The organism is Ignavibacteria bacterium (genome assembly GCA_036262055.1).
Taxonomy (GTDB): Bacteria; Bacteroidota; Ignavibacteria; order Tepidaquicellales; family Tepidaquicellaceae; genus DATAJP01.
In genome coordinates this window covers 915,001-1,030,343 of record DATAJP010000003.1, presented here as the reverse complement: position 1 = coordinate 1,030,343, position 115,343 = coordinate 915,001, and the positions used below count along the sequence as shown (strand labels likewise).

Annotated in this window: 102 protein-coding genes, 7 tRNA genes, 2 rRNA genes and 1 riboswitch (2 of these 112 only partly in view); of the genes, 86 read left to right on the top strand and 25 right to left on the bottom strand. The window is 35.8% G+C overall.

Annotated features, from left to right (window positions below):
- On the bottom strand, positions 1-259 hold the 5' portion of the coding sequence (locus tag VHP32_11615; GenBank protein ID HEX2788535.1) for a LamG-like jellyroll fold domain-containing protein. 1,895 nt of this gene lie to the left of the window's left edge; the window shows 259 of its 2,154 coding nt (coding positions 1-259); it begins with the start codon at positions 257-259; its stop codon lies off the left edge, out of view.
- A 139-nt stretch (positions 260-398) separates the two neighbouring features.
- On the opposite strand from VHP32_11615, the gene VHP32_11610 reads away from it, so the two are divergent.
- Together VHP32_11610 and VHP32_11605 are read left to right on the top strand one after the other, a co-directional pair.
- On the top strand, positions 399-971 hold the full coding sequence (locus tag VHP32_11610) for a hypothetical protein (GenBank protein ID HEX2788534.1): 573 nt from the start codon (positions 399-401) through the stop codon (positions 969-971).
- 45 nt (positions 972-1,016) lie between these two features.
- Complete coding sequence (locus tag VHP32_11605) at positions 1,017-1,583, top strand: DUF4256 domain-containing protein (protein HEX2788533.1); 567 nt, start codon at positions 1,017-1,019, stop codon at positions 1,581-1,583.
- Positions 1,584-1,645: 62 nt separating this feature from the next.
- Here VHP32_11605 and VHP32_11600 read toward each other — a convergent pair.
- A tRNA-Glu gene (locus VHP32_11600) sits at positions 1,646-1,717 on the bottom strand.
- Between the two features lie 312 nt (positions 1,718-2,029).
- Between VHP32_11600 and VHP32_11595 the strand changes: the two genes are divergently transcribed.
- The 3 genes from VHP32_11595 (at position 2,030) to VHP32_11585 (ending at position 4,452) form a co-directional block, all read left to right on the top strand.
- The gene (locus VHP32_11595; GenBank protein ID HEX2788532.1) at positions 2,030-3,256 is read left to right on the top strand and encodes a YCF48-related protein; all 1,227 of its coding nucleotides are present in this window, start codon (positions 2,030-2,032) and stop codon (positions 3,254-3,256) included.
- Between the two features lie 73 nt (positions 3,257-3,329).
- A complete protein-coding gene (secG, locus tag VHP32_11590) occupies positions 3,330-3,719 on the top strand; it encodes a preprotein translocase subunit SecG (protein ID HEX2788531.1) in 390 nt (129 codons plus the stop codon).
- Between the two features lie 124 nt (positions 3,720-3,843).
- Positions 3,844-4,452: a DUF5683 domain-containing protein gene (locus VHP32_11585; GenBank protein ID HEX2788530.1), complete on the top strand. Its 609-nt coding sequence runs from the start codon at positions 3,844-3,846 to the stop codon at positions 4,450-4,452.
- A gap of 126 nt (positions 4,453-4,578) precedes the next feature.
- Here the strand turns inward: VHP32_11585 and VHP32_11580 are convergent, their stop codons facing one another.
- Positions 4,579-7,533 (bottom strand): insulinase family protein, encoded by a 2,955-nt coding sequence (locus tag VHP32_11580; protein ID HEX2788529.1) that lies wholly within the window; start codon positions 7,531-7,533, stop codon positions 4,579-4,581.
- Between the two features lie 138 nt (positions 7,534-7,671).
- On the opposite strand from VHP32_11580, the gene VHP32_11575 reads away from it, so the two are divergent.
- Complete coding sequence (locus VHP32_11575) at positions 7,672-8,649, top strand: hypothetical protein (protein HEX2788528.1); 978 nt, start codon at positions 7,672-7,674, stop codon at positions 8,647-8,649.
- A 72-nt stretch (positions 8,650-8,721) separates the two neighbouring features.
- Here the strand turns inward: VHP32_11575 and VHP32_11570 are convergent, their stop codons facing one another.
- Positions 8,722-10,476, bottom strand: coding sequence for a hypothetical protein (locus tag VHP32_11570; protein HEX2788527.1), 1,755 nt, complete (start codon positions 10,474-10,476; stop codon positions 8,722-8,724).
- Positions 10,473-11,048 carry an RNA polymerase sigma factor gene (locus VHP32_11565; protein HEX2788526.1) on the bottom strand — a complete coding sequence of 192 codons (576 nt, stop codon included), beginning with the start codon at positions 11,046-11,048 and terminating at the stop codon, positions 10,473-10,475. Before VHP32_11565 ends, VHP32_11570 begins: the two co-directional genes overlap by 4 nt.
- Before the next feature lie 213 nt (positions 11,049-11,261).
- Here VHP32_11565 and VHP32_11560 point away from each other — a divergent pair, with 213 nt between their 5' ends.
- The 11 genes from VHP32_11560 (at position 11,262) to VHP32_11510 (ending at position 19,197) form a co-directional block, all read left to right on the top strand.
- A complete protein-coding gene (locus tag VHP32_11560; GenBank protein ID HEX2788525.1) occupies positions 11,262-11,663 on the top strand; it encodes an Rrf2 family transcriptional regulator in 402 nt (133 codons plus the stop codon).
- A gap of 49 nt (positions 11,664-11,712) precedes the next feature.
- Positions 11,713-12,900, top strand: a complete 1,188-nt coding sequence (locus VHP32_11555; GenBank protein ID HEX2788524.1) for an IscS subfamily cysteine desulfurase — start codon at positions 11,713-11,715, stop codon at positions 12,898-12,900.
- Positions 12,901-12,934: 34 nt separating this feature from the next.
- The gene (locus tag VHP32_11550) at positions 12,935-13,303 is read left to right on the top strand and encodes an iron-sulfur cluster assembly accessory protein (GenBank protein HEX2788523.1); all 369 of its coding nucleotides are present in this window, start codon (positions 12,935-12,937) and stop codon (positions 13,301-13,303) included.
- 111 nt (positions 13,304-13,414) lie between these two features.
- Positions 13,415-14,191 (top strand): superoxide dismutase, encoded by a 777-nt coding sequence (locus VHP32_11545; GenBank protein HEX2788522.1) that lies wholly within the window; start codon positions 13,415-13,417, stop codon positions 14,189-14,191.
- A gap of 135 nt (positions 14,192-14,326) precedes the next feature.
- Positions 14,327-14,842: a hypothetical protein gene (locus VHP32_11540; protein HEX2788521.1), complete on the top strand. Its 516-nt coding sequence runs from the start codon at positions 14,327-14,329 to the stop codon at positions 14,840-14,842.
- Between the two features lie 16 nt (positions 14,843-14,858).
- Positions 14,859-15,371, top strand: a complete 513-nt coding sequence (locus VHP32_11535) for a hypothetical protein (GenBank protein HEX2788520.1) — start codon at positions 14,859-14,861, stop codon at positions 15,369-15,371.
- A 42-nt stretch (positions 15,372-15,413) separates the two neighbouring features.
- Complete coding sequence (locus VHP32_11530; protein HEX2788519.1) at positions 15,414-16,052, top strand: LON peptidase substrate-binding domain-containing protein; 639 nt, start codon at positions 15,414-15,416, stop codon at positions 16,050-16,052.
- Positions 16,053-16,057: 5 nt separating this feature from the next.
- Positions 16,058-17,020 carry a glycosyltransferase family 9 protein gene (locus VHP32_11525; protein ID HEX2788518.1) on the top strand — a complete coding sequence of 321 codons (963 nt, stop codon included), beginning with the start codon at positions 16,058-16,060 and terminating at the stop codon, positions 17,018-17,020.
- A 6-nt stretch (positions 17,021-17,026) separates the two neighbouring features.
- Positions 17,027-17,530 carry a hypothetical protein gene (locus VHP32_11520; GenBank protein HEX2788517.1) on the top strand — a complete coding sequence of 168 codons (504 nt, stop codon included), beginning with the start codon at positions 17,027-17,029 and terminating at the stop codon, positions 17,528-17,530.
- A gap of 106 nt (positions 17,531-17,636) precedes the next feature.
- On the top strand, positions 17,637-18,458 hold the full coding sequence (locus VHP32_11515) for a DUF3108 domain-containing protein (GenBank protein HEX2788516.1): 822 nt from the start codon (positions 17,637-17,639) through the stop codon (positions 18,456-18,458).
- Positions 18,459-18,465: 7 nt separating this feature from the next.
- The gene (locus VHP32_11510) at positions 18,466-19,197 is read left to right on the top strand and encodes a 7-carboxy-7-deazaguanine synthase QueE (GenBank protein ID HEX2788515.1); all 732 of its coding nucleotides are present in this window, start codon (positions 18,466-18,468) and stop codon (positions 19,195-19,197) included.
- On the opposite strand, the gene VHP32_11505 is transcribed toward VHP32_11510, so the two are convergent.
- Positions 19,142-20,593 (bottom strand): hypothetical protein, encoded by a 1,452-nt coding sequence (locus tag VHP32_11505; GenBank protein ID HEX2788514.1) that lies wholly within the window; start codon positions 20,591-20,593, stop codon positions 19,142-19,144. The genes VHP32_11510 and VHP32_11505 overlap by 56 nt on opposite strands.
- 345 nt (positions 20,594-20,938) lie before the next feature.
- On the opposite strand from VHP32_11505, the gene VHP32_11500 reads away from it, so the two are divergent.
- From VHP32_11500 to VHP32_11485, 4 genes are all read left to right on the top strand, one after another.
- A complete protein-coding gene (locus VHP32_11500) occupies positions 20,939-21,946 on the top strand; it encodes an NAD-dependent epimerase/dehydratase family protein (protein HEX2788513.1) in 1,008 nt (335 codons plus the stop codon).
- A gap of 121 nt (positions 21,947-22,067) precedes the next feature.
- Positions 22,068-22,718 (top strand): DUF2807 domain-containing protein, encoded by a 651-nt coding sequence (locus VHP32_11495; GenBank protein ID HEX2788512.1) that lies wholly within the window; start codon positions 22,068-22,070, stop codon positions 22,716-22,718.
- Between the two features lie 19 nt (positions 22,719-22,737).
- The gene (locus VHP32_11490) at positions 22,738-24,762 is read left to right on the top strand and encodes a hypothetical protein (protein ID HEX2788511.1); all 2,025 of its coding nucleotides are present in this window, start codon (positions 22,738-22,740) and stop codon (positions 24,760-24,762) included.
- Between the two features lie 149 nt (positions 24,763-24,911).
- Positions 24,912-25,541 carry a response regulator transcription factor gene (locus VHP32_11485; GenBank protein ID HEX2788510.1) on the top strand — a complete coding sequence of 210 codons (630 nt, stop codon included), beginning with the start codon at positions 24,912-24,914 and terminating at the stop codon, positions 25,539-25,541.
- A gap of 359 nt (positions 25,542-25,900) precedes the next feature.
- On the opposite strand, the gene VHP32_11480 is transcribed toward VHP32_11485, so the two are convergent.
- From VHP32_11480 to VHP32_11455, 6 genes are all read right to left on the bottom strand, one after another.
- The gene (locus VHP32_11480) at positions 25,901-26,905 is read right to left on the bottom strand and encodes a HAMP domain-containing sensor histidine kinase (GenBank protein ID HEX2788509.1); all 1,005 of its coding nucleotides are present in this window, start codon (positions 26,903-26,905) and stop codon (positions 25,901-25,903) included.
- A 12-nt stretch (positions 26,906-26,917) separates the two neighbouring features.
- Positions 26,918-27,931 (bottom strand): oligopeptide/dipeptide ABC transporter ATP-binding protein, encoded by a 1,014-nt coding sequence (locus tag VHP32_11475; GenBank protein ID HEX2788508.1) that lies wholly within the window; start codon positions 27,929-27,931, stop codon positions 26,918-26,920.
- A gap of 17 nt (positions 27,932-27,948) precedes the next feature.
- Positions 27,949-28,998: an ABC transporter ATP-binding protein gene (locus tag VHP32_11470; protein HEX2788507.1), complete on the bottom strand. Its 1,050-nt coding sequence runs from the start codon at positions 28,996-28,998 to the stop codon at positions 27,949-27,951.
- Positions 28,999-29,007: 9 nt separating this feature from the next.
- The gene (locus VHP32_11465; GenBank protein HEX2788506.1) at positions 29,008-30,102 is read right to left on the bottom strand and encodes an ABC transporter permease subunit; all 1,095 of its coding nucleotides are present in this window, start codon (positions 30,100-30,102) and stop codon (positions 29,008-29,010) included.
- A 16-nt stretch (positions 30,103-30,118) separates the two neighbouring features.
- Positions 30,119-31,072, bottom strand: a complete 954-nt coding sequence (locus tag VHP32_11460; protein ID HEX2788505.1) for an ABC transporter permease subunit — start codon at positions 31,070-31,072, stop codon at positions 30,119-30,121.
- Between the two features lie 75 nt (positions 31,073-31,147).
- Positions 31,148-33,121 carry an extracellular solute-binding protein gene (locus VHP32_11455; protein HEX2788504.1) on the bottom strand — a complete coding sequence of 658 codons (1,974 nt, stop codon included), beginning with the start codon at positions 33,119-33,121 and terminating at the stop codon, positions 31,148-31,150.
- Positions 33,122-33,343: 222 nt separating this feature from the next.
- Here VHP32_11455 and VHP32_11450 point away from each other — a divergent pair, with 222 nt between their 5' ends.
- Positions 33,344-34,795, top strand: coding sequence for a PQQ-dependent sugar dehydrogenase (locus VHP32_11450; protein ID HEX2788503.1), 1,452 nt, complete (start codon positions 33,344-33,346; stop codon positions 34,793-34,795).
- An 83-nt stretch (positions 34,796-34,878) separates the two neighbouring features.
- On the opposite strand, the gene VHP32_11445 is transcribed toward VHP32_11450, so the two are convergent.
- Positions 34,879-35,424, bottom strand: a complete 546-nt coding sequence (locus VHP32_11445) for a putative metal-dependent hydrolase (GenBank protein ID HEX2788502.1) — start codon at positions 35,422-35,424, stop codon at positions 34,879-34,881.
- A 108-nt stretch (positions 35,425-35,532) separates the two neighbouring features.
- Between VHP32_11445 and VHP32_11440 the strand changes: the two genes are divergently transcribed.
- The 3 genes from VHP32_11440 (at position 35,533) to VHP32_11430 (ending at position 38,681) form a co-directional block, all read left to right on the top strand.
- The gene (locus VHP32_11440) at positions 35,533-36,264 is read left to right on the top strand and encodes an alpha/beta hydrolase-fold protein (GenBank protein ID HEX2788501.1); all 732 of its coding nucleotides are present in this window, start codon (positions 35,533-35,535) and stop codon (positions 36,262-36,264) included.
- Between the two features lie 105 nt (positions 36,265-36,369).
- Positions 36,370-37,818 (top strand): glycogen synthase GlgA, encoded by a 1,449-nt coding sequence (gene glgA, locus VHP32_11435; protein ID HEX2788500.1) that lies wholly within the window; start codon positions 36,370-36,372, stop codon positions 37,816-37,818.
- A 47-nt stretch (positions 37,819-37,865) separates the two neighbouring features.
- On the top strand, positions 37,866-38,681 hold the full coding sequence (locus VHP32_11430) for an alpha/beta fold hydrolase (GenBank protein HEX2788499.1): 816 nt from the start codon (positions 37,866-37,868) through the stop codon (positions 38,679-38,681).
- Here VHP32_11430 and VHP32_11425 read toward each other — a convergent pair.
- The 3 genes from VHP32_11425 to VHP32_11415 are packed head-to-tail and all read right to left on the bottom strand — an operon-like array spanning position 38,668 to position 42,212.
- The gene (locus VHP32_11425) at positions 38,668-39,192 is read right to left on the bottom strand and encodes a DinB family protein (protein ID HEX2788498.1); all 525 of its coding nucleotides are present in this window, start codon (positions 39,190-39,192) and stop codon (positions 38,668-38,670) included. The two genes, VHP32_11430 and VHP32_11425, sit on opposite strands and share 14 nt — an antisense overlap.
- Before the next feature lie 6 nt (positions 39,193-39,198).
- Positions 39,199-39,819, bottom strand: coding sequence for a DNA-3-methyladenine glycosylase (locus VHP32_11420; GenBank protein HEX2788497.1), 621 nt, complete (start codon positions 39,817-39,819; stop codon positions 39,199-39,201).
- 26 nt (positions 39,820-39,845) lie between these two features.
- On the bottom strand, positions 39,846-42,212 hold the full coding sequence (locus VHP32_11415) for a tetratricopeptide repeat protein (GenBank protein ID HEX2788496.1): 2,367 nt from the start codon (positions 42,210-42,212) through the stop codon (positions 39,846-39,848).
- 180 nt (positions 42,213-42,392) lie between these two features.
- Between VHP32_11415 and lon the strand changes: the two genes are divergently transcribed.
- From lon to speB, 5 genes are all read left to right on the top strand, one after another.
- Positions 42,393-44,819, top strand: coding sequence for an endopeptidase La (gene lon, locus VHP32_11410; protein HEX2788495.1), 2,427 nt, complete (start codon positions 42,393-42,395; stop codon positions 44,817-44,819).
- 38 nt (positions 44,820-44,857) lie between these two features.
- A complete protein-coding gene (locus VHP32_11405; protein ID HEX2788494.1) occupies positions 44,858-45,328 on the top strand; it encodes a transposase in 471 nt (156 codons plus the stop codon).
- Positions 45,303-46,601: a sialidase family protein gene (locus tag VHP32_11400; protein ID HEX2788493.1), complete on the top strand. Its 1,299-nt coding sequence runs from the start codon at positions 45,303-45,305 to the stop codon at positions 46,599-46,601. Before VHP32_11405 ends, VHP32_11400 begins: the two co-directional genes overlap by 26 nt.
- Before the next feature lie 112 nt (positions 46,602-46,713).
- Entirely contained in the window at positions 46,714-48,048 is a 1,335-nt protein-coding gene (gene dnaX, locus VHP32_11395) for a DNA polymerase III subunit gamma/tau (protein HEX2788492.1), read from the top strand.
- Positions 48,049-48,066: 18 nt separating this feature from the next.
- Entirely contained in the window at positions 48,067-48,948 is an 882-nt protein-coding gene (speB, locus tag VHP32_11390; protein HEX2788491.1) for an agmatinase, read from the top strand.
- Between the two features lie 37 nt (positions 48,949-48,985).
- On the opposite strand, the gene VHP32_11385 is transcribed toward speB, so the two are convergent.
- Complete coding sequence (locus tag VHP32_11385) at positions 48,986-50,065, bottom strand: hypothetical protein (protein HEX2788490.1); 1,080 nt, start codon at positions 50,063-50,065, stop codon at positions 48,986-48,988.
- A gap of 173 nt (positions 50,066-50,238) precedes the next feature.
- Here VHP32_11385 and nth point away from each other — a divergent pair, with 173 nt between their 5' ends.
- Together nth and VHP32_11375 are read left to right on the top strand one after the other, a co-directional pair.
- On the top strand, positions 50,239-50,925 hold the full coding sequence (gene nth, locus VHP32_11380) for an endonuclease III (protein HEX2788489.1): 687 nt from the start codon (positions 50,239-50,241) through the stop codon (positions 50,923-50,925).
- Positions 50,906-51,436 carry an HAD hydrolase family protein gene (locus VHP32_11375; GenBank protein HEX2788488.1) on the top strand — a complete coding sequence of 177 codons (531 nt, stop codon included), beginning with the start codon at positions 50,906-50,908 and terminating at the stop codon, positions 51,434-51,436. The genes nth and VHP32_11375 overlap by 20 nt, the downstream gene beginning before the upstream one ends.
- 12 nt (positions 51,437-51,448) lie before the next feature.
- Here the strand turns inward: VHP32_11375 and VHP32_11370 are convergent, their stop codons facing one another.
- From VHP32_11370 to VHP32_11355, 4 genes are read right to left on the bottom strand one after another with little or no spacing between them, the layout of a single operon-like run.
- Positions 51,449-51,715 carry a hypothetical protein gene (locus tag VHP32_11370; protein HEX2788487.1) on the bottom strand — a complete coding sequence of 89 codons (267 nt, stop codon included), beginning with the start codon at positions 51,713-51,715 and terminating at the stop codon, positions 51,449-51,451.
- Positions 51,716-51,724: 9 nt separating this feature from the next.
- Positions 51,725-52,141, bottom strand: coding sequence for a thiol-disulfide oxidoreductase DCC family protein (locus VHP32_11365; GenBank protein HEX2788486.1), 417 nt, complete (start codon positions 52,139-52,141; stop codon positions 51,725-51,727).
- On the bottom strand, positions 52,128-52,601 hold the full coding sequence (locus VHP32_11360) for an FABP family protein (GenBank protein ID HEX2788485.1): 474 nt from the start codon (positions 52,599-52,601) through the stop codon (positions 52,128-52,130). Before VHP32_11360 ends, VHP32_11365 begins: the two co-directional genes overlap by 14 nt.
- A 9-nt stretch (positions 52,602-52,610) precedes the next feature.
- Positions 52,611-52,952, bottom strand: coding sequence for a YciI family protein (locus VHP32_11355; protein HEX2788484.1), 342 nt, complete (start codon positions 52,950-52,952; stop codon positions 52,611-52,613).
- 66 nt (positions 52,953-53,018) lie between these two features.
- Here VHP32_11355 and VHP32_11350 point away from each other — a divergent pair, with 66 nt between their 5' ends.
- Entirely contained in the window at positions 53,019-53,312 is a 294-nt protein-coding gene (locus tag VHP32_11350) for a hypothetical protein (GenBank protein HEX2788483.1), read from the top strand.
- Here the strand turns inward: VHP32_11350 and VHP32_11345 are convergent.
- Positions 53,281-54,387, bottom strand: a complete 1,107-nt coding sequence (locus VHP32_11345) for a methylated-DNA--[protein]-cysteine S-methyltransferase (protein ID HEX2788482.1) — start codon at positions 54,385-54,387, stop codon at positions 53,281-53,283. The genes VHP32_11350 and VHP32_11345 overlap by 32 nt on opposite strands.
- Before the next feature lie 143 nt (positions 54,388-54,530).
- Between VHP32_11345 and VHP32_11340 the strand changes: the two genes are divergently transcribed.
- Positions 54,531-55,607: an outer membrane beta-barrel protein gene (locus tag VHP32_11340; GenBank protein ID HEX2788481.1), complete on the top strand. Its 1,077-nt coding sequence runs from the start codon at positions 54,531-54,533 to the stop codon at positions 55,605-55,607.
- Between the two features lie 7 nt (positions 55,608-55,614).
- Here the strand turns inward: VHP32_11340 and VHP32_11335 are convergent, their stop codons facing one another.
- Positions 55,615-56,418: a PhzF family phenazine biosynthesis protein gene (locus VHP32_11335; protein ID HEX2788480.1), complete on the bottom strand. Its 804-nt coding sequence runs from the start codon at positions 56,416-56,418 to the stop codon at positions 55,615-55,617.
- Positions 56,419-56,658: 240 nt separating this feature from the next.
- On the opposite strand from VHP32_11335, the gene VHP32_11330 reads away from it, so the two are divergent.
- From VHP32_11330 to VHP32_11150, 37 genes are all read left to right on the top strand, one after another.
- Positions 56,659-58,080: a DUF1800 domain-containing protein gene (locus VHP32_11330; protein HEX2788479.1), complete on the top strand. Its 1,422-nt coding sequence runs from the start codon at positions 56,659-56,661 to the stop codon at positions 58,078-58,080.
- Positions 58,081-58,104: 24 nt separating this feature from the next.
- Positions 58,105-59,316 carry a DUF1501 domain-containing protein gene (locus tag VHP32_11325; protein HEX2788478.1) on the top strand — a complete coding sequence of 404 codons (1,212 nt, stop codon included), beginning with the start codon at positions 58,105-58,107 and terminating at the stop codon, positions 59,314-59,316.
- A 238-nt stretch (positions 59,317-59,554) separates the two neighbouring features.
- The gene (locus VHP32_11320) at positions 59,555-60,331 is read left to right on the top strand and encodes a LysE family transporter (protein HEX2788477.1); all 777 of its coding nucleotides are present in this window, start codon (positions 59,555-59,557) and stop codon (positions 60,329-60,331) included.
- Positions 60,332-60,341: 10 nt separating this feature from the next.
- Positions 60,342-60,896: a hypothetical protein gene (locus VHP32_11315; protein ID HEX2788476.1), complete on the top strand. Its 555-nt coding sequence runs from the start codon at positions 60,342-60,344 to the stop codon at positions 60,894-60,896.
- The gene (locus VHP32_11310) at positions 60,883-62,394 is read left to right on the top strand and encodes an RING finger protein (protein HEX2788475.1); all 1,512 of its coding nucleotides are present in this window, start codon (positions 60,883-60,885) and stop codon (positions 62,392-62,394) included. Before VHP32_11315 ends, VHP32_11310 begins: the two co-directional genes overlap by 14 nt.
- A gap of 115 nt (positions 62,395-62,509) precedes the next feature.
- Positions 62,510-62,592: transfer RNA gene (locus tag VHP32_11305), tRNA-Tyr, on the top strand.
- A 251-nt stretch (positions 62,593-62,843) separates the two neighbouring features.
- A tRNA-Thr gene (locus VHP32_11300) sits at positions 62,844-62,916 on the top strand.
- Positions 62,917-62,987: 71 nt separating this feature from the next.
- A complete protein-coding gene (locus VHP32_11295; GenBank protein ID HEX2788474.1) occupies positions 62,988-63,230 on the top strand; it encodes a GIY-YIG nuclease family protein in 243 nt (80 codons plus the stop codon).
- Positions 63,231-63,429: 199 nt separating this feature from the next.
- Positions 63,430-63,502: transfer RNA gene (locus VHP32_11290), tRNA-Gly, on the top strand.
- A gap of 34 nt (positions 63,503-63,536) precedes the next feature.
- Positions 63,537-63,974 (top strand): ferritin-like domain-containing protein, encoded by a 438-nt coding sequence (locus tag VHP32_11285; GenBank protein ID HEX2788473.1) that lies wholly within the window; start codon positions 63,537-63,539, stop codon positions 63,972-63,974.
- A gap of 28 nt (positions 63,975-64,002) precedes the next feature.
- Positions 64,003-64,075, top strand: a tRNA-Trp gene (locus VHP32_11280).
- Positions 64,076-64,103: 28 nt separating this feature from the next.
- Positions 64,104-64,286: a preprotein translocase subunit SecE gene (gene secE / locus VHP32_11275; GenBank protein HEX2788472.1), complete on the top strand. Its 183-nt coding sequence runs from the start codon at positions 64,104-64,106 to the stop codon at positions 64,284-64,286.
- A gap of 132 nt (positions 64,287-64,418) precedes the next feature.
- On the top strand, positions 64,419-64,988 hold the full coding sequence (gene nusG / locus VHP32_11270; protein HEX2788471.1) for a transcription termination/antitermination protein NusG: 570 nt from the start codon (positions 64,419-64,421) through the stop codon (positions 64,986-64,988).
- Between the two features lie 24 nt (positions 64,989-65,012).
- Positions 65,013-65,438: a 50S ribosomal protein L11 gene (gene rplK / locus VHP32_11265; protein HEX2788470.1), complete on the top strand. Its 426-nt coding sequence runs from the start codon at positions 65,013-65,015 to the stop codon at positions 65,436-65,438.
- Positions 65,439-65,464: 26 nt separating this feature from the next.
- Positions 65,465-66,169: a 50S ribosomal protein L1 gene (rplA, locus tag VHP32_11260; GenBank protein HEX2788469.1), complete on the top strand. Its 705-nt coding sequence runs from the start codon at positions 65,465-65,467 to the stop codon at positions 66,167-66,169.
- Between the two features lie 98 nt (positions 66,170-66,267).
- Positions 66,268-66,801: a 50S ribosomal protein L10 gene (gene rplJ, locus VHP32_11255; GenBank protein HEX2788468.1), complete on the top strand. Its 534-nt coding sequence runs from the start codon at positions 66,268-66,270 to the stop codon at positions 66,799-66,801.
- A 42-nt stretch (positions 66,802-66,843) separates the two neighbouring features.
- Complete coding sequence (rplL, locus tag VHP32_11250; GenBank protein ID HEX2788467.1) at positions 66,844-67,224, top strand: 50S ribosomal protein L7/L12; 381 nt, start codon at positions 66,844-66,846, stop codon at positions 67,222-67,224.
- A 151-nt stretch (positions 67,225-67,375) separates the two neighbouring features.
- Positions 67,376-71,218 (top strand): DNA-directed RNA polymerase subunit beta, encoded by a 3,843-nt coding sequence (gene rpoB, locus VHP32_11245; protein HEX2788466.1) that lies wholly within the window; start codon positions 67,376-67,378, stop codon positions 71,216-71,218.
- A gap of 69 nt (positions 71,219-71,287) precedes the next feature.
- On the top strand, positions 71,288-75,559 hold the full coding sequence (gene rpoC / locus VHP32_11240; protein HEX2788465.1) for a DNA-directed RNA polymerase subunit beta': 4,272 nt from the start codon (positions 71,288-71,290) through the stop codon (positions 75,557-75,559).
- 376 nt (positions 75,560-75,935) lie between these two features.
- On the top strand, positions 75,936-76,394 hold the full coding sequence (gene mraZ, locus VHP32_11235) for a division/cell wall cluster transcriptional repressor MraZ (protein ID HEX2788464.1): 459 nt from the start codon (positions 75,936-75,938) through the stop codon (positions 76,392-76,394).
- A gap of 13 nt (positions 76,395-76,407) precedes the next feature.
- Positions 76,408-77,346 carry a 16S rRNA (cytosine(1402)-N(4))-methyltransferase RsmH gene (rsmH, locus tag VHP32_11230; GenBank protein ID HEX2788463.1) on the top strand — a complete coding sequence of 313 codons (939 nt, stop codon included), beginning with the start codon at positions 76,408-76,410 and terminating at the stop codon, positions 77,344-77,346.
- A complete protein-coding gene (locus VHP32_11225; protein ID HEX2788462.1) occupies positions 77,346-77,645 on the top strand; it encodes a cell division protein FtsL in 300 nt (99 codons plus the stop codon). The genes rsmH and VHP32_11225 overlap by 1 nt, the downstream gene beginning before the upstream one ends.
- A 7-nt stretch (positions 77,646-77,652) precedes the next feature.
- Complete coding sequence (locus VHP32_11220) at positions 77,653-79,839, top strand: penicillin-binding transpeptidase domain-containing protein (protein HEX2788461.1); 2,187 nt, start codon at positions 77,653-77,655, stop codon at positions 79,837-79,839.
- A 19-nt stretch (positions 79,840-79,858) separates the two neighbouring features.
- Entirely contained in the window at positions 79,859-81,322 is a 1,464-nt protein-coding gene (locus VHP32_11215; protein ID HEX2788460.1) for a UDP-N-acetylmuramoyl-L-alanyl-D-glutamate--2,6-diaminopimelate ligase, read from the top strand.
- A gap of 6 nt (positions 81,323-81,328) precedes the next feature.
- The gene (murF, locus tag VHP32_11210) at positions 81,329-82,720 is read left to right on the top strand and encodes a UDP-N-acetylmuramoyl-tripeptide--D-alanyl-D-alanine ligase (protein HEX2788459.1); all 1,392 of its coding nucleotides are present in this window, start codon (positions 81,329-81,331) and stop codon (positions 82,718-82,720) included.
- Positions 82,721-83,830 (top strand): phospho-N-acetylmuramoyl-pentapeptide-transferase, encoded by a 1,110-nt coding sequence (gene mraY, locus VHP32_11205; protein ID HEX2788458.1) that lies wholly within the window; start codon positions 82,721-82,723, stop codon positions 83,828-83,830. It abuts the gene before it with no gap.
- 7 nt (positions 83,831-83,837) lie between these two features.
- Positions 83,838-85,220, top strand: a complete 1,383-nt coding sequence (gene murD, locus VHP32_11200) for a UDP-N-acetylmuramoyl-L-alanine--D-glutamate ligase (GenBank protein ID HEX2788457.1) — start codon at positions 83,838-83,840, stop codon at positions 85,218-85,220.
- A gap of 7 nt (positions 85,221-85,227) precedes the next feature.
- A complete protein-coding gene (locus tag VHP32_11195) occupies positions 85,228-86,367 on the top strand; it encodes a putative peptidoglycan glycosyltransferase FtsW (protein ID HEX2788456.1) in 1,140 nt (379 codons plus the stop codon).
- Positions 86,364-87,449 (top strand): undecaprenyldiphospho-muramoylpentapeptide beta-N-acetylglucosaminyltransferase, encoded by a 1,086-nt coding sequence (gene murG / locus VHP32_11190; GenBank protein HEX2788455.1) that lies wholly within the window; start codon positions 86,364-86,366, stop codon positions 87,447-87,449. The genes VHP32_11195 and murG overlap by 4 nt, the downstream gene beginning before the upstream one ends.
- Positions 87,446-87,919: a hypothetical protein gene (locus VHP32_11185; GenBank protein HEX2788454.1), complete on the top strand. Its 474-nt coding sequence runs from the start codon at positions 87,446-87,448 to the stop codon at positions 87,917-87,919. The genes murG and VHP32_11185 overlap by 4 nt, the downstream gene beginning before the upstream one ends.
- Entirely contained in the window at positions 87,920-89,287 is a 1,368-nt protein-coding gene (murC, locus tag VHP32_11180; protein ID HEX2788453.1) for a UDP-N-acetylmuramate--L-alanine ligase, read from the top strand.
- 7 nt (positions 89,288-89,294) lie between these two features.
- Positions 89,295-90,074 (top strand): FtsQ-type POTRA domain-containing protein, encoded by a 780-nt coding sequence (locus VHP32_11175; protein ID HEX2788452.1) that lies wholly within the window; start codon positions 89,295-89,297, stop codon positions 90,072-90,074.
- 5 nt (positions 90,075-90,079) lie between these two features.
- A complete protein-coding gene (ftsA, locus tag VHP32_11170; protein HEX2788451.1) occupies positions 90,080-91,369 on the top strand; it encodes a cell division protein FtsA in 1,290 nt (429 codons plus the stop codon).
- Positions 91,370-91,471: 102 nt separating this feature from the next.
- Positions 91,472-92,794: a cell division protein FtsZ gene (gene ftsZ, locus VHP32_11165; GenBank protein ID HEX2788450.1), complete on the top strand. Its 1,323-nt coding sequence runs from the start codon at positions 91,472-91,474 to the stop codon at positions 92,792-92,794.
- 160 nt (positions 92,795-92,954) lie between these two features.
- Positions 92,955-93,086: riboswitch (SAM riboswitch) on the top strand.
- A 186-nt stretch (positions 93,087-93,272) separates the two neighbouring features.
- Positions 93,273-96,944, top strand: coding sequence for a methionine synthase (metH, locus tag VHP32_11160; protein ID HEX2788449.1), 3,672 nt, complete (start codon positions 93,273-93,275; stop codon positions 96,942-96,944).
- A gap of 6 nt (positions 96,945-96,950) precedes the next feature.
- On the top strand, positions 96,951-98,231 hold the full coding sequence (locus VHP32_11155; GenBank protein HEX2788448.1) for a hypothetical protein: 1,281 nt from the start codon (positions 96,951-96,953) through the stop codon (positions 98,229-98,231).
- Between the two features lie 81 nt (positions 98,232-98,312).
- The gene (locus VHP32_11150) at positions 98,313-99,257 is read left to right on the top strand and encodes a hypothetical protein (GenBank protein ID HEX2788447.1); all 945 of its coding nucleotides are present in this window, start codon (positions 98,313-98,315) and stop codon (positions 99,255-99,257) included.
- Here VHP32_11150 and VHP32_11145 read toward each other — a convergent pair.
- Entirely contained in the window at positions 99,254-100,063 is an 810-nt protein-coding gene (locus tag VHP32_11145; protein ID HEX2788446.1) for a class I SAM-dependent methyltransferase, read from the bottom strand. The genes VHP32_11150 and VHP32_11145 overlap by 4 nt on opposite strands.
- A 76-nt stretch (positions 100,064-100,139) precedes the next feature.
- Between VHP32_11145 and VHP32_11140 the strand changes: the two genes are divergently transcribed.
- The 3 genes from VHP32_11140 to rfbB all read left to right on the top strand — a co-directional run bounded on the left by VHP32_11140 (position 100,140) and on the right by rfbB (position 102,824).
- Positions 100,140-100,949, top strand: coding sequence for a DUF2971 domain-containing protein (locus tag VHP32_11140; GenBank protein ID HEX2788445.1), 810 nt, complete (start codon positions 100,140-100,142; stop codon positions 100,947-100,949).
- A 67-nt stretch (positions 100,950-101,016) separates the two neighbouring features.
- Entirely contained in the window at positions 101,017-101,739 is a 723-nt protein-coding gene (locus VHP32_11135) for a hypothetical protein (protein HEX2788444.1), read from the top strand.
- Between the two features lie 62 nt (positions 101,740-101,801).
- A complete protein-coding gene (rfbB, locus tag VHP32_11130) occupies positions 101,802-102,824 on the top strand; it encodes a dTDP-glucose 4,6-dehydratase (protein HEX2788443.1) in 1,023 nt (340 codons plus the stop codon).
- Between the two features lie 194 nt (positions 102,825-103,018).
- Here the strand turns inward: rfbB and VHP32_11125 are convergent, their stop codons facing one another.
- A complete protein-coding gene (locus VHP32_11125; protein ID HEX2788442.1) occupies positions 103,019-103,237 on the bottom strand; it encodes a DUF1059 domain-containing protein in 219 nt (72 codons plus the stop codon).
- Positions 103,238-103,431: 194 nt separating this feature from the next.
- On the opposite strand from VHP32_11125, the gene VHP32_11120 reads away from it, so the two are divergent.
- From VHP32_11120 to VHP32_11065, 12 genes are all read left to right on the top strand, one after another.
- A complete protein-coding gene (locus tag VHP32_11120) occupies positions 103,432-104,913 on the top strand; it encodes a hypothetical protein (GenBank protein HEX2788441.1) in 1,482 nt (493 codons plus the stop codon).
- Between the two features lie 100 nt (positions 104,914-105,013).
- The gene (locus tag VHP32_11115) at positions 105,014-105,958 is read left to right on the top strand and encodes an ATP-binding cassette domain-containing protein (GenBank protein HEX2788440.1); all 945 of its coding nucleotides are present in this window, start codon (positions 105,014-105,016) and stop codon (positions 105,956-105,958) included.
- 40 nt (positions 105,959-105,998) lie between these two features.
- Positions 105,999-106,712, top strand: a complete 714-nt coding sequence (locus VHP32_11110; protein ID HEX2788439.1) for an ABC transporter permease — start codon at positions 105,999-106,001, stop codon at positions 106,710-106,712.
- Between the two features lie 10 nt (positions 106,713-106,722).
- A complete protein-coding gene (locus VHP32_11105) occupies positions 106,723-108,336 on the top strand; it encodes a Gldg family protein (protein HEX2788438.1) in 1,614 nt (537 codons plus the stop codon).
- A 29-nt stretch (positions 108,337-108,365) separates the two neighbouring features.
- On the top strand, positions 108,366-109,292 hold the full coding sequence (locus VHP32_11100) for a DUF4340 domain-containing protein (protein ID HEX2788437.1): 927 nt from the start codon (positions 108,366-108,368) through the stop codon (positions 109,290-109,292).
- A 70-nt stretch (positions 109,293-109,362) separates the two neighbouring features.
- A complete protein-coding gene (plsY, locus tag VHP32_11095) occupies positions 109,363-110,055 on the top strand; it encodes a glycerol-3-phosphate 1-O-acyltransferase PlsY (GenBank protein ID HEX2788436.1) in 693 nt (230 codons plus the stop codon).
- Between the two features lie 26 nt (positions 110,056-110,081).
- Positions 110,082-111,080, top strand: coding sequence for an NAD(P)H-dependent glycerol-3-phosphate dehydrogenase (locus tag VHP32_11090; protein ID HEX2788435.1), 999 nt, complete (start codon positions 110,082-110,084; stop codon positions 111,078-111,080).
- Between the two features lie 145 nt (positions 111,081-111,225).
- A complete protein-coding gene (locus VHP32_11085) occupies positions 111,226-112,821 on the top strand; it encodes a lipocalin-like domain-containing protein (GenBank protein HEX2788434.1) in 1,596 nt (531 codons plus the stop codon).
- A gap of 273 nt (positions 112,822-113,094) precedes the next feature.
- Positions 113,095-114,614 (top strand): 16S ribosomal RNA (locus VHP32_11080).
- 254 nt (positions 114,615-114,868) lie between these two features.
- Positions 114,869-114,942, top strand: a tRNA-Ile gene (locus tag VHP32_11075).
- Positions 114,943-114,994: 52 nt separating this feature from the next.
- Positions 114,995-115,066: transfer RNA gene (locus VHP32_11070), tRNA-Ala, on the top strand.
- A 135-nt stretch (positions 115,067-115,201) separates the two neighbouring features.
- A 23S ribosomal RNA gene (locus VHP32_11065) occupies positions 115,202-115,343 on the top strand (it continues 2,780 nt past the right edge of the window).
- Together the 16S and 23S rRNA genes with 2 tRNA genes alongside form the textbook arrangement of a ribosomal RNA operon.

The window sequence follows — 115,343 nt, the reverse complement described above, 5'->3', positions numbered from 1 at the left end:
TTCCATATCCTGTCTGACCTGAACCTAATCTTTTCTGAAAAAGTATCTGGTTCGCAGGAGATGAAATGTTGGTGGGTCTCACCCAGCACTCAAGAGTGAAGCTTCCGGTGATACTTAGGTTTGCTCCGGGATCTGCAGCTACATAATTTCCTGCTCCGCCGGGAAGACTGAATGCTCTGTTGTAATAATATTGCGCTTCGGAAAGGTTTACAAAAATAAAAACAGATAAAATACCAAGTAAGGTAACAGCTAATTTCATATAGCCCCCTGTAGTTTATTTTATGTGAGACACTATTGTAATAATATTAAATTAAATTAACAACACCTTAATCCGTTAATTTTCTATTTATTGTATCGTTAAGATTACATAGTTTATCGATAAATCAAAAAACATTTCAATGAAAAAACAACTTGTTTCATTCGCATTAGTTATATTTATATCTTGGGGCTGCGGAAAATCAAGCGACAGCCAAAACACAGGCAGCAACACTACGAATAACTCAACTAACCAAACGAGCCAGCAGTATAATACCCAGCAAAATACACAAACACCTCCTTCTTCAACAGACGGCAAGGCAACGGAAGAAAAAACCGCAACGCAAAATACTCAACAGCAGACAAACACAAGTTCAGGCAGAGACCAAAGCGGAGCAATAATCGTAAAATTTCCGGTTGGTTCAACTCAGGTAACACTGAACGGAACAATAAAAGGTTTCGGCGAACAGATTGCATATGTGTTTGAAGTTTCAAAAGGCCAAAAGCTTACTGCTTCAGTAGTTCCTGTTCCTTCAAACGGCAACATAAGAATTGGGCAAATCATAAGCCCATCAGGAAATTCAGACGGTCCGTTTGGAAATCAGATGACATATGACCTAAACGAAGCCGGTAACTGGAAACTTATCTTAAGTGAGAACCAAATGGCAGGCGACCCGTGGGAAGGGCAGTATAATTTAACGATTGGAATAAAATAATTTCATACATAAACATCATTAATAATAAAGATGCAGGTATAAAGTATGAGCAGCAGCAAAAAGAAGTTATCATCAGAGCAAAGTAAACAGTTACTCAGAACATTGAAAACCCGTTTTGAGGAAAACATGAAGCGTCATAAAGGTGTTGAGTGGAATAAAGTACAAACTAAACTGGAAGCCAAGACTGAAAAGCTTTGGTCGCTCAACGAAATGGAAAATACAGGAGGTGAACCGGATGTTGTCGGCTATGATAAAAAGAAAGATGAATATATTTTTTACGATTGTTCGGCGGAAAGTCCTAAAGGTCGCAGAAGTATTTGCTATGACCGTGAGGCGCTTGACTCAAGAAAAGAATTCAAACCGGAAAATAACGCAATTGATATGGCAGGTTCTATGGGTATTGAGATTTTAACGGAAGAACAATACAGAGAACTGCAGGAACTTGGAAATTTCGATACGAAGACGTCGAGCTGGCTGAAAACACCTTCCGATATCAGAAAGCTTGGAGGCGCAATCTTTGGTGACCGGCGATATGACACAGTTTTTGTGTATCATAATGGTGCCTCTTCTTATTATGCAGCCAGAGGATTTCGTGGTTCACTGAAGGTTTAATCTGAACAATAAATATTGAAATATAACAAAAAAGCCGCTTTTTAAGCGGCTTTTTTTATCTGTGACCCCAACGGGACTCGAACCCGTGTTTTCACTGTGAAAGAGTGACGACCTAACCACTAGTCGATGGGGCCAAATTTTCTTGGCGAATATACAAAATACCGAAAATAAGGAAGTTTTTCAATGGAATAAAACCGAATAAATTAAAAGGTATTGTCTTAATTTGGGTTAAATTACATATGTGTCATTCTGAGCAAAGCGAAGAATCTCGTTTTTTAATGAAAAGGAGAGATCCTTCACTTCGTTCAGGATGACACTTGGCAAATTAAGACACTACCAATTAAAAAATAATCCAGATTTATTCTTTTATGCCATTTATTGCTCGAAACATAGACCTCTACCCCACGTAAAAAATTACAGCCCTTACAAAACTTAATCGAAAATCTATGAAAATTTTATCCACCCTTTTTCTTTTTATTTTAGTTCTAATATCAAATGTATCTGCTCAAACCGGTTGGGTTCAGCAAACAAGCGGAACAACACAAGTATTGCTGGGAGTTTCGTTTGCAGATGCAAATACAGGTTATGCTTGTGGATTAAGCGGAATGATTTTAAAAACTACAAACGCAGGAACAAACTGGGTTTCGCTTCCGGCTGTTACCGGAAATTTTTTACGTTCCATTCATTTCGTAAATCCCGCGAATTTTGGTTATGCAGCGGGTGAAAATGGAATTGTTTTGAAAACAACAACAGGAGGCATGAACTGGACACCGACAGGAAATGCCGGCTCACATACAATTGTTCATATTGATTTTAAAGACGCAAACACGGGGATTGTGGTTGGATTGGAAGGGACAATAATGACAACAACAAACGGAGGTACAAACTGGATTTCCAGAAAAAGCGGTGTAAACGTAGAGCTTACGGGAGTTTATATGGTAACTCCGGATAATATATATGCCGTAGGGTTCAATGGGACAATAATTCGGACGACAAACGGCGGAGCAAACTGGACAATGCAAAGTTCAGGTTTAACCTCAGAATTACGTGCAGTATATTTTGTAAATGATAATACAGGATTTGTTGTTGGATATAACGGCAGAATTTTGAAAACTACAAATGCAGGAGAGAACTGGTTTTCTCTTACACCAGGTGTTACCAATAATTTGTTTTCAATATATTGCGTTGATGAAAATATAGTTTATGCATCAGGCACGGGAATAATTTTAAAAACAACAAATGGCGGAGCAAATTGGCAAAATCAAAATGTAACTGTTACATCAGATTTATATAGTATTGCTTTTTCAAGCGCTACTCTTGGACTTGCAGTCGGACAGCAGGGAGTGATATTGAAAACCACAACAGGAGGTGTTGGCATAAATCAAATTTCAAATCAGGTTCCTGAAAGATTTATTTTGCATCAAAATTATCCAAACCCGTTTAATCCCGTTACAAAAATAAAATTTGAAATACCTTCGGGTTCAAAAAATATAAAGCTGGCAGTTTTTGATATAAATGGCAGGGAAGTTTCACAACTTTTCAGCGGGATTTTAAATGCAGGTATCTATGAAACGAAATGGGGTGGAATCAATGCCTCGAGCGGGGTCTATTTTTATTCTTTGTATATAAACGAAAGTTTAATGGATACTAAAAAAATGCTTTTTATAAAATAATTTGAGAAAAAACGATGAATTTTTCATCTTTTATGGCTTTAAAAAATAGAAAAAATTAGGCATATTATTTATTATGGTTACATTATTTATAGTATTATTAGTATTGGTTTGCATCTTATTGATGGCAGTTGTATTACTGCAGGCATCAAAAGGCGGCGGAATTTCATCGACATTCGGCGGTTCAAACGTAACTGCGGTTTTCGGTGCGAGAAGAACATCTGACTTTTTATCAAAGGCAACGATTGTTCTTGCTTCAGTTTTTCTTGTAGCGTCATTGTTGTTAAACATATATATCAGCAAAAGCGACGGACTTGAAGAAAGCGTAATCCAAAGAAATGCAGGAACGCAGACTTTGCCTCCTCCTAATGTTCCGATGGAAACTCCGGGTCAACAACCACCCGGCGGACAACAGCCTCCAGGACAACAGGACCAGCAAAATCAACAAACCACTCCGCAACCGTAAGGTGTAGCTTAACGGTTGAAGTGCACTAAAAAGTTTAAGGACAGACGATAATTCTATTTACATTTGAATAAGAGTCTGTCCTTATTATTTTAAGCAAGATGTTTACTTTTATTATGTTTAAAGTATGATGCTTAAAATTTTCATCTTATCGATATCGCTCTTCATTGCTTTTCTTTCATCTGCACCTGAAATTTTTCCGCAGGAAAATTTTTTTGAATTAAAGCCCCGCAAAGAATTCAACTCCAAACTGAATACTAAACAACATCTGTTATATAATTCTCAGACTCAGGATAGTTTTGCAGATACCAATGACGTCAAACAGACAACATTTGTGATGAAAAAATCTCCTTTAACCGCAACACTGCTATCGGCGGCGATTCCGGGGGCAGGTCAGTTTTATAATGAATCATACTGGAAAATTCCTGTTATTGCCGGAGTCGGCGGATATCTGGTATATGAAATAATTCAAAGCAATAAAGACTATAGAAATTATGCAGACCAGTATTCAGCATCCATAACGACACAAAATCCTTCGGGAGATGCGCGGCTGCTGAGCTTAAGAGAATTTTATCGTGATGAAAGAGACAGGTTTTTTATTTATACTGCATTGCTTTACCTGGTGCAGATTGCGGATGCTTATGTAGATGCAGAGCTATATGATTTTGATGTGTCTGATAAAATGAAATTTACACTCGGAGGGAACAATATTTTAGGAATGAAAATTAATTTTTAAGCAGGACAGGCATCCTGCCTTTCCGGACAGACAAGAATGTCTGTCCTACTAACAAATAATTGCAATAAAAAAGCAGTGCTGAAAATCACACACTGCTTTTTTATTGTTTTGAGGTACTGCCAAAATCTATGGAACCGCATCAACATTCGGTTTTTGATAACCGAATATATCTTCAAGAGTCAAGAACTCAACCTTTCCGTATTTAGATAAAGTATTTACATCAAGTTTGTTCCTATCCCCCAGAACCATAATTGTATATTTGCTATCTTTGATATTCTCGGCATGAAACTTTTGAATGTCTTCGAAGGTCATTGACGGAATTTGTTCATAAATATCCTTTCTTATGTCATAATCATTTCCAAGTTTCTGGGCTGCAAGATAATTATTCAGAACATTCGCCTTAGTAATTCTCTCTGATTCAATCTGCTGAATGATGCTGTTCTTTGCAGTGTTAAAAGTTATATCGGACTTCGGCATATTATTAAGCAATTCGAACATCGCATTCATTGCTTCGGGAAGTTTGTCTGCCTGCGAACCGATGTATGCATAAATAAATCCGTGTTTTTCTTTTGCATCAGGAAAACGCTGTGTTGCAAAAACAGAATAAGCAAGTGCTTTTGACTCACGAAGTTCCTGGAATGTTATTGATGACATGCTTCCTCCGAAGTATTCATTGAATAAAGTCTGAAGAGGCACTTTGTTTCTGTCATAGGTATCTTTTTGTGAAATCATCATTATCTCCGCCTGAACCATATCATAATTAACTACATAAATCTTGTCATTAAGATTTTCCATCTCGCTGAATTTTTTTGCATCAGGAACAGGATTTAAAACTGCCGGAATTTCATGATATTGGTCTAAATCGGCTTTTAATTCATTTTCGCTTAAAGGTCCGTAATATAAAACTTTATGCTGATATGAATCGAGAGACTTAATTAAGTTTACAAGTTCAACTGCGTTCAAATTTTCAACATCTGTGTTAGAAAGCACATTTGTCAAAGGGGACTGCTTTCCATAAACACCGTAAGAGCTCATTGCACTTAAGATAGACTGCTTGGAAAGCATTGCATCAGCCCGAACTTTTAAAATATCTTTTTTCAGATTAATCAATGCTTCTTCATTCGGCACAGGGTCATTCAAAAGACTTTCGAACAATTGCAACGAAGGCACAAAGTTATCGTTTAAGCCGTTTAAGCTGATAAAAACTCTGTCATAAGTTGTGTTTACGGAGAACGAACATCCGAGCTTATAAAACTCCTGCTGAAGCTGTTCAGGCGTATATTGCGAAGTTCCGAGATAGGGAAGGTATGCAATTGCAGGTGCAAGCATTTTGTTGTTGTTGGTTCCCATATCGAATACATAAGACATACTGAACAAGGCATTTTCATCGTTGTTTGTATAGTAAACGGGAACATCGCTTTTAATCTTAAATTCTTTTATGTCCTGTTTGTAATCAACAAACACCGGGCTAAGCTTATCAGCCGGAGTGTTGACAATCATTTTCACAAAATCGGATTCCGCTTCACGGTTAACTTCAACAGGTGTAATTTCAGGTTTAATAACTTTCTGAGTATTTTTATCTTCACCGGTTTTTTTATAAACTACAACATAGTTGTCTTTGAAATTTTCATTGGCAAATCTCATCACATCTTCTTTAGTTATGCCTTTTAATCTTTCAAGATGGGTTACATAATCCTGCCATGGAATTCTCTCAATGAACGCAGTCATGAATGCGCCTGCTCTGAAACGGTTTGATTCGTTATTACGAATCTGGTCAAGTTTCATATTGTTATTGACAGCTTCAATCAGCCAATCGGGAAATCTTCCCTGTTTTACAGAATCAAGCTGAGCTAGTAAAAGATTTTTTACTTCTTCAAGAGACTGACCTTCACGTGGTCTTCCGTATAAAGTAAATATGGAATAATCTGTTATGATTCTCGGGTTTGAGCTTGCCTCAAGAACTCTTTGCTTTTGGTTTAAATTCAAATCAATTAATCCTGCTTTGCTGTTGCTCAGAATCATATCCGTTACTGTTAACAAGTCCGCATCTCTTGTATTTTCACCGGGGAATCTATAACCAATGAGAACTCCTTCGGGGTTTGGTCCTGTAACCTCAAAAGTTTTTACTGAAGTGATTGGTTTTTCAACCGGGGGTATGTATTCAGGAACGTTGCCACGCGGCATTTTGCCGAATGTATTGTCAATCATTTCAATTACTCTGTCAGGATCAAAATCACCTGAAAGACATATTGCCATATTATTTGGCACGTAATAGGTTTTGAAGTAATCAATCGTTTTTTGAAGCGCAGGATTTTTTAAGTGTTCAATCGTTCCGATTGTTGTCTGTGTTCCGTATTGGTGTGTAGGAAACAATGCGAGATACAATGTCTCAAATGCTTTACTGAAATCATTATCAAGCGAACGGTTTTTTTCTTCATAAACAACTTCAAGTTCCGTATGAAACAATCTCATCTGAGGATTTCTGAATCTTTCAGCTTCGATTGTTAACCACTTCTCAATTTGATTTGACGGAATATCATTTACATAAACAGTCTGTTCATTTGAAGTAAATGCATTGGTGCCTGAAGCGCCGAGCGAACTTAACATTTTATCATATTCATTGGCAATTGCATACTTCGATGCAAGAGATGATATGCTGTCTATCTGATGATAAATTGCTTTTCGTTGAGATTCATCGGTTGTTTTTCCGTAAACGTTATATAGCTCAATAATCTGATCAAGATAAACTTTCTCTTTTTCATAATCGAGCGAACCATATTTATCGGTTCCTTTAAAAAGCATATGCTCAAGGTAGTGAGCAAGTCCGGTTGCATCGGCAGGGTCATTTTTACTTCCCGCACGGATTGCAATGTAAGTCTGGATTCTTGGCGCATCCTGATATACTGAAAGATAAACTTTTAGTCCGTTATCCAGGGTGTAAATTCTTGCTTTCAGCGGGTCGCCTTCAACAGTTTCATAGGTATATTTGCCGTTTGTTACTGTTTTGGTTTGTGAAAAAGCTGTTGAGGAAAGTATCAAAAACGCAATAAAAAGTCCAAAAATTAATTTAATTTTTCCCATGATTTTTTTGTGATAATATTGAATTTATTAAAAATCTGTATGTTATAATATAGATAAAATGGTAACTTTTTAATTTATTTAAACCATTATTCATATGTTCTTGTCAAAGAATTACGAACTCAATTAGGAGAGAAAAAAATGAAAATTCAAAATTATTTACAGCTCTGCCTCATCTTTACCTTTATTACTACGTTTATTTTCCTTTCAGGATGCAATAATGACCCTATAACCAGCAATATGAGTGATGACGAATATGTTCAAAGTCTTGCTGTTAACGGCGGATATAGTTCGGACAATGATGATGACGATAATTTAATGAGCAGTGAAGTGCTTGACTTCGATGCATCCGGTCCGGTTGAGGATGACGGCGGCTCACCGTTTGATTCTCTGGTTAAATGGGGACGCAGGGTTATTTCAGTTACCGTTACCACGAATTTCATCATCAATACCGATACTTTAAAAAAACTTGAAGTCATACGTGAAATATCCGGTAACTTTGTAATTGTCGGTTATCTTGGCGGCTCACTTGACTCAGTCTCAAAACCTTATACCCAGGTTCAGCGAAGGTTTCTCTCATTCAAGAGAGTCGGAAGAAGCGATAATGTCCGTTTGAACTGGAGATTGTATGAGTATTCTGCAATTGATGGTCAGACCACAGCGCCTCAACTGGGTAAATCAAACATTACAATCAGTAAGATTGAGTTTTTCAAGAACGATAATTTATTGTTCACGTTAAATGGTCCTGATTTTACGGAAAACGTTTTCCGAGCTAAGAGATTTTTCGGTCAGAACGGAATTTTAAACTTTGTGAGAAACGATGAACTAAAATGCCGCGTTACATTGAACAGTAATCAGTCGGATACTGATTACGTGGCATTCCACTGGTCGAGAAATACATTTGGTTATCACCGCGTTTCGTTTAATATGGTTTCACAGGTTCCAAACGGAGGAACGTTTGACAGGGTATATGAAAAGAATTTCAGAATCTACACAAGCCATATCCATGGGGTATTCAATGCTTATCTGAGCGCAAATACAAGAAGCTCACTGTGGAGTCCTGATGTGAATTTATTCTCATCAACTTATGCAGGGCTTTCATACAGAGTCAAACCATAGCATAAAAAAACTCCTGCTGTTTTTAATACAAACAGCAGGAGTTAACCACATATGGAAGGAAACAGACTTTATTTATATATCACTACCTGAATTTTCCTGAGGCTGTTCTTCTAATTCCTGACGTTGTTCTTCACGCTCTCTTCTTTGTTCTTCCCGCAATTCTTCCTGTTCTTTTCTTTGCTCTTCACGCATTTGTTCAAGCTCTCGTCTTATCTCTTCTTTTGCTTCATCAATTTCCTGCTGGGCATCATCGAGGTCTTTCATTAACTGCTCCTGGTCTATCTTCCATTCTTCCTGATTGTTCTTCAATTCTTCTTCAAGGTTTTTCATTTCCTGTTTAAATTCTTCACTGTCAAATTCATAATTATAATTATAGCCATCTTTAAGCATTTCAAAATGGCTTTTGAATGAATCAGGGAAACTAAAGTTAAAGTTCCAGTTTTTTGATTTGAATTGTTCCTTTTGCTTTTCAATCATTTCTTTTGACATATCAAGATTCTTTAATGCATCTTTCAGGTTTTCTTCGATTTCTTTATTCAATTCTTCGGTAAATACCTTCACATCAAAATTATCTCCCATATTTTTTTCGATTTTTATTCTGATTCTTTCATCAAGCCCCTCAAGATTTTTTTCCACATTTTGCCACACCTGTTCCTGGCATTTTTCAATCCACTCACCGAGCTTCTCACAGTCAAAATATCTCAAGCTGTCTTTTATTATATAAGTAGGCGGAGCAACAACACCTGAGACTTTGGAATAAATCTGTTCTTTCATGTCATCATTAACTCTTGGGATAAGATTGATTAATGAAATCATATCAGAGTTATTAGCCGTGTTTATTACATTATAAATTGCATTTGTGTTACCGGGTTCAAAGTCGTAAGTATATAGAGCGTTTCTGAATTCAGCAGAAGCATTGACGCTGAACGGCGTTCCCGGTCCGACAGATGCCTGAACGAGACAAATTTTTCCGGCAGGAACAACGGATTCTTTGCCTCTTGACTCAAGTAAAACCGAACCGTCCTTAACAAGAATCATTCCGTCGCCTTTGTTATCGACGCTGAAAGTGTATGCAGTTCCTTTCGGATTGTTATCCCATGCAATCGAGTTTTTTGTTTCTATAGAAAATTTTTCAGACTTCTGCGAAAAATTTGTATTGATGGTTCCGTATTCAAGAAGAACTTTGTGTTCACCTTTTTCGCTGTTTAAAATTTTAACTTTGGATTTTGGCTCAACCGTAATTTCTCCGAGCCCGGCAATCGTAATGATTGCCTTTGATGAATCGTCTGTTTCAATCCAGTCGCCGGCTTTCAAGCTGTCAAATGAAGCAATTGATTTTGCACCGTCGTTAATGACGGGAGCTCCTTTTACTTTTGTTACGTGCCAATAAGCAAATGCCGTTGCATCAGGATTATCGGTGTCCGCACGATAAATAAACGGAATTGAAATCAAACCGAGAAACACGACAACACATGCAGCAATAACATATTTTAAATAAGATTTCCCTTTTTTAGGCTCATCCTCCGGTTGAACAGCAGCAGTATCCTGTGCTGTATTTACAATTGTAAAAAAATTACCTGCGACCTGCTTAACTTCTATGTTGTCCTCAGTGATTTTTTCATTTATTCTGTTCCATACGGTATGCGGGGGTTTTACGTCAGATGGAATTTTTTTCATCTTTTCTTTAAACGTTAAAGTCTGTTCGTAAACAATGCTGCATTCAAGACAATCCTTCATATGCGCAGATAGCTCAAGACGATTATTATCTGAAATTTCTCCGTCTGCAAGTTCATCAATAAGTATTTTGTATTTTTCGCAATCTTTCATTTTGAAAGCTCCTCTCTTAAAATTTTTCTTGCCCTGTTTAAATGAGCTTTGGAAGTTCCTTCCTGTATGTTTATCATTTCTGCAATTTCGTTATGTTTGTATCCTTCAATTTCATGAAGAACAAAAACTGCTTTTGCCTGTTCGGGCAGTTTTGAAATGGCTTTTTCAATGTCAATGTTTGTATCAAAGTTAAAAACAGTTTTAATATTTAGTAACTCATTCATATCAGCCAGAACAAATTTTTCGTCTCTTTTATTTTTCGACCTGTTGTGCATAAGAAATTCATTATACGCTATGCCGAACAGCCACGTCGAAAATTTACTCTCGAACCTGAATGATTCAAGCTTATTCCATGCTTTAATAAAAGTTTCCTGAACAATTTCTTCAGCGGATTCAGTATTCATTGTCAATCTTAGAGAAAAAGCATAAATCTTGCCTGAATATTTATCAAAAAGTTTCTTGAAGGCGGATTGGTCTTTTTGAGATGCCTGAATTATTACATCGTATTCGCCGGAGTCCTTTATTATCAAATTTGTATTAATGGGTTTAAAACGAATTGCTTCTGCCGGCATTCCCTAAATTTGTGGTTACATATAGTGAGATGCCCCGAAACCGGAAATGGTTTAGATAAGGTTACGAAATATTTTTAAATTTGTTAAGAAAAATATGATAAAACTCGTGAATTCTGCTTTAAATCACCTTGAAAATTAATTTGAAAGCTGAATTGACACTGCAAATTACATTTTTTATCATTTTAAATACGACTATATTAGTCTTGTTTTAAAATGATTAGATTATCCAAAAAGGTCGAATATTCTTTAATAGCGTTAAGATATTTTGCAACTTCGAATGAAAATGTCGTGACTGCAAAGGAAATTTCCAACAAGTACAAAATTCCACATGAGCTTCTTGCTAAAATACTTCAAAAGCTTACAAAAGAAAAGATTTTAATTTCAAACCAGGGAATTAATGGTGGTTATAAGTTAAACAAACTGCCATCAGATATTTCTCTTGAAAGCTTAATAAAAATTTTTGACGGCGAGAAAGGGCTTGTGGAATGCATGCAAGGAAAAGGACCTGAAGATTGCTGTTTGTTTGATGACTGCACAATCAAAGACCCGGTGGTGAAAATCTCTAAAGAATTGGAACAATTTTTTTCCTCGAAAAAGATAAGTGATTTTATGTAAGTTTGTATTGGGATTCCCTCCTTCGCGGGAATGACTTCAAAAAAAGAAAGTGGCAATTAAGTTTCCGATATATTTAGATTATAATTCAACAACACCGGTAGACCCGGAGGTGCTTGAAGAAATGCTTCCTTACTTCAATGAGAAGTTCGGGAATCCTTCAAGCAAAACTCACAGATTCGGATGGGAAGCATCATATGCGGTTGAAGTCGGTCGTGACAGAATTGCTAAGCTCATCAACGCGCAGCCAAAGGAAATTATCTTTACGAGCGGTTCGACAGAATCAATCAATCTTGCGATTAAAGGTATTGCTGATAGCTATGGTAAAAAAGGAAATCACATAATTACTACTCCAATCGAACACAATGCCGTTATCGATACTTGCGGGTGTCTGGAAAATATGGGATTTAAAGTTGACATAGTAAACGTTGATGAATATGGTGTGATTGATATGAACCATCTTAACGATTTAATTACCGATAAAACTATTTTGGTAAGTATTTTGTTTGCTAATAATGAGATAGGAACAATTCAACCGATTAAAGAGATTTCGAAACTCGTTCACTCAAAAAATGATGTGTTCTTTCACGTAGATGCTTCGCAGGCAGCAGGAAAAATTCCTGTAGATGTTCAGGATATGGACATTGACATAATGTCTATGACTTCGCATAAAATATATGGTCCCAAAGGTGTCGGAGGTTTATTTGTAAAAGATAAAAATCCAAAAATCAGAATAAGCGAACAAATAAGCGGTGGCGGTCACGAATCCGGAATGCGAAGCGGAACGCTGAACGTTCCCGGAATAGTCGGTTTTGGGAAAGCATGCGAGGTTTGCATGAATGTTATGGAAGAAGAAAACGCACGGCTGATAAAAATGCGTGAGCATTTAACAAAAGAGCTGACAGAAGGACTTGAGCTGTGTTATCTGAACGGTCATCCTGTTCACAGATTACCGGGAAATGCAAATTTATGTTTTGAAGCAGTTGAAGCATCGCATTTGTTCGGAACAATAGATGAAATTGCTTTCTCATCGGGGAGCGCTTGTTCTTCATCAAAAATGAAAGCATCTCATGTCTTAAAAGCGCTCGGCAGAACAGACGACCAGGCAAAATCTTCAATCAGATTCGGAATCGGAAGATGGAACACTGAAGAAGAAATTGATTATACAATAAATAGAGTCAAAGAAGTTGTAAATTCTATAAGAGAAAAATCTCCTGTGTGGGAGATGATGAGTAAATAAAAAGTTTAATAATTTAAGGAGTAAAATTTAATTAATGGAAACACAAACAAAAGAATTCATTCCCGGAGTAAGCGACGAAATTAACGTTACCGAAAAAGCGGTGAGTGAAATAAAAAAAATAATGCAGGAAAATAATGTTCCTGAAGGTTACGGCTTGCGAGTCGGCATAAAAGGCGGCGGATGCTCGGGTATGACATACACGCTCGGCTTTGATGCTGAAACAAGGACAGGTGATAATATACTGGAATTCGACGGAGTTAAAATTTATATTGATATGAAAAGCAATTTGTATCTAAACGGAACAGAGATTGATTATACTGATGGATTGAACGGTAAGGGATTTGTATTTAATAACCCTAACGCAAAGAAAACTTGCGGATGTGGAAGTTCGTTTGGAGTATAAATAGTTTTACTTTATAGCCACAGAGTTCACAGAGAACAAACTCTGTGTCCTCTGCGGAAAAAAATTTTGCTCAGACTATATTTTTTAATATTCAACATGTATTGAGAGCTTATGAAAGATAAATTCACACGCCGAAGTTTTATAAAAGCATCAACAATAAGTATTGCAGGCTTTACCGTATTTTCCGGTTCACTGTGTAAAAATGATTCAACCACAACTACAACTACTACTAATACAACAACAAACATAGGAGAAAACAAAATGGCTTATGAATGGGTTTTAAACAAAAGACCATACTCGGATGACGAAGCAAAAACATTGCTCGCAAATGTTATGGATGCTGAAACATCCGACTGGCATTATAACACTCACCAGAAAGGTTATGTAACCGCACTCAATACAATTGAAGGTGCATTACAGAATGCTGACAAATCGAAAGCAAACGGAAACTATAGCGATTATGGCGAATTGAAAAGAAGATTCACATGGAACCATGCAGGGGCATTATTGCACGATGTTTATTGGGATAATCTCGGTGGTGACGGAGATATTTCAAAAGGTCCTGAAATTCAAAAAGCAATTGAACAAAATTTCGGAAGCGTTGATGCATGGAAAGCCGATTTCAAAGCAGCTGCACTTTCAGCAAAGCTTTCCGGCTGGGGAGTTTTGACACTCGACCAGCTTTATAGCGGAAGATTAATTAACATTCAGACCGATGAACATCATTATGGCGGATTATGGGGCGGTATTCCGTTGATTTGCTGTGACGTATTCGAGCATGCATATTATCATAAAGATGGTCCTGCAAGAGCAAAGTATATTGATAATTTTATCAATAACTTGCATTGGGGAAGAATCAATGATAGATATAAAAAATACGCTAAATAAATTCTAATAAAATTTTTATATTAAAAGGCGGGTAATACCGCCTTTCTTTTTTAAATTAATAAAAAAATTATTCTTTCATTTCTTAAAATACAGCACATATTACGGGGGAAAGTTTATTTATCATTAGCTCTGATTTTGTTTTTTGTTTCCTGCAATAAAAAAGATTCGCCGGAGGTTCCCAAAAACACAGGTGAATTTGTCTGGAAGCAAAATTTATCCGTGAATGATATTCCGGATACACCTGTAAAAGGCTTTCTCAACGGTAAAGAAGTTAATTTTGAATATATTAATTTCGAAATCTGGAGGGGAAGCGGTGATAATGTGATAAACTTCAGCAGCAGAAGACCAAAGCAAGATTGCGGTTTTATTGAAAATAATGATGCATTTTCATTGGAAAAAAAAGGCGGAGAGTTTTTGGTTGGTGATTTTATAAAAGAAAATTTTGATGCAAAGATAGATGGTGTGTTTTCAAGCTATCATTATTATGAGGAAGGAAAAGAATTAGTAAAGGTTGATGAACAATGGAATTGTGTTTTGGTAATTACAGAAATCGATGAAAAAACAGTTAAGGGAAAAATTGCAATTTGCTATAACGACAAAAATAAAAGCTGGGTTGCCGGAACGTTTGAAGCAGTCAAGTGTTTGAATTAACGGGAGAAAATAAAATTTGAAAAGTTTAAGAATATTTAAAATTATTGTATTAATATTAGGGTTAACGTTGATAATCGGATGCGGGAAGAAACCTGATAACCAAACTTCTAAAGATACAAACTCAGTTCAGCAGGATAAAGTAAAACAGCAGATTACTGATGACGGCTCTGTTCCGGGTTTAACCGGTAAAACAGAAAATACAATCCCGGGAAACGAACTTGGCATGTCAACGGGTTTGCCTTCTGATTTTCCGCAAGATATTCCTCAACCTAAGAATGGGAAAGTAATCGGTTCGCTGCTTTCGTCCGATGGAATGGTCGTAACATTTCAGACAGATGCTCCCGTTAAAGAAGTTGTAGAGTTTTATAAATCCGAAATGGTTAAAAACGGATTTAAGCAGACTGAAAGCGGAGATATGCTTATGAAAGATAATGGCGGAATGATTGGTTTTCAGAAAGATAACAGAGACGTTCAGCTTATGCTTAGCTCGAATGAAAATATTACCTCAGTTGTTATAACTTACAAATAAAGTTATTAATTTAAATTACCTGTCCTATGCAGGTGTAAATGATTGTCTGAAAAGACTACAATACCACTCTTTCCGCTTAATGTAATTCTCTTTCCGGATTCTAAAATTCCTTTGTTTATTTTTGAAGAACGCTATAAAACAATGATTAACGAATGCATTGAAAACAAAAGTGTGTTCGGGGTCAATCTTATCGAAAATAAAAAAATTCATACAACCGGCTGCAACGCAAGAATTACCGAGATAACGCAAAAATATGAAAACGGCGAGATGAGAATTGTCGTTACAGGTGAGAAAATTTATGAGCTTATCCAATATAAACCGAACAGCATCGGATATTATGTCGGTGAAATTAATTATAAACCGGAAGAAAATAATCCTGTAGATGAAAAAAAAATCAAGAAAGCTGTCAAATGTTATAATGAGCTTGTAAGCGAGGTTTATAAGGGCGGAGTGAAGCTCATAAATCTGGAAGACAAAGATTGGAAAGATAAAAAATATATCGCTTTTTATATTGCGCAAAAGGCAGGGTTGTCTCTAATTGAAAAACAAAACCTGCTTGAGATTGATAATGAAAATGCACGTCTTGATTATGTTTTAAAATATTTTGAAGATGTAATTCCTCAGCTAAAGGAAGCTACCCGGGTTTCAAACATTATTAAAAGTGACGGATATATTCAATAAGGAATATGGCTCCCATTCCAGATAAAAATTCAATAAAAAAAATCCTTGTTGTAAGAACTGATAGAATCGGAGACGTTATTCTCACACTTCCGCTGATATACCAGATAAAAAAAATTCTCCCGCATGCGAACGTAAGTATTTTAGTTTCTCAAAACGTTGCTGAGCTTTTATATGATTATGAAATAATTGATGAAGTTATCATTCTGGAGAACATCAAAAATCTTAAAATGTTTTTTAAAAGGATTTGTTATGATTTAGTTATAAATGCTTTTCCCGTTTTTGATATAAGCCGGGCGGAGTATTTGTCAAAAGTACCGTTAAGGATTGGAACAGCTTACCGCTGGTATTCATTTTTGTATAACATAAAAATTCATGAACACAGAAAAGAGTGTCTACTGCACGAATATCAGTATAATGTCAATCTTTTAAAAAAACTTTATCCGGAAGCTGGTTACGATTTTAAGTATAGTTTTAAAATCAATGAAACTGAAGAGAGTTTATTAAATGAAAAGCTTCAAAAATATCTTTTTAACATAAACGATGAATATATAATCATTCATCCTTCAAGCGGGGGTTCGTCGATTGATGTTTCAGAAGATGTATTGGTTGATTTTATAAATAAATTTCAAAAAAACAATAATATAAAAATTGCAATAACTGGTAAAATTTCCGAAAAAAATTTTAACTCAAAAATTGAAAATAAAAATAATATTATTGATTTGTCGGGAGAATTAAATTTAAGGGAATTGCTGATATTAATAAATAATAGTAAATTGTTTATCGCAAATTCGACCGGACCGATTCACATTGCAGGCGCTTTGAATAAAAAAATCATCGGGTTTTACCCTGAACAAAAACCAATGAACGAAACACGATGGGGACCTTTGAACGAAAGTAAGATTATATTAAGACCTGATGTAGCTTCAGACCAGATTTTAAATTCAGCAAATAATTTATTAGCTAAATAAAAAATTATGAATAAAATAATTTACCGCTTTTTTGTTCTTATAGGAATTTTCATAATTACTTCAGCATCATACTCACAGGATAAAGTATTTTTATCTTCTGAAGATGCATATGTGAGTGTTGTGGAATATACGGATTGGAATGCTGAGCATACTACAGAATATTTCGGAACATATGAGTTTATTTATCCGGGACAGACACCTTCAGGTGATTATCTGGGAGATATTGTTCAAGAAAAAATACTGATTTCTTTCAACAATGGTGAGATAAACTTATACAAAAATATGATTGTGGAAAGTGATTGGGAGCAGAAAGATACTATAAAAAACCTGTATTTTTTTTCTAATTATTTAATTCCTGTAGGAATTGAATTAACCGAAAAAGATAAAATATTTGAGTTTGTAACGTTGAAATATGCGGATCCTAAAGGGAATACAAAATCTTCACGCGGAATATTATTTCAGCTTCCCGAATCAAAAGACTTTGCTTTTTATGAAAAATTGAGGGATTAAAGGCATTTTCCATGTAGAGTTATGCGGAATTTCTGAAACATTAAACGACAGGTGAATGTTAAAAGTTAAAGAAAATTAAAATACAAAGGATAAGTAAAGACAAGTAATGAAGAAAATTATATTATCGATATTATTACTATTTTTTGCGGCTAATGTTTTCGCACAGGATAACGTTCAGCCGTTTCAATTCAGAACCATTCAGCAAAACTCATTTAAACCGGGTGAAAAACTGAAATATGAAATTAACTACGGCTTTGTTACTGCAGGTGAAGCAATTATGGAAATTTCGCCAAACCTGGGCAGCATAAACGGAAGACCGGTTTATGACATTTCAGTTGTTGTAAACTCTACCTCAAGCTTTGACTGGGTATATCAGGTGCGTGATTTATATAAAACTTATGTTGACAAAGATGGTTTATTCCCCTGGAGATTTGAGCAGCACATTAGAGAGGGAAATTACAAACGGGATTTCGAGGCATTGTTCGACCATGAGAATCTTAAGGCAAAAGCTTACACGGGTGATACAGACCCGAAAAAATTCGAGGGCGAATATGATATTCCGCGATACGTTCAGGATGCGGTCAGCGCGCTTTATTTATCGAGAACGTGGGATTACTCTAAAATGAATAAGTATGACATTGTCAAACTTGAGAATTTTTATAAAGATAAAGTATATCCCCTCGATGTAAAATATCTCGGGAAAGAAACAATTGAAGTTCCTGCGGGCGAGTTCAGATGCGTTGTCGTTCAGCCGCTTGTAGTGGAGGGCGGTTTGTTCAAAAGTGAAGGTGATTTATATGTCTGGATGACCGATGATGAATTAAGAATACCCGTCAGAGTAAAATCTAAAATTGTAATCGGTTATATAGATGTTGACCTGACCGAGTACAGCGGATTAGCCGGTACATTAAAAGCAAAAGTAGACTAACATATAATTGAAAATTTCGGAATTATTTTATTCCATTCAGGGCGAAGGGAAGCGTGCCGGAACCCCTTCTTTTTTTATCAGGACAAATTATTGTAATCTCAGGTGCCAGTTCACAAGCGGTAATCTATGCGATACGCCGTACACGAGCTGGTTTCCTGATAATGATGACAATATTGGCGATGTGCATATCAGCGACATTATACATGAATATGCAAAATATAAATGCAAAGATGTTGTAATTACAGGCGGAGAACCGACAATGTTTCCCCATGAATTAAAATTCCTTATTGAAAGCTTAAAAGCAGAAAATCCTGATGTGTTTATAACACTCGAAACGAACGGAACATACTACAGCGATTTTTTGACTATGATAGATTTAATCAGCGTCAGCCCAAAGCTTAAGTCGTCCATCCCTTATAAAACAAGTTATGAGAAAATGCACGAGAAAAGCAGGGTGAATGCCGAAGCGCTTTACCGTATAAGCCTGCTGAAGAAAAATAATTTTACTGATGTTCAGTGGAAGTTTGTTTATACAGGAAACGGTGATTTGGAGGAAATTATGATGATTAAATCCGATTTGCAAATCCCTGCGAGTGATATTTATTTAATGCCTGAGGGAATTTCAAAACAAGACCTTGACCAAACGCGCCTGATGACCATTGAAGCGTGCATAAAAAACGGCTTTAACTTTTCTGACCGCCTGCATATTTTGGCGTGGGGAAATCAGCGGGGCGTCTAAGCTCGCCGTTTATTTTTAATTCCAGCCATCTTCCAAAATCAAATGATGTAAAAGCATTTCTTTCAAAAGGGTCTTTCTTAAGTTCGTTCATTTGTTTTAAAAGATGTTTCTTCTCAAACGTTATATCTTCATCTTTTTTCATCCTCTCGACTTTTTTTGCATAATTAAGTATTACCAATTCTAACTTAAACACGCGGTTCTTTTTTTGGAAATATCTCTGTGTGGAAGATGTAAGATATTTTAAAAATTTATGATTTTTTAGTTCAAGATGTATGAAAAGATAAATCAACTTAACATACCATTCAATATCTGCACGAACTTTTACATTAGGATTATTTAAAATCCTATTACCATAGTTTAGCGCCATATTATATTCGTCTAAAAACATCAACACTCTCAAGATTGTATAATTCAAAAGAATTTCCATATTGTAATCCATCTTTCCCTGGTATGCATCAAGCTTCTTTTCGATTCTTTTGATTGCTTCCATGCATTCGGAATACTTTAAGTCTTTTCTTAGCCCGATTAATTCAAGCATTGAAACAACGGTGAAAATATCTATTTCATTAACGAGCGAATGTGACTGAAGAGACTGAAGCATTTTTAAATATTTCTGAAGCTCGGCGTATTGTTCGAAATTCAATGCAAAGAATGTCAGGTAAGTCAGCGTATCAATCCAGTAATTAAGAAGCTGGTCTTCGAATGGCTTCGGATTTGATTTTATCAGCTCAAATCTTTTGTGCGCATACATATACATCTTCGGGCTGTCACCAAGCAAATCATGTATTAATTGATGTGCCATATAAAAATGCTCAAGCGCTCTTATGGACAAAGCTTTTTTTTCATCCTGCAGAAGGGGATTATTTAGTTGGTCATCCTTAAGGAACAACAATGATTTTTCCCTGAAACGTCCTTTTGAACGGTAATATGTCTCAAGCTCGGAAATTATTGTTTCATATTTATTTATGTTCTCGATTTTTTCAAGCACGCTTGTTTCAGCTGCAAATATTTTCGCATCATTGTTGTTCGGGAGAATCTTCTTCATTATGATGACTTTTTCAAGCTCAATGAATTGCAGATAATGATGGAATCTTTCATATTCAAGCGCAGTTTTTTTGCCAAGTTTCAGATTTTGAAAGAACTGCTTGTATAATGCTTTTTTGAATAAAATTTTACATTTGTTTATGATTTCATTTAATCTTAAATCAATGGAATTGTTTGTATTAAATGATATTAAGCTTTTTGTGATTAATTTATAAAGATAATTTTTTGTGAATGTAAGTTGCTTTATGAATTTTTCGTTTTTAAACTCCTGCTTAATTTCTTTTTCATTGTACTCTGCCTGCTTCTCAATCTTGTTAAAAAGCTTCATATAGTTCTTGTTGCCTTTTTGCATAGAAGCATATATTTTGAAATACCTTTTTTCGCTTTTTGAGAGGGATTTTATTAAATCGAATAAGTCTTTTGATGGGGTCATAAAACAAATAAATTTTATAGCATAATACGAATGAAAGGGCATTTTGTTAAGTTTTTTAAAAAAATTACGAATTTCAGGAACCTATGTATTTAATATATATTTAATATATATAGGTATTACTTTTTTTAATTATCTCCGTATAAGTTAATAAGCTAAGCGACACCTCCGGGGAAAGGGTGAAAAAGTTATTCGTTTGACGGATAATTCGCTTAGCTTAATTTTTTTGGAATTGGAGAAGCCAAAAACACTAATTAAACGTATATAATGAAGATTTTAATAATTGGAGGAACGTCCTTTATTGGGCTTTCTTTGACCAGGCAGCTTGTGAATGCGGGTCATAATGTAACGGTTTTTAATCGCGGAACAAAAGAGCAGAATATCCCTGATGGTGTGAAACTTATCAAAGGTGACAGAAATGAATTGGATAAATTCAAGACCGAATTTGAAGCATTGAAGCCCGATGTGGTTGTTGATATGGTATGTATATTTGAAAACCAGGCAAAATTTTTAGTAGAAGTATTTAAAGACATTACAAATAGAATAATTATGATAAGCAGCTGTGATGTTTACCGTGCTTATGGACGATTGCTCGGAACCGAGCCGGGCGAACCTGACGCAGTTCCTTTGACGGAGGAATCTCCGCTAAGAGAAAAATTTTATCCATATAAAAAACCCGAAGAAGAAGGCAGACTGGATAAATATGACAAGATATTATGTGAAAGAGTACTGATGAGCGACAAAGATATAAAATGGACAATATTGCGGTTACCTATGGTGTATGGTCCGAACGATTATCAGTACAGGTTTTTTAATTATTTAAAGCGAATGGATGATAACCGTCCGTTTATTTTGATTGATGAAGGAACAGCTAAATGGAAAGGCTGCAGAGGTTATGTTGACAATGTTGCGTATGCCATCAGACTTGCAATTGAAAACGATAATTCAATTAATCAGGTTTATAATGTTTCGGAAGAAAATACCGATAATGAATATGATTGGATTAAACGAATAGCAAAATACACCGGCTGGAAAGGTGAAATTATTATAAATCCGCAGAACGGTCATTCAGAAGAAAATAATTCACAAGATTTGGATACTTCTTCTGAAAAAATCAGGAAACAGCTTGGGTATTCTGAACAAATTCCTGAAGAAGAAGCATATATCAATACAATTAAATGGGAGTTAAGTAATCCGCCTAAAAATATACCTGCAGAACAGTTCGATTATTCCAAAGAAGATAAAATAGTAGCAGAATTAAAGCCCGCCCGATAATTTTTAGCTTTATATGAATAGCTGATATTTTGTATGCGTTAAGATAAAAATTTCTTATCTTTATAATATAACTATTTATCTTTTGTCCTCGTAAAAAATATTAAACCTTAAAATTTATCATATGAAAAATTTATCCACCGTTTTCATAGTGCTGTTCACCATATTTATTTTCTCGACAGCATTTGCCTGCAACACAACAAGTTCACTTGTAAAACTACAGGACTTAAGAAATATCGGCAGTTTTAGTTCAATTATTGTAAGCGGCGCTATTGATGTTAAAGTTAATATCGGCTCAGGGACATCTGTGGAAGTTATCGGACCTGAAGATATGGTTTCAAATATTGTAACCGAAGTTAAGGATAACACTTTGCATGTTTATTTCAAAGGCAAAGGTAATTATAAAGGAAAAGCGCAAGTTATAGTGAGTACGCTTGAGTTAACAAGCGCGCGAGTTTCAGGAGCCAGCAAGCTTCACATATCAAATTTAAACAATTCAAGCTTCACATTAGATGTTAGCGGAGCTTCAAAAGTTGAAGTGGAAGGAAGCACAAGCAACCTGACAGTTGAAGCATCAGGAGCTTCTCATATGGATTTATCGAAGTTTAGTGTGTCAAATGCAACGGTTGATGTAAGCGGTGCATCTCATGGAATTCTTAATGTGCAAAATAATTTGACAATAGATGCATCAGGCGCAAGCCATGTTGAGTATTACGGGACACCGGAAATTAAATCTGATGTTTCAGGCGCAAGCCGCATTAAAAGCATTAATTAAAAGCCCTTAAAAAATTTGCATGGTAAAATTTACAATATTATATCTTTTAATTTCCCTCATATTAATTGATGTAACATATTCGCAATCTCAAAGTTACAAGCCACAGGCACCATCTATTAACGGAAAAATAAATGAAGATGAGTGGGGTGATGGTGTCAAATTTGATAAGTTTTACAGCTTCATTCCGACAACCGGAATGACAAACATGGACAGCACAATTGTTTATGTTAAGCAAACCGATGATGCAATATATTTTGCATTCAGATATTGGCCTAAAGGAAAAGTAATCAGAAAATCTCTTACGCGCGATCGTTCAACCGAGGAAGAAAATGAATTTTTTATTTTACTTGACTTGGAAAATAAAAACCAGAACGGATATTGTTTTGCTTTCAGCTTCATAGATAACCAGCGTGACCAGATTGTATATAATCAGAGAAACATGTCAAGTGAGTGGGATTGGAAATGGGAAAATAAAACAACCGTTTTCAGAGAGCCGACAGATACCGAACCGGGCTATATTGAAACCGAAATAAAAATCCCCGTTGATAAAATGCAGAATAAGAATAAAAAACAGATAGGTTTTGATATTCAGATGTTTGCATATAAACCGGACGGTAATTATTATTATTATTCCATTCTTCCTAACAGTGAACTTTTGAGTTTGAAAAATCTTTATAAAATGGATTTAAAAACTCCGTTTAAGGAAACTTTGAACTTAAATGTGAATGCAATTCCATTTGTTGTGGGAGATAAATTTAACGATTCAACATACGGTGCAAGATTCGGCGGTGATTTTAATGTAAGCTTAGACAGGCATACATTTAAAGGAACAATAAATACAGACGAATCAACTCTCGAAGCCGACCCTTTTGCATTTTCATTTTATAACAGACCGATTTTCCTTCAGGAAAAAAGACCGTTCTTCAGCAAAGACCTTGACATATACCGTTCAACGATGGATTTGTTTTATACGCGCGCGATAGAGAACATTGAACTTGGCGGCAATTACACATACAGAAGCGATAATATGAAGCTGGGCTCCATTTATGTTCAGGAAGAACCCGATGTTGCAGGAAACAGAAACCAATTTTTCATAATGCGCCCGAGATATGATTACAAAGATGGAAACATCGGAGGTTTTTTTATATATTCAAAAGACAAAACCATCGGTGACCAGCAAAGAGTAATGAGTTTCGACGGTTCATATAGATTTCCTACAAATCCCTTGAGATTCTATGGACAGTTTGCTTCAAACTTCAATGGTAATGCTTTAAAAGCAGGTGGATTTTATCAATTTAATAACCAAGGCGGCTTTTATGCAGACTGGGCATATACAAGGGTTGACCAGGATTTCAGAGCTCCTACTTATTTCAGCTTTCAGCTTCAGAGACCTTATGACTTCGATGAAATTTTTACTAGCGCAGGTCATAACTTTGTTTATGACAGAAAATGGTTTACAGATTTTAATTTCAGCGGGGGATTTTACAAGCTAAGAAGAATGTCGGATGATTTCATTTACCAGCAAAGAATTAACGGGAATGTTTATTTCAAGCTTAACAATATGATAAGCATGTCTAATTATGTGGAATATAACAGACCCAATGATTTTGATGATCAGGGAAATCTTATTACAAGAACAAATCTGAACCACGAAGTCAACGTAAATGTATTGTTAGGAAGTAACACGGTGAACTTCGGATATTTTTATGGACCATATTTCGGCTCATACATAAAGAATCCATATGCAAGCTGTAACTTTATTTTCTTTGAACGGCTTGCATTCAGAGGAAGCATAAGTTATGTTGATTTCTTTGATATTAAGCAGACGATTTATAATCTGCGTTTAGATTATAGAATCCTTGACAAGCTTTTCTTTAGGTCTTTTTATGGCAGGAATACTTACACTAAAAATGCTTTATTAAATACAATGCTTCAGTATGAATTCTTCGCAGGAAGCAACGCATATTTTGTTCTAAATCTTGAAGGAGAAAAGCTGGATTACACAAGAAGATATTTCAAGATAGGTTACGAATTCTCGTTCTGAAAATTTAATATTTCGTAAGCATAAAAAGAGGCATAAATTAATTTTTATGTCTCTTTTTTATTTATAGGTATAGAACTAAGATTATTTTTTTCAGTTTAAATTAATGAGAAGATTATGATATTTATATTAGCGTTTTTCAAATAATTTTTATGATAAAAATCCTCATTATAGATGACCATCAATTGCTCAGAGAAGGCGTTAAAAAAATTCTGCGCGAAGAAACTGATTTTATAGTAGCCGGAGAAGCGAGCAATGGACCTGAAGCGCTAAATTTTATAATGAAAAATGAGGTTGATGTTATAATTTTGGATATAACACTTCCCGGACAAAACGGCATAGAATTGATTAAATCCATTAAAAAAATCACTCAAAAGCCGAAAATATTAATATTTTCCATGCATCCGGAGGACAGATTTGCCGTGCGGGCACTAAAATCCGGTGCTTTTGGTTACTTAACTAAAGAAAGCGCTTCAGAAGAGCTTGTAAATGCAATACGGAAGATTTACTCGGGGCATAAGTATATCAGCATGAATTTAGCTGAACAGTTGGCTCAGGAAATCGATGATGAATATAAACCCATACATAATTTTCTTTCTGATAGGGAATTTGAGGTTTTTAGATTAATTGCATCGGGAAAAAAAGTTTCGTATATTGCTGATAAGCTTTCGTTAAGTGTCCCTACAGTGAACACTTACAGAGCACGGATTCTTGAGAAAATGAGAATGAAATCGAATGTGGAGCTAACTCACTATGCTTTGAAAAATGATTTGCTTGATTAAATAAATGTTCTTTGTCATATTTTATATGACATAAAATTCATATTAAATACGATTTGCAGAGAATAAGAAAGAATATATTTTTGATTATTCATTCTATTCTCCAATTTAAAATGGTAGCTTCCCAAAGTTACCGAAGAATTAAGACGACCGGCTTTGGATTTAATTTAACCTCAAATCACATCTCACCTTTCGGCGCATTACTAAGGCCGGTCTCTTTTTTTAAAAGCTTGTTCAGAACCCGCAGTTAAAATTCCAGAATAAATATCAATTAAAATATTAGATTAATAAACGCTAACTCAATGTGATGTGTTAATATGTGATGAAGTTTTTAAGAGTAAGAAGATTAAAAGCTTGGGGGATTATGAAGAGGTTTTATCCTTGTTGATTTTAAAATCTAAACGAATGCTTGTATATCCATCTTTTTCAGTTTTTACATTCATGCAGCCATTATATACTTCAAGAATTTTATTAATAATAGCAAAACCATAAATAGATTTATTTTCTTTTATCTGTTCATCTGAAACTCCCTTACCTTCGTTTGTAATCTCAATTATGTAATTAGTTTCTTCAACGTTATCGGTAAGAATTATTCTATCATCTTTTTTGGAATGTTTGAAGGCATTTTCCATTACTTCCTGTATAAGACGCTTAAAACTTAATTCGGAGATATTTATTTTTACATTATTATCAATATGAGCATTAACATCTTTTTGTCTATCGGAATGCTTTCTCATCATATCTTCAAGAACATTGTTAATGACATCGGCAGGATGTTCAGTTATTTCTTTCCGTTCCTGTGCGAGCTTATTTTCATCTGAAAGAATTAATTCCAAGTTTTCAAAGCTAAGTTGATTGTTAACTGACTTTTCAAGCTTCTCAGCTGATTCTTTCATAATATCATAGTATTCTTTTCTTTCATCAGGTGTGGAATTTTCATTTGTTTCTTCAAGTATTTCAAGAGTAGTTAAAATTCCCGTAAGGCAGTTTCTTATTTCATGTGGCAGGACATAAATTTTATTTCCTTCATGAACGGGATTGGAGTTTTTCTTCGATTCCTGGCTCAGGTAGATTTTTTTAATAAGAGCATCAATATCGGGATTGCTATAGGTTCCATAAGCATCGATTAACACACCTTTGTGTCCGTCGCATGTCATTATTGAATAAATAATAGACATATCATCCGGATTTGATTCACCTTCGAACCTGTAAAATTTTGCGATTGCAAGCTCATCAGGATTATATTTCCTATTTTTCATATATAAGCCGCCATCTTTTAATACAAACTCTTCAGTAAAGCCCTCTGCAGCAATAGCTTTGAGGACTTCTGTAAGTGTACGCATCTTGCCGGGAGTTGGTATATGCATAGCTATTAATTATTAGTCATTAATAGTAACATAAGGACACGCTGCATAGTGCCCGTCTGCTTTCAATTCCAATGGGGGAATATCAATTGCGCAATCAGCCCTTGCAATCGGACATCTTGTCCTGAAACCGCAGCCGCTAGGCTTGTTTAAGGGTGTGGGGACATCTCCTTTAAGGATAACTCTTTCCTTGCCTCTATTATGCGGGTCAGGAAGAGGAACGGCGGATAATAATGCCCTTGTGTAAGGATGAACAGGTTTGTGATAAACATCAGCACTATCGCCAAGTTCGGCAATATTGCCAAGATACATAACCGCGATTTTAGAGCTAATGTATTCTACTACAGATAAATCGTGAGCGACAAATAGAATACTTAGGTCAAATTCTTTTTGTAATTCCTGCAAAAGATTAATTACCTGTGCTTGAATGGAAACGTCAAGAGCAGAGACCGGCTCGTCTGCAATTACAACTTTAGGGTTTGTTGCAAGAGCGCGTGCAATTCCGATTCTCTGACGCTGACCCCCTGAAAACTCGTGAGGAAATCTTTTTATCTGGTCGGGATTCAATCCAACTTTTTCAAGAAGCCAAGAAACTTTTTCGAGACGTTCTTTTTTATTCATGTTGGTATGATAAAGCATCGGCTCTTCAATAATTTGTCCGACGGAAAGTCTGGCATTCAAAGATGAATAAGGATCCTGAAAAATCATCTGTATATACCCGCGATATTGACGCATTTCATTTGTCGAAAGTTTCAACAAGTCAACGATTCCATTATCGGTTCTTAATAAAACTTCGCCTTCTGTGATGACTTCCGGAGAATTAAATTTTAAAATGTTAATTACAGCTTTTCCAACGGTGGATTTTCCGCAGCCGGACTCACCGACAAGTCCCAGAGTTTCACCTTGTTTTAAATTCAGGGTAACGCCGTCAACAGCTTTGACCTCACCGACTTTTTTCAACAGAATACCACCATGGATGGGGAAGCGGACTTTTAAATTTTTTATTTCTAAAATATTTTCCGGATGCATCTTAAAATTTTAATATATTAATATAAGTGACAACGGACGCTGTGTCCCGGTGCAACTTCTTTCAGTGGAGGTTCATTGTTCCAGCAGATATCCATAACGAACTTACATCTTGTGCAAAACTTACAGCCAATAGGAAGCTCAAGAATATTGGGGACATTTCCCGGAATTGCCTGAAGCTCATCTTTTCTCTCTGCATATGGGTCCGGCAGAGATTCAAGCAAACCTTTTGTATAAGGATGTTTGGGGTCATCGAAAATCGAAAATACATCTCCGAATTCCTGAATTTTTCCACCATACATTACAATGACACGGTCGCAAACTTCTGCTACAACGCCAAGATTATGGGTTATTAATAAAATTGCTGCTTCCTTTCTTGCTTCTTTTAATCGAATCATAAGTTCAAGTATCTGTGCCTGAATTGTTACGTCAAGTGCAGTTGTCGGCTCGTCAGCAATCAATAATGAGGGGTTGCAGGCAAGTGCCATTGCAATCATAACTCTTTGACGCATACCGCCGCTGAATTGATGCGGGTAATCTTCCATTCTTTTACGAGCATCAGGAATACCTACGGCTTCAAGCATCGCAACACCTTTATCGAATGCCTGTTCTTTTGTAACTTTTTCGTGATTTAAGATTACTTCACCAATCTGGTCTTTGATTTTCATTACGGGATTAAGCGATGTCATCGGCTCCTGAAATATCATGGATATTTCCTTGCCACGGTATTGGCGCATCTCATCAAAGGAAATTTTTAAAAGGTCGGTCCCTTTAAAAATTATTTCACCTCCGACAATTTTACCCGGAGGGTCGGGTATTAAGCGAGTGATTGAATATGCAGTTACGGACTTTCCTGAACCTGACTCTCCGACGATTCCCAGAACTTCACCTTCCATAATATCAAACGAAACATCATCAACTGCCTTTGCGGCAACTTTGCCTTTTAAATATTTATCAGTAAAACCAAAATGATTCAGATTTTGAGTTTTATCGTCTATTTGCTTGTCGGTTGCTTCGACAAAAAAATACGTTTTGAGATTTTTTACTTCTACAAGTTTTTTCTTATCCATGCTCATCCTTTATCTTAGTCTTGAATATACTTTCGGGTCGAATGCCTCACGGATTGCTTCGCCGATAAATGTTATCATTAAAAGTGTACAGAACATTGCAATAATTGGGGTTAAAATAAGCCACCAATGTTCAATATTACTTAATCCCTGCTGAAGTAACTGTCCCCAGCTCGATGTAGGAGGAGGAAGACCAAATCCAAGGTAATCTAACGAAACCAGAGCAAATATATTTGCAACAATTGCAAATGGCGCGTATGAGATAACCGGAGTTAAAGAATTCGGAAGAATATGCTTAAAAATTATCGTGCGGTTTTTGGCGCCCATCGAAACAGCAGCAGCAACATAATCGCGTGCTTTCTCACGGTAAAACTCACCGCGCATATAATATGTAATGCCAATCCATCCGAAAAGCATCAGAATTCCGACAAGAATAATAAAATTTGGCTGCAAGATTGAGCTTATAATAATAACAACATAAAGGAATGGCAGTGTGCTCCATATCTCAATCAATCTTAATCCGAACATATCTACTTTACCGCTGTAAAATCCTAAAACAGCTCCAACAATTATTCCGATAAAATATGCCAGCGCAGTTACAAGAAGTGAAAATGACAATCCTATGTTAAATCCATAAAGCAGCCGCGCAAATACATCGCGCCCCCGGTCGTCTGTTCCAGCCCAGTGCTGCCAGGAAGGAGAATGAGGAGGATTTCCTTGTAATTCACTTAAAAGATTTTCATCAGGTCCATATGGATAAGGCGGCAATAAAACCCAGTTGCCCTGGTCTGCTTCTTTATATTCTCTATTTAGTATACGGTAGTTTGCTTCACCGTATGCATCGGTTTTTTGACCGAGCTGCTGCGCTGAATAGAATTTAAAAATAGGGAAGTAGTATTCGCCTTCATATTTAACTAATAACGCATTTCTGCCGACAAATAAAGGTAATATAAATGAAACTGCATAGGCAATGGTAATTATTAAAAAAGAATAATATCCTCGTTTAATAGTTTTAAATTTTCTCCAGCGTTTCCTAAATATGGAAATCGAGACTTGTTTTTTATTATTAGTATCTTCCTGTGTTTCTTTATTTTCAGTATTTTCCATTTATAAAATCTAAGTTTTATTTGAATCTTATTCGAGGGTCAACAATGGCATATAAAATGTCTGAAATAATATTTCCAATTAAAAGCAAAAGAGTGGAAATTACAAGTATGCCCATAACAACAGGATAGTCTCTCTCAACTATTGAGGTAAATCCCAGCAGTCCCATTCCATCTATGTTAAATACTCTTTCGATTAAGATACTGCCGGCAAGAACCAGGCTTAATGCATGTCCGAGTCCGGTACTGATTGGAATTAAAGAATTTCTTAATGCATGTCCGAAGATAACTCGCTTTTCAGTCAGACCTTTTGAGTAAGCTGTTCTTATATAGTCCTGACTTAAGTTTTCAATTACGGAGTTTTTTGTGAGAATTGTCAACGTTGCAAAGCTTCCAATCATATAACATATAACGGGCAGAATAGTGTGGTGAATCTGGTCGAGAATTTTTCCCATTGTTGAAAGACTTTCCCAATCATCGGAACGGAATCCGCCGAGAGGAAATACATCCCAGAAGCTTCCGCCGCCGAAAAGCACAAGCATCATACCACCGAATGCAAAACCGGGAATTGAATACCCAATGAAGACCAATACCGAGGAAAGCATATCAAACGTAGAGCCGTTCTTGACGGCCTTATATACCCCCAAAGGAATGCAGACAATATAAGTTAGAATAAAACCAATTAATCCGAAATAAATTGAGACAGGAAAACGTTCGGTTATAACGTCAATTACAGGTTCGTTATATTTATAAGATTTTCCTAAATCGAATTTAGCTAGGTTGCCAATCCATATAAGGTATCTTTCATAAACAGGTTTATCGAAACCGTAATATTTTTTTAATTCTTCTATGGCTTCCTGCGGAATGTTTTGGGTCGTTCCTGAGCTTCCTGTTTCACCGCTTTGCTGTCCGCCCTGCCGCATCTGCATAATCGCCATCTCAAGCGGACCGCCGGGCACGAATTGTAAAATCAAAAAAGTAATTAACGTAATTCCGATGAAGGTTGGAATAATAAGTAAAACCCTTCTTATGAAATATGACGTCATATTTTATTTATTCGGAATTTTTATTATTTCGCCTTTATTCTCTCTGGCAGCAACATCGAGCCAGAATGTGTTATCGACTGTTTTATCGACTTCAATAGTTCCGCCCTTGAGCGCTTCATTATATGCTGCAAGCTTTTCAGGGTCAACCCACCACATCTGGAATATATTTGGTTCGGTGCCGCTGTAATAATCATCAAAACGTGCAACGATGTATGGAGGATAACCAAATTTATTCAACCATTCAAGACGTGTATAATCTGCATACCATCCATAAACATAAGGACGGATTGCATAAATAAGCGAATCAATCTGACGTGTAATTTTAACTCTTTCTTCTTTTGATTCTTCTACGTTATATCTTGCAACAAGGTCATCAACTTCCTTAATCTTAATTCCCGGCCAGTTGGTACTATTTGTGTCATCAGCCATTTTGGAAGTAAGATTAAATTCATGGCTCGGAGGAGTTTGACCTGCCCATGCAACTAAAATTATTTCAAAATTTCTCTGATTACCGATTTTAAATTGAGTAGTCGGGTCAACTTGTTTTAAGTTTAATTTTACACCCGCTTTTTTTAGGTCTTCCTGGTAAATAGTTAAATATCTTTCTTGACTTGGTTGAGTAAAAGATAAATCTACCGAAAATACTTTACCATCTTTTACTCTGTAACCTTCACTGTTTTTTTGTGACCACCCTGCTTCATCAAGTAAAAGAATTGCGCTGTCAAGATTATAATTTATTCTCGGGTTATTTGGGTTTTCATAAACTGTTGCAGAGAATTGTGATTTAGACGGCTTATAAGCATTATAGAAAAGTTTTTCATTAAATTTATCTACATCATAAAGCATCTGGAATGCAGCTCTTACTTTAATATCATCAAACGGTGGTTTTCTCATATTGAATGCAATACCCTGAAGTCCTGCAGGATTCTGGTTGAAAATTCTTTTCTTCATAACTAATCCGCGCTTCACTTCATCAAAATCGGAATTTTCTGCCCACCATTGAGCTCTGTTAAACTGATAAATATCTGTTTCACCTTTTTTGAATTTCTCAAGACGTAAAGTTTCATCAGCAATTACATCTGTTTTGAAAATATCGAAGTTATTCATTCCGATATTCCATCTTTCGTTTTCTGCCCAATAGTCGCTTCTTCTTCTTACAGTTATTGAACGGCCTTTTTCAACATCCTCTTTTTTGACATAATAAGGACCGCTTCCGGGAACTACTTCATAATTATATTTTTCGAGATATTCTTTAGCAGTAATATTTGATATATAATGAGCGGGGAGAATTCTAATTCCGGCTGCAATCGAGAATGGAAGCCATCCTTCTTTTTTGGATTTGAAGCGGACAATGTATTTGCTTTCTGCAACAGGTGCTTCAAGAAATTCCTGATAAACATCACCTGTTCCTGAAAGTAAACCCGGGTCAATTGCGAGTTTCCACGTTGCAACAACGTCTTCGGATGTAACAGGTTTTCCGTCAGCCCATCTTGCATTAGGATTTATTCTGAATCTATATACTGTATTGTTTTCCGACTTCTGCCAATGTGTGGCAAGCTGGGGTATTTCATTTTCATTTACAGGGTCAGTATCAAGTAAGCTTTCATAAACCATCATTTGCATCAACCTTGTATAATAAGAATTTTCATCTTTTCCGTATAACCTCAAAGAAGCAGGAAATGCTTCAATTGCCCAACTGATAGAACCGCCTTTAACTGCATTTGCATCCCCGAGATAGTTATAATCTGTGTTTGTTGTCCAGCCCTCGCCTGTAAATCCGTTTCCGCCCTGTTCGGCAGAAACACTCGGGTCGGCACCCGGAGGAGTATCAAACTGTTTTATTGAAATCGGTTGAGTATCTAATTTTGCAGTAGGTTTTTCTTTTTTACCGCATCCTTGCATTAAAAAAACCGATAAAAAGGAAATTGCAATTACTGATAAAATTGAGGAAAAAATGATTTTTTTGGATTTCTTCATTATACTTAAAATTATGATTTAGTGTTGGTTAAAATCGTAATAAATATACTGAATGATTATTAAAATTAATAGTTTTTTTGTATGACCTTGAATTTAGGGGAAGTATGATAACAAACTTTATACGGATGCCCGGTGTTTTGGTTATATTATGTTACAAATAATTAAATTTATATTTACACAAATTTATATTAAAATACAGGTCTTTTAAAACAGATACATAAAATGAAAATTAAATTATTAATACTGCTTGCAATAATCTTCATATCAAACGGGCGCGCTAATGCCCAATATGGATTGCAGGATGCTTTCCCCAGCATGCCGACATTTGCTTTGCCAATTGACATAACTACAGCCGGTGACGGCACAAACAGACTTTTCATTGCCCAGCAAAGAGGCATTATATATGTTTTTGAAAATACGCCTACCGTTTCTACAAGAAAAGTTTTCCTTGATATATCAGATAGAGTTTCTCCTTCGGGTAGTGAAACGGGATTGTTAGGATTAACTTTCCATCCTAACTATGAAACTAACGGATATTTTTATGTTGATTACACAACACCGGGTACTTTGACGACAAGAATTGCACGTTATCAGGTTAGCTCAAATCCTGATTCGGCAATTAAGAACTCGGAATTAATTTTATTAACAATTAGCCAGCCGTTTTCAAATCACAATGGCGGATGCATTAAGTTCGGTATGGACGGATATTTGTATATAGCAATGGGTGATGGCGGTTCAGGTGGCGACCCGCAGGGTAACGGACAAAATACATCCGTACTTTTAGGAAAAATTTTAAGAATAGATGTTAACTCAACAAGCGGCGGAAATAATTATGCAATTCCGCCTTCAAATTATTTTGCTGACAGCACAGGTTCTCAGAGAAAAGAAATTTTTGCATGGGGCATGAGAAATCCATGGAGATTTTCTTTTGATTCGGTAACAAGCAGATTATGGTGCGGTGATGTAGGTCAGAACACAAGGGAAGAGGTCGATATAATAGAAAACGGAAAGAATTACGGATGGAATAAAATGGAAGGATTTTTGTGTTATCCATCTCCTTCATCATGCGATACAGCAGGAAGAAAGCTTGTTCTTCCGATAGTTGATTATCCAAGAAGTGACGGTATTTCAATAACGGGGGGATATGTTTACAGACAAACCGAGATTCCTTTGTTGACGGGAAAATATATTTACGCAGATTACGGTTCAGGAAGAATATGGTCATTACAATACAATGGTCCGGGCAACGTAGTAAATACTTTATTATATGATTCTCCTTATGCAATTTCTTCATTCGGAATTGACAATAATAATGTAATGTATTGTCTTTCATACGGTTCGTCAGGTCGTGTGTATAAACTTACAGGTCCTCCAACAACGGTCACACCGATTAATAATGAAATTCCGAATGCATTTGACTTAATGCAAAATTATCCTAATCCGTTCAATCCGACAACAAAAATAAATTTTGCAATTCCTTCAGCATCTAACGTGAGCTTGCAGGTTTTTGATATGAGCGGAAGAGTCGTTGCAGAGTTAATGAACAATGAATTTATCCAGCCGGGAAATTATTCAAGAGAGTTTGATGCAACGGGATTGGCAAGCGGAATTTATATTTATAAATTAAGCGCAGGAAATTTTGTGTCATCCAAAAGAATGGCGCTTGTGAAATAAAGATTTTAACATACATGTTTGACAATAAAAAACCCGCTTCACGCGGGTTTTTTGTTTATATAGAATTACTATGGTATTATTTTTCACGTCCATTCCATTTTCTTCTTCAGATTAGTTATATGCGTCATATGATGTTTGCAGTGCCAGCCGTAACTGCATGTTGATTGCTTTAATGAAATGCTTATTCCATGTTCAGGATGAAAATATTCTTTTTCAAAATCTTCCGGTTTTAATGTTCTCAAAAAAGTTACCCATCTTTTGTGAAGTCCTTCGAGAATTTTTAATGACTCATTAATGTCTGACAGCTCGACTTCTTCAAGTTCAGACCATCTATCCTGGTCATATGGTTTTATGGTAGGAGTATCTTCCGTAACTACAAGCTTTGCACGTATGTAGCCGTTCAGATGACTGTCAACCAGATGATGAACGACCTGTTTGACTGTCCATCCGCCATCGCGGTAAGGAGTATTTAGCTGTTCCTCATCGAGGCTTGAAACTTCTCTTTTCAGGATTTGGGAAAGATTTTCAATGTCGGTTATGGACTCATTCAATTCTCCATCAGAATAATTCTTTGAATAGCTAAATTCCCCAATAGGGAAGCGCAATTTGTCAATTTCTTGGTCTGCCATAAATTTTATTTGCGTATAATTTATAAAAAATAAATCGTATTTTTAATATTCATTTACTTCCATCAAATTCTAAATAATAAAATTCAATAATATAATAATACAATCATAATGAGAAGAGAAATTTCAAAATGGTATAGTCCTAATTTAAATAAGGAAATGGAAATAGTTGCTTATGGTGATTACGGATTTGCCCTGTTAATGTTTCCAACTGCTGCAGCCGATTATCTTGAATATGAACGTTTCCAATTAATTGATGCAATAAAACCATATATCGAAGCCGGGAAATGTAAAGTTTATTCAATCAACAGCATAAACAGTGAAAGCTGGCTAAATGATGAGATGGATCCGCGTGATAAAGGAATCAGGCAGCAGCAATTTAACAATTATATAATAGATGAAGTTGTTCCGTTTATTTATGAAGACTGTAATGGTAAAGTCCCGATTATAACGACAGGCGCATCGCTCGGAGCGTTTCATGCAGTTAATGCGTTCTTAAGAAGACCCGATATTTTTGACGGAACTATCGGAATGAGCGGTTCTTATGATTTAACAGATTACGCAAAAGATTATTTTGATGATAATATGTATTTCAATTCACCGGCTCATTATATGCCGAATGTTGAAGACAACGATATTCTTGAAACAATGAGAAACGGAAAGAAAATTTTTCTTGTCAGCGGGCAGGGTAATTATGAAAACCCTCAGGCATCAAAAAACCTCAGCGCAATTCTCGACGCAAAGAGCATTCCGCATGAGGTTGATTTGTGGGGATATGACGTTCCTCATGATTGGCCGACTTGGAGGAAGATGCTGCCTTATTATTTAGAAGCAAAGTTTTAAAAAATTTTTGAGTAAGGCAGACATTTGTCCGCCTTAATTATTATTTCAATAAAATTTTTTGTTTGGATTCCCGCCTGCGCGGGAATGACAATGGCGGGTTATTAAATGAAAGTTTGTTTTGCTTGCAGTGAATGTTATCCTTACGTTAAAACAGGGGGGCTCGGTGATGTGTGCGGCTCTTTGCCTAAATCATTGGCGGAGCTCGGATGCGAATCGAAAGTCTTCCTTCCGCTATATGGAGGTATAAAAACTCTCACCTATGGTTTAAATCAGATTGACCATTTACAAAATATTTCCGTTAAAATTGGAGAGAACGAACATACATTTAATGTATGGCTTGGCACTCTTCCCGATTCCAAAGTTGAAGTTTATTTCATAGACTGTCCTTATTACTTTCACCGTGAGCTTCCATATACAAGCGATCGTGACGAAGATGAAAGATTCATTTTATTCCAGCAGGCAATCTTGATGACGCTTCAAAGACTGGAGTGGTCTCCCGATATAATTCACTGCAATGACTGGCAGACGGGATTGATACCTGTTTATCTCAAAACAACTTTTGCATGGGATAAGCTTTTTGAAGATACAAAAACAATTTTGTCGATACATAACATCGGTTATCAGGGGAGGTTCTCGAAGGAATCGATTACAGCGGCGGGTTTATCGATGGAGCAGTTTTATCCGATGGGACCATTTGAGATTGACGGCGGATTTAGTTTTTTAAAAGCTGGGATTGTTTATTGCGATTTAATTACAACCGTGAGCCCAACTTATGCAAAGGAAATTCAGACGGAAGAATATGGCGCAGGGCTTGAAGGGGTTTTGCAGATTCGCTCACAGTCATTGGTCGGTATATTAAATGGTATTGATACCGATATATGGAATCCGATGAAGGATAAATATATTAAAGCGCATTATTCTGTTGATGACATTGAGGAGAAAGAGCTTAACAAAAAAAATCTTATTGACCGCATTGAGTTCAAGTATAAAAAAGACAGACCTGTAATCGGGTTAATTTCTCGACTGACTTCACAGAAAGGTTTTGATTTGATGAAACCGTTTTTATACAGCTTGCTTGGAAGCAACGATTTACAGCTTGTTGTGCTTGGAAGCGGTGAAAAACAATATGAAGAACTATTCAGAACGGCATCTTACAGCTTTCCCGGAAAATTATTTTTCTGGAGCGGATATAATACTGAGCTTTCGCATCTGATTACTGCGGGAGCGGATATGTTTTTAATGCCATCGAAATACGAGCCGTGCGGATTGAACCAGATGTACAGCTTAGCTTATGGCACTGTTCCGATTGTTCGCAAGGTCGGGGGACTTGCCGACACTGTGAAAGATTATCATGAGTTCGATGAAAAAGGCAACGGATTTTCGTTTGAAGATTATAAAGCCGATGCTCTGGAGAAAACAATTTACCGTGCCTTGCGTATATACGAAGACAAAGATACCTGGAAAGCCATTATGGAACGCGGAATGAACGAAGATTTTTCATGGGAGCATTCTGCGAAAGAGTATTTGAATTTGTATGAAAAATTAGTCTCCTGAAGAAAAAGAAAAAAATAATATTATTTTCCATTCCGCTGTTGTTTTTGATGTATTTAGGAATTTCCTATGCTGCTGCACTTGTTTTTACCTCCCCGACAAATTTTATAAGTATTAATAAACCTGAAAATGTTCAGTTTGAAGAAGTTTCATTTGAGACTTCAGATTCTGTAACAATTCGAGGATGGTATTTCGCGAAAGAAAATTTCAACAAGTGCATAATCTTGCTTCACGGTTTCAAAGCAAACAAAATGGAGCCATTGCCGAGAGTTCAGATGTTTCTCGAAAATGGATTTAATGTTTTGATTTATGATGCAAGAGGACATGGAGAATCCGAAGCAGCATTGAACTCAATAGGATTTTATGAACAAGAAGATTTAACAGCCGCAGTTAATTTTATAAATGATAAAAACATAAATAATATTTACTGCGATGGTATTTCGCAGGGTGGTGCAACGATTGTTTATGCTTTAGCAAATGGAAAGTTAAAAAATGTTAAAGCGGTAATTCTTGAAAGCGTTTATGATGATTTACATAAAGCAATAGATAACCGATTTAAAAAATATACACTGCTTCCAGCAGATGTTGCAGGATATTTTATGGTAAAATTTGCTGAAGACAGATTGGATATTTCAGTGAGCCAGATGAAACCTTACGAAAGCATAAAGAAAATAAATATTCCTGTTTTAATCATAAGCGGAACTGATGATTCAAATACAAAGGTTGAAGATACTGACCATTTATTTGAAAATGCCAATTCCCCAAAAGAATTGGTAATGTTTGAAGGAGCAGGTCACGAGGATTTATATAAGTTCAATCAGGAATTATATAAAAAATCTTTAATAAGCTTTCTTAATAATTACTAATATAGGACTTCTCTCCTTTCAATCCTTTTCTAATCAATAAAAACATTTGTCCGCGTGTGTGAGCTTCATGCTCGATGAGGTGATAGATTATCCATTCTTTTGTGCGGGTTATGTCTTTCCCGTTGCGTTTCCACGTAACTTTTGTGTCAAGATCTTCATCGGTGGTGTTATCAAGGTAATCGATTAAATATTTTCTGACATCTGCAATTGCGCTTAAATATTCTTCAACAGGGATAACTGAGACAGGAGGATTATAATCTTTTTTTGGGACATCATACCAGTTGCCGTAATAAATTTTTTTCTTTAAGTCATCGGGCAGAGGAGTGCCTGTCATTGTATGATACCAGCCGGCTTCGGCTTCTGCAAGATGCATAAGATATGCGCCGACAGGGAACTCACCATCCATCGGCTGCTGAAATAACTGCTCGGCAGTTAAATCTTTTATGCCGTCAAGTGTAACTCTTCTTATGTCTTCAAGCATGAATTTTAAAAGCTGTGCTTTCTTTTGCATTCGGTTTTATAATAGTTTAACTTTGTTGAATTTATGTTTGGATATAAACTTATTTCCTTTGACAAAAAAGCGGTAGTCAAATTCCATTCCGACTTTCAAGCCGATTCTTTTCGAAATGCTGATTTCGCTGTCATTGAACTTTTTGTAATCGCAGATTATGAGCGGAGAGTTTTTGTTGAATAACTCAACTCCATAAAATTTTCTGTTTATGTCTAATGCCTGGCAAAGCTTTCCCGGACCGTTTGTGAGGTTGACTGATTCTTCCATGTCCCGGTTCTTCATCATTTGTTCAATGCCTTCAATGGGCTCAATAGCTCTTAACAGCACACCGTTGCCTTCACCTTTTCTGCCTGCGACTGCGTTGACGCAAAAACTGCTTCCGTAAATAAAATATACATAAGCGTGTCCTCCTTCTTCGTACATGATTTGATTGCGCGGGGTTATCCGCTGATAAGAATGAGATGCAGGGTCATGAGCGCCAATGTATGCCTCGACTTCGACAATCATTCCCGATAAGATTTTATTTTTTGTTTTGCGGACTAAGAGCTTGCCAAGCAATTCTTTGGCAACTATCAGAGTATCTCTTTGAAAAAATTTTTGCGGCAGGGGAGTATGATCAATTTTCACATTATTCTCAATTATCCAATATTAAATCACTGGTTTCCGTCTTCACCGGGATTTTTATCCGGAACTATCTGATCTTCCTGCTTCAAAAGCTGTTCAATCTCTTCAGGAGTTAATTTTGGTTCATCACCTGGCTTATCACTTCCGTCAGGTAATTTAGTATTAATCACATTTGTAGAATCGAAAGTTGTTTTTATTGAATCAACCGGAATTCTCGATGTATCTATCAAAGTGTTGTCTTTTCCGAATGAATTATAATAATCAACTCGTGGTTTTATGTCCTTTGCAAAATCGGAGTTTGCGTAATCTTTTATTATTCGGTTGTAATAAAGCATAGTGCTGTCTTTGTTGGAATATACATTTTCATATATCCATCCGAGAGAGTAAAGCGTATTATCCACATACCCGCTGTTCGGGTATTTTGCCAGGACATCCTGAAACTTTGCGACCGCGTCAAAATAATTCCTGTCATTAAAGCTTTTTGCGGCAAGATTATAAGATTCTTCCGCAGCATCTTTTTCGATTTCCACTTCTTTTATTCCGAGAATTTTTCTTGATTCATTTGCAAAGACAGAATTCGGATATTCGGAAATCAAACCGTTCAGTAAATCATTTCCTTCAGCATCCCTGCCAGCATTTTTATATACCGTTGCAAGAGTATAAATTGCTTTTGGTTTTAATGGTGAATCGCTGAAATCTTTTATCAAGATATTCAGATAATATGCTGCAGAGTCATTGTTCTGAATATCAAATATAAAAATTTCCGCAAGCTCATAATAAGCATTAAACTTTTTTGTTCTCTCATCCATAACGTTGCTGACGGTTGAATCGAGAGGATTATTGGTTTCAGGAATTTTTAAAGTGTCATTAATTTGTTCATTAACTTGTTCGGGATTTTGTTCCGGCATATAACCATCGTCGCCTTGCTGACCTCTTCTTCTGTTATCGTTTGAATCAAGATTAATTGAATTTAACCCTCCGCCTTTAGGTCCCGGACCTTCCTCATCAACAGGAGGATTGTTAGGATTATTCGGATCGGTATTTCGTTTATCATCACGAATAACACCGCGGTCTTCATCAAAAATTTTTCTAAAATATTCAAGCTGGCTGTTATATGCCGGTATCTGAATTTTATTAGTTCCGTTTGCTTCTGCCTGTAAAGTGAAATACCTGTCAAGAACATCTGCTCGCTTCTGGCTTATAGTTGCATAATCGCCGCCTGAGTTTTCTTCTGCGGCTTTTCTATAATTTACGAGAGCATTCAGGTAATCATTTTTCACATCTTCATAAAACCGTGCAAGGTGGTAATATGCATCAGATGATGCTTTTGTGTTCGGATATTTAATTATTACTTCATAATATTTATCCAGTCCTTTGTTATAGTCTTTTTCAGCATACAAATTATTTGCCAGCTCAAGCTCCGCTAACTGTTTATATTCAGGATAGTCTCTGTAATCACTATTTAGGTCTTCAAGAATTTCTTCAGCCTTATCATACTGCTTATTGTAAATCAAAGATTTTCCGTAATTAAGCTTTGCAAAAAATGACAAGTCGAAGTCTGAGGTCATATTAACTACTCTTTCATATACATTTGCGGACTTTTGAGGTTCAAAAAGGTTATAAATTTTTGCGAGGATGTATTCCTTTTCGGATTTGCGTTCGGAATCTTTGGTGTTGTTAATCGAATTCTGAAAATATTTTATTGCTTCGGAAAAATTTCTTTTTGCAAGCTCATTCAGCGCGAGTTCCTGATATGCCTCGGAAATTACTTCTGTGTTTTTTGATTCCTTAAGTAATTTTTGTAAAATTCTTTCAGCTTCCGATATTTGTCCCAGCTTCATTTTTGTTCTGCCTAAAAACAAAACTGCTTCATCGCTTAAGGGACTTGCAGAAAGCTTGGAAAGGAATTCGCTGAATTTTCTTTCAGCTTGAAGATAATCCGTAAGATAATAATAAGATTTTCCGATAAGCAGAACGGCATCATCAAGAAATTTTGAATTTTTATGAAACTGTATAACTTTGGAACATCGCTCAATTGTTTTATTAAGCTTTTCTTTAACATTTTGTGAAACGGGAAGAACTATATTTAAGGAATCAAGCCGTCTGTTATATTCCGATATTGTGGATGTTCTGATTTCTTCAAGAGCTACATTATAATCATCGGTAGCTGTATAAAAGACATTAAAATAAGTGGAGAAATTTTCCATACGATTGCCCATAAAAATATAATTCGTGAAATTCTGATAATCGGGATTCAATGAAACTTCATAATTCGGCTCGGGGTCAAGCGTATCGGCACTGCCGCTTTTGGAAATTGTTCTGTTTGTTATATAATTGCACGATTGCAAAGAATAAAATGCACAAAATAATACAGATAAAAGAATGATTTTTTTCAATTTTGAAGTAAAATATTAATATTTAAAATTATCAAAACAAGCAAAAGTAAAAAGGCAAAAGTGAAGAATTTCGTCTTAATCCTAATGCTTTTTGATTTATCCGATTTTATTTTTGATTAAAAACTTCACTGAACTTTGTTTTTACTATCCATATATTGAAACATAAAATAACGAATATAAATGCAATCAAACGATAAATTTAACGATTTTCCTGAAACTGAGATAATATCCTCCGAAAAAAACATTTCCGACAATAATAATATTCCGAACGACCTACCTGTTTTACCTCTGAAAGACATAGTTGTGTTCCCTTATATGATTTATCCGATTCTGGCAGGCCGTGAGTCAACCATAAAAGCAATAAATAAATCGCTTGATAAGGATAAATATATATTGCTTGTGACACAACTTGATGAAAAAATCGAAGACCCGACTTATGAAAATCTTTATAAAACGGGTGTAGTTGCAAAGATTTTGCAGGTTTTGAAGCTTCCAAACGGGTTAATTAAGGTATTAGTTGACGGAATTGTCCCTGCAAAGGTAGAACACTTCCATACCGGTGAATATATTTCTGCTTCAATCATTATAAAGTATCAGGTATATGATGTTGATACGGAGCTTATGGCGCTTGAAAGACGAACAACGAAACTTTTTACTGATTACATACAGTCGAATAAATCAATTCCGCAGGAATCTATTGTTGCTTATAATAATATAAATGAATACGACAGAAAGCTTTATTATGTAATTTCAACGTTGAACATTGATGTTCATAAAAAGCAGAGAATTCTTGAAATAGAGGATTTAAAAACTCAGTTTTATGAGGTGCTTGTAATTCTTGGTTCCGAGCTTGAAATACTTAACGTAGAAAAAGACATCGAGAACAAGATTTATAACTCGATGCAAAAAAATCAAAGAAAGTTTATTGTTCAGGAGCAGATTAGAATTTTGCAGGATGAGCTTGGTGAAGATACTGAAACTGACCCGGAGCTTATAAAAATCCGCGAGCAGATTGAAAAGGCGGGAATGCCTAACCATGTGAAAGAAAAAGCGATGGATGAGTTTAATAAGCTGAAAAAAACTCCGCAGATGTCACCGGATTTTTCCGTGATAAGGAATTACCTCGACTGGATGGTGTCAGTGCCGTGGAGCGCATATACGGAAGATAATTTTGATTTAGTTAATGCAAGAAAAATTCTTGATGAAGACCATTATGATTTAGAAAAACCGAAAGACAGAATCATAGAGCTTCTTGCAGTATTAAAATTATTGAGGGATAAAAATATTAAGAAGCCTCCGAAAGGACAGATATTGTGTTTTGTTGGTCCTCCGGGAGTCGGTAAAACTTCGCTTGGTAAATCCATTGCCCGCGCGCTTAACAGAAAATTCACAAGAATTTCTGTTGGCGGTGTTCGGGATGAAGCTGAGATACGCGGTCATAGAAGAACATATATCGGTTCGATGCCGGGAAAAATAATTCAGGCAATGAAAAAAGCAGGAACGGTAAATCCTGTTTTGCTTATCGATGAGATTGATAAAATGAGCAGTGATTTTCGAGGTGACCCGTCGAGCGCAATGCTTGAGGTTCTTGACCCTGAGCAAAACGATACTTTCAATGACCATTACCTCGACGTTGATTATGATTTATCAAACGTGTTGTTCATTACCACTTCTAATGTTCAGTATAACATACCTTTGCCTTTGCAGGACAGAATGGAAATCATCGAGATGCGAAGCTATCTCGATTTTGAAAAAGTTCAAATTGCAAAGCGGCATATAATTCCGAAAGAAATAAAAGAACACGGACTTGATGAAAACGAAGTAAAATTTTCTGATGATATTTTATTGCAGATAATCAGAGAATACACGCGCGAAGCCGGAGTAAGGAGTTTAGAAAGAGAAATTTCTTCCATCATCAGAAAAGTTGCAAAAGACGTTGTGATGAAAGAAGCAAAAGGAATAAAGCTTCCGATTGAAATTACTTCGGAACTTGTGAATAAATATCTCGGTGTTCCGAAATATACTCAGAAAAAAGCAAACAGGGCTAACAAATCAGAAGTAGGGACAGTCAACGGGCTTGCATGGACTTCCGCAGGCGGTGAAATTCTGTATGTAGATGTAAATATTATGAAAGGTTCGGGAAAGCTTTCGCTTACAGGAAAGCTTGGAGATATAATGAAAGAATCTGCAATGGCAGGACTATCTTACATAAAAGCTCACGCCGGGAGATTTGGAATCCAGACTTCTTTTTTTAAAACTAATGACATTCATATCCATTTGCCTGAAGGAGCAATTCCGAAGGACGGTCCGTCTGCAGGTATTACAATGATTATGGCAATGCTTTCGGCAATGACAAAAATTCCTGCTAAGACAGACGTTGCGATGACCGGTGAAATTACATTACGCGGAAAAGTTTTGCCAATCGGCGGATTGAATGAAAAGCTTCTTGCAGCAATGAGAGGAGGAATAACAACCGTTTTAATTCCTGAAGAAAATAATAAGGACTTAAAAGAAATTTCAAAAGAAATTACAGATAATCTCAAAATCATTCCTGTAAGTAATGTGGAGGAAGCATTGGCGTATGTATTCGGGAAAAATAAAATCTGAGATTAATTGTAATCGAACCCTTTAGGGTTCGTCTAAGCATGATCATAGCAAAGAAACATAGATTAGAAAATGATTTATATATGGGAGAAAAAATCATTTCATTTACAATACTTGTGAAATCCGAAAGTTTGTTAAATTCAAATTATTACTTCTCGAAGTTAAAAAATCTTATCATAGAGTCTTCAAAGAAAGAAAATTGTAATATCTTAATTTTTCTTTGTATGCCTGATCATATTCATTTAATTCTTCAAGGAAATAATAAAAATTCTAATTTATTATCGGTAATTAAATCATTTAAACAGTTTTCAGGTTTTTATTTGAAAAAACTAAACTCTAATTTTAAATGGCACACTAGTTTTTATGATCACATAGTTAGAGCAAATGAAGATTTAAAAAATCAAATCTATTATATTTTGTATAATCCAATTAGAAAAGAAATTTGTGATGATTGGAAAGATTATAAATTTAAATATTCTGATATTTATGAGTTTGATAAATGGGATTTATAAACAGCGAAAGCTGAAGCTTTCGGTTACACTTTTTTTCTTTTTTTGTTTTCTTGCAAGCAATGCATTTTCCCAATATAAAAATATTACTGTTAATAAATCGCGAACGATTTTTGAACCCGAAGAGCCGGCAATTACCATAAATCCCACTAATCCTTTGAACATTCTTGCAGCAGCAAACATTGATTTTTATTATTATACATTTGACGGTGGTGCAACGTGGACGGAAGGCAAACTTCCGGGACCAATTGTATATGGCGACCCTGTTGTTTATTTTGATGCAATGGGTAATGCTTACTATACACATTTGGGTCCGTTTAATAAAACAGGAATTTACTGGGCAAAATCAACCGACGGCGGAGTAACATGGTCGGACAGTCATAAAATTTACGGTGAAGGTAACGAACCGTTTCAGGATAAAGAATGGATAACTTCGGATGTTACAAATTCTCCGTTTAAAAATAATTTATATGTAAGCTGGACGCAGTTTGATAAATATGAAAGCAAAAATCCAAAAGACAGCAGTATAATTTTATTTTCACGTTCGACAAATTTAGGAACGTCATTTACATATCCGATAAGGATTTCTGATTTAGGTGGTGATTCTAAGGATGGTGACTCGACGGTTGAAGGCGCAGTATCTTGTGTCGGACCCGAAGGTCAAGTTTATGTGGCGTGGGCTGGACCGAGAGGAATAGAATTTGATAAATCACTTGACGGAGGAATGACTTTTAATAAAGATGTTTGGGTTTGCAATCAGGTAGGCGGATGGGCATATGATATTCCGGGATTATACAGATGCAATGGCTTGCCGTTTACTGCGTGTGATATTTCAAACAGCAAATATAATGGAACAATATATATTAATTTTTCTGATGAAAGAAACGGAGACCATGATGTTTTTATTGTAAAATCAACTGATGAGGGAGCAACATGGGGAGAACCGGTTCGAGTGAACAATGATGAACTTGGTAACGGCAAAGAACAGTTTATGAGTAATTTTTCAGTTGACCCTGCAACAGGATATATTTATGTTTTGTTTTATGACAGAAGAAGGTATGATGATAACCAGACGGATGTTGTGCTTGCAGTTAGCAAAGATGGCGGGGAGACTTTTGAAAATATGATGATTAGCGATTCGCCATTTATTCCTGTTAAAAGAATTTTCTTTGGTGATTATATTGATATAGATGTGTTGAATGGTCTGGTTGCCTGCGTATGGACACGGATGGATAATGAAAAGTTGTCGATAATTTTCTGGAAAGAACAATTTTGAAAATAATATGTCACCCTGAACTTGATTCAGGGTCAACGTTCTGAATTTTTAGAATCATTTTTGTTTGGATTCCCGCCTTCGCGGGAATGACACTTGGAAAATAATTATATAATTGAGTAACGAGTTTAAAGTAAGTGCGAGAGAGTTCAGGCCACAGAAGTTTTCGGATGTAATTTCACAAAAATTCACGACCGATACTTTAAAGAATGCAATCAAAAGCGGAAAAATTGCACATGCATATTTATTCTGCGGTCCTCGCGGAACGGGGAAAACTACTCTTGCGAGAATTTTTGCAAAGGCATTGAACTGCCTTAACCGTAAGCCGAATGAATTTGAGCCGTGCAATAAATGCGAAAGCTGTATTGAGATAACTGCGGGAGTTCATCCCGACATATTCGAGCTTGACGCTGCGTCGAACCGCGGCATAGATGACGTTCGCGCTATTCAGGATGCTGCAAAGTTTTATCCATTAAAAGGAAAATATAAATTCTTCATTGTCGATGAAGTTCATATGTTAACGATTCAGGCATTCAATGCGCTTTTGAAAATTCTCGAAGAACCGCCGGCATATTTAATTTTTATTCTTGCAACGACAAATCCTGAAAAAATTCCTCAAACCATAACAAGCAGATGCCAGAGATTTATCTTAAGCAGGTTTAAAATTGATGAGATAATTCAGTCTCTTAAGCACGTTGCAAAGGAAAGAAAAGTTAAGATTGATGATGAGTCGTTATTTAATATTGCGAGATTAGGCGATGGCGCATTGCGTGATGCACTGGGTGTGTTCGATATGGCAATTTCTTTCTGCGGTGATAACATAAAATATTCAGAACTTAAAGAGTTTTTAAATCTTCCTGATAAAAACGTTTACTTTAAATTATCAGATTACATTGTTCAGGCAGATTCAAAAAACTTAATAGATTATTTTAATGAATTGGTCAACAAGGGTTTTGACATGCAAAGCTTTTATACAGGATTGACAGAGCATTTCAGAAATATTTTGATTTTAAAATCAGCCGGTAATGCAGATTTGCTTGATGAAACTGATTTAGTAAAGAAAAACTATCAGGAGCATTCTGAAAAATTTTCGGCAGAGCAGGTTCTGAGACTACTTAAGATTTTATTTGAGTCTGAACAAAGATTTAAGTTTTCGTATAACCAGAAAATATTTTTGGAAGCATTATTAATTGAACTTTGCCGGGTTAATCAGGAAGTAGTTGACGTAAATAAGCTTATTGAAGGACTCGATGAGATTAAAAAAAAAACTTTGAAGACGGGTAATTCAGGGAATGTGATGAAGTTTTCAGAGAACTCACGACCAAAAGAACAAGTTCAACACACGAATCAACCGCAAATACAAAACGAACCACCAAAGGAAGAGGTTTTACTTAAAAAATTAAAAGACCTTTTTGACGTGGTTGAATATAATAGCAATACGGGGCATTAATTACACAATTATAAATAAATGAAATATTACGGTATAAAGAAAAATTTTCTTGCAATAGAAGAAGAGTATTCAAATTATGAAAACTCGAAGATAGCAATTTTGCCTGCGCCTTATGAAGCAACGACTTCATATGGAAAAGGAACTGCAAAAGGACCGATGGCGATTCTTGATGCATCGCATTATGTAGAGTTTTTTGATGAAGAAATGAACCGCGAGCTTTGTTTTGAACTTGGCATTTGTTCATTGAAAGAGCTTGATTTCAAAAATAAAACCGGTACAAAGGCATTAGAGCATATTTACAAGCATGTTAAAAAGCTTATTGATGATGGAAAGTTTGTGGTTACTCTTGGCGGCGAACATTCGATTTCGACTGCACCGATTCAGGCGCATTATGACAGCTATCAGAATTTATCGATTTTACATTTTGATGCGCATTCTGATTTGCGTGATGAGTATGAGGGCTCAAAGTATTCTCATGCAAGCTTTGCGGCGAGAGTATCAGAATTTACAACTGATATTGTGCAAGTTGGTATTCGCGCACAATGCAAAGCCGAATATAATTTCATCAAAGAAAAAGGAATAAAAACTTTTTATGCTTATGAAATTCGTAACGGAAAATACGGTTATGACTGGGATAACAAAATTATAGACTCACTTAAAGAAAATGTTTATATAACTTTCGATGTGGATTTTCTTGACCCTTCGATAATGCCTTCGACAGGCACTCCCGAACCTCAGGGATTTTATTGGGATGAAACAGTAAAACTTTTCAAAAAACTCTCACAAAAAAGAAAAGTCGTTGGCTTCGACGTTGTTGAACTCTCGCCGCGCAAAGACTTTTCTTTTCCGGATTTTTTAACTGCGAAACTCATTTATAAGATGCTGAATTATTTTTTGTAATGGGATTCCCGCCTCCGCGGGAATGACTTCTCAGTAATTATAAAAAAGTATAATTCACGGTAAATCTTCCTGTTACTGAAGGTTTAATAACCCTTCCGGTTTCGGTTGTCTGATATGTCTCGATAATTAAGTTCGGACTGAGTATAAGCTTATCGACAGGTTTATAATTAAAACTTGTTATGAACAAATTTCTCTGGCGTTTTACAGCATCGTTATTCATAGCAGGATTAAAATAATCATATCTTCCCATAAGAGAATATTGTTTTGAAAAAAAGTAAGTAGCCGAAACCGAAACCCCTGTTTTCATAAGTGTTTTAAGCTGGCCATTTTCAACAAACCCATTTTCTCTGAAATTTTGAAACGCTTCTATTCCGAAAGAATAAACATCTTTGTTGGCATAGCCTGCAAATGCAGTTACAGTATAGTCGCTATTTGGTACAGTTGTTCCGGGAGCAATAGGGCTCGTAATTTTGGGGCGGAAGTTATAGTCAGCATATAATGTAAAAGTAAAATCCTTTGAAGGTGAATACTGAAGCCAGGAATAAAATCTTTTGTATTTATCAGTTTCAGGTCTGACACCTGAGCCGTTTCCGAACATCACCCAGTATCTTAATTTTTCTTCTTTGTCAAATCTTCCTCTCAGAGCTATTGCAATATCGCGGGATGGAGTAATACCTCGCAGGTCCATTATTGTTTTTTCAATAAATCTGAATCCCCAGAATGATTCTGAAACTTCAAAAGATGGAGAGGGCTGCATGCCAAAGATAAGGTTGCTGCCTTCAAAAACATTTTTCCAGACAACATATGCGTCTTTAATAAAAACCCCAATTTTGCCATCGCTTGTGCTTGCAATCTGGTCAGCTTCCAATCTAACTCTTGCACTGAAGTTCGATGATATTTCATTATCATAAGTCAGATAAATCCTTCTGAACTCAAAGCCGTTGAGGTCTCTTGCTCCGCCAATTGCAACATCAGGAATATTTGCAATGCCGGTATCTCTTTCGACATTATAATAATAGTCTCCAAACATGTATCCTGAAAATTTTCCGGAAATTTGAGCAGTTGAATTTACAGCAAACAAAAAAACAAACATTAGCAAAAAGTAAATTTTTTTCATTTTTATATTATTTAGGTAATGCAGATTATAAATTAATAATAACTAAACTGTAAATAGATTGTTAATAAATTGTAAATAAAATTACAAATTTTAAAAGCCCTAAAAAATGATTTAGGTCATAAATAAAATTTTAACTTTAAGTTTTATATAAAAAACCGTAGTATTGCGGAATTATGCTGGTAAAAGACAGACAAAAACAGGCAGATATCGTAACTAAACGCTTATCAGAGCATTATCCCGATGCAAAAGTTCATCTTGATTATAAAAACGCTTTTCAGCTTTTAATTTCAACTATACTTGCTGCCCAGTGCAGAGATGTGCTGGTAAATAAAGTAATGGGTCCATTGTATAAAGAGAAATATAAAACTCCCCAAGATATTCTAAAGGCAGGTGAGGCAAAATTCCGTGATGACATAAAGCTGATAAATTTTTTTGCCAATAAAGCAAGACTTGTAATCGGATGCTGTAAAGCTCTTATCGAAAATTTTGGAGGGAAAGTTCCCAGTACTATGCCGGAATTAGTTTCACTTCCTGGTGTCGGAAGAAAATCTGCAAGTGTTATTCTCGGAAATATTTTTGGAGTAAAAGATGTAATAATTGTAGATACACATGTTATAAGAGTGGGCGGACGTCTTGGATTAACAGATCAGACGGTAGGTGATAAAATTGAAAAAGAATATAAAAAATTAATTCCACCCGATAAGCAGTTCAGATTTTCCGTTGAGCTCAGCGAGCATGGAAGGGTAATCTGCGATGCGCGTTATCCGAAATGCCCTGTTTGTTTTTTAAATGATATTTGTCCTTCCGCATACATTGTAATGCCTGAAAGAAAAAAGAAAGATGCATCTAAATCAAGATAAGTTAGAAGAGCTTAAAAAAATCGAAGTGATTTTGATGGATATGGACGGGTGTCTTACTAACGGAAATATCATTTATACATCAGCGGGCGATGAAATAAAAATTTTTCATACTCATGACGGCTATGGCATAACACGGGCGCGAAGCCTGGGAATTAAATTTGCAATCATCAGCGGGAGAGGGTCGCCTGTGAACAAAATGCGTGTTGACCGTCTCGGGATTGAACATTTATATGAGCATGTGGAGGATAAATGTGTTCCTTTCGAGGAATTAAAAAAACTTTACAATCTTCCAAATGAGGCATTTGCTTTTATAGGCGATGATGAATTTGACATTCCATTGTTACAGCAGGTTGGATTTTCTTCCTGTCCGCAAAGCGCAATAGAGATTGTGAAAGACCATGTCGATTTAGTCTGCAATAAAAACGGCGGAGAGGGATGTGTGAGGGAAATAATTGATATTATTCTGAGAGCTAAGGGGTTAATCCCACCGATTGTGAAATTGCCTTCTTAATTATACCAAAAATTATTTACAAATAAAAAAATATTTTTCTTTTTCCGCGGGAGTCATCCTAAGTATCATACTATAATCCGGATATCGGGTCATTACTTTCTCCAAAACACAATCACAATAACCCGAAGCTTTATTCGTATCATTATCAAAACTTGCTTTTGAAAATTCAATGCATTCGGAATGATATTCTTTCTTGTTCAAATCTGACCACCCCTTTTGCTCTTGTTTCCCGCAAGAAATCAAAATCAATCCTGTAATTAAAATTGAAATGTATTTCATTATTTTTAATTAATCAAGAAAACGTTCTTTCCATTCAGGTCTCGGAAGCAGGCAGCTTTCCTGTTTTCCAAACATTCTATAACGGTTTTTTGCAATCAAGTTATAAAAAAAATCACGCATTGGCTTTGGGATAATTATAAAAGCATAAAGCAAACTCCACATTCCGCCCATTATTTTCATTGCCTGAAGCGCAGCCGAAGATTTTGTGTAATACTTATCACCTACAACCATAACAAATGAATCAAAGTCCTGAGTAATTAATCCAAAGTGTTTCAGAATCTCCTGACCTTTTTCTTTTTGCAATGCAGCATACATAAACTTTCCCGTTTTGTCACGCTGGATCGTGAACTTCACAATCCAGTTGCAAAGATTGCAAACGCCGTCGTATAACAATATTGGTTTGTTATAAGGTTTAAACTCTGACAAGCTTTGCTGTTAAATGATTTTGAAAATCAACTTTTTGCGTCTGCATGTTTCCAAAATAATTCAATGTATTGTCTTTCACTTCAAATATTCTTTGCGTTCTTACAATTCTTTCATCATTATAAACATTTTTATACTCAAACGTTAAAATATTTTTATTGCCTGAGTTTTCAAGTGTGCCTTTCATCCATTCAAATCTTCCGTTGTTCTGGACATTGTTCATTTCATAACTTCCGTCTTCCTTGCTGAAAATATACCCGCTTTCAGAATGAAGCGGCAAATTATTTTTTTTATAAAAAGTTTTTTGGATATATGTTATAAGCGGTTCGCAATTATTAGTTTCAAAAATTAATTCTTCTCTATATTCGCATCCTTCTATAGTTGGATATTGAACTGCTCCGAAACCTTCCCACTTGCCGAGAAGAAAATTTAATTTATCTATAGATTCTTTTAAGTCAGGCATTTATTAATATTAAGATTCTAAAGTTTTTTCCTGTTTCTTTTCGGATATATCGGCGTAATAAACATCCCAGACCATAATTTCGGTTGTGCCGATTTCATTCATTGGAGTGCCATTGCTTAACTGCTGCGCTTCTTCTATGCTGTCGGCATTTATTAGCGTTAATCCGCCCGCGTGGTTCTCAAACCCGCCTCCTCCGCATGCAACGAGCTTGCCTTTTTTCTTCAAGTCTTTCAGCCATTCCATTAAACGTGGGATTCTGCATTCGAATTCAGTTGAGTCGAACTCATCATCAGGTTTATTTGATTTCCAAATTAACGCATAAACTACACGGAAAGGATTTTCTTGAGACATAATATTATTTAAAATTCAGAAGTTTGACAATCATGACAATATGTCATATTCACTAGTAAATAAAAATTGAATTTTTATCTGAAAAAAGCAGTGAAGTTTGGTCTGCCAATTGCCTTACATTATTATGAACTAATTAAAAACAATAATATGGCAGAAGAAGCAAAATCATCGGGTGTATCAATATTCATCATGGCGTTGATATTTATTGCAGTTCTGTTTTTCATCTGGCTGATCTACAATCAGTTTAATAAAAAGACTGAAATAGATGTTGATATAAAAGCACCGGGCTCACATATATTATTAGATGAAAACAATTATAAAATTGATATTAATCGTTTGAACTGGGAAAAAGCGAGTTAGTTTTTTTCTCAAAGTCCAGCAGCCATTTTTTTCGCCATAAACCGCCGCCGTAACCGGTGAGCGTTCCGTTTTCTCCAATAACACGGTGGCAGGGAATTACTATCGCAATGCGGTTCATTCCATTTGCGTTTGCAACCGCACGGACAGCTTTAGGAGCTTTTATGTTTATTGACTGAGTTTTGTATGATACCGTTTTGCCATAAGGAATTTCCATTAAAGCCTTCCAAACTGTTTTCTGAAAATCCGTTCCGGGAGTTATCATAGGGATATCAAAAGTTTCCCGCTGACCTTCAAAGTATTCATCTAATTGCTTTTTAACAATCTCGTGCAGTTTATGTTCACCCTGTATAAAGTTTGCGTTAAAATGCTTTGAAAGATATTTGAATTCGGTTTCAAGCATTCGTCTATCAGTGAATTCAAGCAAACATAATCCTGCTTTCTTTTCATCTTCATCATCCAAAATCCCTGCAAACATTGGACCAATTGGAGAATTAATTCTTGTTAAATAAATTATTCTTTTATCTTTTGCTTCTGAGGGTGAATTGCCGATGAGAGATTTAAATCTTTCATTAAATCCGCTTAAAGATTCATAACCCGAATCAAATGCCGCATCGGTAATCGATTCACCGCTTGCAATTTTTTTGAAAGCATTGTTAATTCTTAACATCCTTTGATATGCATGAAAAGTCAAACCATGATTTTTTAAAAACCATCTTCTTATTTTTGCAGGCTCAATTCCGCTTTTGCGAAGGTCATAATCTTTAAATCGTGAATACGGGTCTTCGTTTAATTTTTTCAGAATGTTTTTTATCCACTGCGGAGTTTCGCCGGGACTTTCAAGCGGCTGGCAGATTTTACAAGGACGAAAGCCATATCTTAAAGCATCATTACAGGAATCAAAAAACATTACATTTTCGAATTTCGGTTTTCTTGCCGTGCAGACGGGTCTGCAAAAAATTCCTGTTGATTTTACTCCCACCCAAAATACACCGTCAAATGAGGTGTTTTTATTAAGCAGTGCATTATACATCTCTTTATCGGATAGCGATATTGATAAATTTGTTGTCGTGTTCATTAAAGTTTTTTTATTCAAAATTAATATATTAATTAGTATCTCAACAACCGAAAAATTGACAAGTAATTTTTACCTGCAGGTATGAGTTAATACGATTTTATTGATAAACAATTTAATTAATTTAGCAAAATTAAATCTGATTTATGAGGTTATTATTACTTTCTATCTTCATACTTATTTTTAACTCTTCATTTGCGCAAGTTCCTGAATTATCAATTGATAATCTGTCAATTCATGCAAACATAGAAGCATATTATGCAAAGGATAATAATTATGAGGAGACTGAAAGAACTTATGCTTCAACTGCGTCTTTTACGGATGAGTTCAGGTTGGATATTGCGTCCTTAACTGCGAAATATGAAGATAAAAAAGTCCGCGGGACGTTTACGCTGCAATATGGAGATATTCCCGATTTCAACTGGGACCCTCGATATAAATATATTCAGGAAGCAAATGTCGGATTTTCTCCCGTTGAAAACTTATGGATTGACGGAGGGTTTTTTATAACTCATGTCGGAAATGAAAGTATGTTTCCTAAAGATAATTTTTTAACCTCAATTGCAATCGTTACATATTATGAGCCGCTTCATCAAAGCGGAATAAAGGTCAGTTATGATTTCAGTGATAAATTTTCTGCGGCGGTGTATTTAATAAATGGATTTAACCAGCTTTCCGATAATAACAAAAATAAATCGGGAGGATTTTCCATTAACTATAAACCCGGTAAGAGTGAAGAAATAATTTATAATGCAATAGTAGGTAATGAACAGCCGTACGGTGAAATTTCAAAACTCAGATATTATGGCAACTTAACTTTCAACAAAGATTTTGGAAGAAATAAACAAGTAAACTTAACTGCTTCGGTTGACTTGTGCGGACAGGAAAAAAGCAATTTAGTTAATCCAAGCAATGACGGATTTTGTTTCGGGGGATTGCTTGCATTGCGGTATAATTTTAATAAACAATTCAGCGTGTCGATGCGCGGAGATTACTTCAAAGATGATAACGGAATTTTATCAGGAACATACGTTACTGCCTCAGGGAAAATATTAGGATTAAGCTCTTGGTCGATTGCAAGCGGAGTGGAATACCGCCCGATGGAAAGCTGTTATGTCCGTCTTGAAGGAGGATATATGCTTTTGCTGAATGACCTCCGTTTATTCAGCGATGATGACAACTATAAAGTCACGGGAATATTTACTATGGGTGTCGATATATAATTATCAGTTATATTAAAACTTCAACTTTAAAAACTGTTTTTGTCTGACCTGAGATTTCGACACGTTTCTTATCAACTAAATACTTCAGTTTTAAAAATCCCGTGCGCTTTGATGCCTGAATTGAATTGAACTCGGTCTTACCTGTTTGTTTATGCCAGAACGGAACTAAAACACACTGCGCGCTTCCGGTTACGGGGTCTTCATCGATTCCCGACTTAGGAACGAAACATCTCACTACATAATCAATGTCAGGTTGATTGCTTTTCGCGGTTACAATCATGTGTCCAAGCCCAATCCCTGTTAACGCTCCGATATTTGGTTTTAAATTTAAGACATCTTCTTCTTTTTCAAGATGCGCAAGAGTCCAGTCATTAGTGCTTTCATAAATGTCGATTGGTTTAAGTCCGGTGTTTTCAAAAAATGCTTTTGCCAAATTAACCTTACTCGAATCATAAACAGGAAAGTTAAGTTTAATCCATCCATTATCGTAAGTAACTCGCAGTTCACCCGAACGGGAATCAAAAATTATTTCTTTGTCTTTCGGGACTATTTCTTCTTCATACATTATGTTCGCAGTTGCAAGAGTTGCGTGACCGCATAAACCAATTTCGACCGTCGGTGTAAAAAATCTTATTGAATATTTTTTATCATCGATTGGATAAATAAAAGCAGTTTCTGCAATGTTCATTTCCATTGCAAGATTTTGCATAAGTTTTTCATCGAGGGGTTTGTCGACTAAGCAAACTCCCGCCGGATTCCCTTTGAACGGTTCTGATGTGAATGAATCAACCTGATAGATTGTAAGCGCCATAGCTTTGAATAAATTAAAATTTAATTATTTAGACTAAGAATTTTATAATGTGTGACAGTATAATATACTTTTAAGTAATACGTTTAAAAGTGTAGAAAGATTTATATTAAAAGGAATGGGATGACCCTAAGGGTTCCCCCCGCCTGCGCGGGAATGACTTCGATTTGTGTCCATTAAAAAGGACATTAAACCAATTAAAAATATTACTGTCTTAAGATAAAACGCTATATAAAAAACGGTATGAGCGAAACAAGAAAGATTAACCACTTATATAAAAGAGCAGGGTTTGGAATACCCATTAATGAGCTCGCTGCAAAACAAAATAAAAGTTATGATGAGCTTGCAAAAAGCTTGATTGACGACTCCAAAAGCTTTACCAGTCTTTCATTACCATCAGATAGTTACGTTGATGCAGATTATGAAAAGCGAAAAAAACTTTCACGTAATGAAAGGCAGGAACTTCGTAAGCGAAACCGAGAAAATATCCGAAAAATAAATACCGAATGGCTTGAAAAAATGTCAACTGACAAAGCTGTGCTTCGTGAGAAGATGACATTTTTCTGGCATGGACATTTTGCATGCAAGAGCCCTGTTTCAAGATTCAATGAACAGCAAAATAATCTTTTGAGAAAACACGCTCTAGGAAATTTTCGCGAGATGGTGATGGATGTTTCAAAAGACCCTGCAATGCTTCAATTCCTGAACAACCAGCAGAACAGGAAGAAAAGTCCGAACGAAAATTTTGCAAGAGAACTGCTTGAGTTGTTTACAATCGGAAGAGGGAATTACAGCGAAGATGATATAAAAAATGCTGCGAAGTGTTTTACGGGCTGGGGATATAATCCTGAAGGAGAATATGTTTTTAGAGAGAAACAGCATGACTTCGGTGATAAAAGTTTTATGGGTAAGACGGGAAATTTTTCAGGTGAAGATATTATAAATATGGTCCTTGATAATCCAAAAACCGCTGAGTTCATTGCAGGAAAAATTTATAAATTTTTTGTGAATGATAATGCTGATTCTGAAATCGTTAAGGAGCTTGCAGATAATTTTTACTCGTCAAATTATGACATAGGAAAATTAATGTATGAAATTTTTTCATCGGACTGGTTTTATGATGAAAAAAATATCGGCGCAAAAATTAAATCGCCTGTTGAACTGCTTGCGGGAATGTCGAAAGTTTATAACATAAAGTTTGAAAATCCGAAATCGGTGCTATACATGGAAAGAGCAATGGGGCAGACATTATTGAATCCTCCTAATGTCGGAGGATGGGCAAGCGGTAAAAGCTGGATTGATACATCATCGATGATGTTCAGAATGAAGCTGCCGGAAATAATTTTTAAATCTTCAAATATTGATTTTGAAATTAAAGAAGACGCGGAAGACCTGATTGAAAACGATGTTAAGATAAAGAATGCGAATAAAAAATTAAATAAGTCTGTTAAAACTACGATTAACTTAGAGCCGTATGTCAGTTCTTTGTCAGGCAAATCAAATAAAGATGTCATCGATAACTTGACAGAGTTTATGCTTCAGATAGAGACTCCGCAAAAGACGAAAGATTTGGTTTTGAAATATGCAGATGATTCAAACGCGGAAAATTTTGTTGAAAGCTCCATAGAAAGAATAATGAGTATCCCTGAATTTCAGTTGTGCTAAATTAAAAATTTTAGAGGCAATCAAATGTCAAAATTTTCACGAAGGAATTTTTTAAAGCTGTCGGCTCTTGCATCAACTTCGTTGTTCATCCCGACATTCATAAAAACCGTTCAGGCAAAAGAAGTAACAAGCGCGCTCGCAGGCGGATATAAAAAACTTGTTGTCATTCAGCTTTCCGGCGGAAACGATGGTTTGAATACCATAATCCCTTTTAAGAACGATGTTTATTATAAAAACAGAAACGGCATATCGATTTCAGAAAAAGAAGTTTTGAAAATCACAGATGAGCTTGGATTTAATCCTTCTCTTGAGAAATTCAAAGCTCTTTATGATAACGGTTACTTATCTGTTGTGAACAGTGTAGGTTATCCTAATCCGAACCGCTCGCACTTCAGGTCAATGGACATCTGGCATAGTGCAAGCGACTCAAACAAAACTGTTAACACAGGTTGGATAGGAAGATATCTTGATTCGGAATGTCAGAACTGTAAAAATCCTTATAATGCAATCGAGGTAAATGAAAATCTCAGTCTTGCAATGAAAGGTGAAAGTAAAAGCGGCATTGCAGTCGAAGACCCTGAAAGATTTTTCTTAAGCACTTCTGAAAAATTCTTTGCGGATTTAATTAAGGCAAACGGAAAATCAGACCATGATGAGAATGTGAGTTATCTATACAAAACAATGGTAGATGCGACAAGCTCTGCGGAGTATGTTTATAAAACTTCAAAGATTTATAAATCGAAATCAACTTATCCGAACACAAACTTCGGAAGAGATTTGAAAACGATTGCCGAGCTGATTATTTCAGATATTGACACAAGCGTTTTTTATGTAAGCTTAGGCGGATTTGATACGCATGTAAATCAAACAGGAAGACACGAACGTTTGCTTAAAGAAATGTCAGACGGTGTTTATTCTTTTATGGAAGATTTGCGGATTAACAACAGACAGGACGATGCGCTTGTAATGGTTTTCTCAGAGTTCGGCAGAAGGGTAAAACAAAACGGAAGCGGCGGTACTGACCACGGAACAGCAAATAATATATTTTTGATTAACGGTAATTTGCGAAAGCCGGGATTTTATAATGAAGCGCCTGATTTAGGCGATTTGGAAAACGGTGATTTAAAATATAAAATTGATTTCAGAAGCGTATATGCGAATGTTTTGAATGACTGGCTCGGTGTAAGCAGTCAGAACATTTTAGGCAAAAAATTTGAACCTTTAGGAATAATCTGAGTATAAAGTTTAGACTGCGAGCCCGTCTCCTAATTGATAGTTGAACAAAATCTATGGGCAGCAGCAGGGAAAGTTTTTCCTTCATATTCCCATATTCTCCACACCAGCCCGCGTAAATGCGGGCTTCTTTTTTGTTTAATTTAAGCTTATTGATTTACAATTGTTTTTAGAAAACCGAATTAATATTTTATCTTTGCGTTAATTTTTGACAAAGATAAACTAATATAAAATAGAGCATTTGATACTAACTTTAATCGGCGGATTTGTTTTAGGTTACCTGCTTTCGATGCCTCCGTTAGGACCGACAAATGTTGCAGTTACTGTAAAAGCATTTAAAAAAGAAACTAACGAAGCAATTGCAATTGGCGCAGGAGCGGGATTTGTTGATTTTTTTTACATCCTTGTTGCATATGGCGGGGTGAGCTTGTTCTTATCTTTTTTACCTGATTCATTTCGTGATTATTTTTATGCTAATCAGGATATATTTATAGTTGTGATGACTTTTATAGGATGCGCAGTTGTTATAATATATGGTTTTAAGATTAAGAAGATGAAAATTGATACCGGTGAAATTACTGCAAGACAAAAAGAACAAATTAAAGATGTTTTAGATAAATCGAAGGAAGTTTTACACAAGACGGAGGAAAATCTTGAAAAAGTTTTTCATCATAAGGTAATTAAAAAGAATGGCTCGAGTATTTTCGGAAATTTTCTAACGGGAATCTTACTATGCATTTCTTCTGTTACACTTCCTGCATCCTGGATAGCTATAGTTACTTATTTCAAAGGATATAATTTAATAAGCAGTGAGTTTTTAAGCGGTGTTCTTTTCGGGCTTGGAGTTTTTCTCGGTGCTGTGTTATGGTTTTATACATGGGTAAAAATAATTTCAAAAAATACACACAGAATAAAACCTCAGGCTCTTGCAAAGATAAATATTTTTGTTGGGTATTTCCTTATTGCGTTAGGCGGTTTCCTCCTCTATAAAGCAATTGACTTCACAGTGTCGTTGTAAGATTTATGTTATGAAAAGAAGTATATCCATATTTTTGTTTCTGTTGTTTTTAGTTTCATCATGTGACCAACAAAAGAAACCGGTTCAGGAAAAAATTTCATTTAATGATTTTTTTAATAAAATTAAAAATTCCCTAAGTGATTCATTGTTAAAAAAAGATTTTTCTATTGGATATTTTAGGGATCCGGTTACATTTATTTACAGCGTCGATTCAAATATAATTTTTTTTGATATAAAAAAAGAATTAATTACTAAAAAAGATATAAAAATAAATAGGGCACAACTAAATTTAGACACTAATAAAATTATTGCAGAGATTAACTCCTATATTAAACTTATGCGGCAATTGAAAATTATTGCTATGGGTAATGAGAAAACTTACGGTAGATTTACTATCACTTTTAATGTACTGAATTTAGATTCTTTGCCAAAATCTGAATATAAAATTACTCATAAGGAAGGGCAAATGATTTATTTGTATGAGCAATATAAAAGTGAAAACATTAATTTATCTGGTTTTATTGGTATAGGTAATAATTGGTTTTTAAGGTATGGGAAATATTAACTTAAATTTTAAAAATAGAAAACCTGTCTGCGAGTATTGCCAGGCGAACATAAAAGATGAGTCTTTTATTGTTCATTGTCCTGAATGCAATACTCCGTATCATATCGAATGCTGGACGGAAAACGGAGGGTGTGCTGTATACGGATGTAATTATAAAATTGCAAGTAAAGCAGAGAACGTTACGATTGAATCAATCGAAGACGTTAAAACCAATGTGCAGTATCTTATAAACGAAGGCAGATATGTTGATGCAATCACGGAATGCAAGCGCTTACTAAAAACCGACAAGCGAAATACAGATTTAAAAAAATTATATAACTCCGCAGTTCATTTAATAAATACAAGAACAAAGTTTCTTGAGAACGGGGATAATGCTTTTAACAACCGTGATTATAAGGCTGCTGAAATTTATTATAACAACGCTTATAAATATCTCGATGATGAATCGAAGGAATTTTATTCATCGCGTCTTTCGATAATAAAAGAAAAAATTCCTCTTGAAAGAAAAAGGAAAGTTAGAAATTCGATTCTTGTTAGTTTCATTTGTATTTTGATTCTCGCTTCACTTGGGTATTTATATTATTACTTTTATTATCTCGAAGAAGAAAGAGCATTTTCCGATATAGAAAGGAATGATAACGTTACAGATGTGCAGATGACTGAAATGCAGATTTCGAAATATGAAAACTTCATACGAAAATATCAGCAGAGTGATTTAAAAGAAAAAGCATTTGAAAAGATAAATTATTTTGCGGGTATTCTTGCAACGAATTTTTCTGATGAAGACTGGAGAAATGCTTACAGGTATCTCAATAAAATAGATGAAGCAAAAAGCCCCAAAACATTCAAAGACATTTATAACAAAATTTATTCAAAAGCGAGGGAAGAGTTTAATACAAAGATTTCTAATGTAAAGCGGCTCGATGCTCAAAGAAAGTTTTCCGAGGCAAAATCTCAGCTTGAGTCAGCCATTGAAATCCGGGATATGTTTCCAAATTCGGATTTGAGATTTAATTCAAGCAGTTTGAACTATAGCTTGTCGCTTTTAAATAAAAAAATATCATCTTTGTCCCGATATGCCAGTTTGAATGAAGAAATTTCGCAGAAATATGAGGAGCTTAAAAAATATGGTGAAACTACACCTGTGCAGACACCAATTCAGATTAGCGCTAAAGTGACTGATTACATAGACCCTTCGACTGTTTCTGCAAAATTAATGGATTCAGGCAGGTTAATAGCGATTAGAACGTCAGATGTCAATTTAAGAATTGGTGAAAACGTGGTTTTAACGTGTTCAAGAAGCGGGAATATTGAAATAATTGACAAAAACAACGAAAGTTTATCCATCCCATTATATATCCAAAATTATACAGATAATACGAATTTTGCTGATATTTATAGCTCGTCTGAAAATGAATCGATTAGGATGCGGATTGAATATTTAAGAGAGCAAAGAGCCAAAATTGATAGTTTGCTTGGGCTCGGTTTAAAATTGTAAATTTTACTCTCAAAGACGAAATAGAGTATTGATTAAATGATTAATTTTGAATATTTTAAAGATTTTGCATTGCCTTGAAATCATATTAAAACAGGATTTTTATAATATTTTAATAGGGTAGGTAGCGAAGCGGTCAAACGCAACAGACTGTAAATCTGTCGACTCAGGTCTTCGGAGGTTCGAATCCTTCCCTACCCACACTCTTTCATTATCTTCGTGGAATAAAGAAATTGGAGATTCAAATTTTTACCCAAAAATATTTTTTATAAAATAATTTAGTAAAGATAAGAATAGTTAGTTCGGTTCAATAACTACTCACGGACATAACGAAGTATTCAAGGAAGTTGCTTAGTTCTTTTAAAAGATTTTAATAAGCTGATGTAGCTCAGTTGGTAGAACATCCCGCCAAGGCGGGAAGGTCACCAAAGTTCTTTAAGAAAAATTTTAAAGCTGATGTAGCTCAGTTGGTAGAGCACTTCCTTGGTAAGGAAGAGGTCACCGGTTCAATCCCGGTCATCAGCTCGAATCGGTAGAGCATCCCGCCAAGGCGGGAAGGTCACCAAGTTAATTTTGAGAATAACTCAAACAAATAAATGTTCTTTGTCTATATTTTAAAATCCGATTCTCTGAACAAGTATTATGTTGGTCATACAGATGATATTGATAAAAGAATTTCCGAACATAATTCTAAAAGGAAACACTGGACATCTAATGCTAATGATTGGTGTTTGTTTTATAAAGAAGAATTTGAAAGCAGAAGTGAGGCAATGAAAAGAGAACGGTATATAAAGTCATTTAAAAACATTAAAAAGTTTTTAGAGTTTATTAATAAGTAGAGCATCCTGTCAAGGCGGGAAGGTCACCGGTTCAATCCCGGTCATCAGCTCTCAAGTAGTGAAATGGTGAAGTAGTGAATTTGTGAAGGAAAGATTTTGTCTAATTATAAAGGTTCACTGTTTCATAGATATGAAATGAGTTTCGACAAGGTTTGATTCACCATTTCACAATTTCACATTTCGCAACTTAGAAAAGTTTGCGGGAGTAACTCAGTTGGTAGAGTCACAGCCTTCCAAGCTGTTGGTCGCGGGTTCGAGTCCCGTCTCCCGCTCAAAAGTTTAGTAAGTTAAAAGAGATTCAGCATTATGGCAATTACAAGAGAAGAATTAATTAGGTTGTTAAACGAAGACCTTTCGAGAGAGTACCAGGCAATCATTGCTTATGTAAACTATTCTCAGGTATTGAAAGGCGCAGAGTATATGAATATTGCCGGCGAGCTTGAAGTTCATGCAAAGGAAGAATTAGAACATGCAATCACGATTGCATACAACGTTGATTACCTTGGTGGTATGCCTTCTGTAACACCTGTTGCTGTTAAAACTTCCGAGAAAGCAAAAGACATGCTTGAGTTTGATTTGGAAAACGAAAGAGTTACGATTAAAAATTACAGAGAAAGAGTAAAACAATGTGAGGAACTTGGTGAGTACGCGATGGCTGAACAAATCCGCGAGATTTTAGTTCAAGAGCAAGACCATCTTGTTGCACTTGCAACTGCCTTGGGTATTGACCCCCCAAGAATATAATAATTTAATCAGAGCTTAAACGAATTAAACGGGTGTAGCTCAATTGGTAGAGTAGCGGTCTCCAAAACCGTTGGTTGGGGGTTCGAGTCCCTCCTCCCGTGCTTAAAGCAAAACGAAAATAAAATTTTTATGAAAGATAAAATTGTTGCTTATTTTGAAGACATCTTCAGAGAGATGAAAAAAGTCTCCTGGCCTAAAAGAGAAGAGCTTATCGATTCAACTAAGGTTGTTGTTGTTACGATGATAATTTTCTCAGTATTTGTTTATGTGGTTGATAAAGGAATCAGCGAAATTTTAAAAGCAATATTTTAATATTTATTAATATTAATGATGACAGAAGAAAAGGTTATAAATACTGAAGAAAATACAGAAGAAAAAGAAGTAAAGAGCGAAGAAAATACTGAGCCGAAAGCTGATGATTCATCGACCGATAAAACGGGAGAAATGATTGATGACCCGAATAGTAATTTCAGATGGTATGCAGTCAGAATAATATCAGGACACGAAAAGAAAGTTAAAGCGCACCTCGATGCAGAAATTAAGTTTGAGAATATGGGCGACAAGATTCGCAACGTTCTTATTCCCGAAGAAAAAGTTTTTGAAGTAAAAGGCGGAAAGAAAAAAGTTAAGCTGAAAAATTTCCTGCCGGGATATATTTTAATAGAAGCCGACTTAGATGAAAAGGTAAGGAAATTCATTGCAAACACTCCCTCTATCATTAACGTAGTCGGAACGAAAAGCATAAAAGGACAAAAGCTCGAAGCTGTTCCTTTGAGATCTGCCGAGGTTAGTAGAATAAAAGCAATACTCGACAGCGAAACAAAAACAGAAAAAATCGACATTCAGCTTAAAGTCGGTGACCCTGTTAAAGTTACAAGCGGACCGTTCAATAATTTCAGCGGTAACGTTCTTGAAGTTAACCTCGAGAAGATGAAATTAAAAGTTATGGTAAGCATTTTCGGAAGAAAGACACCTATTGAGCTTGATTTCACTGAAGTAGAAAAAGAAAAATAAATTAATTATAGAGATACATAAAAAATGGCTAAAAAAATAACCGGATTTATTAAATTACAAATTCCTGCCGGCTCTGCAACGATGGCGCCTCCTGTTGGTCCTGCGTTAGGACAAAGAGGGGTAAATGGTATGGAGTTTTGCAAACAGTTCAATGCAAGAACTCAGGATAAGAAAGGTCTTATCATTCCAGTTGTTATAACTGTTTATTCCGATAAATCATTTACGTTTATCACTAAGACACCACCTGCTGCAGTTTTATTGTTGAAAGCTGCCGGAATCGAAAAAGGTTCAGGTGTTCCTAATAAAAATAAAGTTGCTAAGGTAACAAGAAAGCAGCTTGAAGAAATTGCCACAACAAAGATGGCTGACTTAAACGCGAGAGATTTGAATGCAGCAGTTAACCTCATTGCGGGAACTGCAAGAAGCATGGGCATTACAGTAGAAAACTAAAAACCGTTTTTAAGGAATTAATAGAAATGAAACTCACTAAGAAACAAAAGAAAGAATCACAAGTAGCTGACTTCAGCAAAGAATATAACTTAACCGAAGCTATCTCTATATTAAAGAAAGGCGAGAAAGCAAAATTCGACGAGTCTGTTGATATAGCAGTTAACTTAGGCGTTGACCCTAAGCATGCTGACCAGGTTGTAAGAGGAACAGTTTCTCTTCCTAATGGAACGGGAAAAAGCGTTCGAGTTCTTGTTATTGCAAAACCTGAAAAACAACAGGAAGCAAAAGACGCAGGTGCTGATCATGTCGGATATGAAGATTACCTAAAGAAAATCGGTGAAGGATGGACTGACATTGACGTTATCATTGCAGCTCCCGATACTATGGCTGAGCTCGGAAAGCTTGGAAAAGTTTTAGGACCGAGAGGTCTCATGCCGAACCCGAAGAGCGGAACAGTTACACCAAACATTGGACAAGCTGTGAAAGAAGTAAAAGGCGGAAAGATTGATTTCAGAGTTGAGAAGACAGGCATTGTTCACACATCGATTGGAAAACTTTCATTTGATGAGAACAAAATTAAAGAGAACTTATCTGCATTTTTAAATACCATAATAAAACTTAAACCTTCTGCAGCAAAAGGGACATATATTAAAGCAATAACATTGTCGAGCACAATGGGTCCCGGAATAAAGATTGACAAGAATTTGCCTGATTTAAAATCAGCGGCATAACACAAAAAAAGTTTACGCACTCAAAAAATTAACAGCTGTGAACTGTTAGTTTTTGCTTCTATTTTTCAAACGTAAAAAGCTATTACAGATTAGGTACTATGGATAAAGATACCAAAATAAAGATTACCGGTGAGCTGACCGGATTGCTTGACGATTCCGATGCATTGTACTTCACCGATTTTTCGGGAATGACAGTTGCAGAGGTCGACGAGCTTCGCGGTGAATTTTATAAGTCTAACATAAAGTATAAAGTTGTTAAAAATACTTTAGCGATTAGAGCTTTGAAAGATTCAGGTAAGTACTCAAACGTATCAGAACAGCTCAACGGCTTTTTAAAAGGACCGACAAGCATAATTTTCGCAAAGGACGATATTGTAGCTCCGGCTAAAATAATAAAAAAATTCAGCGAGAAAACAGAAAAACCAAAGCTCAAAGCGGCATTCGTGGATTCAGTTGTTTACGATTCAAGCAAGCTTGGGCAATTGGCTTCACTTCCTTCAAAGAAAGAAATCATTGCAGGAATACTGGGAAGCTTGAATTCACCTATTTCGGGAATTGTCGGTTCAATCAATGCAGTAATGCGCGATTTGGCAAGCGTCATCGAAGAAGCTGCCAAGAAAAGAGCCGCTTAATTAATTCAAAATTTTAAAACAAAAAACTAAGGAAAAATAACAATGTCAGCAGTAGAAGAATTAGTAGACAAAATTTCAAACTTAACTTTGACCGAAGCAGCCGATTTAAAGAAAGCATTGGAAGATAAATTCGGTGTAACAGCAGCAGCTCCTGTAATGATGGGCGGAATGGCTCCTGCAGGCGGCGATGGCGGTGCTAAACAAGAAGAGCAAACTGAATTTACCGTTATGCTGGTAGATGCAGGTGCGCAAAAAATCAACGTAATTAAAGCAGTTAAAAATGCGACCGGATTAGGTCTGACGGAATCAAAAGCCCTTGTTGAAGGTGCTCCGAAACCGGTTAAAGAAAACATATCAAAAGAGGAAGCAAATAAATTAAAAGCTGAATTAGAAGCCGCAGGCGGTAAAGTAGAGTTAAAATAATTAGTAAACTCGAAGTAATAATTTAGTTTTTAATAATAAAACTTTCTTATCAAAAATATTGTATAATTCTAAAAACATTATAATCCCCTGTGAAATTTCGAAGGAAACTTTCATAGCGGGATTATTTGTTGTTTTTGGAGGAACCAACTAAATGCAAGAAAAAATAGCAGAACTGGGTTTAAAGCCAATAAACCCAAAAAACAAACGTTTAACATTTTCAAAATCTCAGTTTCAAAGTGTCCCTCCTGATTTACTTAATGTGCAGGTGCAGTCTTATAGAGACTTCCTTCAGGAAAATGTGCCTGTAACCAAAAGAAAATCTCAGGGATTACAGAAAGTTTTTGAAGACAATTTCCCAATCTCCGATTCAAGAGAAACAGCAATCCTTGAATTTATTGAATATTATGTGGAAAAACCACCTTACACTATATTAGAGTGTCAGGAGCAGGGCTTGACTTATGCCGTGCCAATTAAGGTGAAATTAAGATTATCAACAAAGCCGAATGCTGCGGCAAAAGATTATAACTATACAATAGAGCAGGATGTTTACTTAGGTAACCTGCCATACATGACCCAAAGAGGAAGCTTCATAATCAATGGCGCTGAGAGAGTAATCGTCAGCCAGCTTCACAGGTCTCCGGGTGTAGTATTCAGCGAATCAAAACACGCTAACGGAACGATGTTATACTCTGCAAGGGTAATCCCTTACAAAGGTTCATGGGTTGAATTTACTACGGACATCAATGATTTACTTTATGCATACGTTGACAGAAAAAAGAAATTCTATTTCTCAACTCTTCTTAAAGCACTCGGCATCAATGAGAAATCAAAAATGCTTGAGCTGTTTGGTTTGGTAGAAGATGCTGAGCTTACAAATAATAATTATCTGGATTATGTCGGAAGAATAACAGTCGAGAATGTTGTAGATAAAGATACAGGTGAGGATTCAGGAGTCGAAGCAGATACAGTATTGGATGAAGAAACATTGCTTACCTTGTTAAACTCAAAAATAAGGAAAGTAAAACTATTTAAAGCAGATGCTACTGATGGTGAGAAAGTAATTTTCAATACCATCATGTCAGACGACGATGAGAGTGATGAATATATAGAGAAGCCGATGATTGAGGCAATGGAGGGTAAAGGAAAACGCGGACAAGCGATTACCGATACCGAAGGTGAAAGCGCAAAGAGCTACATCGAAAAATTATTCTTCAATACGAAGAAATATGATTTAGGTGACGTCGGAAGATATAAAATAAATTATAAGCTTGGTCTCACAATAGACCCGCATATAACCATATTAACACTTGAAGATATAATTGAAATTATTTCATACATAAGAGACCTCGTTGACGGCAGAAAAGAAGTTGATGACATAGACCACTTAGGAAACAGAAGAGTAAGAACAGTGAACGAACAGCTTTCATCGCAGTTCGGTTTGGGTCTTTCAAGAATGGTGAGAACAATAAGAGAAAAGATGAGTATTCACGATGAGGAAAATCTTACTCCGTCAAGACTTATCAGCGCAAGACCTATAACAAGCGCGCTGTCTTCGTTCTTCGGAACAAGCCAGTTATCACAGTTCATGGACCAGACAAATCCGTTATCGGAAATGACGCACAAAAGAAGAATCAGTGCGTTAGGACCTGGCGGTCTTTCGAGAGAAAGAGCAGGATTTGAAGTTCGTGACGTTCACTATACACACTATGGAAGACTTTGTCCGATAGAAACACCGGAAGGTCCGAACATCGGTCTTATTTCTTCGTTGTGTATTCATTCAAGAATAAATGAACTCGGATTCATCGAAACTCCTTACAGAAAAGTTACTAATGGAAGAGTTACCGATGAGATAGAATATCTGTCAGCAGAAAAAGAAGATATGTATAAGATTGCTCAGGCAAACGAACCAATCGATGCCAAAGGCAATTTCATGAATGAAAGAGTGAAATCAAGATTTAAAGGTGACTTCCCGATGTTAAGTCCAGCGGAAGTTGATTACATCGACATCGCAACTAACCAGATTGTTAGTCCGGCGGCGGCATTGATTCCGTTCCTTGAACATGATGATGCAAACAGAGCGCTGATGGGAAGTAATATGCAGCGTCAGGCAGTTCCGCTTTTGAGACCTGAGTCTCCTTACGTCGGAACAGGATTCGAGGAAATCATTGCGCGTGATTCACGTTCGATGATAACTGCGGAAGCTGACGGTATAGTTGAATATGTATCAGGCGATAAAATCGTTGTTAAGTATAATGTAAAAGAAGATTCAGATGAAAGCTTGCTCTCATTTGATGACAAACAGACAGTTGAATATTTATTAACCAAGTTCTTAAGAACTAACCAGGATACTTCAATTAACCAAAAGCCTGTCGTAGTTGAAGGGCAGAGAGTTAAAAAAGGTGACATCCTTGCCGACGGTTCATCAACCGAAAAAGGTGAGCTTGCACTTGGAAGAAACGTTCTTGTTGCGTTCATGCCCTGGAGAGGATATAACTATGAAGATGCTATCGTTATCAGTGAGAGAATAGTTGCAAAGGATATTTTCACTTCGGTTCACATCGAAGAGTTCTCACTTGAAGTAAGAGATACCAAAAGAGGTGAAGAAGAATTAACAAAAGAAATTCCGAACGTAAGTGAGGAAGCAACAAAAGACCTTGATGAAAATGGTATCGTGAGAATCGGTGCTGAAGTAAAAGAAGGCGATATATTGATTGGTAAAGTAACTCCGAAAGGTGAAACCGAACCGACACCTGAAGAAAAACTATTGAGAGCAATATTCGGTGATAAAGCAGGCGACGTAAAAGATGCTTCGCTTAAAGCTACACCGGGATTAAAAGGTATTGTAATCAATAAAAAGCTCTTCTCCAGAAAAACCAGAGATACCGACCAGAAGAAAGAAGAAAAGAGAAGAATGGAGAAGTATGATTCGGACAGAAGAAAAGAAGTAAAAGAAATAACTCTTAAGTTCGCTGAGAAAGTCGGAATTTTGCTTGAAGGAAAAGAAAGCGCAGGAATAAGAGACAAGAAAGGTCACATTGTAGTTAAGAGCGGAACAACATTTAAGAGAGATACTTTTGTTAACCTCATTGAGAACAACGGATATGATTTTGAAGATTTCGATTATGACAACGAATGGACACCAAATAAAAGAGCAGGAGCATTGATTCCTGAGATGTATAAGAATTATAGATACAAAGTTAACGAAGTAGAAGAAAAATATAAAAGATTAAAAGTAAAACTTACGCTTGGCGATGAATTGCCAACAGGCGTAGTTAAGCTTGCAAAAGTTTACGTTGCTAAGAAAAGAAAATTATCTGTCGGTGACAAAATGGCAGGAAGACACGGAAACAAAGGTGTTGTTTCTAAAATTGTTCCTGTTGAAGATATGCCGTTTATGCCGGATGGAACTCCTGTGGACATAGTATTAAATCCGCTCGGTGTGCCTTCACGAATGAACCTCGGACAGCTCTATGAAACAGCTCTCGGATGGGTCGCAGATAATTTGGGAGTTAAGTTTGCTACTCCGATTTTTGACGGCGCAAGCGTAGAGGAAATAATCGGAAATCTTGGAAAAGCAGATTTACCGCAAAATTCAAGAACCGAATTATTCGATGGACGTTCAGGCGAGAAATTCGACCAGATGGTTACAGTCGGATACATCTATATGCTTAAGCTCTCACACCTTGTTGACGATAAGATTCACGCAAGGTCAATAGGACCATACTCATTGATTACTCAACAGCCGCTCGGAGGTAAAGCTCAGTTCGGTGGTCAGAGGTTCGGAGAGATGGAATGCTGGGCGCTTCAGGGCTATGGTGCATCGCATATATTGCAGGAAATGTTAACGGTTAAGAGTGACGATGTTACGGGAAGAAGTAAAGTATATGAAGCTATTATCAAAGGTGAAAACCTACCTGAACCGGGTATTCCGGAATCATTCAATGTGTTATTAAAAGAACTGCAAGGTCTGTGTCTTGACATTTCACTTGAATAATTTCGCGTAGTAACGGTCACAATCTCTTCATTATGATAAGAGATTAACTTTAAAAAAGAGGTTTAAAAAATGATATCAAAATCAGAAAAGAAAGTAAAAAGATTTAGCAAAATTTCGATAAACCTGTCTTCAACGGACAAGATAACCGAAAACTCTCACGGTGAAGTTACAAAACCTGAGACGATAAATTACAGAACTTTCAAGCCGGACAAAGACGGTTTGTTCTGTGAGAAAATTTTCGGACCTGTAAAAGACTGGGAATGTCACTGCGGAAAATATAAAGGTATAAGATATAAAGGTATTGTATGCGACAGATGCGGTGTTGAGATAAACCAAAAATCAGTCAGACGTGAAAGAATGGGACACATTGCATTGTGTGTTCCTGTTGTTCATATCTGGTATTTCAGGTCTTTGCCGTCAAAAATCGGTTATGTTCTTGGTATATCCAATAAAGACCTCGAAAAAATTATTTATTACGAAACATACGTTGTTATAAATCCGGGTAAAACCAATTTCAAGAAACGCCAGCTTATAACTGAAGAAGAATATCTTGACGCACTTGATAAAATGAGCGAAGAAGAGCATAATCTTGAAGATGATGACCCGAAGAAATTTATTGCTGACCAGGGCGGAAAAGCTGTTAAAGAATTGCTGAGAAGAGTTCATATAGAAGAAGATATTTTCAGATTAAGACAGGAATTGAAAGAAGACCCTTCAGCTTTGAAGAAAGCAGATAACATTAAAAGATTAAGAGTTCTCGAAGCTTTCAGGCAAAAAGAAGGCGCAAAGCCGAACAAACCCGAGTGGATGGTTCTTGATGTGATTCCGGTTATTCCGCCGGAGTTAAGACCGCTTGTGCCGTTGGAAGGCGGAAGATTCGCAACGTCTGATTTGAATGACTTATACAGAAGAGTAATAATAAGAAACAACAGATTAAAAAGATTAATCGATATCAAAGCTCCGGAAGTTATTTTAAGAAACGAAAAGAGAATGCTTCAGGAAGCTGTTGACGCTTTGCTTGATAACTCAAGAAGAGTAACGGCAGTTAAATCCGAGAACAGAGCTTTGAAATCTTTGTCAGATATACTTAAAGGAAAACAGGGAAGATTCAGACAAAATCTATTAGGAAAAAGAGTTGACTATTCCGGTCGTTCAGTTATAGTTGTCGGACCTGAATTGAAATTACATCAATGTGGTCTTCCTAAGGATATGGCTCTTGAATTATTCAAGCCATTTGTAATCAGAAGATTAATTGATAGAGATTATGTTAAGACAGTTAAGAGCGCTAAGAAATTAATCGATAAGAGGACACCTGAAGTTTGGGACATTCTCGAAAACGTTATCGATGGGCATCCGGTTATGCTTAACCGTGCTCCGACTTTGCACAGATTGAGTATCCAGGCATTCCAGCCGGTCTTAATCGAAGGTAAAGCGATTACATTGCATCCGCTTGTTTGTATTGCATTCAATGCGGACTTTGACGGTGACCAGATGGCAGTTCACGTTCCGTTATCTTATGATGCACAGCTTGAAGCATCTGTATTGATGCTTTCATCACATAATATTCTTTCGCCGCAGAACGGCGCGCCTATCATAATTCCTCACCAGGAGATGATTTTGGGTAACTATTACCTTACAAAAGAATTGAAAGGTGATTTAGGTGAAGGAAAAATATTCAGTTCTCCTGAAGAAGTAATTACTGCACATCAAAACAAGAGAGTCGGACTTCATGCAAGAATAAAAGTAAGAATCGACGGACAAATAATTGAAACAACCACAGGAAGAGTAATATTCAATCAAATCGTTCCTAAAGGAGTGCCGTTCATTAACGAACTTCTTAAGAAGAAAAAATTGATTGAGACAATCGGAAACATATATAAGACAGTAGGTAACTATGAAACAGCTTTGTTCCTTGACAGATTGAAAGACGTTGGTTATAAATATTCAACCGAAGGAGGTCTTTCCGTAAACATCGATGACATCGAAGTTCCTGATACGAAATGGAGAATTATTGAAGAAGCACAGAAGAGAGTAGCGCAGATTGAAAAATCGAAATCAAGAGGTTTGATTTCAGAGAACGAAAGATATAACAAAGTTATAGATATATGGACTCACGTAAGAGATGAAGTAAAGAGAGATTTGATGATAAACCTTACAAGGTCAAAGCAGGGATTCAACTCATTGCATATGATGATTGACTCAGGTGCAAGAGGTTCTGCAGACCAGGTTTCACAGCTTGCAGGAATGAGAGGTCTTATGCAAAAACCTCAGAAGTCGATGACCGGTCAAGCAGGTGAAATTATCGAAAATCCGATTCTTGCAAACTTCAAAGAAGGTCTTTCAATCCTTGAGTACTTTATTTCAACTCACGGCGCAAGAAAAGGTCTTGCTGATACTGCATTGAAAACTGCAGACGCAGGATACTTAACAAGAAGACTTGTCGACGTTGCGCAGGATGTTATTATCACTGACCATGACTGCGGAACAATCAGAGGTGTATTTACTGAGGCTCTCAAAGAAGGGGAAGACGTTAAAGAACCTCTTTATGAAAGAATACTTGGAAGAGTATCTGCAACGGATGTCATTGACCCTCTTACAAAGAAAGTTCTTGCAAAAGCGGGCGAAGAAATTACTGAAGAAATTGCACAGTTAGTTGCTGATTCACCAATCAGCGGTGTTGAGATTCGTTCGGTACTGACCTGCGAAGCTAAACGAGGTGTTTGCGCAAAATGTTACGGAAGAAATCTTGCAACAGGCAAGATGGTTGAAATGGGTGAAGCAGTCGGTATCATTGCGGCACAGTCAATCGGTGAGCCGGGAACTCAGCTTACACTGAGAACCTTCCACATCGGCGGTACTGCAAGCAAAATTGTTGCACAGTCTCAGGTAACATCGAAGTTCGAAGGTAAAGTTAAATTTGAAAATATTAAGCTTGTTGAATATAAAGGTGCTGTCGGTGATAATTTAGTAGCAATCAGCCGTAACGGTAAGATAAACATTATGGATGAAAACGGTTCTCAGCTTATTTCATACAAAGTTGAGTACGGTTCGAAGCTTATGATTAAGAACGGTGACAAAGTTGCAAAGAACGGAATACTTTATGAATGGGATCCGTACAACACTGTTATCGTTGCAGAGAATGACGGTATAGTTAAATATAAAAATCTTGAAGAAGGTCAGCAGTTCGAGCTTGTTCAGGATGAGCAGACAGGTCACTTCCAAAAGACCGTTATTGAAAGTAAGGATAAGAATAAATCTCCTGAAATTGAAATCGTTAACAAAGCAGGCAAAGTATTAAGCTCATACTTGATACCTGCGAAAGCAAACTTGCTTGTTGATGACGGAAACGAAGTGAAAGCAGGAACGACTCTTGTTAAGATTCCGAGAGAATCAGGAAAAACAAGAGACATCACAGGCGGTCTGCCGAGAGTAACTGAGTTATTCGAGGCAAGAAGTCCGAGTGACCCTGCAAGAATTGCTGAAATTGACGGTAAAGTTGAAATCGGAAAGCTTTCAAGAGGTAGCCGTGAAGTTAAAATTCATGCTCTTGATGGAAGCAGAGTTGTTGATTACAAAATTCCGATTGGAAAACATATACTTGTAAGAAACGGTGATATTGTAAAATCAGGTGAGTCATTAACCTCAGGTTCTTCAGACCCTGTTGATATCTTGAAAATCAAGGGTGTTGCTGAAGTTCAGGAATATCTTGTGAACGAAATTCAGGAAGTTTACAGAATTCAGGGTGTAAAAATTAACGATAAGCATATCGAAGTTATTGTAAAACAGATGCTGCAAAAAGTTAAAGTTACAGACCCTGGTGATACAAGATTCCTCGAAGGTGATGTTATTCATAAGAATGTTTTTGCAGAAGGCAACGAAAAGCTGAAAGGCAAAGTTGTTGTTAACAGCGAAGACGAAGGAAAGAAATACAAGCTCGGAGACATAGTTGACAAGAAAGAAATGCGCGAGCACAATTCGGCTCTTAAGAAAAAAGACAAGAAGCCGGTTGAAACAAGAGACGCAATTCCTGCGACTGCAGATGCAATCTTGTTGGGCATAACGCAGACTTCGCTTTCAACTGAGAGCTTTATCTCTGCCGCATCGTTCCAGGAAACTACAAGAGTTCTTACCGATGCATCTATAAGAGGTAAAGTCGATAACTTGCTTGGCTTAAAAGAAAACGTTGTAATAGGTCAATTGATACCTGCAGGAACAGGTCTGAGAAAATACAGAACCTTGCTTGTATCTAAAAAAGGCGATTACAAAATGGACACTAACGGTATAGATGAAAAACCTGAAGTAGAGGAAGCTGAAGTAGTCGAGACTGCAACCGAAGCATAAGAAATAAATTGAAATATTAGTAACATAACAAAAGGGGCGAAAAGCCCCTTTTGTGCTTTTATAAAGTATACACTCTTGTGTCATCCTGAACGAAGTGAAGGATCCCATTCTTAAAAGAAAGGGGATTCTTCGCTAACGCTCAGAATGACACGTTAATAAAATTTTCACTCCCTTTCTTATTTATGGTAGTTTTCAAAAATCCCCCACCAAAAAACTAAGTCGCAAATCATTAAAAAATCAAAATTTATTGTTTGACATTTAATTTATTTTAGGTATTTTTGTATAGTAAGTGGGGAATTGTGGTGTAAAGTGGGGGATAATTCCTGCAAAAACACGCCGCATTTCAAGAATGCAAAGAATAACTCAAAGTAATTAAATGTTTCAAGGTCACGCAATATGTAATTTAGACAATAAATCACGGGTGATTTTACCTGCGAAGTTTCGCAAGAATATTTCACCTGAAGCTGACAATAAGCTCGTGATTACTCGCGGTCTTGACTCATGCATTTATGTTTATCCGCAGGATGAATGGAATAAACTTCTTGGCGCAATAAAAAATTTCAATACGTTCAACACAACAGAAAGAGATTTCCAGAGACGTTTTTTAATGTATGTTACTGAGTGTGAGCTTGATTCTCAAGGAAGGATTTTGCTCTCACCTCAATTAATCGAATACGCAAATATCAAAAAAGAAGTTATCATTCTGGGACTGCTTGACAAGATGGAAATCTGGGATCCTGCAACGAAGAAGAAATACGACGAAGGACAGACACTTACTTTTGAAGAAGTTGCAAGCAAAGTAGCGGAAAAAGTCGTTAACACTAACGGTGCATAATGAACAAGAATAAATGAGTGATGAAAGCTATCACGTTCCCGTTCTTTTAAGAGAAACCGTTGATTTGCTTCTGAACCCTGAAATCAGCAAGCATATTATAGTTGACGGAACACTCGGCGGAGGCGGATACACGGAGGAAATCTGCAGAAAGATTTCAGATGATAGCAGAGTAATCGGGATTGACAAAGATGTAAATGCGTTAGAGTTCTCCTCAAAGCGGCTAAAAAAATTCGGAGACAAAGTGGTTCTTAAGAAAGGAAATTTCGCAGAAGTGAAATCAATCTTACAAGGATTAGGAATCAGTTCCATAACCGGAATCGTGCTCGATTTGGGGCTTTCGTCGTTTCAGCTCGAAAGCGAGGAGGGGTTTAGCTTTATGAAAGATACCCGTCTTGATATGCGAGCTGATAAAGACTTAGAGCTTACAGCTGCGAATGTGCTTAATAAATATTCTGAAGATGAGCTCAATTCGATTTTCGTGAACTATGGAGAAATAGGGAATTCAGGTAGATTGGTTGATGCTATCATAAAACAGCGTTCGAAAGAAAAATTTGAATACACAAATCAGTTAATAAAGCTTATTGAAAGCGAATACATCATCGATAAGAAAAACAAGATTAAATTTCTGGCAAAGATATTCCAGTCGTTGAGAATAGAAGTGAACGGCGAGCTGAATGATTTGAAAAAAGTACTGACCGATTCAACGGAGCTTCTTGAAAAAGGCGGAAGAATAGCGATTGTTTCGTATCACTCGCTTGAAGACAGAATCGTGAAAGATTTTTTTAAGGAAAATTCTTACACGGAAAAAGTGTCTAAATATAAACTGGGTATAGAAGTGAAAACTCCTTTGCTCAAGCTTGTTAACAAAAAAGTCGTTGTCCCGACTTACGAAGAAGTAAAAAGTAATTCACGGGCAAGAAGTGCAAAGCTTCGCGTAGCTGAAAAAAATTGATGGAAGAAACAGGAAAAAAGAAAGTTTCAATTTTATATGTTTTAATTTCATTCATACTTCTTGCGGTTGTGATGCTTATTTATATTAACAATATAATTTACGTCAACCGTGTTTCGGCAGAATCTATGAAGCTGCGTGAAGACATCGACAAAGTAAAAAATACAAATGATTTTCTTCGCACTGAAATCGAGAAACTGACTTCATTTGAGAGAATAAACACTCTTGCAAAAGAAAAGTTTAATATGAGGTATTCCGACAGCGCAATTATCCGTGACGAAGTAATTAAAATTTCAAATTAGAATTTAGATGCATTTTCTTTCTAAAAATATTACAAAACCCGTAAACTTCAAAAGAGGCGTTAACATAATTCTTGTTGCGTTATTCTTTTTGTTCGGCATTGTTGGGTATCGTCTTGCAAATTTGCAGATTATTGATTCGTCAAAATATAAACTTGCGGCGAAAAAGCAATATGAATCAAAAGTTATTTTGTATCCTTCGCGCGGACTGATATTTGACAGAAACATGAACCTTCTTGTTTCGAATTCATACCAGGTTTCAATTGCCGCTGACCCTAACATGATTGAGAATGCTGACAGCGTTGCGAATATACTATCGAAGAAATTAAATAAGGACAAAAACGAATTCTTCACAAAGCTGAAAACTCCTAATACATCTTTTGTTTATATTGAAAAAAACATCCCGCCTGATAAAATAAACGGATTGGATTCACTTGATATAACAGGGTTGATTGTTTTAAAAGAACCTGTGCGTGTTTATAACTATGGTTCGCTTGCCTCGCAAATGCTCGGCTTTACGAACAACACAAATCAGGGAATGATGGGTATTGAACAAGGTTTAAATAAGGAGCTCGCCGGTAAAGAAGGTTATATGTTAATGAAAAAGGACGGCAAAGGAAATAAGCGTCCTGATAATCAATACGAAGGAAAAGAGCCTGTAAAAGGAAATAACCTTGTTCTTACGATTGATATTAACATTCAAAAAATTCTGGAAGAAGAATTGGCGAGTGCTGTAATTCAGAATAACGGACACAAAGGAAAAGGTGTTGTGATGTCAGTAAAAACAGGAGAGGTGCTCGGTCTTTGTTCTTATCCTACTTTCGATCCGAATAACATTCAGTCGCATGATACTGTTGGAATGAAAAATTCTGTTGTTGCTGATGTATTTGAGCCCGGTTCAACGTTTAAATTGATTACCGCAGCAGCATCACTTGAAGAAAAAATTGAAACCCCCTTATCGATTATTGCTACCGAAGGCGGAGTCTATCATTCAAGTACTATTAATATGACTGACCATACAAGTGCAGCTTCGATGACATTCCAGCAGGCGCTTGAACAGTCCAGTAATATCGGAATGATAAAAATTTCAAAAAAAATCGGAGAGGAAAGATTTTATAAATATGCAAGGGACTTTGGCTTTGGAATTTATACCGGCATTGATGTTCCGGGAGAAAATAAAGGGATGCTAAAACGTCCGATAGATTTTTCAGGCGGAACTTTAGAATACATGTCAATAGGTTATCAGGTGCTTGTGAATACACTGCAATTAACGACTGCATATGCATCAGTTGCAAATAGCGGTTTGATGATGAGACCTTACATAATTAAAAAAGAAGTAGGAGATAACGGAACGGTTTTGTTTGAAAATAAACCGACAAGCATCAGACAAGTTATATCCGAAAAAACTGCGAAGACTTTATCATTTCTTTTAACAGGTGTTATTGAAAGAGGTACAGGTAAAGATGCCGCGCTCGATGGCATTAAAGTCGCAGGAAAAACGGGAACGTCTCAAAGATTGGTAGATGGAAAGTATTCAAGTAATTCTCACACCGCTTCTTTCATCGGATATTTTCCTGCAGAAAATCCTTCGATTATAATTGCGATAGTTCTCGATGACCCGAAATCAGGCGAATATTATGGAGGAAAGGTCTCTGCTCCCGTATTCCAAAAAATCGCAACAAGAATTTTAGCTTACAAAGGGGTGAGCGAACTTCAATATATGGAGCCGAATTTTCAGTCCAACGATATGTATTATGCATCTACAGAAACACAACAACAGCAGAATGCGCCGAAGTTCACAGTGCCGAATCTGATTAATTTGCGTGTTGAAGATGCAAAAGAAATTTTAAAAGAGAAAAAACTTGATTTTGAAATAATCGGTCAGATTCCAAAAGGTAAAGAAAAAGATTTCATAATTGTTGAGACACAAACTCCAGGACCAAATGAGATAATTACTTTAACAGAAAATACAAAGATTAAACTTTCAGTAAAATTCACTAAAGAAAAATTAAATAATCTTGTTTTTGTTCCTGATGTAACAAACATAAGTTTGCGTAAAGCGCTTAATCTTCTTGTGGCCAATGGATTCAAAGTGGAAGTGCAGGGAAGCGGCGGAGTAATTGACCAGATGCCGAAGGCAGGAACCGAGCAATTGCCGGGAAGCAAAATAATTTTATTCTGTAAAAATGAAATGTGATAGAAAGATTTTTTAATAGATGAAATTTTCCGAATTGATAAAAAATATTTCAAGCGTGAAAACACAATGCGAAAATGATTTTGAGGTTGAGGGGCTTGCTTATGACTCTCGAAACGTAAAAAATAATTTTGTGTTTTTTGCCATTAAAGGCTTTAAAATGGACGGAAATAAGTTTATAGACATGGCTATCCAAAAAGGTGCAAAGGCAGTGGTTTCGTCTGAGAAAGTAAATATGAAAAATTTTGTAATAACAGAAAACGTAAGACAGGCAATGGCAGAAATGAGCTGTGCTTTTTATGATAATCCTTCACAGAAACTTAATCTCATTGGAGTTACAGGCACAAACGGAAAAACCACAACGACATATTTACTCAAAAAAATTTTTGAGACATCAGGATATAAAACGGGATTAATGGGAACGATTGATTATTTATTTGGAGATAAAAAAGTTGATTCAAAATTGACTACTCCCGAGTCAATCGAAATAAATTATATGCTCAATGAAATGGTGAAAGCAAATATAACGCATTGCGTCATGGAAGTTTCATCGGTTGCGCTTGAATTAAAACGAGTTCATGGATTAAAATTTAAAGCAGGAATATTTACTAATCTTACAAGCGAGCATTTGGATTTTCATAAAACCATGCCTAATTATTATAATGCAAAGAAAATTTTGTTTGATGAATTGCCCGCAGAAAGCATTGCAATATCAAATAAAGATGATTCGTATGGTGAAAATATTTTGGGTGATTGCAAGGCACAAAAATATTTTTATAGCATTGAAAATCCATCTGAGTTTAAAGCTGAAAACATAAGCATTGACACAACCGGTATGGAATTTAATGTAAATATAAATAATTCGAAATATTATTTCGAAACAAGCATGACCGGAAAGTTTAATGTATATAACTGCCTTGCTGCAATATCAACTTCAGTGCCTATGGGGATAAAAGTTGAGAAAATTCAGAAAGCACTGAAAGATATTGAACCTGTTAACGGAAGATTTAACATCATTAAGCTGCCAAACAATGCAAGCGCAATAATTGATTATTCGCATACATCAGATTCCTTGAAAAATGCTATCGAGGCAGCAATTGAAATAATATCTGACCGCGGCAGAAGCGGCAGAGTAATTACGATTTTTGGGTGCGGAGGAAACCGCGACACAACAAAACGTCCGGTGATGGGAAACATTGCAACGGAGCTTTCGGATTATGTAATCATTACTTCTGATAATCCGAGATTGGAAAATCCTGACGCAATTATAAAAGAGATCGTCGCGGGCATTCATGAAAAAAATAATTTTGAAACTATTGCTAACCGCGAAGAAGCTATTAAAAGAGGGATGGAAATTTCTCAAACCGGCGATTTGATTTTAATCTGCGGAAAGGGACATGAAACTTATCAGGAAATTAACGGCGTAAAAAATCACTTTGATGATAGAGAGATGGTAGAAAAATATTCAAATCTTGCAAAGAACTGAAAATTATTGAAACCTAATTTTACCATAAAAGATTTTTTAAGCGTTAAAGGTTCAAAATATAATGGTGTTAATCTCGGGAGAAAAAAATTTACAGGTGTTGCGATTGATTCAAGAATTGTCTCCAAAGATGAGGTTTTCATTGCCATTAAAGGTGAAAATACAGACGGGCATTTATATCTGACTGATGTTTTTAAACGAGGCTGTAAGTTAGTAGTTGTTAGTTCCAAGTCATATACTGTACTAAGAGAAAAATTTAAAAATAAAAATTTTATAATCGTAAAAGACACAACGAAATATCTCGGACAGCTTGCACAAAATCATTTAAAAAATAATCGTGTGCCGGTTTTGTGTGTTGCAGGAAGCAACGGCAAGACTACCACAAAGGATTTAATTTCTGAAGTGCTTTCAAAAAGATATAGTATATTGAAAACTGAGGGGAATTTAAATAATCATATCGGTTTGCCTTTAACGCTATTGCGGTTGAATAAATCGCATAATTTTTGCGTGCTTGAAATTGGAAGTAATTATTTCGGCGAGCTTAAGTATTTATGTGAAATATGCAAACCTGATTTCGGCTTGGTAACAAACATCGGCAAAGAACATCTTGAGTTTTTTATAAACCTTAAAGGTGTTGCTAAAGCCGAGTTTGAGCTTTATGATTACCTGAAAAAAAATAACGGAATGTGTTTTTTAAATCTTGACGATAAATTTGTTTCTTCATACAGTAAAAAAGTAAAAAAAGAAAATAAATTTACTTATTCGTTTAAGTATAACGCAGATGTTAAAGGAAAATTTATCGAGTTCAATAAAAAGTTTCAACCGGTTATAAGTGTGAGATATAAAAACAAAGAGTTTACGACCTCGGTTAACACATTCGGCTTGCATTCGATATTTAACGGCTTGGCAGCAGTTTCAACAGGATTATATTTTGATATTAAAATCAGTGACATAAAAAGTGCTTTACAGAATTTTAATGCTTCTTCATCAAAAAGAATGGAAGTTGAGATGCATAAGGGTGTAATGATTGTAAACGATGCATATAACAGCAACCCTGATTCAGTAAAACTTGGACTCGAGACTATAAAAAAATTTAAAACCAAAGGTAAAAAATATATTGTGCTTGGAGATATGCTTGAACTTGGAAAATCAAGCAAAAAAGAACATTCAGATGTAGGCAAATTAGCATCTGAAATGAAATTTGAAAATTTATATACATATGGTCCTGAGTCTTATAATACGCACAAGTCTGCAAAGAGCGTGAAAAATAATTTTTACTTTACTGACAAACAAATTCTTGGAGATTTGTTGAAGCATGATTTGAAAAAAGACGATATAGTTTATGTAAAAGGTTCTCGAGGAATGAAGATGGAAGATGTCATAAAAATAATAACAAGCTGAATGTTATACTATCTGGCAGAATACCTAAACAGACTTTATAATCCTCCGGGATTTGATGCATTTCAGTTTATCACATTCAGAGCTGCGATTTCTGCCATTACAGCTTTGCTAATTGCTTTTATTGTTGGTCCGTGGATATTAAAAAAATTGAAGCTTAAACAAATCGGTGAAGCAAAAAAAGAAGACGGTCCTAAGTTTCACTGGTCAAAGGCAGGAACACCGACAATGGGCGGAATTATCATCTGGGTTTCCGTTTTAGTTCCTGTTTTACTTTGGGGTGATTTGAAAAATATTTATGTTCAGTTGATTTTATTTGTAACCATATCAATGGCGCTTGTCGGGTTTCTTGATGATTATCTGAAAGTTGTTAAAAAATATAAAAAAGGTCTTATAGAAAAATATAAATTAATGTTTCAATTTTTGATTGGGTTCATAGTTGCCATGGTTATTTATTGGGCTCCCGAGTTTCAGGGAATAAATACTATAACAACGATTCCATTTTTGAAACAAATCGAATTTGATTTTTCATTTTTTTATATACCCATCATAATTTTTATAATTATGGGAACATCCAATGCAGTAAATTTTACCGATGGCTTGGACGGTCTTGCGACAGGAACGGTTGCAATTGTTGTGTTCACTTTAGGAATTATTGCTTATGTATCCGGGAATGTGGAAACTGCAAAATATCTGAATGTAATTTATCTGAAAGGAAACGGTGAGCTTGTAATTTACTGCGCAGCATTTTTCGGCGCAGCGCTTGGTTTTTTGTGGTATAATTCTTATCCTGCGCAGGTGTTTATGGGTGATACCGGTTCGCTTGCTTTGGGAGCGGTTGTAGCAACGTTGAGTATTTTAGTCAAGAAAGAATTTTTATTACCCTTGCTCGGCGGAATATTTTTCGCCGAAGCTTTGTCGGTTATCATTCAAAGATATTATTTCAAGCTGACAAGAATTAAATATGGAGAAGGAAAAAGAATTTTCAAAATGGCTCCTTTGCATCATCATTATGAAATGATGGGAATTCCTGAACCAAAAATTGTTATGAGGTTTTATATTATTGCAATCATTCTTGCGATAATGACATTAGCAACATTTAAAGTTAGATAAGAATTTAATGAACGATAATTTTTTAAATAATTCATTTGCAATTTTAGGAGCAGGCAGAAGCGGTTTTGCTCTTGCAAAATATTTATCTGATAAAGGTGCAAAAGTATTTCTGAGCGATGAAAATTCTGAAAGCAAATTAAAATATATAGACGTTAATGTGCTTAACAAAATGAAAATTGGTTACGAGTTCGGGGGCCATTCACATAAAGTATATGGTTATGATGTAATTGTGAAGAGCCCCGGAATTCCTATGGAAGCTGAAGTTATTCTGAATTCAATTAAAAATAAGAAAAAAGTTTACGGTGAAGTTGAAGTTGCATACAGATTTTGTCCGTGCCCCGTTATAGCAATTACTGGTACAAACGGGAAAACCACAACAACGATTTTAACAGGTGAAATTTTTAAAAATGCAGGATTTGATGTTAAAGTCTGCGGAAATGTCGGCTTAGCGTTTTCCGAAGTGTTAAATGATTTAACTGAAAAATCAATTGTAATTCTTGAAGCGAGCAGTTATCAGCTTGAAAGCACTGAGAAATTCAAACCTGCTGTTTCGGTTTTTTTGAATTTTACCGAAGATCATCTAAGCTGGCATAAGACAATGGAAAATTATTTCAGGTCAAAAATGAAAATCGCAATGAATCAGGATGAAAATGATTTATTTATTTTTAATTATGACGACGAGTACATAAGGAATAATTTTAATGATTGCAATGTGATAGCTGATAAAGCAGCGTTCACACTATCGGATGAATTAATGGATGAATTTCTGACATCGGGATGTTATTTGAAAAATAATATGATTTATTATTTTGATAATCAAAAAAATGAATTGGATAAAATTATTAATTCAACCGAAGTGTTCATAAAAGGCAGGCATAATATTGCTAATGCGATGGCTTCAATCATTACAGCAAAAAGATTTAATATTTCGAATGAGGTAATAAATAAAACTTTAAAAACTTTTAAAGGTGTTGAGCATAGAATTGAATTTGTGAAAGAAATTAACGGAGTCAAGTATTACAATGATTCAAAGGCAACAAATATTGATTCTGCTCTTGTAGGGATTCAAAGTTTTGATAAAAATATTATTCTCATAATGGGCGGACAGGATATGGAGGTTGATTTTGCACCACTTGAGCAACTTATGTCGCAAAAAGTTAAGCAAATAATTGCAATAGGCGAATCAAAAAATCAAATTTCTGAATTTTTTAATGATAAAGTAAACACAATAAAAGCTGATTCTCTCGAAGTTGCTGTTGATATAGCAAATAAAAAATCTTTAAAAGGTGATGTTGTTCTTTTTTCTCCTGCGTTTAAAAGTTTTGATATGTTCGAAAATTTCGAACACAGAGGAAACGAATTTAAAAAATTTGTAAATAGTTTAAAGTAAGCTTAAAGTGAGATTAAAAGATTATAAAATAGACGTCTGGATTTTACTTGCGGTATTGTTTCTGCTGATTTTCAGTCTTGGTGCGGTTTACAGCTCAAGCTCAACTTTTTCTATGGACAAATTCAACGACCCGGATTATATGTTTAAACAACACCTGATTAAAGTTGCGATTTCGATTTTCTGCATCTTCCTATTTGCTAGATTTAACTATAAAGCATACATGGATTGGGGAAAATATTTAATCTGGATTTCGATTGGAATGCTTGCGTTTATTTTTGTCGGCGGTGTGAGCGAAATAAAAGGCGCGAGCAGATGGATAAGCTTAGGACCGTTGAGTTTTCAACCATCGGACGTTGCGAAATTCACTTTGATAATTTATGTCTCAACTTTGCTGGTAAGAAAAAAAGATTATGTGCAGATGCTATATAGAGGATACTTGCCGATTTTGTTTTACATTTTACTTGTAACAATTTTGGTAGCGCTTCAACCCAACTTTTCGACTGCATCATTAATTTTTATAACCAGCATCTTGATATTGCTTAATTCGCCTGTGAAGCTGAAACATATTTTTTATACAATTACTGCCTTGATTCCATTTGCTGTTATATTTGTCTTATCGAAGTCATACATAATGGGACGTCTTTCATCGCATGCCGAGTATACTTCAGGGGGTAATTCTAATTACCAGCTTCAACAAGCGATGATTGGTTTTGGTAATGGAGGAATATTTGGTATTGGTCCGGGCAACTCGCTTCAAAAAGAATATTTTCTGCCTGAAGCACACGGTGATTTTATTTTTTCAGTTGTCGGTGAGGAATATGGCTTTATAGGAACGTTCATTGTAGTTGCTCTTTTCGCAGTGATAATGATTCGCGGTTATAAAATCGCAAAAGATATGACGGAAGATTTTGGAAGATATGTTGCATTCGGAATAACAACAATAATTTCTCTTTATGCAATTGTGAATATGTGTGTATCGACAGGTTTAATTCCAACAACAGGGGTTCCAATGCCATTCATTAGTTACGGCGGAACTGCGATGATAATTAACTCGATAGCAATAGGAGTTCTGCTAAATATTTCATCTTTCAGAAATGAACCTGCAGATACGGAATGGACTCCGTTTCTTGAGGAATCGATAAGATGAAAATTATAATTTCTGGCGGAGGCACCGGAGGTCATATTTATCCGGCGATTGCAATTGCCGATGCGTTGAAAAAAAATTATGAAGAAGTTGAAATTCTTTTTATAGGAGCAAAAGGCAGATTGGAAGAGAGATTAGTTCCAGAATATAATTATAATTTCAAAATAATTGACATTGCGGGCTTTGACCGAAAGCGTTTACATAAAAATTTAGGGCTTCCGGTAAAACTTTTGCGCTCCGTTACAAATAGCATGAAGATTATAAAAGGATTTAATGCAGATATAGTTATTGGAACAGGCGGATTTGTTTGTTTCCCTGTTGTGTATGCCGCGCAGAGATTAAAAATGCCGAACGTAATTCAGGAAGGAAATTCTTTTGCAGGAAAAACCGTGAAGATGCTTTCAAAAAGAGCTGATAAGGTTATAGTGAATTTTGATGATACAAGAAAATATTTAAAAAGGAATGATAACGTTATCAGAATTTCTCATCCGATAAGAAGCTCCATGCATAGAATAGATAAAGTAGAAGCTAAAGCAAAACTTGGCTTAGATAATAACAAAACAATTTTCATTTTTGGCGGAAGCCAGGGTGCAGCAGGAATAAATGATGCAATTGCAGAAATCGCAAAAAAATTGGCTGAAAAAAATATAAATATCATCTGGCAGACAGGAAAAGCTCAATATGAAAATTTAAAAAATAAATTTGAAAAATTTTCTTATAGAATTAAAATTTTTGAATTTATAAATGATATGCAAACTGCTTATTCCGCGGCTGATTTGGTAATCTGCAGAGCGGGAATTGGCAGCATAATGGAGCTTGCATCAATGAAACAACCTGCGATTTTAGTTCCATACCCCTTTGCAACAGAAAATCATCAGGAATTTAATGCAAGAAGTTTGGAAAAAGAAAATGCCGCAATTGTAATTTTACAAAAAAATTTATACGGAGATTTGTTCAATAAGATAAATGAAGTTTTATTTGATGAGACCAGGTTAGCAAAATTAAGTGATAACATTTTTAAATTTGCAGATCCTGAAGCTGCAGATAAGATTGCAAAAATAGTAATTGAAACAGCAAAAAAATGAAAGACAGAAAATATAAATTCAAGTTGGATTTTTATTATACTTCACTTATTATTTATCTGTTCTTTCTTATAGGTTACGCAATAATTAGAGGAACTTTTACCGACGGAAGTTTTTATGTCGTTCTGAACGACCCGATAATATTCATAGTTCTGGTTTTCATTGCGCTGTTTTTTATACTTTTAATTTCCAATTATGTGCGGTCACGCGAGTTGATATTTCAAGATGACAAATTTATTGTGAGAAACAGGTTTGGTGAAAGGTCGATTTTATACAGCGACATTTTACAGGTAAAATTTTCGAGAGAAAAAAGAAGATACAGCGAGGAAAAAAGTCCTCATAGAATTGTAAAGCTTAAATTAAAAAGCAGAAAAAGATGGTTGAGAATGAGATTAGCGGATTATAGCAACAATAAAGAATTAGTAAATGAATTTAAGAATATTCAAAAAAATATTTCACAACAATCGGCATAATTGAATAACGGATTATCAAATATTAAAAAAGTTTATTTCATCGGAATTGGCGGAATCGGTATGAGCGGCATAGCTGAATATCTTGCTGTTCAGGGAATTGAAGTTTCAGGCAGTGATGCAGCATCATCCGAAATAACCGACAGATTAAAAACTTTTGGAATAAAAATTTTTGATGAACATAAAGCGGAAAATATTTCAAGTGATTTGGATTTAATTATTTATACAGCAGCCGTGAAAGAAGATAACCCTGAATTGAAAAAAGCAAAAGAGCTTGGAATCAAATTTATAAAACGTGCTGAGATGCTCGGAATGATTGTAAATGCAAAGAAACTTATTGCAGTAAGCGGAGCGCATGGAAAGACGACTACTTCTTCGATGATTTCAAAAGTTTTTATCGACGCTAATACTGACCCGCTTATTTTTGTGGGAGGTAATCTTGATTTCTTAAACGGAAGCTCAAGCAGATTGGGAAAAGGTGAATATGCAATTGTTGAAGCTGACGAATACGACAGAAGTTTCTTAACGCTGCATCCTGACATTGCTGTAATTAATAACGTAGAATTTGACCATTCGGATGTTTATAAAGATTTGAATGATATAATGGATAGCTTTAAAAAATTTATTTCGAACCTGAAGCCTGATGGAGTTATAGTTGCTTACAGCGGAGATGAAAATATAAAAAACTTATTAATTGGCTTAGGAAATGTAAAACGGTTTGGTTTTAATGAACATGATGATTTTTACATCAGCGATTTGAGAAATGAAAACGGAGTTCAATATTTTAAAATAAACGGTAAAGAGCTGAAGTTGTCTGTTCCGGGAAAACATAATGTAATTAACGCGACTGCCGCTTATGCTTGCGGTTTTATGTGCGGAATTAAAGATGATATTATAGCAAAGGCATTGTATGCTTTCGGTGGAGTTAAAAGACGTCTTGAATTAAAATACAAAAATGCAATAAAAGTGTATGATGATTATGCGCATCATCCTACGGAAGTGCGCGCAAGTTTTGATGCAATAAGACGGAATACAGACGGCAGAGTAATAACGGTTTTTCAGCCGCATTTATATTCCCGGACAAAGGATTTTTATAAAGAATTTGCAAAAGAGCTTAAAGATAATGATGTTGTATTTCTCGCAAAGCTTTATCCCGCAAGAGAAAAAGCAATTGAAGGTATATCGAGCGAGTTAATATTAAACGAGCTCAAAAATCTGAACAAAAAAGATTCATATTATTTTGAAAATGATACTGAATTGCTAAATGGAATTAAAAAAGAAATTAAAAATTCCGATACATTGATTTTTCAGGGTGCGGGTTCAATCACAAATTTGTGTGATAAATTTATTAAAGAGTACATAAACAACTGATAATTAATTGAGTAAACCAAAAATCATAGGACTAATTTTGCTTGTTGCTGTTTCGGTTACTGCAGTGGTTGTCTTCGCGAACAAATGGCGTAATAATTTAAACTATGATAAAATTACAATCGAGGGAAACCACACTATTCCATCAACCGATATTCTTGAGATTGCAAGATTGAGAGAAGATTCGACAATTAACCTTGATGAACTGAATATTGATTTAATTCAGGATAGAATTTCAAAGCATCCGGAAATTAAAAAAGCTTTTGTGAGTAAAGAACCGCCTGATTTGCTTAAAATTGAAGTCATAGAAAAAAGACCGATTGCAGTTCTAAACACAAGCATGGGAATTAAGTTAATTGATGATGAGCTTGAAATTTTTCCTTATAGAAATATAGAGAAGATTTATGATTTGCCTGTAATAAGCGGTATTCGAACTGAAGATAATATTAAAGGTCTTAACAATATAAATAAAAATGAATTGCGTGCGGCATTGTTCATCGTTCTAAATGCTTTTAAGGAAAGCAAAGGGTTGTATAATAATATTTCTGAAATAAACATTGCCGATTCGACAAAGCTGATTGTTTATTCAAATGAAAAATCAATTCCGTTTTATCTTCCATATTCAAACGCTCAGGATGTGAAGAGCAAAGAATATCAGGAAGTAGTGCGAACAAAAATGAGGTTATATGATAATTTTATGAATAATATTTTTTCAAAAATTATGACCCGTGAAATAGAATATGTTGATTTAAGATTTTCAAATCAGGTAGTGGTTAAATATAAAATTTAATTTAAATGGCTGATAAAAAGAAAACAAAAAACCAGAAAGAAGTAAATGATAATATTGTTGTCGGACTTGACGTCGGAACTACAAAAATTTGCGTCATAGTGTCGCGTGTAAAATCAGATGGAACTGTCGAAATACTTGGCATCGGCAAATCACCGTCATATGGTCTTCATAGAGGCATTGTTGTTAATCCTAATAAAACAATTGAATCGATTAAGTCAGCTATTAATGAAGCCGAATTAAACTCCGGATTGACTATCAAATCTGCATCAATCGGTATTGCAGGACACCACATAAGATGCATTCAGTCAAGCAGTGCTGTAGGAATTAATAATCCTGATAGAGTTATTGAAGAAGACGATATAAGACGGCTCGTTGAGCAATCAAAAATTTTAAAGCTCCCGAGTGATACAAAAATTATTGATGTAATTCCTCAGGAATATATTATCGACGGTAAAGATGGAATATTCGAGCTGCCGGTAGGAATGTTCGGAGTAAAACTTGAAGCAAAAGTCAATATAATCACAGGTCTTGTTTCATCGATTGATGATTTATCGAAATGCGTTACAAGCAGCGGACTTGAAATCGACGACATAGTTCTTGAACCAATTGCGTCTTCATACTCAGTACTTGATGAAACAGAAAAGAAAGTTGGTGTTGCGATGATTGACATTGGCGGCGGAACAACTGATATAGCTGTTTTCAAAAAAGGGGTTTTAAAATACACGGCAGGCATCGGCATTGCAGGAAGTCTGGTTACAAACGATATAGTTGAGGCAATCGGAATTTCGGAAAGCGAAGCCGAAAGAATAAAACGTGATTATGGCTATGCAACAATTGATGAAATCATTAACGATGATACGATTCAGGTAGAATCGATAAAAGGAAAAGTTCCGAAAAAAACAAGGAAGAGCATCCTTGCAAGAATAATTCAAGCAAGAATGACCGACATCTTCGAGCTTGCAGCGATTGAAATAAAAAATTCTCAGATACAAAACGAGCTTCATGCAGGTGTTGTGGTTACAGGCGGTGGTTCACTTATAAAAGGAACAAAGGAACTTGCAGAGCAGATTCTCGGAACAGAAGTTAATCTCGGAATCCCAACGGGTGTTTCAGGCGGGTTAATCAAAGAAGTTGAAAGTCCGATTTTTGCAACGGGTGTCGGACTTATTCTTCACAGGATAAAAACCTTAAACGATATTAATAATCTCGGACTTAAAAAACCAACAAGAAAAAAAGTCCCGATGAATGCAAAAACTATTTTCACAAAAATAAAAGCATGGTTCGATGAGCTTTGATGTAAAAAACATCAGTCGTGCTTTAAAAGGAATGAGAATATTCCTAAAAAGTTTTATAAAAAAATTTATTTAAATCATTAATTTAATTGAAAGGGTAAAAAAATGGCAATTAAACTAGTTACTAACAATGTTGATGGTGCTAAGATTAGAGTTGTTGGAGTGGGCGGCGGCGGCGGAAACATTATTAATAACATGGTCGATGAAGGCATTAACGGTGTCGAGTTCATCGCGGTCAATACCGATAACCAGGTATTGGAGCTGAACAAAGCGCATGTTAAAATCACAATCGGTCGTGAGATTACTAAAGGTCTGGGAGCAGGTATGGATCCTGAAAAAGGAGCCAAATCTGCTGAGAACAGCAGAGATGAAATTACACGCGCGCTTGAAGGAAGCGACATGGTATTTATCACTGCAGGAATGGGTGGTGGAACCGGAACAGGTGCCGCTCCTGTAATTGCAAGAATTGCTAAAAGTCTCGATGCTCTTGTTGTTGCAATAATAACAAGACCTTTTGACTTTGAGGGCAAAGTTAAATCCGTGCTTGCAAATGATGGTATTGAAAAACTTAAAAGAGAAGTTGACAGCTTAATCATAATTCCTAATCAGCGATTGATTGAGCTTCTTGATGACGAAGAAATTACCCAGCGTGAGGCATTCCAGCACGTTGACAGAGTTCTTTATCATGCAACAAGAGGAATTTCTCAAATCATTACAGAAGCAGGTCAGATTAATGTTGACTTTGCTGACGTCAGGACAACAATGAAAGGAATGGGTGATGCAATGATTGGAACGGGATTAGCTTCAGGTCCTGAGCGTGCTGAAAAAGCAACCCATGCTGCACTTGATAACCCATTGCTTGAGAATATTGACATCACAGGTGCAAAGAGAGTTCTTACCAACATCTGCACTAACGGTTCGCTGAAGATTAAGGAATTCGATTTGATTAACAAAATCATCATGGAAAAAGTCGGCGGGGATTCAGGTGTGATTCTCGGAATGGTCGAAGACCCGAAGATGAAGGAAGATGAACTGATGGTAACGCTCATTGCTACCGGTTTTCGTAAAGAAGAAGTTATCGATACAGGAGCTACAAACGTTCATAATATTTTCGATTACGGAAAAAAAGAAGAGAGCAAAGTTATCGAACCGCAAACTCAGGAACAGTATGAACAGACGGTAAAAAAACCTATGGTTGCAAGAAAGGTTCAGGAAAACGATTATCACATAACCGAGATTCCCGGTGATAACGATTTGAAGAAACTCGACAAACCGGCTTTTGAAAGAAGAGGAATCAACATTAACCTTAATGAAGATTTCAGTGAGCCGGTAAAAGAGAAAGATGAATACGATGATTTTGGCTTTGAGGATTTGAATCTTGACGAGGACTTTCAAAAACCTGCTTTCTTAAGAAGACAAATGGACTAACGATTTTAATTTTCTTTGCATTCTCTATAACATACATCTCAAAAAACCCGGTCGCTTGCCTTGGCAAGCGCCGGGTCACTCCTTCAAATTAGGCACAATTTTAGGTGTTGAAAAATTTATTAAATTAAAATAATTTTGTTTAGTTCTTTAATTTAGCTTTCACTTATTTAGAAAGGCGGAGGGATTAGGCCCTGTGAAGCCTTGGCAACCGCTCAAAAACTCAAAAATTTGAGGTTTGGTGCCAATACCTATTTTTCGTTACCTACATCTTTTAACGAAAAGCTGATAAGTCAAAAGTAGATTTTAACTTTAACAAAGAGTTTGAAAATCTCTCTTGACGATGTCAGGAGAGATTTTTTTTTGTGGTTAAATGAACTTAACGCTGATTTGGTATGATTTTTTTATGATTAACGCAGGTTATAAAAAATCATAACAATTCATAAAATATCAGTGACAATCTGCGTTAAAAAATATTAATATGGATAAAACTAACATACTAAAAGAATTACTGAAAAAAAGAATATTGATTCTCGATGGTGCGATGGGAACAATGATTCAAAGATATAACCTGACGGAAGAAGATTTCCGGGGAGAAAAATTTAAAGATTATCCGCATTTATTGAAAGGGAATAACGATTTGCTTTCAATAACACGTCCGGATATTATAAAAGCAATTCATGGAGAGTATTTTGATGCAGGTGCGGATATAATCGAGACAAATACTTTTAACTCTACCTCAATCTCACAGGCAGATTATAAACTCGAAGATTATGTCTATGAAATAAATTTACAAGCTGCAAAAATTGCAAAAGAAGTAGCTGAAGAATACACAAAGAAAAATCCTGATAAGCCGAGATTCGTCGCAGGTGCAATCGGTCCTCTGAATAAAACTTTATCGCTTTCTCCGAATGTTAATGACCCTGGATATCGAGCTGTTACGTTTGATGAGGTTGTAAATTCATATTCCGAACAAATAGACGCATTGGTAAAAGGCGGTGTCGATATTCTTCTTGTTGAAACCATATTTGACACACTTAATTCTAAAGCTGCACTGTTTGCAATTCAGAAATATTTTAATGAGAATAATATAAAGCTTCCTGTGATGGTATCAGGAACAATCACCGATGATAGCGGAAGAACACTGTCCGGACAAACTGCTGAAGCATTTTTATATTCCGTTTCTCATGTTGATTTACTTAGCATTGGATTCAACTGCGCTCTTGGAGCAAGTAAATTACGTCCTCATGTATCTGATTTATCTGAAAAGTCCGAATTGTTTGTCAGTGCTTATCCAAATGCAGGTTTGCCGAATGAATTCGGTCAGTATGATGAAACTCCCGAATCAACCGCAAAGCAGCTTGAAGAGTTTATGAAAGAAGGTTTGATTAATATGGTTGGTGGATGTTGTGGAACAACTCCCGAACATATTAAAGCCGTTGCGGATGTTGCTCAGAAATATCCACCACGAGTGCCTCCTACCCTTGAGAAATATCCGCATTACAGCGGCTTAGAACCGCTTGTGATTTACCGTGAGAGTAACTTTATAAATGTCGGCGAGCGAACAAATATTACAGGTTCTGCAAAATTCAAAAAACTTATTAAAGAAGGAAATTTCGAAGAAGCATTATCAGTAGCAAGACAGCAGGTTGAAAACGGTGCACAGATTATTGATATAAATATGGATGAAGGCATGATTGACTCCGAAGAAGCAATGGTAAAATTCTTGAATCTTATTGCCTCTGAACCAGATATTTCAAAAGTTCCGATTATGCTTGATTCTTCAAAATGGTCGGTCATTGAAGCAGGATTAAAGTGTGTTCAAGGTAAGGGGATTGTTAATTCAATTTCGCTTAAAGAAGGTGAAGAGAAATTCAAAGAGCAGGCACACAAAGTTAAAATGTATGGAGCTGCTGTTATCGTGATGGCTTTTGATGAAAAAGGACAGGCAGATAATTATGAAAGAAGAATTGAAATTTGCCAGAGAGCATATAACATTTTAACCAAAGAAATCGGTTTTGCGCCTGAGGATATAATTTTTGACCCGAATATTCTGACTGTTGCAACGGGAATCGAAGAGCATAATAATTATGCCGTTGATTACATAAAGGCAACACAATGGATTAAACAAAATCTTCCCGGTGTTCGTGTGAGCGGAGGTGTTAGCAATATTTCGTTTTCATTCCGTGGTAATGACCGTGTCCGTGAAGCGATGCACTCGGCATTCTTGTATCATGCTGTGAAAGCGGGCATGGATATGGGAATTGTGAATGCAGGACAGCTTGAAATTTATGAGAACATTCCGAAGGATTTGCTTGAAAGAGTTGAGGATGTTTTATTGAACCGAAGACCTGATGCGACAGAACGACTTGTTGAGTTTGCTGAAAAAGTAAAAGGTAAAGGCAAAGAAACTGTTGTTGATAACAGCTGGAGAAATGAGACTGTTGAAAAACGTTTGGAACATTCGCTTGTGAAGGGCATTGTCGATTATATCGATACCGATATAGAAGAAGCCCGTCAAAAATACAGCAGACCGATTCAGGTTATCGAAGGTCCTTTGATGGACGGAATGAATATTGTCGGAGATTTATTCGGGCAGGGAAAAATGTTTCTTCCGCAGGTTGTGAAGAGCGCGCGTGTAATGAAAAAAGCTGTTGCTTATTTGACTCCTTTCATTGAAGCAGAAAAAACTGTCGATGCAAAACCAAAAGGGAAAATTCTTCTTGCGACAGTTAAAGGTGACGTTCATGATATTGGAAAAAATATTGTCGGAGTTGTTCTTGGATGTAATAATTATGAAGTGGTTGACCTTGGAGTTATGGTGCCGAGTGAAAAGATTCTTCAGACAGCAAGAGATATCAATGCTGATATAATCGGATTGAGCGGATTAATTACGCCGTCTCTCGATGAAATGGTTCACGTTGCGAAGGAAATGGAACGTGAAGGATTTAATGTGCCGCTGCTTATTGGAGGCGCAACAACTTCAAAAGTTCATACTGCGGTTAAGATAGAACAGAATTATAAACATGGTCAGACTGTTCACGTGCTTGACGCATCACGTTCAGTTCCCGTTGTGAGCAGTTTGCTTAGTGAAAAAAAGGATGAATTTGCAAAAAAGATAAAACAAGAATATACAAACCTTCGTGAGCACCATGCAAAATCACGCGCGGAAAAAAATCTTATTTCAATCAATGAAGCTAAGGATAATAAATTAAAAATCGATTGGGGTAAAACAGAAATCACGAAGCCGAATTTTGTTGGAGTTCAAAAATTTGAAAATTATCCTCTTGAAGAAATTGCTGAATTCATAGACTGGACACCGTTTTTCAGAACATGGGAGCTTGCGGGGAAATATCCGGATATATTAACCGATAAAGTAATCGGTGAGCAGGCAGCAAATTTATTTCTCGATGCTAAAAATATGCTGAAGAAAATTATCTCACAAAGATGGCTGAAAGCAAATGCAGTAATTGGAATCTGGAGAGCAAATTCAACCGGTGATGATATTGAATTATATACGGATGATAAACGCGACCGTTTGATAAACAAATTGCATACTTTAAGACAGCAAAGCAAAAAAGTTTCCGGAACACCGAATCTTGCGCTTTCGGATTTTGTTGCGCCGAAAGAAACCGGACGCGAAGATTATGTCGGCGGATTTGCTGTTACTTCAGGAATCGGCATTGAGAAGAAACTCGCAGAATTTGAACGCGATCATGACGATTATAATTTAATTATGCTTAAAGCTATGGCTGACCGTCTTGCAGAAGCATTTGCTGAGCTTATGCACAAAAAAGTCAGAACTGAAATTTGGGGCTATTCAAAAGATGAAAAACTTAGTAATGATGACCTTATAAAAGAAAAATATAAGGGCATTCGTCCGGCACCGGGATATCCTGCTTGCCCTGACCACACTGAAAAATGGATATTATTCGATTTGCTCAACGCAGAAAAAAATGTTGGCATAAAACTAACCGAACATCTTGCGATGTATCCTGCCTCATCTGTCAGCGGATTATATTTTGCTAATCCTGAATCAAAGTATTTCGGTCTTGGCAAAATTAATAAAGACCAGGTCGAAGATTATGCAAAACGTAAAAATATGAAAGTCGAAGAAGTAGAAAAATGGCTTTCACCAAATTTGTCATATTAAAATTTATTGACTGGTATAAAAGAAAAATTTATTAGTTCTATAAAACGAGGAACGGGAGAAGTGTTTCAAATTTTAAAACAAAATCCTCAATTAGATTTTTTTTCCGAAATTATAAAAGCCGCAATAAAGAATTACACTCCTAATGTTCAAGATGAGGGAACACGTTCTAGATATATCTATGAACTTGCAAACTTATCTCCAAATAAATCGAAAATTAGAAAAGCAATTTTAAAGGGGTTATCTGAAGGAAAAAATGATTCAGATACCCTTGACCAATTATATGGCATTGCTTATTTATATGCAAAACAAGGTGACAAAGAATTTTATAATGCTATTTATAAAAGGTATTTTAGCAATAGAATTAAACATGCGGATTCTTTGGGAGAATATGAAATTTTAAAATTAGATGGAATTAATGGACTAAAATATATTGCTGAAATCAGGGGAAGAAACTTAAAGAAAAATCCGCGTTATTGGAAAGATGATTCATTAATAAAGTCCTTTCAGGAAGATAATCCAAAGCTTGATGTATTGAAGGATTTGAAAAATGCCGGTAAAACGAATTCAAATATTAAAAGATACCTTGAAACAATTCAAAATTACAAAAGCCCTATCTTTAAAAAAGAAAAAATAAAAATTACTGCTGAATTTGTTGAGAAAAGGATTGCACAAAATAAAATTGTTCCGTTGCATGGAGATGAAATTAAACAACTATCAAAATCTGATATTTTAAAAATTGCAGATAACTTTCTTAAAGAAACGAAAAGAATACGAAAAGAAAAATATCTCAGAATTTTTTCTTACATTAAATTTCCATTTGGATATATGCCTTTATTAAAGGAAGCAAAACAGAAAGACAATAGAAAAGACAGATTAATTGAATTCGCGTGTGATTCGTTAAAGTTTTTTAAAAATAATAATATCAGAAGATTTGCGATAAAACAAATTCCTAAATCTAAATTTCCTTCAATATATATTAGTTTGCTTATCACTAATTATAAATCAGGCGATGGAAAAATGCTGACAAAACTTGTTAAAAAGGAAGAGCAACAATGGAAAATACATTCACTTGCAATGAGTTATATCGATTTATATAAGAAAAACAAAGCTAAAGACTGTAAACAACCTCTAATTGAATTATATGATAAATTAACTTGCGGACATTGCAGGCACGAGATTATAAAAATAATGATTGATAATAAGGTCTTACCATTTAAAATAAAAAAGGAAATTCACAGAGATAGTTATGAAGAGACGAGGAAACTTTGGAAAAAGCTTGTTAATTAAACTTGATTTGAAATAGGATTAAAAGTAATTTCCTTGTGTGAGCTGAGGAGTATCTCCATATAAAATTAAATAAATTTGATTATGGGCGAGAATCCCGAACCGGAACAGGACATCACTCCTGAACCTCAAAAAGAAAGTAAGCAACCACTTAATACCGATGCGGTCAGCATGTCATTAAGCTTAATTAATGAAAAGCTCGATTCTGCAATGCAGGATATTTCCCGCCTCAAAGAACGCCAGGATCTTACCGGGCATGAAGTTGACATTCTGCAGACTCAATCACATAAAGCAAAAAAATGGTATTCCGATACACCTGTATTAGTTTCAACGTTTGCCTTGCTTCTTTCTGCTGTGGCAACCTTGTATCCTATTTTTAAAGAGAAAGGATTACAAGAAGAAGCATATAAAACCCGTGCAAAAGAGATTGTTCAAAGACTCACAGAAATTCAAACTACACTTGCATCCTCTGGAATTAATTATAATAGCATTTTTGCCAGCACCCAAGCAGAGGCAAGCAACCTGCTTGATGAAGCAATTTCGATCTCTGATGTTGATCCGTCTTATCTTAATGATGCAGGCTATGTAGTATTAATTAATCATGCATTTACATTAAATAAAACCGAACGCATAAAAGATTTATTATCGAGGGCTGTTAATATAGTCGATGATACACCAACGCATTATGCAATAAAAAATTCTGAAGCTAATTATTATTTCAATATTAAAAAAGATAGTATAATGGGAAGAAATTCCATACGAGATGCAATACGAATGACTGAAGAACAGCAAATCAGCGACGATTTAAGAAGAGCAAATATAGCTCAGGAATATATACTTTGGTGCAATTATGAATTCAATAATAGTAATTTTAAATTTGCCGAACAGTTACTTGAAAAAGCGGAAGAATTAATAGTTAAACGAACTGATGATTGGAGATATAAAAATTATGCAGCATATAATAGTGCAATTCAATGGAGAGCTTATATTGATACAATGAAAGCTAAAAGCCCTAATTTCTTCCGTTAAAAATTTCTTACAAGTGAAATCCATCCGGGTTCTTCGCCAAGATATGGTTCAGGTGAGCCCGTTCGTTCAACCTGAATTTCATTCATTAAAACTCGTTTTGCGTTGTTACATCCACAGTCTTGCATAAGCTTCATAAAATCTTCGGGTTTATAAAACTGAACGAAGTCGAGCTTTGCGTATTCTTTTATTTTACGGAACACTTCTGTTCCATAAATTCTGTTTGTTTCACAGATTGATTCTGCAGCTAATCCGAAATCACCTGCATAATACGCACCGCCTGAAATAAAATAAGTAATAATATTTCTTAAATCTTTTTCGTGAAGATAATATGTAATTCCCTCCATCACAAGCAGATGCGGTTTTGATTTGTCGAATCCGTTTTCTTTTAATGAAATTTCAAGACAAGAAATATCTGTTATATCGCACTCGATAAATTTTATAATCGGAAATTTTCCATTAGTGATTTCAGCTTTTTCTTTCATCAGATATTTGTCGACATCAAAAATTTTGCTCTGCGGAAATAATGATGCAAGTTCAATCGACATCGGAGCAATTCCTGCGGCCATGATTATAACCTGCCCATCAGGAAACATATTTAAAAAATCCACACATGCTTTCCGAATAAAAAATTTCCGATTGCTGACTGATTGCGTGTGCATGTAATTTTCTTTTTCGCTGTACCATCCGTAAAGTTCATCGCCTTCGCTCAAATCAAGATTTTTAGAATACTCCTGTGCTTCTTTGCTTTGCCATATTTCAGGTCTTGTCCAGTTCAATACCAACGCCGATGTTGCAGAAATTTTCATTAATTCAATTTTAATATTTGAATTAGTATTTTATTAAGCGTCAAATTATTAATAATAACATTTAATCTAAAGGTAAATGGAAATTTATAAATATTGTCCTGATTATGATAAGTTTACTTTTTCTAATTTAGAAAATTCTATTATACATTTTACACCTGTTGGCAATTTAAATGATCCATTTGATGGTTTTATATACTCTAAATATATTGGAACAAAATCAGATATTGAAAAATTCTTAAGAAATAGAATGCATATTACGAATTTATCGACAATTGAATCTATATTAGAAAATTTACAACCAGTAGGATTTGGATTATATAATGCAAAAGCTGCTGAATATCACTTTGGCGAATTAGAGAATTTTTGTGTAAGTTCGTTCACTCGTGAACATAAGAATATTTTGATGTGGTCGCATTATGCTAATTACCATAAAGGTATATGCTTGAAGTTTGAAAGTTATGAAGATAAAAAAAATAATGGCTTTTGGTTTAACGAATCTGTTACACCTGTGGAAATAGAAATGTTTAATAATTTTTCACCACTATATAGAGTAAAGTATTCCCAAAACATTTCTGTATACAATGGAATCATTGATGGTTCATATCAAACATTTCAATTTGCAATTACAAAAGCTATAAACTGGCAATATGAACATGAATATAGACTTATTCAGAAATTAGATACTTATGGAAAATTAAATTTTGAAATAAATAAAGAGCATTTAAAAGCAGTTTATCTTGGTCTGAAGTCAAATGAAAATGTGAAAATGAAAATTATTGAAGTTTTGAAACAAAATTATCAACAAAAAGGGTATAATGTTGAACTTTATCAGGCAAAGAGGGTTGTAGGAAAATTTGAAATAGATTTTGATTCTTTAAATTATTAGTATGGTCTTTTCTAACTTCCTTTATATAAACCCCATATTTTGATATTTTAACAAATAATTTGAAATTATGAAAAAAATAATAGCAATCGTCTTATTTCTCTTTTTGTGCGGAAGCGCAAATGCTCAATTTATTAACAAATTTTCCATTTATGGCGGTGTCATATCAGGATGGCATATTCCAAAAGTTGATGAGCTCAATGTCGAGCTTCGCAAAGCAGGACTTCCGGATTTGCCCACAAGCGGTTACTTTATTCTCGGAGGTGGGGGAGCAATGGATGTTCCTAAAGTTAACTGGTTGAGAGTCGGCGGTTTTGGCGCAAGTCTTTCAAAAACTGTCAAAACAGTTACTCCCGATAATATAACGAAACAGGTTGTTTATCAAATGGGTATGGGTGGATTGAGTCTTGAATACATAAAACCGCTTTCTAAGAGAATTGATTTTACTGCGGGAGCTAACTTAACAACGGGTGAGCTTACTCTGAAAATTTATCAGCATAACCCGAATTTCGGAAGTTTTACAACACTGTGGAATGAATTTGTAAATTCTTCATCCACGCAAAATTTCTCTCAGACGATAAATCAAAGATTTTACAGTGTTCAACCTAAAGTCGGTTTCGGATTTTTATTGACTGATTTACTTTATACTAAAATCAATGCGGGATATATGTTCACTGCAAATGACGGCTGGGTAGCGGAAAACGGTGCAGATGTTACCGGTGTTCCCTCAGGAATAAAAGCAGACGGTTTTACCTTTGATTTAAGCTTAAACGTCGGTTTATTCTTTAAATAATTTTTATCGAAGTTCATAATTAATCATATAATATCAGCGTTGATTCAGCGTCAAAATAGTTAATGAAAAATTTTCTCATTACCGGCGGAGCCGGATTTATCGGCAGTAATTTCGTAAAATACATTTTAGAAAACACAGATTACAACGTTTTCAATTATGATAAGCTAACTTATGCAGGAAATCTTGAAAACTTAACCGATATTGAAAACAATCCGCGCTATAAATTCATAAAAGGTGATATTTGCCACCTTGATGAAGTCGGTGAAGCATTGAGAACAAATAACATAGACACGATTGTTAACTTTGCGGCAGAATCTCACGTTGACAGAAGCATTCTCGGTTCACGTGAGTTTGTTGTTACGAATGTTTTAGGAACGGAAGTTCTTCTCGATTATTTTAAAACATTAGAACTTGAAAAATTTTTGCAGGTCTCGACAGATGAGGTTTACGGAACACTGCCTGAAGATGATAAATCGATAAAATTCACCGAAGAAACTCCGCTTGCGCCTAACAGTCCTTACTCAGCGAGCAAGGCATCTGCTGATATGCTGTGCAGGGCTTATTATCACACTCATCATTTGCCGGTTCTTGTAACAAGATGTTCCAATAATTATGGGCCTTACCAGTTTCCTGAAAAGCTAATACCGCTTATGATTGCAAAAGCGCTTGATGGAGAGAAGCTCCCTGTCTATGGTGACGGAAAAAATGTCCGTGACTGGCTTTATGTTGATGACCATTGTTCCGGGATTCTTGCAGTGCTTGAAAAAGGAAAGTATGGAGAAGTTTATAACATCGGCGGCAACAATGAGTGGTACAACATCGACATTGTGAAATTGATTTTAGAAAAGCTTGGAAAATCCGAAGACCAGATTACTTATGTCAAAGACCGTCCCGGTCATGACAGGCGTTATGCGATTGATTCATCTAAAATTATGAATGAACTTGGGTGGGCTCCAAAATACCAGTTCCCTGAAGGTATCGAGAAGACAATAAAATGGTACCTTGATAATCAGAACTGGTGGAGGAAAGTTATGAGTGGTGAATATCAGAATTACTTCGATAAAAATTATTCTTCGAAATTATAATTCTCAAATCTTTATAAGAACTTTAAGAAATCTAACCCAGCCATTATAGAATCTTACAATTGCTTTCAATGGATTAACTTTTAAAGTTCCCCCGCGTGATTTTATTGCTGCTTTATTCATTTTTTCTCCCTCAAAAACCTTTCGGCGCATTAGGAATCGAAAAAAGAGAAAAAGGTTACTAAAATTATTGACAATTAAACATCTTCCAGCGATGCTCTTATCATGTCCTGTAATCCTTGTGCTTCTGAAAAATTTCCGCCTTCGGGTCCATCCTGATAATCGTGTTCTTCCAATATATGTCTTTCAGCTTCACTTACTACATGCTCTTCACTACCCGTAACTTCGTAGTTGCAGACATCAACTGTCTGGAACTTTGAACAAACAAATCTTTTTTGTGAGTTTGAGTTTCCCATATCAATTTGTTTTAAATTAAAAAGAAAAATTATTTAGCGCAAAAAGAAAAAATGTTTATATATAATAAAAAAAAATAAACATATTTTGAGCATAAAATAAATAAATTCATTGTTTTTTAAATAAAAATACGGTTTTTTATAGATAATGACTGCCGAATTTATAATAAAAAATTCATAGTTTAACCAATTAATCTATGGAAAATACAAAGCTTTTTTATCTATTAAAATCATTTTCAAAAACGGACTTAAAGGAGCTTAATAAATTTATTAATTCTCCTTTTCATAACAGCAATAAAAAAATAATAGAGCTTTTGATTCTTCTTCAGAAATATTTGAATAAACCTAATGATAAAGCTCCAAAAATTGAATTTGTTTTTTCTCAGATTTATCCGGGTAAAAAATACAACTCATTCATAATACGGAATCTTTTTTCAAACATGGTAAAACTGATTGAAGAATTTATTTCTATTTCAATGCTCAAGGAAAATACGCAAATAAAGGAAAAACAGATTTTGCAGAACTTAAGAATGAACAATCACGAAAGCTTATATGAGAAAAAAATTGAAGAGATTTTCAAAGAATTGAAAAAGACAAAAGTTAAAGATGAAAAATATTTTCTTGAATTGCACGATTTGCTTTTTGAGAGAAGAATGTTTGAAGAGCAGCAGCTTCATCCGGGAAAGCGGCAGAAAGCTTATGACAGTATTACTGAAGAAACCAATTGCCTTATCTCATTTTTTGTAACGTTGATGTTGAAAAAATATTTTAACATAACAAACTACAAAAGAACAGTTAATTTTTCGTATAACATGCATCTGTACCGGGATGTGATGAAGATTCTTGAAACAAACAAAAGCTTGTATAAAGACAATATCTTGCTTGAAATATTTCACAGTTTTTTAGTTTTGTATGAAACTAAAAATGATAATGGACTTTATTTTAAGATAAAATCTCTTGTTCTTGAAAATAAAAACCGCATTCCGTCTGATGATTACAAAAACTTCGGGATAGAATTGTATAATTATGCTAAATCAAGAAGAATGGTGAAAGACCCTGAGTTCAAAACTGAAAGCTATGAGTTGTTAAAACAGCTTGTGCAGGAAGATGTATTCACTGAGGAGGGATATATGACTGCACATTCATACATAAACATTGCGGCATCCGCGTTTCTTGAAAAAGATTTTAAATGGGCTGAAAATTTTATTGAAGATTACAAAGATAAAATAATACCAAGCCAGAAAGAAAATGCTTACAATTATAATTTAGCTGTGTTTAATTACCTTAAAGGATATGAGTCAAAAGATATTGCAGTTAAACATAAATACTATAACCAATCCCTTGAAATTATATCGCGTGTTAAAAGCGAAGATTTTTATTATATGACACGAATTAAAAAAAATCAGATAAAAATTTATTATGAATTAAATGAAAATAATAATCTGGATAACACCTCGACAGCATTCAGGCAGTATTTAAATCAAAATGATAGAATGTCAAATGAGTTCAAAGAACTAAATTTCACGTTTCTTGGTTACATACAAAAACTGAAAACTCTACGTCATAATCCCTCCAAACTACAGGCAAAAAAATTAGTAAATGAAATAGAGGAAAAAGAAAAGATGGAATTAAAATCCTGGTTCATCGATAGGATAAAAGAAATTCAGAAATCTTTATAAAATTGCAGTTATTTTACGCATTTTGAATCCTAAATGGTTTGAAAATTAAAATTATTGCTTATATTTTTAATATTGTCTTAAAAATTTTATCTCGCAAAAAATGTCAATAAAAGTTGAAAATTTAACAAAATTTTACGGTTCTCAGGCAGCAGTTAACAATATTTCGTTTGAAATTAACAAAGGCGAAATTGTAGGGTTTCTTGGTCCAAACGGAGCAGGAAAATCAACGACCATGAAAATGATTACCACTTATTTGACTCCTAACGACGGCAAAATTTTGGTTGATGGGCTTGATACTGAAAGCGAATCATTAAATGTCCGCAAAAAAATCGGATATCTTCCTGAAACAAATGCGCTATATCAGGATATGAACGTTGTTGATTATCTCAAGTTCGCGGCAGAACTTGAAGGAGTTGAGAAATCAAAAATTAAAAGTTCAGTTGAAAAAATGATTGAGCTTTGCGGATTAGGCGATGTTAAGCACAAAGACATAGGTCAGCTTTCAAAAGGATATAAACAAAGAGTCGGTCTTGCGCAGGCAATGGTACATGACCCCGACGTTTTAATTCTTGATGAACCGACTTCCGGTTTAGACCCAAACCAGATTATCGAGATAAGAAAATTAATTAAAAATCTCGGCAAGCATAAAACTCTTATTCTTTCCACTCATATACTTCAGGAAGTTCAGGCAACCTGCGACAGAGTTCTCATTATTAACAAAGGCGAGATAGTTGCAGACGGAACGCCCGACCAGCTTCAACAAAGATTCCAGGGACAAATTTTAATTGAATTAATTGTAAAGAAAGATAATTCAACTAACAGGGAAGCTGTTCTTGAAGTAATCAGAAACATCAAAGGAGTTGATAAAGCTAAATTCGATTCCGAAGATAACAAATCGTGGAAGTTTGAAATTTCATCAGGCAAAGGTTTGGATATCCGTGAGGAACTATTCAATAAAATTGTCGGAATGAAACTTGTAATTCTTGGTCTTCATCAGGAAGTAACTTCACTCGAGGACATTTTCAGGGAACTGACCTTAAATTAATTTTTGCCATACTAACAGAACTCAATAATAAAATAAGTAGATGAACAATATATTAACAATAAGCAAGAAAGAATTAAAATCATATTTTCTGTCTCCTGTTGCATACATAGTCATAATAGGATTTTTGCTTGCAGCAGGTTTTCTTTTTACTAAAGATTTATTTCTGATGGGAGTTGTTTCAATCAGGTTTTTATTTGAAAGCATCTGGTTTCTTCTTCTTTTTGTCTTTATAATCCCGGCTATCACAATGGGAACGTTTTCTGAAGAGAAAAGATCGGGAACTATGGAGCTTTTATTAACAAAACCAATTACCGATACACAGCTTATGCTTGGTAAGTTTCTTGCATCCCTTATTTTTGCCGTAATCATAATAATCCCGACAATCGTTTATATAATATCCCTCAAATATCTCGGCGCAATAGATTTAGGTCCGGTTATTTCGATGTATTTAGGTTTTATTTTACTATTTGCATTTCTTGTCAGCATCGGAATTTTTACTTCTTCTTTGACACAATATCAGGTTATTTCTTTTATTATAAGCTTCTTAATCATGGCGGTGTTTTTCATGCTGTATATATTTACTAATTATATTCCTTTGCTGTCAGTTCCAATTATAGATTATTTTAATCCTTTTATACATATGAATAATATGTTCCGCGGGGTTATTGATTCAAGAGATTTAATTTATTTTATATCAGGCACAATTATATTTTTAATATTAACGAAACTTTCGATTGAAAGTAGAAAATGGTAAACTCAAACGAATGAATAAAAACGAAACTAAAAAACAAGCAATAGTAATTGCAGTCATCGCAATCGGAATACTAATTGCCGTTAATATAATTTCTTCAACGGTTTTTACGCGTATTGACCTAACAAAAAATAAAACTTATACGCTTTCTCCAATCAGCAAACAAATTGTCGGAAATCTTGATGACAAAATGGTTGTGAAAGTTTTTTTCAGCGATAATTTGCCTCCTCCTTACAACAATCTAAGAACTCAGGTTAAAGATATTTTAAGCGATTACAGAACATACTCAAACGGAAATCTTAATTATGAATTTTATAATCCTACAGGTGAAGGTGAAAATGATGAGTTAAGCAAAGAAGCGCAGAAATACGGAATACAGCCGGTTCAGATGCAGGTAACTGAAAAAGACAAGTTTGAAGTTAAAGCCGCATATATGGGAATGGTTTTTCTTTATGGAGGAAAACAAGAGACTATCCCGTTCATACAATCAATCGGTACGCTTGAATATGACATTACGACAAAAATTAAGACATTAATAACCACACAAAAAATTAAAATCGGATATCTGCAGGGCTCAGGTTCGGTTGATATGTCGAAGCTTCAGCAAATTTCAAAAGGATTAAGTGATCAGTATGAATTAGTACCTGTCACGCTTGGCTTAAACAAAGCAATACCCGATGATATTAAAACGTTTATGGTATTAGGACCACTTGAAGCTGTTCCTGAAAATCAGAAATACATGATTGACCAATTCGTTATGCGAGGAGGAAATGTGTTATGGCTTATTCAGAAAGTAACTCCAAATTTTCAGCAGCAGATTGTTCTTGGCGAGCCCGTTGAGAATAATCTCGATGATTTACTTTTGAATTATGGAATAAAAGTTAATGCTGATTTAATCAGAGATTTGCAGTGCGGACAGGTTACTGTTCAATCGCAAATAGGATTTCCGATTTCAGTTAATTACCCTTACTTCCCGGTTGTTACAAATATAAACAGAAACATTGCGGCATTCGCAGGCATTCAGAGTGTTACTTTATCATTTGTCAGCTCAATTGATTTAAATGCAGCGCAGGGCAAGGGAATAACATCGGATTATTTATTACAGACCTCCGACAAATCCGGCAAAGCCGAAGGATTTTTTCTTTTGAATCTTGAGCAGTTCAATAATATGACTCAAAAGTCGGTTGACAGTATGTTTAATCAAAAAGGATACGTTGTCGGCGCAGCTTACACAGGACGATTCAAAAGTTTCTATGCAGGAAAAACCCCTCCTTCGGATACTACTACAGGTTCGGGTGCAATTACAATTGAACAATTAAATGAATCACAGAAGGATTCTAAAATGATTGTAATAGGCGATGCAGATTTTATAAACGAAGAGCAAAGACCGCCAAAAGATAACATAACATTTTTCTTAAATGCAGTTGAATATTTAGCAGATGATGCAGGTCTTACCCAAATAAGAGGAAAAGAAACATCCGATCCTCCAATTGAAGAAACTTCTGAAGGTTCAAAGACTTTTATAAAATATTTTAATATTATTTTCCCGCCGGCTATAATTCTAATTATAGGATTAATTGTCTGGCAAAGAAGAAAATCCAGAAAAAAAGATTTAATGTCTTCATAAAGCACAAAAGATAAAATTAAATTTGAAATATGAAAAATAACAGAATATACTTATACGGAGCAATATTAGTTGTATTGGTAGTAATAGCTTATTTTTTGACTGCTGAAAAAGGACCAAGAACAACTACCGAAAAAACTTTTTCGGAACAGTTTTTTAATGTTGATTCAGCTGCGGTTGACCGTCTGGAATTTGAGCATCAGGGTAAAAAATATACTTTCTCTAAAGTTTCAGGATTCTGGAGATTGACCGACCCAATTGACTATCCGTTAAATCAGGATATTGTTGCCAATGCCATTTCAAATATAAGCAGTTATAAGCTTGCTAGCATTGTCTCGACTAATCCGGCAAGAAAAGATTCTTATGGTTTCAATGATACAACTTATACAAAAGTAACTGTTTACCAGGGCGGAACAAATTTGGGGACGATCCTAATCGGGAATTCCGCAGGTGGCGCTTCACAGACATTCTTAAAGTCACCAGATTCGGATGAAATTTATCTTGCAGAAAATTTTCTATACAATAACTTCGTAAAACCCTCAAATTCATATAACGACTGGAGAGACTTGCTTATTCTTTCGATTCCGAAGACAAGCATAAACTCTCTCGAATACATAGGTCCTGAAAATTTTACTTTAGTAAAAGACTCAACCGGCAAATTTGCTATTGCGGGTCAGCCTGCTGACTCAAACATTGTTGACGGAGTGTTAAATCTTCTTGGCAATTTTAATACCCAGACATTTAGTGACACGCCTTTGCCTCCTGATACTAAATTTACAAATACAGTTAAAATTAACTGGGATAAAGTTACTGAGTTAAATTTTCTCAAAACAGGTGATTCTACTGATGTAAATTATCTTTTAAAGGTCAGTGGAAACAACCAAATCTTTAAGTTCAATAAAGCTTTGGCTGATAATATACTTAAAACCAAAGCAGAATTTCTTGGAACTAAAAAATAGTAACAGTTAGTTTAAATAGTGTTAATTATTTGATTTATTAATGATTAAATATTGTATATATTAATAGTCTATGATTTCTTTAATTGGTGTAATAATAATTAGTTATTTTATCGGTTCCATCCCTTTTGCTCTGATTGTCGGCAAGCTTTTTAAAAATATTGACATAAGAAAATATGGCAGCGGAAATCTCGGCTCGACAAATGCTATCCGTGTTTTAGGTCTTCCACTCGGTTTATTCGTTCAGGCGCTTGATATTGCAAAAGGTGTAATTGCAGTTGTGATTGTCCCCTACATATTTTTTTCTCAATTACCTTTTCCTAACGCAACTCCGTTTGAGGATATTACCATAGTAAAAATAATCGCAGGCATCAGCGCCGTTCTGGGACATACTTTTTCCGTTTTTGTTAATTTCAAGGGGGGAAAGGGAATTAATACCGCATTAGGAATGCTTATCATGCTTGCTCCGGTGGATGTTTTAATCAGCGTGGGAATATTTATTATTATTCTGTTATTCTCAGGTTATGTATCACTCGGTTCAATAGTCGCAGCATTTTTCTTTCCGGTCAGCATGTTTGTCCGCGAGAATATTTTTAACAGCGATATATACGGATATAATACTCTTATATTTTTCAGTATAGCAATTTCTCTTCTTCTAATTTATAATCACAGAACAAATATCTGGAGGCTATTGCGCGGAAATGAAAACCGTTTTGATAAGCTCTGGAAGTTCCGTTTTATAAAAATAAAAACTCCCATTAAATAATTTCTTTTAATTCTTAAACTGCGTTTATGAAAATATCAGTCCTTGGAGCAGGCGGGTGGGGAACAACTCTCTCAATTCTGCTGAATTCCAACGGACATAATGTGACTCTTTGGGAATTTAATCCGGAGTATGCAAAAACCCTCGGAAGCTACAGAGAAAATTTTTATTATCTTCCAAAGATAAAAATTCCGCAGAAAATTGAAATTACAAACGACCTTGTTAAAGCAGTATCAGGCAGGGAATTGATTGTAATAGCCACTCCTACACAATATATAAGAGACAGTTTTAAGCAACTATCTGATTTTGATTTCAAAGACACGATAATTGTTAACGTTTCAAAAGGAATTGAAATCGGAACGCTCAAACTTGTAAATGAGATAATTACTGACGTTCTGAAAAAAGTTAACCCTGACAAAATTTCCTGCCTTTCAGGTCCTTCACATGCAGAAGAAGTCGCAAGAAAAATTCCTACCGTCGTTGTCTGCGCAAATCCTGATATGGAAATTGCAAAGACAATTCAGACAGCATTTTCAAATGATTATTTCAGGGTTTATACCTCTACCGATATAATCGGAGTTGAGCTCGGCGGCGCATTAAAAAACGTTATCGCTATTGCCGCCGGAATAACCGATGGAGCACGATTTGGGGATAATACAAAAGCCGCACTTATGACACGCGGCATAAACGAAATAATGAATCTCGGTTTGAAACTGGGGGCAAAACGCGAAACATTTTTCGGATTATCGGGAATAGGTGACTTAATTGTAACTTGTTCATCCAAGCATTCAAGAAACCGTTTTGTCGGTGAAGAAATCGGAAAAGGAAAAAAATTGAAAGAAGTTTTAGCCGATATGAAAATGGTAGCCGAAGGTATTTCAACCGCAAAATCAATTCATCAGCTTTCAGAAAAGCTTAAAATAGAAATGCCCATTTGCGAGCAGGTATATCAGATTTTATTCAACGATAAAAATCCAATCGAAGCCACTAATGAGTTAATGGTGCGCACTTTGAAGGAAGAAAATTAATCTTATTCTGTCATTCTTCAAAGAAGTTAAAAGAGATACTTTCATTCTTTACTCCGCATAGTTTCTTAAATAAATTCTTTGTAATTTAAACCTTGTCATTTCTATTTTAGTCTAAAATTTAGTTTTTAACTAAACCTTCCACAACATGAAACTAATTAAGCTCAGTGTCTATTTAGTTTTAATTTTCATAATAATTTTTTTAGTAACGCGAAAAACCGCTCCTGTGCTTTCAGACCCTGTGAAGATGGTTGAATCTCCCGGCACTTACACATCAATGCCGTTCAGTGAATTCAGGAAAGTTCTTCCTGCGCGTTTTCAATACATAAAAGATGAAAGCAGTTTTCTTGAGCCATACGATAAAGATAAATTTGCGCTTGTTGAAAGTTCAGTTCAAAACGTTACGGATGAGCAATTGATTGCTTTGCTTTATTGCACGCCAAATATGGGGCTTGGACAATACCGTCTTGAAACAATAACAGTGCCTCCTGCGAATGTTACATCATTTCAATTTGAACAGGGAATGATGGGATGGTTTTGGTTTTATGGAACGTTCATTGACAGTACAGGCAACACCGCTTCATACATGTATTACATTTTCCGACTCGATATGTTCTCACCGGACTTAAGAGCAAAGTTAAATCTGCCGATGGGTTCAACGACATATTATTACATTGCCTCCGGAGTAGGAAAAGGAAATGAATGGAGTTACTCACCATTTAAAATTTGCAGAGGCGAATATAAAATACAAAACGATTCTGTTTTTTCGTTTACAGGACTTGATTTGCCAACAGGATGGAGCTTTACTTTAAACAGCACGGGTGTTGGAAAATTTAATATATCATCTTACTGGCTTGATTCAACTTCTAAAAATCAGGGATTTGATGCCGACATAAAAACTGCACGTCAGCCGTTTTTCAATGGTCCGCAGGGGTGTGCGCCGTGTGAAGGCGGAGCAGGAAGTCTATATTTTTCGTATACACAACTTCATTCAAGCGCAGCGCTTACAGTAAATGATTCCATATCAAATCATACCAACGGCACGGGATGGCTTGACAGACAGTGGCTCAACGGACAAGTCTCGACGATTTATCTTAATCTTCTTGCAAACAGTATGGGAATGTTCAAAGAAGCTACGGGCGGACTTGGAAAATATGTCTGGTTAAATTTGCATTTGACTGACAGCTTGCAATATATGATTTATAGTTTTCTTCCGCTTGATTCGCCTGTAGTAGTCGGCACAAAATTCAATACAACACAAAATCGTTACGGATATAAAACAGAATGGAGTTTATCGGGAACAGCAGAAGTTTTAGAAACAACAGTTCTTAATGGAATTACATTTCCTTTAAAGTATAAACTTTCAACAAGAGAGGGAAATGTAATCTTAGATGCCGGAAAATTTAATAAGTCCATAAGTATTGATCCTTCTAATAATATTCACTGGGATGGTTCGGGAATTGTTTATGATTCGACGGGAAGCAAAATGATTGGAACCGGTTTTTTGGAAGCAAATGAATTTGCAGACCCGACGACATACACGACAAATCTTTTGCAATCAATTGGCTTGCCCGCAACGGATGGTAATCTGCAAATGTTTGGAACCACAAGCCAGTTAACAGTTTCTGAAGGGCTTCCAAGCTTGGTTGTGGCAATTTTAGTTGTATTAGCTGTTTTGATATTACTGATAATGTTTATAAAAACACTTTTCGGCAAATCTAAAGCTAAAATACAAAAAAGTTAGAAAATTATTAAAATGTGTATTGAAAGTGGAACTTAATTTTCGTATGTTTGTTATACTTTCAGTGCCAGGAAAGAAAACTTCAAAAAAAGTTTAATATATATTCATAAATAACTTGTTTTCGCGAATTATTTTTATTATATTGATAGTTCGTGCATAAAACGATAATGTTCTTTGTTATTGCAAAATAACACTATAAATAAAGAAAAGAGTTTATAGTGTCCATAGATTTCTAAGAGAAAACCTTGAGCAGGAAAAATTCTTCAAAGTTTAATTACTATGGAGAGTTTGATCCTGGCTCAGGACGAACGCTGGCGGCGTGCTTAATACATGCAAGTCGACTTGTCTTGCGGTAGCAATATCGTAAGAAGAGTGGCGCACGGGTGCGTAACGCGTAGGTAATCTGCCTTTGGGTCTGCCATAATCCAGCGAAAGCTGGACTAATATCAGATGATGCAGCGGCACCACATGGTGACAGTTGTTAAAGTTTCGACGCCCAAAGATGAGCCTGCGTCCCATTAGGTAGTTGGTAGAGTAAAAGCCTACCAAGCCAACGATGGGTAGCTGGTCTGAGAGGACGATCAGCCACACTGGAACTGAGACACGGTCCAGACTCCTACGGGAGGCAGCAGTAAGGAATATTGCTCAATGGCCGAAAGGCTGAAGCAGCAACGCCGCGTGAGGGATGAAGGGCTTTTGCTCGTAAACCTCTGTAAAATGGGAAAAATATCCTACCTTGTAGGATTGATTGTACCATTAGAGTAAGCCCCGGCTAACTACGTGCCAGCAGCCGCGGTAATACGTAGGGGGCAAGCGTTGTCCGGATTTACTGGGTGTAAAGGGTGCTCAGGCGGATTAGTAAGTCAGAGGTGAAACCCCGAAGCTTAACTTCGGAACTGCCTTTGATACTGCTAGTCTAGAGTTTGGGAGAGGCGAGTGGAATGTCTGGTGTAGCAGTGAAATGCGTAGATATCAGACAGAACACCAATGGCGAAGGCAGCTCGCTGGTCCAATACTGACGCTAAAGCACGAAAGCGTGGGGAGCAAACAGGATTAGATACCCTGGTAGTCCACGCCCTAAACGATGAGTACTAGACGTTGGGGTTTTTAAACTTCAGTGTCTTAGCTAACGCATTAAGTACTCCACCTGGGAAGTACGATCGCAAGGTTGAAACTCAAAGGAATTGACGGGGGCCCGCACAAGCAGTGGAGCATGTGGTTCAATTCGATGCAACGCGAAGAACCTTACCTAGGCTTGAAATTTAGGGAAAAGCCGATGAAAGTCGGTGTTCCGGCAACGGAGCCCTAAACAGGTGCTGCATGGCTGTCGTCAGCTCGTGCCGTGAGGTGTTGGGTTAAGTCCCGCAACGAGCGCAACCCCTTTTCTTAGTTGCCATCAGGTGAAGCTGGGCACTCTAAGGAGACTGCCTACGCAAGTAGAGAGGAAGGTGGGGATGACGTCAAGTCCGCATGGCCCTTACGCCTAGGGCCACACACGTGCTACAATGGTCACTACAAAGGGCAGCAATACCGCGAGGTGGAGCCAATCCCTAAAAAGTGATCTCAGTTCGGATTGGAGTCTGCAACTCGACTCCATGAAGCTGGAATTGCTAGTAATCGCGCATCAGCACGGCGCGGTGAATACGTTCCCGGGCCTTGTACACACCGCCCGTCAAGCCATGGAAGCTGGGGGTACCCGAAGCCGCCTTTAACAAGCGTCTAAGGTAAAACCAGTGACTGGGGCTAAGTCGTAACAAGGTAGCCGTACCGGAAGGTGCGGCTGGATTACCTCCTTTCAAAGAGAATATTTTGTATCAAGGTTTTTCTCTTGTCTCTATGGGCACTTTAAAGTTTATAATAACTTCATTAATTTTTGGAACCATCGCACTCGAGGTTGTGTTAGACAAATGCAGCACAATGCTGCAAGTCGAAATCTTCGAGATGTAAATCAAATCGAATATTCGGGAAGCCGAATACAAATTCCCTCTGAGATGGCTGGTGGTTTAGATGAAATGGTGCTCTAACATTGCATCCGGTTTTTCTAAATCATGGGCCTATAGCTCAGTTGGTTAGAGCGCACGCCTGATAAGCGTGAGGTCTGTGGTTCAAATCCACATAGGCCCACTGAAGATTAGGGTGCAATTAAGCTCAAATCAATCTGTTCTGAAAAATGAGAGGGGATATAGCTTAGTTGGTAAAGCATGCGGTTTGCACCCGCAAGTCAGCGGTTCGATTCCGCTTATCTCCACTTTCAACAAAATCATATATTTTTTATAAAATATAATGGATTTTGTTTGTTCTTTGAAATTCATCGTCCTTATAACGAGTAAATAATTGATGCTCATCTGTATCAATTGCTGTCAAATAACCAAAATAGAGTTTTGGCAAAGTTACAAAGGGCGTGCGGCGGATGCCTTGGCACTGGTAGGCGATGAAGGACGTGGCTACCTGCGATAAGCCCCGGCAAGATGGAAACAATCTTGGACCCGGGGATTTCCGAATCGGACAACCGGCTACAAGTAATG

Excerpts from the sequence above, each read along its gene's own strand:
- VHP32_11610 (HEX2788534.1), top strand. The coding sequence starts at position 399 with ATGAAAAAACAACTTGTTTCATTCGCATTAGTTATATTTATATCTTGG.
- rpoB (HEX2788466.1), top strand. The coding sequence starts at position 67,376 with ATGCAAGAAAAAATAGCAGAACTGGGTTTAAAGCCAATAAACCCAAAA.
- VHP32_11580 (HEX2788529.1), bottom strand. The coding sequence starts at position 7,533 with ATGGGAAAAATTAAATTAATTTTTGGACTTTTTATTGCGTTTTTGATA.
- VHP32_11465 (HEX2788506.1), bottom strand. The coding sequence starts at position 30,102 with ATGGAAAATACTGAAAATAAAGAAACACAGGAAGATACTAATAATAAA.
- VHP32_11525 (HEX2788518.1), top strand. The coding sequence starts at position 16,058 with ATGGCTCCCATTCCAGATAAAAATTCAATAAAAAAAATCCTTGTTGTA.
- VHP32_11125 (HEX2788442.1), bottom strand. The coding sequence starts at position 103,237 with ATGGGAAACTCAAACTCACAAAAAAGATTTGTTTGTTCAAAGTTCCAG.
- VHP32_11150 (HEX2788447.1), top strand. The coding sequence starts at position 98,313 with ATGGGCGAGAATCCCGAACCGGAACAGGACATCACTCCTGAACCTCAA.
- VHP32_11385 (HEX2788490.1), bottom strand. The coding sequence starts at position 50,065 with ATGAAAAAAATTTACTTTTTGCTAATGTTTGTTTTTTTGTTTGCTGTA.
- VHP32_11135 (HEX2788444.1), top strand. The coding sequence starts at position 101,017 with ATGAAAAAAATAATAGCAATCGTCTTATTTCTCTTTTTGTGCGGAAGC.
- VHP32_11215 (HEX2788460.1), top strand. The coding sequence starts at position 79,859 with ATGAAATTTTCCGAATTGATAAAAAATATTTCAAGCGTGAAAACACAA.
- VHP32_11440 (HEX2788501.1), top strand. The coding sequence starts at position 35,533 with ATGAGAAGAGAAATTTCAAAATGGTATAGTCCTAATTTAAATAAGGAA.
- plsY (HEX2788436.1), top strand. The coding sequence starts at position 109,363 with ATGATTTCTTTAATTGGTGTAATAATAATTAGTTATTTTATCGGTTCC.
- nth (HEX2788489.1), top strand. The coding sequence starts at position 50,239 with ATGCTGGTAAAAGACAGACAAAAACAGGCAGATATCGTAACTAAACGC.
- nusG (HEX2788471.1), top strand. The coding sequence starts at position 64,419 with ATGATTGATGACCCGAATAGTAATTTCAGATGGTATGCAGTCAGAATA.
- VHP32_11330 (HEX2788479.1), top strand. The coding sequence starts at position 56,659 with ATGAGCGAAACAAGAAAGATTAACCACTTATATAAAAGAGCAGGGTTT.
- VHP32_11490 (HEX2788511.1), top strand. The coding sequence starts at position 22,738 with ATGGTAAAATTTACAATATTATATCTTTTAATTTCCCTCATATTAATT.
- VHP32_11285 (HEX2788473.1), top strand. The coding sequence starts at position 63,537 with ATGGCAATTACAAGAGAAGAATTAATTAGGTTGTTAAACGAAGACCTT.
- rsmH (HEX2788463.1), top strand. The coding sequence starts at position 76,408 with ATGAGTGATGAAAGCTATCACGTTCCCGTTCTTTTAAGAGAAACCGTT.
- VHP32_11505 (HEX2788514.1), bottom strand. The coding sequence starts at position 20,593 with ATGCAAAAAGGCAACAAGAACTATATGAAGCTTTTTAACAAGATTGAG.
- VHP32_11375 (HEX2788488.1), top strand. The coding sequence starts at position 50,906 with ATGCATCTAAATCAAGATAAGTTAGAAGAGCTTAAAAAAATCGAAGTG.
- VHP32_11595 (HEX2788532.1), top strand. The coding sequence starts at position 2,030 with ATGAAAATTTTATCCACCCTTTTTCTTTTTATTTTAGTTCTAATATCA.
- glgA (HEX2788500.1), top strand. The coding sequence starts at position 36,370 with ATGAAAGTTTGTTTTGCTTGCAGTGAATGTTATCCTTACGTTAAAACA.
- speB (HEX2788491.1), top strand. The coding sequence starts at position 48,067 with ATGAAATATTACGGTATAAAGAAAAATTTTCTTGCAATAGAAGAAGAG.
- VHP32_11335 (HEX2788480.1), bottom strand. The coding sequence starts at position 56,418 with ATGGCGCTTACAATCTATCAGGTTGATTCATTCACATCAGAACCGTTC.
- VHP32_11360 (HEX2788485.1), bottom strand. The coding sequence starts at position 52,601 with ATGCCTGACTTAAAAGAATCTATAGATAAATTAAATTTTCTTCTCGGC.
- VHP32_11115 (HEX2788440.1), top strand. The coding sequence starts at position 105,014 with ATGTCAATAAAAGTTGAAAATTTAACAAAATTTTACGGTTCTCAGGCA.
- VHP32_11485 (HEX2788510.1), top strand. The coding sequence starts at position 24,912 with ATGATAAAAATCCTCATTATAGATGACCATCAATTGCTCAGAGAAGGC.
- VHP32_11560 (HEX2788525.1), top strand. The coding sequence starts at position 11,262 with ATGATTAGATTATCCAAAAAGGTCGAATATTCTTTAATAGCGTTAAGA.
- VHP32_11120 (HEX2788441.1), top strand. The coding sequence starts at position 103,432 with ATGGAAAATACAAAGCTTTTTTATCTATTAAAATCATTTTCAAAAACG.
- rplL (HEX2788467.1), top strand. The coding sequence starts at position 66,844 with ATGTCAGCAGTAGAAGAATTAGTAGACAAAATTTCAAACTTAACTTTG.
- VHP32_11550 (HEX2788523.1), top strand. The coding sequence starts at position 12,935 with ATGGAAACACAAACAAAAGAATTCATTCCCGGAGTAAGCGACGAAATT.
- VHP32_11545 (HEX2788522.1), top strand. The coding sequence starts at position 13,415 with ATGAAAGATAAATTCACACGCCGAAGTTTTATAAAAGCATCAACAATA.
- VHP32_11575 (HEX2788528.1), top strand. The coding sequence starts at position 7,672 with ATGAAAATTCAAAATTATTTACAGCTCTGCCTCATCTTTACCTTTATT.
- VHP32_11185 (HEX2788454.1), top strand. The coding sequence starts at position 87,446 with ATGAAAGACAGAAAATATAAATTCAAGTTGGATTTTTATTATACTTCA.
- VHP32_11455 (HEX2788504.1), bottom strand. The coding sequence starts at position 33,121 with ATGAAGAAATCCAAAAAAATCATTTTTTCCTCAATTTTATCAGTAATT.
- VHP32_11605 (HEX2788533.1), top strand. The coding sequence starts at position 1,017 with ATGAGCAGCAGCAAAAAGAAGTTATCATCAGAGCAAAGTAAACAGTTA.
- secE (HEX2788472.1), top strand. The coding sequence starts at position 64,104 with ATGAAAGATAAAATTGTTGCTTATTTTGAAGACATCTTCAGAGAGATG.
- murD (HEX2788457.1), top strand. The coding sequence starts at position 83,838 with ATGAACGATAATTTTTTAAATAATTCATTTGCAATTTTAGGAGCAGGC.
- ftsZ (HEX2788450.1), top strand. The coding sequence starts at position 91,472 with ATGGCAATTAAACTAGTTACTAACAATGTTGATGGTGCTAAGATTAGA.
- metH (HEX2788449.1), top strand. The coding sequence starts at position 93,273 with ATGGATAAAACTAACATACTAAAAGAATTACTGAAAAAAAGAATATTG.
- rplA (HEX2788469.1), top strand. The coding sequence starts at position 65,465 with ATGAAACTCACTAAGAAACAAAAGAAAGAATCACAAGTAGCTGACTTC.
- VHP32_11345 (HEX2788482.1), bottom strand. The coding sequence starts at position 54,387 with ATGAACACGACAACAAATTTATCAATATCGCTATCCGATAAAGAGATG.
- VHP32_11500 (HEX2788513.1), top strand. The coding sequence starts at position 20,939 with ATGAAGATTTTAATAATTGGAGGAACGTCCTTTATTGGGCTTTCTTTG.
- lon (HEX2788495.1), top strand. The coding sequence starts at position 42,393 with ATGCAATCAAACGATAAATTTAACGATTTTCCTGAAACTGAGATAATA.
- VHP32_11400 (HEX2788493.1), top strand. The coding sequence starts at position 45,303 with ATGAGTTTGATAAATGGGATTTATAAACAGCGAAAGCTGAAGCTTTCG.
- VHP32_11430 (HEX2788499.1), top strand. The coding sequence starts at position 37,866 with ATGTATTTAGGAATTTCCTATGCTGCTGCACTTGTTTTTACCTCCCCG.
- VHP32_11310 (HEX2788475.1), top strand. The coding sequence starts at position 60,883 with ATGGGAAATATTAACTTAAATTTTAAAAATAGAAAACCTGTCTGCGAG.
- VHP32_11565 (HEX2788526.1), bottom strand. The coding sequence starts at position 11,048 with ATGCCGGCAGAAGCAATTCGTTTTAAACCCATTAATACAAATTTGATA.
- murG (HEX2788455.1), top strand. The coding sequence starts at position 86,364 with ATGAAAATTATAATTTCTGGCGGAGGCACCGGAGGTCATATTTATCCG.
- VHP32_11445 (HEX2788502.1), bottom strand. The coding sequence starts at position 35,424 with ATGGCAGACCAAGAAATTGACAAATTGCGCTTCCCTATTGGGGAATTT.
- VHP32_11295 (HEX2788474.1), top strand. The coding sequence starts at position 62,988 with ATGTTCTTTGTCTATATTTTAAAATCCGATTCTCTGAACAAGTATTAT.
- VHP32_11470 (HEX2788507.1), bottom strand. The coding sequence starts at position 28,998 with ATGGATAAGAAAAAACTTGTAGAAGTAAAAAATCTCAAAACGTATTTT.
- VHP32_11480 (HEX2788509.1), bottom strand. The coding sequence starts at position 26,905 with ATGCATATACCAACTCCCGGCAAGATGCGTACACTTACAGAAGTCCTC.
- secG (HEX2788531.1), top strand. The coding sequence starts at position 3,330 with ATGGTTACATTATTTATAGTATTATTAGTATTGGTTTGCATCTTATTG.
- VHP32_11100 (HEX2788437.1), top strand. The coding sequence starts at position 108,366 with ATGAAAAATAACAGAATATACTTATACGGAGCAATATTAGTTGTATTG.
- VHP32_11570 (HEX2788527.1), bottom strand. The coding sequence starts at position 10,476 with ATGAAAGATTGCGAAAAATACAAAATACTTATTGATGAACTTGCAGAC.
- VHP32_11085 (HEX2788434.1), top strand. The coding sequence starts at position 111,226 with ATGAAACTAATTAAGCTCAGTGTCTATTTAGTTTTAATTTTCATAATA.
- VHP32_11355 (HEX2788484.1), bottom strand. The coding sequence starts at position 52,952 with ATGTCTCAAGAAAATCCTTTCCGTGTAGTTTATGCGTTAATTTGGAAA.
- rpoC (HEX2788465.1), top strand. The coding sequence starts at position 71,288 with ATGATATCAAAATCAGAAAAGAAAGTAAAAAGATTTAGCAAAATTTCG.
- VHP32_11105 (HEX2788438.1), top strand. The coding sequence starts at position 106,723 with ATGAATAAAAACGAAACTAAAAAACAAGCAATAGTAATTGCAGTCATC.
- VHP32_11585 (HEX2788530.1), top strand. The coding sequence starts at position 3,844 with ATGATGCTTAAAATTTTCATCTTATCGATATCGCTCTTCATTGCTTTT.
- VHP32_11340 (HEX2788481.1), top strand. The coding sequence starts at position 54,531 with ATGAGGTTATTATTACTTTCTATCTTCATACTTATTTTTAACTCTTCA.
- mraY (HEX2788458.1), top strand. The coding sequence starts at position 82,721 with ATGTTATACTATCTGGCAGAATACCTAAACAGACTTTATAATCCTCCG.
- rplK (HEX2788470.1), top strand. The coding sequence starts at position 65,013 with ATGGCTAAAAAAATAACCGGATTTATTAAATTACAAATTCCTGCCGGC.
- rplJ (HEX2788468.1), top strand. The coding sequence starts at position 66,268 with ATGGATAAAGATACCAAAATAAAGATTACCGGTGAGCTGACCGGATTG.
- VHP32_11225 (HEX2788462.1), top strand. The coding sequence starts at position 77,346 with ATGGAAGAAACAGGAAAAAAGAAAGTTTCAATTTTATATGTTTTAATT.
- VHP32_11315 (HEX2788476.1), top strand. The coding sequence starts at position 60,342 with ATGAAAAGAAGTATATCCATATTTTTGTTTCTGTTGTTTTTAGTTTCA.
- VHP32_11370 (HEX2788487.1), bottom strand. The coding sequence starts at position 51,715 with ATGAAATACATTTCAATTTTAATTACAGGATTGATTTTGATTTCTTGC.
- VHP32_11515 (HEX2788516.1), top strand. The coding sequence starts at position 17,637 with ATGAAGAAAATTATATTATCGATATTATTACTATTTTTTGCGGCTAAT.
- rfbB (HEX2788443.1), top strand. The coding sequence starts at position 101,802 with ATGAAAAATTTTCTCATTACCGGCGGAGCCGGATTTATCGGCAGTAAT.
- VHP32_11475 (HEX2788508.1), bottom strand. The coding sequence starts at position 27,931 with ATGCATCCGGAAAATATTTTAGAAATAAAAAATTTAAAAGTCCGCTTC.
- VHP32_11325 (HEX2788478.1), top strand. The coding sequence starts at position 58,105 with ATGTCAAAATTTTCACGAAGGAATTTTTTAAAGCTGTCGGCTCTTGCA.
- VHP32_11220 (HEX2788461.1), top strand. The coding sequence starts at position 77,653 with ATGCATTTTCTTTCTAAAAATATTACAAAACCCGTAAACTTCAAAAGA.
- VHP32_11520 (HEX2788517.1), top strand. The coding sequence starts at position 17,027 with ATGAATAAAATAATTTACCGCTTTTTTGTTCTTATAGGAATTTTCATA.
- VHP32_11090 (HEX2788435.1), top strand. The coding sequence starts at position 110,082 with ATGAAAATATCAGTCCTTGGAGCAGGCGGGTGGGGAACAACTCTCTCA.
- VHP32_11110 (HEX2788439.1), top strand. The coding sequence starts at position 105,999 with ATGAACAATATATTAACAATAAGCAAGAAAGAATTAAAATCATATTTT.
- VHP32_11145 (HEX2788446.1), bottom strand. The coding sequence starts at position 100,063 with ATGAAAATTTCTGCAACATCGGCGTTGGTATTGAACTGGACAAGACCT.
- VHP32_11495 (HEX2788512.1), top strand. The coding sequence starts at position 22,068 with ATGAAAAATTTATCCACCGTTTTCATAGTGCTGTTCACCATATTTATT.
- VHP32_11140 (HEX2788445.1), top strand. The coding sequence starts at position 100,140 with ATGGAAATTTATAAATATTGTCCTGATTATGATAAGTTTACTTTTTCT.
- VHP32_11450 (HEX2788503.1), top strand. The coding sequence starts at position 33,344 with ATGAAAATTAAATTATTAATACTGCTTGCAATAATCTTCATATCAAAC.
- ftsA (HEX2788451.1), top strand. The coding sequence starts at position 90,080 with ATGGCTGATAAAAAGAAAACAAAAAACCAGAAAGAAGTAAATGATAAT.
- VHP32_11405 (HEX2788494.1), top strand. The coding sequence starts at position 44,858 with ATGATCATAGCAAAGAAACATAGATTAGAAAATGATTTATATATGGGA.
- mraZ (HEX2788464.1), top strand. The coding sequence starts at position 75,936 with ATGTTTCAAGGTCACGCAATATGTAATTTAGACAATAAATCACGGGTG.
- VHP32_11425 (HEX2788498.1), bottom strand. The coding sequence starts at position 39,192 with ATGCAAAAGAAAGCACAGCTTTTAAAATTCATGCTTGAAGACATAAGA.